This window comes from Rhodococcus sp. NPDC049939 (assembly GCF_040656415.1).
Taxonomy (GTDB): Bacteria; Actinomycetota; Actinomycetes; order Mycobacteriales; family Mycobacteriaceae; genus Rhodococcus_F.
In genome coordinates, this window is sequence record NZ_JBFAMC010000002.1 from 127,335 (window position 1) to 242,677 (window position 115,343).

Sequence of the window (115,343 nt, forward strand, 5' to 3'; positions counted from 1 at the left end):
TCGGTAGTCATGATGGCCTTGGCGGCCTGCTCGTAGTCCGCGTCCGGGAACGGCCACGCGAGCGTGTCGAGGTTCGCCCGGATGGCGTCCATCGGATAGGGACGTCCGATCACACCGGTCGATCCGATGATCAATTCGTCTGGTGCGATACCGGCGATTTCCGCGACCCGGTGCCGCACTTCGGCAGCATTCTCCGCCCCGACCCGACCGGTGGCGACGTTCGCATTACGGGAAAGAACGACGACCCCGCGTGCAGCGTGCAACGCGGCAGATTCCCGGCTCAGCACTACGCTCGGCCCCGCGAAGCGGGACTGGGTGAATACCGCTGCCGACCGGCAGGGCACCTCCGAGACCACGGCGGCGAAGTCGTCCCCTACGTCCTTGAGTCCCATGTTCTTCGTGATGCCGCGAAACCCCTTTGGCGCCGCAGACTGCCCATCCACCATGTCCGTGCTTTCGTTCCGAGTTCGGTTTTCGATCATGAAGATACAGGTCCGGTTCGTCCCGATATCGTCACCAGCGGACCCAGCTCGTCGCCGAGTCATCGAACCAACCCGCCGTGGGAATGCACTCACTGCACCAAGGTCGAATGTTATCTTCGGAATTGACAGATTGGCGGGTCGGCCAATTGGACCCCGCCCACCGATGCGGAGGGTTCCGTGGTCGACAAGTCGTGGTCTGTGCCCAAAGCGCCCCTGTGCGTCGCCGTCGTGTCGGCGGCCATCGGCTTTTCTGCCGTTCCCGCCGCAGCCGAAACCACACCGTGGCTGCCGGTGAACTCCTGCGGGGAAACCGGGTTCAACCCCGCCAGGGAACCAGCAGGCCCCGGCGGTCCACCGATTCCGCCGACCATCAACATCCCGATCCCATACCCCGACTTCCAACTGGTACCGGTCCCTGGCCCAGCTGATGAGCACCCGACCCGGGTTGCACAAGATCTTCCCGCCGATCCCTGTGCGGACCCGTGCCCCGACCTCACCGACGAGGACGAAGAGCCCCAGGCCGAGCCTGATTCGTCCGGTTCATCTGGCTCATCAGGTTCCTCCAGCTCGTCCGGGTCTTTCGGTTCGGGTTCCCTTCTCCCGAAGATCGAAATCGATCCGCGTCCGGAGATCATTCCGATTCCCATCCCCGGTGGCCCTGGCCCCGAGCCACAGCCGGCACCGCCAGTCGAGATCAACCCAGAAGAACCCGGTTCCCTCACCCCTTCATTGGAGAAGCCGGACGTCGGTGACGTCCGCCTGGTATCGCAGTTGACCGGCCACGGTTCCGAAAACAGGACAGACAAGCGCTGGCAGGTCAATGGCACCGACCTCGGCATCATGTGGGAGAGCAAGCCCGGTGAGGTGGCGATCGCCTTCGGCGACACCTTCGGCAAGGACTGGAGGCCACCGGGCGCCAATGGTGAGGACTGGCGAAGCAACGTCCTCGGTCACAGCACCGACACCGATCTCTCCAACGGCATGACTATCGACAGCATGGTCCAGGACAGCCGCTGCCACGCCGCCGAGATCATCAGCAGCAGACATATCCACAACTTCGAGACGACCACCATCCCCACATCAGGTTTCGCGATCGGTGACCGTCAGTACTTGAGTTACATGTCGGTGAAGCGCTGGAGCATCATTCCGGGTATGTGGTACACGAACTACGGCGGCATCGCGTACTCCGACGACGACGGACAGACCTGGACCAAGTCACAGCATGCCAAGTGGGAGAACATCTTCGGCGCTAGGTTCCAGGTGTCGGCGATGGTTCCACACGACGACTACGTATACATGTTCGGCACCCCCAACGGCCGGATCGGAACCATCGGCCTCGCCCGAGTGCCCGTGGATCAGGTGCTCAACAAGACGTCGTACCAGTATTGGTCGCACGGTACGTGGACTCCGGTGCAACACCACCGCGCGACGCCGATCGTCGAAGGCATCGCCAGCGAACTTTCGGTTCGCTATGACGCCACCGTGGAGAAGTGGCAGATGACCTATCTCGATCCGATCGCGGGGTCGATCATTCTGCGCCAATCGTCGAGCCCTCAGGGTGTGTGGTCGGACGCGGCAGAACTCGTGAACACGGCCGACTACCCGAGGTCGTACGGCGGATTCATGCACCCATGGTCCACGGAGAACGATCTCTACTTCACCATGTCGGAGTGGGACAGCTACAACGTCTACCTGATGCACGCCTCGTTGCGCTGAAATGACTCCGCCTTGTCGGACCCGCCGTCATGTTGTTCGCGCGCCGTGAAGTGCAACCTCGGTGGCCTTGACGACGAATAACACGTCGGCCCCCGGCACCAGATCCAGTGCCGCGACGGACGCTGCCGTCACGTCGGCGCTCAGCTCGAGCCGGCCTTCACAAGTGTGCGCACGTACCCGCACCGTCGGCCCGTGTACCCCGACCTCGGCGATCGTCACACGGAAGACGTTGCGCGGACTACCTTCCGGATGATGACGGTGTACCGCGACCGAGTGTGGCGCGAATACCGCGACCGCCGGCGAACCCGCCACGAAATCGGCGTCGGGCAACCCGTGAATCCGCACACCCATCGCGGTTTCCATGCGGTCGGGTGCACCGAAGACGGGTACCAGGTTCAATCCGGCAATCCGTGCCGCGAATGCACTTCTGGGACGGGTCAACACATCTCGAACCAGACCGGATTCGACCACACGGCCACCGTCGACGACAATCACCCGATCGGCCAGGGCCAACGCGTCGAGAACGTCGTGCGTGACCACGACAGCCGTTCTTCGACCCTCCCGCAGCACTCGTCTGAGCAGCACCCTGAGCGCAGGAGCTGCGCTCACATCGAGCGCAGCCATCGGTTCGTCGAGTAGCAACGCCTGCGGGTCGGCAGCCAGGGCACGCGCCACCGCGACGCGCTGAGCCTGTCCTCCGGACAGCTCGTGGGGTCTGCGGTCCGCGAACTGCACGGCATCCACCGCATCCAGCCACTTTCGAGCGATCTCCCGCGCTTCCCGGCGTCCTCGCCCCGCGCTTCGCGGCGCAAAGGCCACATTCGCCGCCACCGTGAGATGTGGAAACAACAGAGCTTGCTGTGCGAGCAGTGCGATCGAGCGCCGGTGAGGGGGCACGGCCAAGCCCTGGGACGTATCGGTCAGTACACGACCATTCAGTTCGACACGCCCGTCATCCGGTCGCACCAACCCCGCAGCCACTGAAAGGACCGTCGACTTACCTGCGCCGTTCGGCCCGAGGACGGCTAGCACTTCGCCCTCGGCGAGGTCGAAGCCGACGTCGACGCCGCGCACATTCACGCGCGCATCGACGGTCAGGCCGCTCACAGTGCGGCCCTCGATGCCCAGCCTCGCGAGCACACCACTATTAGGACCGCCACCACGACAAGTACCAGCGACAACGCCACGGCGGCGTCTGGATCGCTCTCACGTTGCAGATAGATCTCCAGCGGTAGCGTCCGCGTGACCCCTTGCAGACTGCCCGCAAACGTCAATGTCGCCCCGAACTCACCAAGCGCTCGAGCGAACGACAGCACCGCCCCCGACACCAACCCCGGCAGAACCAGCGGAAGCGTAACCCTGCGGAAGACTGTGGTGGGACGCGCGCCGAGCGTTGCGGCGGCGTACTCGTAGCGCCGACCTGCGGTGCGGAGCGATCCCTCGAGGCTCACTACCAGGAACGGAAGCGCGACGAACGTCTGCGCGAGCACCACCGCCGTGGTGGTGAATGCGATGTGAATACCCCAGACCTCCAGGTATTGGCCGATCAGCCCCCTTCGCCCGAACGTGTAGAGCAGCGCGATGCCGCCAACCACCGGCGGGAGGACGAGCGGTAGCAACACGAGCGACCGCAGAACATGTATTCCACGAAAACTACTGCGCGACAACACCACCGCCATCGGAACACCAAGTATCACGCACAAGAAGGTACTCGCGGTAGCGGTCTGCAAGCTCAGTTTCAGTGCGGCGAGCGAGGATTCCGACGTGATCAGATCGAAGAACTCGGACCAGTCAACAGTCGTCAGCATCGCCAGCAGCGGCAACACGACGAACACACCACCGAGCGCGGCCGGGAGGAATATCCAGGCCGGAAGCCCGGACACGATGTTCGAACTCGACCGCCGGATCACGGCGCGACGAAACCCGCCTGCATCAGGACCGCCCGTCCCTCGGGTCCGGTGACGAGATCGATGAAGCCCTGCGCCATCTGTGGTTGTTTCGAAGCAGACAGTGCTGCAATGGGATAGGTGTTCACGGCTTCTGCCGCTTCAGGGAAGGCGACCGCCGAGACCCTGTCTCCGGCCCTTACCGCGTCCGAAACGTAGACGAGACCCGCGTCGGCCTGGCCGGATGTCACCTTACCCAGCACATCGGTGACCGAGGACTCCTCACTGACGGGGTTGAGGTCGATACCCGAATCGGTCTCGACCTTCTGCGTCGCGGAACCACACGGAACCTGAGGTGCACACGTGACTACCAGGGTGCCATCGCGGTTCAGGTCCGCGAGCGAGGCGATGCCCAGGGGGTTTCCCGGTTCCGTCACGATGGTCAGGGTATTGGCGGCGAAGTCGACAGGATTACCCTCCACCAGATCTGCGTCGACCACCTTCGTCATGTTCTCGGTGTCGGCGGATGCGAATACGTCGGCAGGCGCACCCTGGTCCAACTGTGTTGCGAGGTCGGAGGACCCGGCGAAGCTCAACGCGACACGGGATCCAGGATTCTCGGACTCGTAGATCCTCGCTAGTTCGGTGAAGGTTTCCTCGAGTGAGGCCGCCGCAAAGACCGTGATATCGCCCGGGCCCGAGGAGGATTCCGCGGAGCCACTCTCGCCGGACCCGCAGCCGGCGAGCAGCATGAGACCAACTGCGCCCAGGGCTGATCCGGCTGTGGCGAGGCGCGAGGACACGTTCATGAATCCCTACCCGGCTTTTCGACGACTACCGTGGTCGACTTGATGACGGCCGCTGCGACCGTTCCAGGCTCGAGGCCGAGGTCGCGAACGGCTTCACTACTCATCAGCGACACGATGCGGAAGGGACCACACTGCATTTCGACCTGCGCCATCACCTTGTCCATCACGACCGCAGTCACGATGCCGGTCAAGCGGTTGCGTGCTGAGGATTCCGACCCCAGGACATCAGGCGATGCGGACGCGTTGGCGCGCGCGAACTCCGCAAGTTCCGCACCGTCGATCACCTTGCGGCCCGCGTCGTCCTTCGCCGCCGTGAGGCTTCCGCTGTCGATCAGGCGGCGGACCGTGTCGTCACTGACGCCGAGGAGCTCCGCGGCCTGCCGAATGCGGATACTCGTCACAACGAAATCCTGGCGCGCGCTCGGACAAGCACCACATGATTCCGTAGTTGCACCATGATTTGTATCTTAGGCCGGAATATACGGACTCATCAACTGAAAGTGTCCGCTACTGCGGATCAGTACACGTCCCGTACATAGCGCTTGTCGGCGGCCAGTTGCTTCATGTACCGCTCGGTGTCTTCCTCGTCGAGGCGGCCGTGGACGCGAACGAGTTCACGGAGTGTCTCGTCGACATCCTTCGCCATGCGGCTCGCATCACCGCACACGTATACGGATGCGCCGCCCTGAATCCAACTCCACAACTCGGCACCGTGCTCACGCAGACGATCCTGCACATATATCTTCTGCCGCTGATCACGGGAGAACGCCACATCGAGATGAGTAAGGAATCCATCTCGCTTCATGGCTTCCATCTCGTCGCGGTAGTAGAAGTCAGTGGCCTCGTGCTGCTCGCCGAAGAACAGCCAGTTCCTGCCCGTGTGCCCCAACTCCCTACGTTCGTGGAGAAATCCGCGGAACGGCGCGATTCCCGTTCCCGGTCCGATCATGATCATCGACGCATCGGACGCACGAGGGGGACGAAAGTGCGGCGACTTCTGTACAAAGATCGGCACATCCGCGTCATTGCAGTGGTCCGAGAGGAAGGTCGAACAGACGCCGGAACGGTTCTTGCCCTCGAGGTTGTAGCGCACCGCTGCGACAGTCAGCTGGACCTCGTTCGGGTCGACCTTGGGGCTAGAGGAGATCGAATACAGCCTGGGCGCAAGACGTGGGAGTACGCCGAGCCACTCCTCGACATCGGCGTCGACCTCGTATTGCGCCAGCACGTCCATCGACTGCCGCCCCCACAGCCATTGCCCGAGCGCAATCTTGTTCTGAGGGCGCATCAGCCGATCCAGTTCGGTGTCCCGAGTGCGGCTCCGCACGAACCGCAGAAGGCCCGGGGTCGTCTTGGTGATTTCGAACTGGGTACGCAGCGCCTCCCGCAGAGGCATCTCCGGAAGGTCCGGAAGGTTGACCGGCGCATCGGGAGTCAGTCGGGTGACCTTCAGCCACTCGTCGACCGCTTCCTCGCTGTTGTTCGGCCACACACCGAGTGCGTCACCGGCCTCGTAGGAGAATTCCGGATCGCTCACGTCGAAGCCGAACTGACGCACATCCTTCCCCGAACCCAGGGAACTGAGCGTGACATTCCTGGTCAGCCGGGTGACCAGCGGTGACTTGCGGGTGTAGGTCTTCGTCTTCTTCGCTTCCTGCACGGTCGACCCTCGAGTGGTCGTCGTGGGTGCCGGCGGGGTCGGTGCCGGCGGAGCTGGTGCCGATGTGGTCGGCTCGGCTGGTTGCTCGCCGATCAGTTTCTCGACCTGGGTCAGCCAGTCACGTGCCCGGTCTTCGTAGTCCGGCTCGCAGTCGACTCGGTCGATCAGTCGCTGGGCCTCGAGCTGACCGAGCCGGGAGTCGATGCGCTTGCCGTACCCGCAGAAGTCGTTGTAGTTGGAGTCTCCGAAAGCCAGTACGGCATAACGGGTTTGCGACAATTTCGGCGCATCGTCACTGTTGAGCGTAGCCCAGAAGCCGCTTCCGTTGTCGGGCGCGTCACCGTCGCCGAAGGTACTGGTGATGACCAGTAGGTCACGAACGTCGGCGAGGCCGGACACATCGCAATCGTCCATGTTGATCAGCGTCGCCGCGTGCCCGGCAGCCTCCAGTTTTTCGGCGCATTCGGCGGCGAACTCCTCGGCGTTGCCCGTCTGCGACGCCCACACCACCATCACCGGATTCTCGACCGCGTCGGGGCTTTGCGAACTCTGCCCGGAGGCTACCGCGCCATCCGAAGCGCCCGAGCGGGAGAACAGCCCGGCCAGGACGCCGTCCAGCCATATCCGTTTGGAGCCCTGAATCGGCGCGCTCGGAGGGAGGACCGGAACTCCCTGAATCTCGTTGGACTGCAACCCCGAGAGCATTCCCGCCAGATACACCCGCTCGTGCTCGTCGAAGCTGGGGGAGACGGAGTCGGTCAGCCCCAACAGACGGCCCAACTCGGCCACGGGCGAGCCCTTCGGTAGCTCGGCCGCCACCGTGGGCTGCGCAGTCTCGGGCACCGACACCGGTCCGACCCGGGTCAAGGACACAGCCGCGACCTTGAATTCCGGTTGAAAGGACATGGGGTCGACAGCGTCGTTCGTGACCGCGTTGATGCTGAGGTACTCACCGAAAGAGTCGTTCCAGTGGAACGGCGCGAAGCAACCCCCGACGAGCACACGGTCGCTGACGACCGCGGGTAGCACGGCGCGTCCGCGCCGGGACGCCACCTCGACCTTGTCACCGTCGACAATCGAAAGCTTCTGCGCATCATCAGGATTGATCTCGATGAACGGCCCCGAGTTCAGCTTCCTGAGCTTGGCGACCTTGCCCGTCTTCGTCATGGTGTGCCATTGGTGCTGCAGACGACCGGTATTGAGAACGAAAGGATAAGCTTCGTCCGGCATTTCGGAAGGCAACATGTGAGGACGCGGGAAGAAGGCCGCCTTGCCGGTGGGTGTGGCGAACGCAAGCCGGGGGAGTGAGCCGTCCTGCGCCGACAGAAGATTCTGACTGACACCGTCGTTGACGTAGCGGATGGGGTTGCGGTCGCTTTGGTTACCGGGCGGGCTCGGCCACTGCACCGGTGTCTCCCGCAAACGGTCGTAAGTGATGCCTCGAAGGTCGTAGCCGGTCTTGGGATTCCATGTTCGCTTGATCTCCTCGAACACGTCCTCCGAGGATGTGTAGGTGAACGCTTCCGCGTATCCCATCTCACAGGCCACGCGGGCGATGATCTGCCAGTCCGGCAGTGCCTGACCGACCGGATCAACCGCCTGCTGCAACAGCGTGAGGTTCCGCTCCGAATTGATCATCACCGAATCGGACTCGGCCCACAGCGCACCGGGCAGCAGGATGTCGGCGTAATCGTTGGTCTCTGTCTCGAGGAACACATCCTGTGCGATCACGAGATCGGCAGCTTCGAGGCCCTCGATCACCGTCCTCCGGTTGGCCACGCTGGCAACGGGATTGGTGCAGATGACCCAGCACGCCTTGATATCTCCGGCTGTCATGCGCTCGAACATGTCGACGGTTCCGGTGCCGACCTCGGTACGGATCGCACCCCCGGGAAGGTTCCACAGATCTTCGATGAACGCGCGGTCGTCGTCGGCGAGTACCGAACGCTGGCCCGGCAGGCCAGGGCCCATGTAGCCCATCTCCCGGCCGCCCATGGCATTCGGCTGCCCGGTGAGGGAGAACGGGCCGCTGCCAGGTCGGCAGATCGCACCGGTGGCCAGGTGCAGGTTGCAGATCGCGTTGGTGTTCCAGGTTCCGTGGGTGCTCTGGTTCAGCCCCATGGTCCAGCAGCTCATCCAGTTCGCGGCCTCACCGATCCATTGCGCCGCGGTGCGGATGTCGGACTCGGGGATTCCGGTGATCTCGGCGACCTTCTCGGGGGTGTAGTCCTCGAGAAACTCCGGCATCACCTCCCAGCCCTCGGTGAACTCCGCGATGAATTCGGGGTCGGTGTGCCCGTTCTTCACGAGCAGATGCAGCAAGCCGTTGAGTAAGGCCAGGTCGGTGCCAGGCGTGATCTGCAGGAACAGATTCGCCTTGTCGGCCGTCGCGTTGCGCCGGGGATCCACCACGATCAGCTTGGCGCCGGCCTTGACCCGGTCCATCATCCGGAGGAAGAGAATGGGGTGGCAGTCGGCCATGTTCGAGCCGATCACGAAGAACAGGTCGGCCTTGTCGAAGTCTTGGTACGACCCGGGGGGACCGTCAGCACCGAGGGATTGTTTGTATCCGGTGCCTGCGCTCGCCATGCACAACCGCGAGTTGGACTCGATCTGGTTGGTGCCGACGAAGCCTTTCGCCAATTTGGTGATCAGATACTGGGCCTCGATGGACATCTGACCGGACACGTAGAAGGAGAGGGCATCCGGGCCGTGCTCGTCGAGTATCGCCTTCAGGCGCCGGGCCGTCTCGCTGATGGCCGCATCAACGTTCACCGCGGCAGGTGACTGTCCGCGCTCGTCGCGCAGATAGCCGGTTTCCATCCGACCACCGGCAGCCAGCATCTCGGCGCTGGTCGCACCCTTGGTGCACAGCCTGCCGAAGTTGGCGGGGTGCTCCTTGTCGCCGGACGCCGCGATGACGCGTCGTGCTCGCGTCTGCGGATCGATTCCGACCTCGAGCACCATGCCGCAGCCGACACCGCAATACGAGCAGGCGGTCTTCACGGTTGAGGTCGCGGCCATCTGCTGCTGCATCGATATGCTCCTCACACACACGGTCTCGCCAGTCCACCCGGCACTAGACCTGATTCAATGCTGCCGAGAACCGTGTTTCGTCGGGATTAACCCCCGTGAGCGTTCGATGACGTCTCTCGCACCCGGCAGGAACTGCGGTGGTGAAACCGACTCGTAGGTTTTTCAAGGAAAGAGCGCTTTTTCGGCTGTCTTGCTGGGAAAAGCCCGCCATCGAACCGACGATCTCAATCCTCATTCCTCTGTTCGGCCCACCAGGACAGTAGTTCCGCCTCGGCTTCCTCGCGGCTGAGCGGTCCACGGTCGAGCCGGAGTTCCTTGAGGAACTTCCACGCCTTCCCGACATCGGGCCCCGGAGGAATCGCGAGGAGTTCCATGATCGCGTTGCCGTCGAGATCAGGACGCACCCGGGCAAGATCCTCCTGCTCAGCGATCCGCGCGATCCGTTCCTCGAGGTCGTTGTAGGTGGCCTGCAGGGCTGCGGCGCGCCGCTTGTTACGGGTGGTGCAGTCGGCACGGACGAGTTTGTGCAGCCTCGGCAGCAAAGGCCCCGCGTCCGTCACATACCGGCGCACGGCGGAGTCGGTCCACTGACCTCTCCCGTATCCGTGGAAGCGCAGGTGGAGGAACACAAGTTTCGAGACATCGTCGACCATCTGCTTCGAGTACTTCAGCGCCCGCATTCTCTTGCGGACCATCTTGGCGCCGACCACCTCATGATGGTGGAAGCTCACCCCTCCACCCGGTTCGTTTCGTTTGGTGTCGGGTTTGCCGATGTCGTGCAGCAGAGCGGCCCACCGCAACACCAGGTCGGGGTCGCCTTCCTCGAGGTCGATGGCCTGCTTCAAAACGGTCAGGGAATGCCAGTACACGTCCTTGTGCTGGTGATGCTCGTCGATCTCGAGCTTCATCTGCGGTACCTCGGGCAGCACGTGGCCGGCGAGGCCCGTCTCACACATCATGTTCACACCGTCGATGGGGAATTCACCGAGGATCAGCTTGTCGAGTTCCACGCGGACGCGTTCGACGGTGATGCGCTCGATCTGCGGAGCCATGTCGGCAATGGCTCGCCGCACACGGGGGTGCATGGAGAATCCGAGTTGAGAGATGAATCTCACTGCCCGCAACATGCGCAACGGATCATCGTTGAAGGAGTTCTCCGGCGCCGAAGGTGTGTCCAGCACACCGGCAAGCAACGCATCCATGCCCGCCAACGGGTCGACGAACTCGAGCGAACCGTCCGCGCCGATCCGCACGGCCATGGCGTTGACCGTGAAATCGCGGCGTACCAGGTCGTCCTCGAGCTTCGATCCGAACTGGACGACAGGATTGCGCGACACCCGGTCGTAGGTGTCGGCGCGGTATGTCGTGATCTCGATCTGATGCCCCGCCTTGGCGGCACTGATGGTGCCGAACTCGATGCCGGTATCCCATTGGTTCTCGACCCAACCGGAGAGCAGTTTCTGTATTTCCTCGGGCCGGGCGTCGGTGGTGAAGTCGAGATCGGTTCCGAGGCGTCCGAGGATCGCATCCCGTACGCTGCCCCCCACTAGATACAATTCGTGACCGGCAGCGGCGAACCGCGCACCGAGTGGCGTCAGGACTTCGGACAACTCGCGCAGCGTCACAGCGGCGGCAGCAAGCAATCGCGTTCGGCGCTCGTCGTCATTGGAAGGGGCATTCACGTCGAAGAAGCTTACCGACGTGCGCAAATGGCCGGACACGCGTGCAGTGGCGTCACCACGCAACAGGACAGTCACGAAGTGTCCCGGTTCGGGTGCGGCACACATCTGGGTGCGGTCGAGCCAACTATTATCGATGGGGTGTCTGCTGCCGAACGTGCGAATAGGAGTCGCCGCAACTCGCGGCGACGGCGCGCCGTCAGCAAACCTGAGAGAACCCGCATGAGGACGGTCCGCGAAACCTCGGCGGGTGGACTCGTCATAGACGGTCTCGACGGACCCAGAATGAACCTGTGCGCAGCCCTGATCGGCCGAACCGACCGTCGCGGACGGCTGTTGTGGTCGCTGCCCAAGGGCCACATCGAGAAGGGCGAAACCGCCGAACAGACCGCGATGCGCGAGGTCGAGGAAGAAACCGGCATCCGGGGCATCGTCCTCGCCTCGCTCGGCAGCATTGACTACTGGTTCGTTACCGATGGCCGGCGCGTCCACAAGACCGTCCACCATTATTTGATGAAGTGCCTCGGTGGGGAACTGTCGGATGAAGACGTGGAAGTCACCGAGGTGGCGTGGGTACCGCTCACCGAGTTGAAATCACGCCTTGCGTACGCAGACGAACGGAAACTCGCAGAAATCGCTGATGACTTGATCTCACAGATGCCAACAGCCACTGACCTGACGAACGCCACTGACCTGAATCTCCAGAAGAGGCCAGACGTCGGATGAGGGTGGCTTTTCACAGGGTCGGCGCTGCGGTGTTGACCGCGCTTGCGGTCGCGCTGGCTCCCACCAGCACCGTTGTGGCGCTCGCCCAGGATCGTATTCCGTACGAGAGCGATCAGACCCAGACGATCGACGAGGACCCGGCGTCGTTTCTGGAATTGCACATCGACAGCGTCACGCCGGCCACGGTCACGACCACCAGCGATTTGACCGTCACCGTGTCCGGCTCCGTCGAGAACGTCGGCGATCGCACGGTACGTGATATCAACTTGCGACTGCAGCGTGCTCCAGCTATCTCGCGTAGCGAAGGGCTTCGTACATCACTCACCCTCGATCAGTCGCAGTACGACACGGTCGGAATGTTCGAAACTGTGGCCGACAGACTCGATGTGGGCCAGAACAGGAAGTTCACGCTTTCACTACCGTTGCGCTCCGACGACGAGGTCTCGCTCGACATCGATGAGCCGGGTGTGTATCCGCTGATGGTGAACGTGAACGGCACACCAGAGTATGGTGGCGCAGCACGTCTCGACGACGCCCGCTTTCTATTGCCGGTGTTGGGTGTCCCGGGGAGTCCCGCAGTACCACCGGACATCTCCAGCCCAGTGGCCCTGACGATGATATGGCCGCTGGCCGACCGCCCCCGGCTCGCGGCAGGCCTTCCCGGTTCCATCACCGAACCAGTCCGTCTCGTCGACGACGACCTCGCCGACTCGCTCGCCGCGGGTGGGCGGCTCGACGAACTGTTGTCGGCCGTCGAGTTCGCCACCAGTACCATCGCCGACCCTGATCAAACACTTCGGGACAGCCTGTGTCTGGCAGTCGACCCCGACCTGCTGATCACGGTTCAGAACATGACTCGCGGATACCTCGTCGTGGACGATCCATCGGATCCGATGGGTCCCGCCCGCGAGGGCGCGGGCAGCGAGGCCGCCGCTGCCTGGCTCGAACGCACCCGATCACTGGCCGCGTCCATGTGCACAACCTCGGTACCCTTTGCGCAGGCCGATCTTTCGGCAGTTGCCGAAGTTGCGAACCCGGACCTGACTGCGGCAGCGATCGAGTCACCTGCCGGAATCGTCGACGGCATCCTGGGTGTCACGTCGCTACGAAACTTCGTCTGGAACGACGCTGGGGTACTGGACGACACAACCGCGCAGATGATTCGTGCGAACTCACCCACCACCGCGCTCGTAGCAGCGAATACCGTCGAGACGAGCACGCCCCGAGACAACGTCTACTTCATCGAGGGGGCGGAACCCGAACGCGTCGTTCCAGGCAACTACGAATCCGCGACCGCAGGGGCCATCGAGAACTCTTCCGCCACCGGCAGCGTCGCCGCCCTGCTGTTCGACCCCTCCGTCGGCGCCGCACTCGCGGCTATGGGAACTACCCCACAGACACCCGTCTACACCCCTGACGGGGCTCGTTATCGCCTCGCCGACGACTCGAACACCGCCCGCAGGCAAGACGCTCTCGGCGCCATCGCCTGGTCCGCTCTCGAACCCGAGGCGGCCAGCAATGCCAGGACATCCCGCTCACTCATGCTGGTACCGCCGCAACTGTGGACCGCTGAAGCCGAAGACGCTTCGGCCCTGCTGTCCACGGTTTCCTCGCTGTTGCGGTCGGGGTTGGCTACGACGCTCCCACTGCCCGCGCTCTTGGGCCTCCAACCCGAATCGCCGGAGGTCGCGGCGCTCGACTACTCCGGCAACAGCGCGGACAGCATCCCCGATCACATCCGCGACGCCGCCTCCACACAGATCTCTCGTATCGACACGTTGGGCGCTGCGCTCGTCAACGATCCACAGACACCGCTCACTCCGGGCACGTTCATCGCCCCGCTGCGCGAGGACCTTCTGCGCGCGATGAGCCTCGCGCACCGACGCGACAGCGAACGTCGATCCGCGCAGGAAGCCTCCGACATGCGGGTCGAAGTAGTCGCCCAGACGATGGACGATCTGTTCGGAGCTACCACCGTCGTATCGCCGGGCGGTGTCTACACGCTGGCGTCGGAGCAGAGTCCGTTACTGTTGGTCGCCCGAAACGACCTACCCGTGGGCATCACCGTGCGACTGCGGGTGGACGCGCCGTCGGAGATGGAAATCACCGACATCGGAGCCATCACCCTCCCGCCACGCGGCAGCCGCACCCTCACCGTGCCCACCACCGCCAACGACTCGCGCCAACTCGTTGTCAACTTCACTCTGACCACCGCTGATGGACAGCAATTGGGAGAGCCGACCAGTGTGACAGTACGGTCCAACGCATACGGGCAGGCGTTGGCAATGCTGACGGCCGGCGCGGGCGGTCTCCTACTTTTCCTCGCCGGCCGTCGGTTGTGGCATCGGTTCCGCGGCCAGCCGGATCGCGCTGACGAAGGGTACGAACGTACATGACGGGGGACATTCCCAGCGGGGGGCGGAGACTTCCCGGTCACTCCCAGCCCCGGGTCGCACCGTGGGAGCGCGACCAGCAGTGGGCTCGGGAGATCCGACCGGACGAAGCCCCCACGGTGCAGTTCGCGGCCATTCGCGTCGACGACCCACCGCCTGCCCGTGACTCGGGTCCTTCGACGGCACCTCAGAGTCAATCCAACTCGCGCCTGCTGGCGTCCACCGGCTCGATCGCGATTGCGACACTGATCAGCCGCATAACTGGATTCGTCAAGCAGTTGCTCGTCTTGACTCTGCTCGGTGCGTCCTTGGCGAGTTCGTTCACCGTCGCAAGCCAGATCCCGAACATGATCGCCGAACTGGTCTTGGGGGCGGTGCTCACCGCAATCGTCGTGCCCGTGCTGGTACGCGCCGAACGCGATGATCCCGACGGGGGTGCGGCGTTCGTACGGCGATTGTTCACTGCGACATGCATCTTGCTCGGGACTGCGGCGCTACTGGCCACCGCCGCGGCGCCCCTGATCACGTCCATCCTCGTGCCAGAGGACGCCAAGGTGAGCAGCGCCCTGACCACGGCACTGACTTACCTCTTGCTTCCCGCGATCCTCTTCTACGGACTGTCGGCGCTGCTGACAGCCATCCTCAACACCCGGCAGGTGTTCAAACCCGGTGCTTGGGCGCCGGTGCTGAACAACCTCGTGATGATCACGGTGCTGGTGATCTACTACGTGACGCCGGGGGAGATCACAATCGACCCGGTACGCATGGGCGACCCGAAACTGCTGGTCCTCGGCCTGGGTGTGACGCTGGGTGTCGTCGTACAAGCGATGAGCCTGGTACCGGCCATCCGGCGTGAGGGCATCTCACTCAAACCGCTGTGGGGCCTCGACGATCGGCTTCGGCAGTTCGGCGGAATGGCCGTCGCCATCATCCTCTATGTGCTGATCAGCCAGGCAGGAATGTTCGTCACCACCCGAATCGCGTCTCTGGTGGACGAAGCGGGTCCCGCGATCTACAACAATGCCTGGCTCCTGCTCCAACTGCCCTACGGCGTGCTGGGCGTGACGGTCCTCACCGCGATCATGCCGCGACTGAGCCGCAACGCCGCCAACGACGACACCCCGGCCGTGGTCGACGACCTGTCGGTTGCGACCCGGTTGACGATGATTGCGCTGATCCCGATCATCACGTTCCTCACCTTCGCGGGACCAGAGATCGGCAACGCGCTGTACGCGTACGGAAACTTCGGAGCGGGAGATGCCGGACGTCTCGGTGAGGCGGTCAGTTGGTCGGCGTTCACATTGATTCCCTATTCGCTGGTCCTCATTCAGCTACGCGTCTTCTATGCGAGGGAACGGGCTTGGACCCCCACGTGGATCGTCCTCGGCATCACCGCAGTCAAGATCGTCCTGTCCGCGCTCACTCCGGTAATCGCGTCGAGCGACGACCAGGTGGTGATCCTGCTCGGCGCCGCCAACGGCATCGGCTACATCGCTGGAGCATTGATCGGCGGCTACCTGCTGCATCGGAGCCTCGGAAATCTTCAGATGGCGAACGTCGGCAAGACGGTGTGGGTGGTGGTCCTTGCGTCGTTGGCGGGCGCACTTGCCGTGCTCGGCATTAACCGGCTGTTGAAGCTGGACAGGCTGACCACACTCTTCGGTGGCCCCGGCTCCATGGTTCTCGTGATCATCAACGGCATATTGATGATCGGCGTCACTTTCGTGATCCTCTGGTTTGCGAAGATTCCGGAGATCATGTCCATCACTGTCGCCGTCAACCGGAAGGTTCGCGCCCTCCGCGGTCGCGGCGCCACAGCCGAACCCAAGGTCGATCCGCTCGCCGACGCTGAGACCGAACTCATTCCCGTCATCCGAGCCGAATCGGATCACTCGAGAAGAGAACCGCGGGGTGACAGTGGGGTCGATGGTCTCCCGTACCCTGGACACGAGCGGATCGGATCGCCGCCCGGTACGAGTCGGAGTTGGGCATTCGAAAGTAAAGGAGTGAGGGTGAGCGACGACGACGTGTCCGGCAACGACAGGGCCAGTGGTTCTGTGGTAGAAGCCACCGAATACGATTCGGCCGCAGCGCCCGATGGCACCGTTACCCCCGCGGAGAAGGCTGGCGACAGCGTGACGTCCGCCAACGAATCTCCGAAAGCCGGGCAGGACAAGGAGACCGGCGATCACGAGGATGTGGACGCCGCCGCGAAGGGTGAACAGGAGACGGTCTCGAACCGCGCCGACGACTCCAGTGACGCACACGGAGATGTCGATCACATCAGTGCCACACCAGGACGTGACGTCAGCGTCGATACCGGTGTAATCCCCATTACACCCGCGCCCGATCCCGAGCCGACAGTGCAGTCGCGTCGCACCACCGTCCGTGGCCCCAAGCTCATTCCCGGCGCTTCCGTGGCAGGCGGCCGCTACCGTCTCCTGACACCACACGGCGGTTCGCGCGGTCTCCAGTTCTGGCAGGCACTCGACGTCAAACTCGACCGCGAGGTGGCCCTCACCTTCGTCGACGCCGAACAGCGTTCCACCTCAACCTCTCCCGAAGGCCCGCAAGCGATCCTCTCGCGGACCCTACGGCTCGGCAGGATCAATTCACCCGGTCTCGCCCGCGTGCTGGACGTGGTCCGTGGAAGCTCGGGTGGCATCGTCGTCGCCGAGTGGACACCAGGCCGCTCTCTTCGAGAGATGGCCGACACCAGGCCGTCGCCGATCGGCGCCGCCAGCGCCATCCGCGCCCTCGCCGCGGCCGCCGAGACCGCACACCGTGCCGGTGGGGCACTGTCGATCGATCACCCCGATCGTGTTCGCATCAGCATCAACGGCGATGCCGTTCTGGCCTTCCCGGCCACACTGGCCGACTCCGACTCCAGTTCCGACGTGCGCGGACTGGGCGCCATGCTCTACGCGCTCATCACATCGCGCTGGCCGCTGACCGACCCAGCCGCTCCTCCGGGCGCACCTCGCCCGGGAAGCGTCGGCGGTATGCGGCTGGCAGACCGCGACTCGACTGGGCAGCCGATCGGACCACGAGTGATCCGGCCCGAGGTTCCGTTCGAGATCTCCGCGGTCGCGTTGCGTTCACTCGAACCGAACGGTGGAATTCGCACGGCCGCCACCGTGCAACACATTCTCGATCAGGCTTCCGTGATCAACGAGAAGACCGAATTCATCCCCTCGATCCGGCTCGGACAACGTGCGGCCGGCAACCCGGATCACGTTCTAGACGATCCGGAAGCGCTCGAGGCGGAGAAGAAGAAGTCAAACCGGATGATCGCAGCGCTCGCAGGCCTCGGAGTCGTCACCATCATCGTGCTCGCACTGCTGGGCTTCTGGCTCGCGACATTCCTCACGGGCAGCAGCTCCAACGCTCCACTCACCGAGCAGAACTTCGGACTCACCCCGTCGGCGGAAGCCTCGCCCACCGCTGAGGGAAGTCCGAACTCGCCCAATGCTGCAGGCTCCAGCGTCGCACCCGTCACGCCTTCAGGTATAGAGGTGTTCTCGCCACAGGGCACAGCAGACTCCGCCGCGAACGCCGGACTCGCCATCGACGGAGATACGTCCACGATGTGGACCACCGACAACTACTTCCAGCCCTTCCCAGCGCTGAAGAATGGTGTTGGCCTGATGGTGACGTTCGACCAGCCGATCAACCTCTCGAGCGTCTCGATCGACTCACCCTCACCGGGTACCACCGTCGAGATCCGAAGCGCACCATCGGCAGACCCCTCCCTGGACCAGACCCGGGTGCTCGGTTCTGCGGTGCTCGACGACGGTGTCACCGACATCTCGGTGACATCCGCGGGCCCCACCAAGGATGTCCTGATATGGATCACTGAGCTGAGCACCTCCGATGGGCGCAATCAATCCTCGATCGCGGACATGGAATTCGAAGCTACGACCTAGGCGATACCCGGTGCCCCGCTACCGACGAACGCGGGTTAACATCCGCCGGTGCGAACCTTCCGTTGGGAGACCGAGGACAGTGCCTCGGACGTCGACCTGTTGGCCGCGCACGTTGCGGGTGATCGGCACGCATTCTCGACCCTGCTCAGGCGCCACTACGACCACCTGTGGCACGTCGCCAAACGCACCAGTTACACCCCTGAGGACGCCGCTGACGCGCTACAGGAAGCGCTGCTGTCCGCACACCGTAAAGCCGCCACGTTCCGCCACGATGCCGCGGTACGCAGTTGGTTGCACACGATCGTGGTCAATGCCTGCCTCGACCGTATTCGCCGAAACAAGGCCCGCCCAGCTGTGTCGCTGTCTTCTGACGAGAGGGACGAACCACGCGAGACCCGCGACCGCGTAGCCGAATTGGAGTTGAGCCTCGTAATCGAACGAGCCCTGGAGTTACTCCCTCTCGATCAGCGCACTGCGATCGTTGCGGTCGACCTCGAAGGTTTTTCCACCAGCGAGGCCGCCAGTCTGCTCGAAGTCCCGGAAGGCACCGTGAAGAGTCGCTGTGCGAGGGGAAGAAAGAAGCTTGCCGCGTCTCTCGAGTATTTCCGTGACGAGGGGAACCGATCGTGACTCCCGGGCGTCAGAATTCAGTAGGACCAAATAGAGCGTCCGGCGTCCCGTACCTGATGTCCTGGGCTCGAACCGATCGGTGAGGAGGTGCGATGGCTGACCGTCGACTCGACGCTTCCGACGCCGAGTTTCCGACCCCTCCGTACTCAGCCGATCTGCTCGCAGATCTACATGTCGGACTGCTGCCCGAGTCGGTGAGCGATCGTCTATGGCCTCTGGTCCGGAACGATCCGAAAGCTATGGAGGTGATCGCTGCCCTCGACAAGGTAACCGATCAGCTTCGAACCCTCGGCCGAGACGACTCCGTCGAGACGCCGATCCCCCCTGAAGTCGCCAACCGCATCGACCGCACCCTCGCGGCGGAGCGGGACGGCGCTCCCACGACGACGGTGGTACCGCTGACTCGGCGGAGGAGATGGGCGGCAGTTGCCGTGGCAACCCTCACAGCGGCGGCAGCGATCCTGGTTGCGGTCGGCGTGGTGATACCGAGCAGTCGGGCCCCGGAGACACCGCCGGTCGCCCTTCCGAGTTCCGTGAAGGCCTCGGCGGCACAGGTTCTCGATCTGGGCACCCATCTCGATTCCGGAAGTCTGCTCACCCTCATCGGGTCGAGACAGCTGGGCTCGCTCGCCGATCCGGGTGCATTATCGGAGTGTTTGCGCGCCAACGAGATCGACCCGTCTCGTACACTCCTGGGTTCGGGAGAAGTCCGTCTCGACGGCGTGCCAGGGGTGCTGCTTCTGTTTGCCGGTCCACAACCTCCACAGATCACAGCCTTGGTGGTCGGCCGGGGTTGCAGCGCGGCGGATCCGGCGACAATGGCCGTCACGAACATCGGTTGATTTCGAGATTTCTCGAGACTCTGGACCCATTGCGCTGGACGCTTACTGCTCAGCGCCGGAAATACGCACGAAATACCCTGCCGTGGTCGACAACTCAGGCAATACTCCTCGAGAATGCCCTCCCGACACATGGTTCGCTTTACCGTTCGGGATCTGGTGATTGTGAGACAGAACTGGCTTTCGCGCTATATCGTCCAATCTGGACTCAGTGGCATCGCAATTCGAACCAGGACATCAAGTGACCGTTCCGCAATCGCACCGAAGCATTTGGGAACAGGCTCGTCTGGGCCCATTGACGCTGCGTAACCGCATCATGAAGGCCGCCACATTCGAGGGCGTCATGCCGCGAGGCCGAGTCACCGACCAACTCGTCGACTTCCATGCAGAGGTCGCGAGGGGAGGTGCCGCGCTGACGACCGTCGCATACTGCGCCGTCTCACCGGGCGGACGCGTCCACGCGAACACTCTCGTGCTCGACAAGGCCAACGTCTCTGACCTGCGCCGGCTCACCGATGCCGTCCACGCGGAAGGTGGACTCGTCGCGGCGCAGATCGGGCATGCCGGGCTGGTGGCGAATACCCTGTCCAACCGCACCAAGACCCTCGCCCCGTCGACACGATTGAGCGCGCCTGCAATGGGTCTCGTGAAGGGCGCCACCAAGGAAGAACTGGCCCGGGTCATCCGTGACTTCGAGGACGCGTCGCAGGTCGCCGTCGACGCCGGCTTCGACGCCATCGAGGTCCACCTCGGACACAACTATCTCCTCAGCTCGTTCATGAGCCCGAATCTCAACAAACGGAAGGACGAGTACGGGGGTAGCCTCGAGCGGCGGATCGCCTTCCCGCGCCGCGTGATCGACCGAGTGCGCCACACCGTAGGCGATTCGGTTGCCATCACCGCGAAATTCAATATGGCGGACGGCGTCCCGAAGGGACTGTGGCTCGACGACAGCCTGCAGATCGCCCAGATCCTCGAAGCCGACGGACATCTCGACGCACTGCAACTCACCGGCGGAAGTTCACTACTCAATGGAATGTACTTCTTTCGAGGTGAGGTTCCGATGAGGGAGTTCGTGGCCTCACAGCCGAAACTGGTCGGATACGGCCTGAAGCTGTACGGCCCGCGAATCTTTCCCACCTACCCCTTCGAGGAAGCCTTCTTTCTTCCGCTGGCGCGGCAGTTCCGTGAGGCCCTGTCCATGCCACTCATCCTCCTCGGCGGCATCAACAGGCTCGACACCATCGAGAACGCGCTCGAAGAGGGATTCGAATTCGTAGCGATGGCGCGCGCTCTACTCCGCGACCCCGACCTGGTCAACAAGTTTCGTGACCAGCGCGTACCCGAGGGGCTCTGCATCCACTGCAACAAGTGCATGCCCACCATCTACACGGGAACCCGCTGCGTCATCAGGGAAGCCCTGCGCTGACCTTTCGTCAGAAGCGACCGGCGTCACCTGCCCCATGGGAACAACACCCTTTAGTCTGGTGTTGATCCATACGACTGAGTAACCCTCACCACTGGAAGGCTCGCATGACGACTCCATCGACGGTTCGTGAACTCATCATCGTTGGTTCGGGACCTGCCGGATATACCGCGGCGATCTACGCAGCGCGGGCGGAGCTCGAACCGCTTCTCTTCGAAGGAACTCAGTTCGGTGGTGCTCTCATGACCACCACCGAGGTCGAGAACTTCCCTGGATTCCGCGAGGGAATCATGGGTCCGGACTTGATGGACCAGATGCGTGAGCAGGCCAAGCGTTTCGGTGCCGACATCCGTACCGAGGATGTCGAGGAGCTCCATCTCGAGGGCCCGATCAAGAAGGTCGTGGTCGGCGGGGAGACCTATCAGGCACACGCCGTCATCTTGGCGATGGGTGCAGCCGCCCGCTACCTGGGCATTCCCGGCGAGGAACGACTGCTGGGTCGCGGTGTCAGCGCCTGTGCGACGTGTGACGGGTTCTTCTTCAAAGATCAGGACATCGTGGTGGTCGGCGGCGGTGACTCCGCGATGGAGGAGGCCACTTTCCTCACCCGCTTCGCCCGGAGCGTCACCCTGGTTCACCGCCGTACGGAGTTCCGCGCGTCGCGCATCATGCTCGAGCGCGCCAAGTCGAACGAAAAGATTCGCTTCGTCACCAACGCGGAACCTGTCGAAGTTCTGGGGGAGAACAGCGTCACCGGTCTCGTGATCCGCGACACAGTCAGCGGTGAGCAGTCCACTCTGCCCGTGACCGGCATGTTCGTCGCAATCGGCCACGATCCGCGCAGCAACCTGGTCAAAGGCCAGGTGTCTCTCGACGACGCCGGGTATGTGCACACTCAGCAACCGACGACCGCAACCTCCCTCGACGGCGTCTTCGCGGCTGGGGACCTGGTGGACCACACCTATCGCCAGGCGATCACCGCCGCCGGTACCGGGTGCTCGGCGGCGATCGATGCCGAACGGTGGCTGGCCGAGCGTGGCGACATCACCGCCAACACCGTGGCCGCAGCAGGTGAACCGGTCGACGCCAAGTTGTAGACGAATTCCCATTGACCAACCACGAGTAAGGCGAACCCCGTGTCGAACACCGTCACCATCACCGATGATTCGTTCCAGCAAGACGTCCTGTCCAGCGACAAACCGGTCCTCGTCGACTTCTGGGCCGCCTGGTGCGGGCCGTGCAAGATGATCGCCCCAGTACTGGAGGAGATCGCGGGTGAGCACGGCGACAAGCTGACCATCGCAAAGCTCGACATCGATGCCAACCCGGCCACCGCCCGCGATTTCCAGGTCATGTCGATACCGACGCTGATCCTGTTCAAGGACGGTAAGCCGATCAACACCATCGTCGGAACCAAAGGCAAAGCTGCTCTGATGACAGAGCTCTCAGCTGTTCTCTGATCGATACCCAAACGCTCGGTGCGATTGCCGAATATGTGGAAACGTCTGAGACAATTGATCGATGCGCTCTGATCTCGACCGCTGGACCGAGCCAGGCGCATCGATCGTCTCGTCCGTACCGAGACTCGTTTGCACTTCAGCTGTGTTGTGGTGACGCACACAGTCATTGATTCAGACTGAGAGGCCCTGAAACATGCACCGACTCTGTCGTGGCGAAACTGGCCCGGCCGTCGCAGAGATTCGGGGAATTCTTGCAAGTCTCGGATTTCTTCACAACAGCATTGCCGACGCTCGGCACGACATTACCGACAGCTCCCACTGGATCGCGTCAGACGCGGTGTTCGATCATCACCTCGACAGCGCCGTACGGGCCTTTCAGCAGCAACGTGGCCTACTTGTCGACGGAATCGTGGGGCGGGCGACATACCGGTCTATGAGAGAGGCGTCGTATCGCCTGGGCGCACGCACGCTGATCTATCAACTTTCCGCGCCACTGTATGGCGACGATGTGGCTACCCTGCAGACCCGACTACAGGATCTCGGCTTCTACATCGGCCGTGTAGACGGATTCTTCGGACCGAGCACCCACGATTCGCTCTCTTCGTTTCAACGGGAGATCGGGATCGCCGCCGACGGCATCTGCGGCCCGGCCACTCTACGATCCCTCGAGTTGCTCGGCACCCGCGTCACAGGTGGGTCACCACACGCGATCAGCGAAGAAGAACTGGTTCGCAGCTCCGGACCGCACTTGACCGGCAAACGGATCGTCATCGATCCGGGCCTCGGCGGAGACAGTGTGGGAACGATCGTGCATTGTCGGCACGGCATGATCTCGGAATCCGACATCATGTGGGACCTCGCCAGCCGGCTAGAGGGCCGCATGGCGGCAACAGGGATGGAGACGTTCCTTTCCCGACCACACCACACGAATCCGTCGGACGTCGAGCGTGCCTCCACGGCGAACGCTTTCGACGCGGATTTGATGATCTCGCTGCGGTGCGACAGCAACACGAGCCCGGCCGCCAACGGTGTGGCGAGCTTTCATTTCGGCAATTCGCACGGTTCGATATCGATGATCGGGCAGGTCCTCACTGGATTCATCCAACGGGAGATCGTGGCGCGCACGCCACTGCAGGACTGCCGAACACACGGTCGAACCTGGGATCTGCTCCGTTTGACGAGCATGCCGACCGTGCAGATCGATCTTGGCTACCTCACCAACCGATCAGATGCCGAGGTTCTCGCCAACCCCCGGGCCCGTGATGCCATTGCCGAGGCCATCCTTGTCTCCGTGAAGCGGCTTTATCTACTCGGCCAGGACGACCAGCCAACCGGAACGTTCACCTTTGCTGAACTGCTCGCCGAAGAAATGTCGGCCTCCGAGCGCCCCTGAGTACCCGTCGGTAAGTGTGCACTCACGGGTGTGCGCTCACCGATGTCCACCAGGCTTACCGACGACGTGTTCAACAGCCGCTCCAATGCCGCTTCGACGTCTTCCTTCCACCCGTGATCTCGATTCAGTTCGAGTCTCAGACGGGGGAATCGTGGGTGCGGGGCAACCACTTCGAAGCCATTGTCCTCGAGGAGGTCCGCCGGGATCATGCACTCTTCGGGAGAACACTCGCGAGCCGCGGTAGCAGAGGGGGTAGCTGCGCCCAGTGTGCCGCCCGGTTCATCCACACCTACCTCTCGGATGCCGAACGCCTCGAGGGCACGAACACCACGTCGCACCAGATCGGCCACAACCGCCTGAATCAAGGTCGTGCCCAGGTTCTGCTCCTCACCCGCAGGTTCGACCCAAAGGCTTGTGAGGAGGATCGCGTCTGCGCTGACGGGTCCGGTCGGCAGGAGTTGCGCGCGTGGCACGGTCCGTGGGGGAGCGTAGAGAGCACTGCCGACCGGCTTGCCGTCTACCACGGCGACCTGGCCGCAGGACCCCCATTCGAGCATGACCATGGACAGCCAAGCCTCCTTCTCGAACTCCTGATCGCAGAAGCCACGAGCACCTTTGATCGCCGAGGGATCCATTTCCCAGAAAACACAGCGACGAACGTGCGCGGAGAGCTTGTCCAAGTCGTCGAGAGTAAGCGACGTGACGTGAGTCGACACTGGCTAGCTCAGCCTCCATGAGTCACTGACGCGTATCATTCGACATCCTCTACTGTTCAATGGTTTTCGCTCCCGATATTCCATTCGGAGCCGATTCGCCGATCACTACCGTCACAGTGACGGATCAACGTGGGATGGGTCTACCTCGTCGGTCACCTACGAATCGGCCTTCTGTACCTCCATCATTCCCACGATCCTCTGGAGATCGTCTACGGAACCGAACTCGACTACAATTTTGCCCTTACGCTTGCCCAGGCTGACAGTGACTCGGGTATCGAACGAATCCGAGAGTCGCTCTGCCACCTCCTGCAGACCAGGCATCGTAATCGGCTTCCGGCGCTGAGCGGGCTGCGCTGTCTGGTCGCCGTTGCGGTTGGCAAGCATGACCGCTTCCTCCGTCGCACGGACGGACATTCCCTCCGCGACGACACGTGCTGCCATCACTTCCTGCGCATCGGCGCCGGCCTCGAGCGAGAGCAGCGCTCGGGCGTGACCGGCGGACAGGACGCCCGCCGCGACACGACGTTGCACTGGGACTGGCAACCTGAGCAAGCGAATCATATTCGTCACCACCGGACGAGAACGGCCGATCCTCGAGGCCAACTCCTCATGCGTCACCTCGAACTCTTCGAGTAGTTGTTGGTACGCCGCGGCCTCTTCCAGAGGGTTGAGCTGAACACGGTGGATGTTTTCGAGAAGAGCATCTCGTAGCATCGCCTCGTCGCCGGTCTCCCGGACGATCGCCGGAATCATCTCGAGCTCGGCTTCCTGGCTGGCACGCCACCGACGCTCGCCCATGACGAGCTGGAACTTGCCGTTCTCGATCGGACGAACAACGATCGGCTGCATCAGGCCGAACTCGCGGATCGAGTGAACCAACTCGCCGAGAGCCTCGTCGTCGAACACTTGTCGAGGCTGCTTGGGATTTCTCTCGATCAGGTCGGGTGCGATTTCCCGGTACACCGCTCCAGCGGGGGAGAGGAGGGGTTCAGCCCCGTTGCCGGACTCGGCGCCGTCACCGTTGGTGTTTGCTTTGTTTGAGCTGGACGCATTGTCAGTCACCCCGTCGGCTGAAGATTCCGACGATTGCGGTGTCGACGCGGTCGGGGCGGTACGGCTATCGCTTCCGATCACGACATCGGCCGCAGCGACGCCGAGTCCCGGGCTCGTCGTCGGTCCTGTGGGAATGAGTGCAGCCAGACCGCGGCCCAGCCCCCCCTTGCGTGTCTGACTCATCGTTGCTCCTGCTCTGTCGTCTGCGCTATACGTGTGGCGAGTTCACGTCCTGCATCAAGGTAGCTCATTGCTCCACGTGATCCGGGGTCGTAGTCGAGCACGGTCATCCCGTATCCAGGAGCCTCCGAGACCTTCACACTGCGCGGAATGACCGCCCGTAGAACTGCGTCGCCGAAGTGCGTACGCACCTCTTCCGCCACCTGGTCGGCTAATTTGGTACGCCCGTCATACATGGTCAAGAGCACCGTCGACACGTGCAGATCGGGGTTCAGGTGCGCCTGTACCAGTTCGATGTTCCTCAGCAGCTGACCCACGCCTTCGAGTGCGTAGTACTCGCACTGGATAGGGATCAGAACCTCGTTGGCCGCAACCATCGCATTCACGGTGAGTAGCCCGAGTGATGGGGGGCAGTCGATCAGGATGAAGTCCACGTCGATGTCACCGAACGACCTCCCCGACAGCGCGCTTTTCAGCCGACCCTCACGGGCAACCATCGAAACCAATTCGATCTCGGCGCCGGCGAGGTCTATCGTCGCCGGGATGCAGAAGAGCCGATCGTTGTGCGGGCTCTGCTGGATCGCATCGGCAGCGGTCACTTCACCGAGCAGAAGCTCGTAGCTGGAGGGCACGCCGGAGTTGTGAGCAATGCCCAGTGCTGTACTGGCATTGCCCTGCGGATCGAGGTCGACCACCAAGACCGTCAATCCTTGGACCGCGAGAGCAGACGCCAGATTGACCGCACTCGTCGTCTTCCCAACCCCGCCCTTCTGATTGGCGATAGTCATGATCCGCCGTTCCGGTGGCTTCGGAAGAGTCACCGAGCGGGGGTGAAGCACCTGAGTCGCCCTGCGTGCCGCCGCACCGATCGGCGTTTCCTCCGCGGAGATTCCGCTGTACGGGGCCGTGAACTCGTCGTCCCCGTTCTCGGAGGGCACCGCCTGGTCGTGTTGAAGGTCGGTTTCACGCAAAGGTGTTTCACGTGAAACGGCGGATTCAGGCCCACCCGACATTGACTACTCCTTCGATTAGGGATCGCTCGATACTCGACATTGCACGCCACCTAGCCCCCGACTGGACCATTACCGGCGATGACGCCGTTTTGGCACTCGTTCTGCCCGCACTACAACGGTGGGCACGGGAAGCAAGCCCACTCCGCATTTCACGATCTCCAGCTTTCCCGCACCCAGACGGGCGAGGGAATCGCGGTCACGCGAGATCTCTTCAGCGACGCTCGAACCTTTCAATGCGAGCATTCTCCCATGCTCGTGTATCAGCGGTAGCGACCATTTGGCTAGTTTCTCCAACGGCGCAACAGCGCGAGATGTCACCACGTCGGCACCCCCAGCCTCTTTGATCACACCCGACTCCTCGGCTCGTCCCCGGACTACCAGAACATCCAACCCGTTGGACTCGACAAATTCGGCCAGGTAGACCGACCGGCGCAAGAGTGGTTCAACCAGAGTGATGTGAAGATCGGGCCGAGCGATTGCAAGAGGGATGCCAGGCAATCCGGCACCGCTTCCGATGTCGACTACGGACTCGCCTTCGGCGATCAGTTCCCCTACGACCGCACAGTTCAGAAGATGCCGTTCCCACAGACGTGGAACTTCTCGGGGACCGATCAGGCCTCGTTCAACTCCGTCGCTGGCAAGCGACTTGTGGTAGCGCTCCGCGATATCGAATCGTTCACCAAACACCTGGCGCGCCACCGCTAGCTCGTCCCATTCGGCTAGCTCTTCACGATGTTGTTCCACGTGAAACATCCTCTCGCGAATAGCGCGAAGTCGGCAAACTCGGCATCTTCATTATCCGGTCCATTTGCAAGTATGCCGCTCAACTCGAGCACGCAACGCCGGATAGTGTCGGGCAACACCCCCAGCTAGCCGCCAGGAGAGGGGTGGCCCTGTGGAGTTCCAACGTCGGACGGTAGAGAACCGGATCGGATGTTTCACGTGAAACGGGCGCGTCAGTTTGCAACCTACCAACGGAAGGGATCCTAGTTCAGAGTGTCAGCCCACAGGCTTACACGAAGATCACATGAGAGAGCCCGCGATGCATCTAGCATCCGGGGCGCGGCTGGAACCTATTGAATGTGTGGCAATCAAGTGGACTCCAGTACGGGCAACACTAACATTGCGGTCGCCGGACTCCTCGCGGCGGCGTGGCCCTCGTCTCCGCGGCGTCGGCGGCCGCGTAAGAATGCGGGCGCCTCGGAACTCGAGCTGGACGGCGCCTCCGCGGTGGGTGTCTCCAAGGAAAAGGAGTGGGCGGCACACGAGAAGAAGATGAGCACCGCCTCTGCGAGGAATGCCCTAGCGCCAAGATGCCGGAAAATCGCAACGGTCAACTACTCCTGAACCGGACAGCCGTTTCGTATGGAATGGGGTGTGTTGTTGCAACCGTCGCGGGTCCGGGCGGTCGATTCGTTTCGGGACCGGAAGTGGATGGCGAATCGGCCAACCAGAGTCGGCAACCGGTGTCTATCCCTCGACCGAGTCACCTGATTCACCCCACTCCTAATCATCACAGTGACGAAACGGTCAGGTGTGGGAACAGTCAGGAATTCTGGTACCTCACTTCGGTTCTGAACCATCAGCACCCACCATCGATGTGAACTACAAATAGATACACCCGCTGATCGTCCACCGGTTCCGGTTGGGCGGTCTTTCGTGCCATAGTCCGCTCCGGCGTAGTGAGCCGATCCTCCTCGGTGAGATCTCGCATACAACACACAGTCGACTCGAACAGCGGCCGTGACCGGTGAGGAGGGGAGTGGCTCCTGTTTCACGTGAAACGAATAACCACTGCAGTGACCCATTAGAACAATGAATAAAGGCGAGGTTCGGCGGAACATTATCCGCCGAACCTCGCCTTGGATTTAGCTACGTGATTCAGTCCTTGATTACGACAACGCGGCGTGATGGCTCCGCGCCTTCGCTCTCACTCGACACACCCTCGATCTTCGCGACTGCATCGTGGACGATCTTGCGTTCGAACGGTGTCATCGGAGCCAACTCCTCGCGCTCACCGCTGTCGAGGACCCGACGGGCGGCGGCGGCCCCGATTTCGGTGAGTTCCGCACGTCGGCCGGCGCGCCACCCCGCGATGTCCAACATGAGACGGCTACGCTCGCCCGTCGACTGCTGCACCGCGAGTCGCGTCAATTCCTGGAGTGCGTCCAGCACCTCACCCTTGCGACCGACCAACTTGGACAGATCGTCGCCGCCGTCGATGCTGACCATTGCGCGATCGCCCTCGACGTCCAGGTCGATATCGCCATCGAAGTCGAGGACGTCGAGCAATTGCTCGAGGTAGTCGCCCGCGATCTCGCCTTCTTCGATCAAGAGGTCGTCAGCATCGGAATCCACCTCGACATCCGGATTCTGCGTCGATGAAGTCCCGTCCATGCCATCTCCGTCTTGTGCGATGTCAGGCTCTGTAGCCATGTCCATTCTCTTTTCTGAATCAGCGCCGCTTGCGCTTTGAGGACTTACCGCGGTTCGACTGTGGGCGACTACCAGGCTTGGGTTTCGAGCTACCCTGCTCGGACACATCACCGCGAGCCTGATCGGTGGATTCGTCACTCTTCGCCATGGGCGAATCGTTCTCTCCGGAAGAACCATTCGTTGCAGCGGTTCCGGACTTCTTCTTCTTCGGGTCCGGCCGCGCTCCTGGCTTGGGCGCGTTCTCCGCCCGCCGCGCCATGGCGGCTGCCTTCTTCTCTTCTTCCTCCATGTCGATTCGACGGAAGACGATGTGCTGCTGACCGTAGGTCCAGATGTTGTTGCTCACCCAGTACAGCAGGATCGCGATGGGCAAGAACGGTCCACCAACGAGTACGCCGAGCGGAAACACGTACAGCGCCAGCTTGTTCATGATCGCGGACTGCGGGTTGGCCGCGGCCTCCGGACTCTGACGCGCCACCGAGGCACGTGAGTTGAAGTGGGTTGCGATGCTGGCGATGATCATCAAGGGAACCGCCACGACCGCGATGGTGAAAACGGAGGGCACCGGGCCATATGCGGCGAAAGCATCGAGTTGCGCTTTCGGCATCGTGATCCATGCCGAAATGGGTGCGCCGAATAGTCGGGCACTCAGGAACGACTGAACGTCGTCGACGCCGAAGAAATAGTTCGGGGTGTTGGCGTTGGCCTCGACCGACAACCCGACCTGGCCGAAGCCCGTGCCTGTGCGGTTGAACGAACGAAGCACGTGAAACAGACCGATGAACACGGGCGCCTGGGCGAGAACCGGCAGGCAACCCATGATGGGGTTGAACCCGTGCTCCTTCTGGAGCTTCTGCATCTCGAGCGCCTGCCGCTGCCGGTCGCCGGAGTACTTCTTCTGCAAGGCCTTGATCTGAGGCTGCAGTTCCTGCATCTGCCTCGTCGTCCGAACCTGCTTGACGAACGGCTTGTACAGCACGGCACGCAGGGTGAAGACCAGAAACACCACTGAGAGCGCCCACGTGATGCCACTGTCCGGGCCCAGGAAGGGGATGGCGGCGAAGACCTTGTGCCAGACCCAAAGGATCCCGGACACCGGATAGTAAATGAAGTCGAGCACGGCTCTAGGTACTCCTCTGTTCGTCCACGTTCACAGGACAGCTCTCATGGCACCCAGGACCGCGGTTCGGGTTTGAATCCCGCCCGCCAGGGACCGGATCCCATCCACCAGGGTGCCAGGGGGCACATTTCAACAACCGAATCACCGTCAAAACGAGGCCCTTGATCGCCCCGTGGGTTCGTAGTGATTCCACTGCGTATTCGCTACAAGTCGGCATGAACCGGCAGGTCGGCATCCTCAGTGGCGACACGTACGTTCGGTAGAGCTCGATGAAGAAAATGAGGATCTGCGCCGGAACCGCACGAACCGCCACCCACGCGGATGAAGCCGAGGATGTGGCGCCTGACTTGCCGGATGCCCTACTCATACCGAATTACTCACCGGCACAAGAAGATCCAATCGAGCCAAGCCTGCACGAAGTTGCTTGTCCAGATCCCGACTGCTTGCTGTGGCGGCTCCAGGAAGGGCGCGAATCACCACATCGGTTCCTGCTGGGACAAGTCCTGTCAAACCCACACAGATATGACGAAGCCGGCGCGCGACTCGATGACGAATCACCGCCGGCCCGACAGCCTTACTCACAACGAGACCGAATCTCGGACCGCAGCTACTCACCAGCTCATTTGTCTGCGCACGGTCCAATGCGTGCACGACCAGGTCACCTCTAACCGTCCGACGACCACGCCGCACGGTCAAAGAAAAATCCGAATGGCGACGTAGTCGATGCGGCTCAGGCAACACCCCGAGCTCCTGATCCCAGGTTTCGAGATCAGGCTGTGAGCGATGCGCGGCCTTTGCGGCGACGCGACGAAACGATTGCACGGCCCGCACGGGTACGCATACGAAGACGGAAGCCGTGAACACGCGCGCGGCGTCGGTTGTTCGGCTGGAACGTCCGCTTGCCCTTGGCCACGGTCAACACTCCTCGTAATTCATCGACGCCTTCGGGCGCCAGGGATCTAACATCGGCAAAGCTCAGGTGTTCATACACCGGGTGAGATGGAACAACGTCGCACGGAACTCGAGCCAGCACGAGACCGCCACCTCACCACAGGGTGACCGTTCGAGAGTACTTATCACTACCGGTCAGGTCAAACTCGCTCACCTGCATCGGCCCCGACTGGTCGCAACCCGACACGCCGAGGTGAGAGAAATGTTTGCATCCAATATTCAAATGTGGCAATTCGCTGTGAGGTTGCCGACATATTGCTAGCGTCTATACCCATGGTCTTGCCGATGAACCCTGATCGAGTGCCGCGCCCTCGACGTCATAGTTCTCATCTGCACATTCGCCACAATTCATCCACAGGCCGCCGATGGTTTTTCAGTTCGGACCGCCAAGAGGCTAGTTGACGACCTCCACGTCGCGTGTCACCGAACTCACACATCGCACATTCGCGAGTATAAGCGCAGGTCACAGCGTCGGACTTGAGCTACTCGCTGCGTAACCGCGTGCCGCCAAGAGATGGCTGCAATTGCTCCACATCTGTGGATAATTGTGTGGAAACACAGTTCAGATGGCATATTCGTAGATTCATACGGGTCAATCCTCAGGTCGGGGATCTCCCATATTCACCTCGACACTGGCACCGCCATCTCTACTCGGCACCGCCGGCATCGAGTCCGCGAACACACTGGGGAGGAACCACTTGAACGACGACCCGAATGCGCTCGCACGGATCTGGATCGACGTGGTCGCAGACCTCACGTCCGATGCGCCCGGCGGTGATCTGCCACCGCTGACAAGAGGGCAGAAGGCGTGGTTGGCGCTCGTCAAACCGCTGACGCTGGCACAAGGATTCGCTCTCCTGTCGGTGCCGTCACCATTCGCCCAGGAAGCGATCGAGCGTGATCTCCGCGAACCGATCTTGCACGCGCTGGGTCGCCATCTCGGCGAACAGGTTGAAGGGATCGGAGTTCGTATTGCCGCACCGGCAGACGACTCACCGGCTCCCGAATCCACCGCGACCGAGTCGCCCGCTCCCGAACCTACGGCCCGGGCGCACCCGCAGGAATCGGAGTCGACCCGCCCGTCCCACCATCTCGAGTCTTCGGTGGCGAATGCCACATCGTTCCGTCGGCGCCGCTTCGCGTCGGAGGATCAACCCCACTCGGACACATCAGACTTCGAAGAAGTCGACGACGACAGCGAAGCCCTGGCGAGCGTCCACGAGTCGTGGCCGTCCTACTTCACCAAACCGCCTTCCGGTCCCGCGCCCGCTGCGACCGGGGGGGACAGCCTCAATGCGAAGTACACGTTCGACACATTCGTGATCGGATCGTCCAACAGGTTCGCGCACGCCGCCGCCGTCGCCATCGCGGAAGCGCCGGCTCGGGCCTACAACCCACTGTTCGTGTGGGGAGCCTCCGGACTTGGCAAGACGCACCTCCTTCACGCGGCGGGTCACTACGCCCAAAAGTTGTTCCCCGGTATGCGCGTCAAGTATGTCTCCACCGAAGAGTTCACCAACGACTTCATCAACAGCCTCCGAGACGACCGCAAGGTGGCGTTCAAGCGCCGCTACCGAGAGACCGACGTGTTGTTGGTAGACGACATCCAGTTCATCGAGGGCAAGGAAGGTATTCAGGAGGAGTTCTTCCACACCTTCAACACCTTGCACAATGCGAACAAGCAGATCGTCGTCTCGTCCGATCGGCCGCCCAAGCAGTTGGCCACTCTCGAAGAACGTCTGAGGACTCGCTTCGAATGGGGTCTGATCACCGATGTTCAACCACCGGAACTCGAGACCCGCATCGCGATCCTCAGCAAGAAGGCTCGCATGGACCGGCTCGAGGTGCCCCATGACGTCCTCGAGCTGATCGCCTCTCGGATCGAACGCAACATCCGCGAACTCGAGGGCGCTCTCATCCGCGTGACTGCCTTCGCCTCTCTCAACCGCCAGCCCCTCGACCTGACCCTTGCCGAGGTCGTTCTGCGTGATCTCATGCCCGACTCGTCGAGTCTCGAGATCAATGCAGCCACGATCATGGCGGTCACCGCCGAGTACTTCAACATGTCCATCGACGATCTCTGTGGTCCCGGAAAGGCCCGGCCGCTCGCTCAGGCACGGCAGATCTCGATGTACCTGTGCCGTGAACTCACCGACTTGTCTCTGCCGAAGATCGGCCAGACGTTCGGGCGTGACCACACCACTGTCATGTACGCGGACAAGAAGATTCGCAAGGAAATGACGGAGCGGCGAAAGGTCTACGACCAGGTCCAGGAACTGACCGCTCGGATCAAACAGCGGTCCAAGAGATAGACCACGATCACTCTCCCTGTGCCCCGGTAGCCAGCCTTACCGGGGCACAGTTCGCTTCGCGGACCGTACCGGCGGGCCCGCTCGAGTAGAGGCCCCGAGGGGGTCTCGAGGGGCACCTCGAGCGACGCCTCGAGGGGAGCCTCGAGGTCTGCTCGAGGGTGGCTCGAGGCCGCTTCGTCCGGAACAGGGCCAGACACGCCGGGGACAACACGCCGAGCCTGTGACCTGGGAGTGGGGATTCACACCTGTGGATAACTGTGGGGATTGGGTGGAATCTCTGTGGACAAAGGGTGAGGAACTTTGAACAACCTCGAGTAGTCCACATGGGTGCCAGATTGGTCCTCGAGTCTGTCCTCGAGAATTCCACACACTGTGGGACGAATCGACCAGCGCCTACAGCGGTTGGTCCACAGATTCCACAATGCCTAATAGTACTTCTCATTAATCCTTCTAGAAAACTCTCTAAGAACAGCGTTGGGGATTGCGTCGGTTCACAAGCGTCCATGAGAGACTCGAGGGCAAGACCATTCCACTTTCAAGTTCGTCCTCGAGGGCATACGGTTATGCATTGTCGCTCTGTGCAAGACTGCAATGCTTTGGTCGCGGCCCGACCGTGACGAACAACCGTGCCTACCGAGAGGAACAACCCGGCGATGGAGCTTGGAAGCCTGAAGTTTCGTGTCTCCCGGGAAGAATTCGCCGAATCAGTGACGTGGGTCGCCCGCAGTCTGCCGTCGCGGCCCCCGGTTCCTGTCCTCGGCGGGGTTCTCCTGGATGCGACCGAGCAAGGGTTGACGGTTTCTGGATTCGATTACGAGGTATCGGCTCAGGTCCGAGTCGCTGCAGAGGTGGGAGGCGCCGGCCAGGTCTTGGTGTCCGGCAAGCTGCTCGCCGACATCACCAAGTCGCTTCCGAACAAGCCGGTCGACGTGACGCTCGAAGGCAGTCGAGTCCTGATCACCTGTGGAAGTGCCAAGTTCTCCCTCCCGACCATGCCGGTCGAGGACTACCCCCAGTTGCCGCAGTTGCCGCAGCAGACCGGTTCCATCCCGGTCGACGTGTTTTCCGAGGCCATCAGTCAGGTGGCCGTCGCGGCCGGAAGGGATGACACTCTTCCGATGCTCACGGGTATCCGGGTGGAGATCGAAGACAACGCGATCGTTCTCGCGGCCACGGACCGGTTTCGTCTAGCGGTCCGTGAACTCGAATGGTCGCCGACCGACTCGGAGACGACCGCCGCGGTCCTCGTTCCCGCGAAGACACTCTCGGAGGCAGCCAAAACTCTTGCCGGAGACGCCACTTCACCGGTTGAGTTGGCTCTCGGTGCAGGCTCGTCGGTAGGCAACGACGGACTGCTCGGCATCGTGAACGGCGGTCGACGCAACACCACGAGGTTGCTCGATGCAGAGTTTCCGAAATTCCGGCAGCTCCTGCCATCCGAGCACACAGCGATGGCCACGGTCGAGGTGGCTCCGCTCGTCGAGGCGATCAAGCGCGTCGCGCTGGTCGCCGAACGCGGTGCGCAGGTTCGGCTCCAGTTCTCGAGCGAGGGGCTCATGCTTTCCGCCGGCGGAGACGACGCGGGCCGTGCCGAGGAAGGACTGAATGCGGTATTCCGCGGCGAACCGCTCACCATTGCCTTCAATCCGGGTTACCTCCTCGACGGGCTGTCCTCGTTGCACAGCGAGGAGGTTCTCTTCGGCTTTACGACGCCCAGTCGTCCGGCAGTGCTACGCCCGGCTGCCGGGGACGAGATCGAACCCAACGATTCCGGTAACTTCACAGCTCCCGACAGCGCATACACCTACCTGCTGATGCCGGTTCGGCTTCCTGGCTGACCTGCGAAGACGGCCGTAGGGGTACTGCCGGAGCAAATCTCAGCGAGTGGACGGAGATCACGATGAAGATCGGGTTGGTCGGGCTCGGAAAGATGGGATTCAACATGCGCGAGCGGCTGCGCGCGCACGGGCACGAAGTGGTCGGCTTCGACCCCCGCCCCGAAGTCACCGATGTGGCCTCTCTTTCAGAACTCGTTCAGCGACTCGAGGCTCCGCGAGTGGTCTGGGTGATGGTTCCTGCGGGCAAAATTACCCAGGACACCGTGACGGAGTTGTCATCGGTGCTCGAGTCCGGAGACTTGGTGATCGACGGAGGTAACTCGAGATACGAAGACGATCGGATACACGGCGAGATGCTGGGTTCGCGTGGAATCGGCTACCTCGACTGCGGCGTATCCGGCGGTGTCTGGGGCCTCGAAAACGGCTACGGCTTGATGGTCGGTGGCTCGCAGGACGATGTCGAACGTGCACTCCCGATCTTTGACGCTCTGCGCCCTGAAGGTGAGCGTGCGGACGGATTCGTCCATGCGGGCCCGACCGGTGCCGGTCATTACGCAAAGATGATCCACAACGGCATCGAGTACGGATTGATGCAGGCCTACGCCGAAGGCTACGAACTCCTCGAAGCAGAGGATCTGGTCACCGATGTCCACGGCGTACTCCGTGCGTGGACGAAGGGCACCGTCGTCCGCTCGTGGTTGCTGGAATTACTGGTCAAGGCACTCTCGGAAGATCCCGACTTTGCCGAGATCTCCGGGTATACAGCGGATTCCGGTGAAGGCCGTTGGACGGTAGAGGAAGCGATCCGGCACGCAGTTCCGGCACCGACAATCTCCGCGGCCCTCTTCGCGCGGTTCGCATCCCGTCAGGACGATTCCCCAGCGATGAAGGCCGTGTCGGCGCTGCGAAACCAGTTCGGGGGGCACACTGTGCACATGGCAGCGGACGGCGAAGAAGCCGGTTCTGGATCGTAGGTGTTCGTTCGCGCATTCTCGCTCAGAGACTTCCGTTCCTGGGACGCACTGACACTCGACCTGCGTCCGGGATGCACCGTGTTCGTCGGACGTAACGGGCACGGAAAGACGAACATCCTCGAGTCGCTCGGCTACCTGTCCACGCTGTCTTCGCATCGTGTGAGTTCGGATGCCCCATTGATCAGGTCGGGAACAAGTCGGGCCTTCGCGGCCGCGACGGTTGTCAACGCCGGCAGAGAACTGACCGTCGATCTCGAAGTGAACGAGGGCAAGTCCAACAAGGCGCGGATCAACCAGTCACCGACTCGGCGGCCGCGGGAGATTCTGGGGATTCTTCAGACGGTGTTGTTCGCGCCGGAAGACCTCTCGCTTGTCCGCGGTGACCCCGGCGAGCGGCGCCGGTACCTCGACGAACTACTCACCTCGCGCATACCCCGGATGGCCGCCGTGCGGGCTGACTACGACCGAGTGCTCCGGCAGCGCTCCGCCCTACTCAAGACCGCAGGTGGGGCATTGCGACGGGGATCGCGTAGAAGTGCCGACTCGAGCGAGGATGACGCGAGTGCCCTTGCAACACTGGAGGTATGGGATGGGCACCTTGCCGCGCACGGAGCCCAACTTCTCGCCGGACGCCTCCAGCTCGTGCACGATCTCGCCCCGCACCTGGCTCAGTCGTATCATTCGCTGGCCCCGGAATCGAGGCCGGCGCGGATCCGGTATCGCTCGAGTTTGGGTGATTCGCTGCCACCGGAGTTCGTCGAGCCCGGGAGGCAGCCGGAGCCGGGAGACATCGCCTTTCTCGAGAAGAAAATTCTGCACGAACTGTCCGTGATGCGGCCGAAGGAGATCGACCGGGGTGTGTGCCTCGTCGGGCCTCACCGAGACGATCTCGAACTACAACTCGGCGATACTCCGGCCAAGGGATTTGCCAGCCATGGGGAGTCGTGGTCGGTCGCGCTGTCGTTGCGATTGGCCGCATTCGCCCTACTGCGCTCGGATGGGAGTGATCCGGTTCTCATGCTCGACGACGTATTCGCCGAACTCGACCTCCGCCGACGGCGAGCGCTGGCCGCTATCGCCCTGGACGCCGAACAGGTATTGATCACTGCCGCCGTCACCGAAGATGTACCGGTGGAGCTCGAGGCGGTTCGGTTCGGGGTCGAGGCTCACGACACCGACCGAGGACGGATCTCGCGCATAGTGGAAGAGACGAGGAGAGGTCGGTCGTGATGGATGACTCCGAACCCGCGACACCCGAGGAAGCGCCAGAACCGGAGGTGAAGGGGATCGACCTCGCGCGCCGAGCGCTCGAAGAGGCCCGTGCGGCGGCGAAGGCGAGCGGAAAATCTGTGGGTCAGGGCCGCCGATCCGGGGTGCGGAGCCTGCGCGCCCGGGCCAGGCGGGGGTGGTCGGGTCCAGGTCCCGATGACCGCGATCCCCAACCGCTCGGAGCCCTGACCAGCTCTTTGGCGAAGCAGCGTGGTTGGTCACCCAAGGTCTCCGAGGGGGCTGTCTTGGGCCGCTGGGCGCAGGTAGTCGGCGAGGACATTGCTGCACACGCCGAACCGACCGGACTCCGGGACGGGATCTTGAGTATTTCCGCGGAGTCGACGGCATGGGCGACGCAGCTTCGGATGATGCAGTCGCAGATCCTCGCGAAGATCGCTGCATCCGTCGGGCACGGGGTGGTGAAGTCGCTGCGCGTCACCGGTCCGACCGCTCCTAGTTGGCGCAAGGGGGAAAGGCATATCCGCGGGCGCGGTCCCCGCGACACCTACGGCTAGGCGGGGTTCCTACGACATCGAGTCCCCGGAGAGTCTGCGTCGTAGGTTTTCACCCCGCAGGTCCGCCAAAAATTCGTCTACGGGGCGCTCAGGGGTGTCGGAGCACGCTCCTGTGGCTGACGTACCAGTAGGATGGCCGATGGTAACTAGCGGCAAGTTTCCCGATTCTCGCCTCTTGCGGCCCGCCAAGGGCGGCAGGCACTTGCGTCGGGTATTGGACGGAGAAGGAGAGCTACCCACCCGTGGCTGCCCAGAAGTCAGACATCAAAACCCCCAGCAAGGACTACGGTGCTTCGTCCATCACTGTTCTCGAAGGACTCGAAGCCGTCCGTAAACGACCGGGTATGTACATCGGCTCCACCGGTGAACGCGGTCTGCATCACTTGATCTGGGAAGTCGTCGACAACTCCGTCGATGAGGCGATGGCAGGCCACGCCAGCAAGGTCGAGATCACCCTTCTCGAAGACGGCGGCGTCCAGGTCGTCGACGACGGCCGAGGTATCCCGGTCGGTATGCATGCGTCGGGTATCCCCACCGTCGAAGTCGTCCTCACCCAACTTCACGCCGGCGGCAAGTTCGACTCCGACTCCTACGCCGTCTCCGGCGGTCTGCACGGCGTCGGAATCTCCGTCGTGAACGCGTTGTCGAGTCGGCTCGAGGTCGACATCATGCGTGACGGATATCGGTGGAACCAGACCTACGTCGATTCCAAGCCCGGCGAGCTCACCAAGGGTGACGCCACCAAGGAGACGGGAACAACGGTCCGATTCTGGTCCGATCCCAACGTCTTCGAGACCACGGTCTACAACTTCGAGACGGTTGCGCGGCGACTTCAGGAGATGGCCTTCCTGAACAAGGGCCTCACCATCACGTTGACCGACGAGCGCGTCAGCGAGGCAGAGGTCACCGAGGACGTGGTCAGCCAGGTCGCGGATGCGCCCAAGACTGCTGAGGACGAGTCGGCGGAGGCCGAGGCGCCGGTCGTACCGAAGGTGAAGACTCGCGTCTACCACTACCCGGGTGGGCTCGAGGACTACGTCCGGCACATCAACCGCACCAAGCAGCCGATTCACAACTCGGTCGTGTCCTTCACCGCGAAGGGAACCGGGCACGAACTCGAGGTTGCGATGCAGTGGAACTCCGGCTACTCGGAGTCGGTGCACACGTTCGCCAACACCATCAATACTCATGAGGGTGGAACCCACGAGGAGGGTTTCCGCTCCGCGTTGACGGCCACGGTGAACAAGTACGCCCTCGACAAGAAATTGCTCAAAGACAAAGATCCGAAGCTGACCGGCGACGATATCCGAGAAGGTCTCGCCGCGATCATCTCGGTCAAGGTGGGCGAACCACAGTTCGAGGGCCAGACCAAGACGAAGCTGGGAAACACCGAGGTCCGGTCCTTCGTCCAGAAGGCGAGCAACGAGCACCTGTCGCACTGGTTCGAGTCGAACCCCGCAGATGCCAAGACGATCGTGAACAAGGCCGTCTCCTCGGCGCAGGCTCGCGTCGCCGCACGGAAGGCGCGTGAACTCGTCCGTCGGAAGAGCGCTACCGACCTCGGTGGCCTGCCAGGCAAGCTTGCCGACTGCCGCTCCAACGATCCACGCAAGTCCGAGATCTACATCGTGGAGGGCGACTCCGCAGGCGGCTCCGCCAAGTCTGGTCGCGACTCGATGTATCAGGCGATCCTGCCGTTGCGCGGCAAGATCATCAATGTCGAGAAGGCCCGGATCGACCGCGTACTGAAGAACACCGAGGTCCAGTCGATCATCACGGCGTTCGGTACGGGCATCCACGACGAGTTCGACATCGCCAAATTGCGGTACCACAAGATCGTGCTGATGGCTGACGCCGACGTCGACGGCCAGCACATCGCCACGCTGCTGCTCACGCTCTTGTTCCGTTTCATGCGTCCCCTCGTCGAACAGGGACACGTGTTCCTCGCTCAGCCGCCGTTGTACAAGCTGAAGTGGCAGCGCAACGACCCCGAGTTCGCCTACTCGGACCGTGAGCGTGATGCGCTGGTCCAGGCAGGCATCGAGGCAGGCAAGAAGATCAACAAGGACGACGGCATCCAACGCTACAAAGGTCTCGGCGAGATGAATGCCAAGGAATTGTGGGAGACCACGATGGATCCGACCGCCCGTGTCCTTCGCCTGGTGACCCTCGATGACGCAGCTGCTGCAGACGAGCTGTTCAGCGTGCTCATGGGCGAGGACGTCGAGGCCCGTCGCAGCTTCATCACCCGCAACGCGAAGGATGTCCGCTTCCTCGACGTCTAGGTCACGGCGACAAGAGAACACAGAGCTCGAACGGTCACCGGAGGCCGGAAGCCACCGGTGACCGTCTCGTCTCGCAGGGCGATTTCCGGCTCCGGCCTCGACTGTGGATTGAGATTCTGTGTAGCGTGGGCCGCCAATCGAAAGACAGAAGGCTAGGGGGAGTGACCTTCGGGTTGGAAGTTACTGAGAAGTACCTATTCGACGAATCTCTGTGGTAAAAATCTTGCTCGTGAAGATGTGATGAATTCGTTACATTCGGAACCGAGTGGGCTGGCTGGTACGCGAGTACCAGTCGATCGCTCCTTTCCGTAGTCAGCGCGCCCGACCGATACGGCACCCGTGCCGCGGGCGTAGGGCACGAGCACAGATCGGCGAGCAATGACTGGGTGGAAAGGAAGCGTGGGATGAGCGACGAGTCGCCGCCCCGGGCGAAGTTCTGGGACATCACGAGTTGGGGTCTGCGGTGGAAGGTCACTGCGGTTCTTGCTGTTCCCGTGACGGTTGCCATGGTGCTCGGTGGACTCCGCGTGCAGGCCGAGCTGAGCGAGGCCGTTCACTTCACGGAAGCGGCAGACGGGATCGCCGGAATTCCCGACATCGTGGCGCTCGAGGCCGCAATGGGCACAGTAATCAGTGGCTACACGTCCAAGACTCTTCCCGAAGACGACGTCGTGGCAACGGCGACCCTGATGGACAAAGTGTCCGAGTATGCCCGTAACCCCGCGTTGAACCCTGAAATCGCCGGTGCCATCAACCAGTCCATCTCGGACGGTCGTGCGCTGCTGGCGATGATGGATTCTCCGGGCGCTGCCACAAGCCTTCTGGCGGAGCAGCACCGAGCGTTCTCCACGAGTCTCACCAACGAGGTCGATGACATCGTTCGTCAAATCGACGACAGCGATGTCGTCGACAAGGGGTACTTGTTGAGTAATGCTTGGCAGGCGCAGCGCCGACTGTTCGAGCAAGCCATGGGTAACGTCGCCGTACTCGAGGCCTACGTAGCCCCGGACGGACGTGAGAAGGCGCGCGCGGGAGAGCTTCCCACCACAGCGATTGTCGCCGCTGCCGGTGCAGAATCAGGTCTGTTGGACGTCCTCGCTCCGTACTACCCAGCGGACGACCCGCGTCTCGAGGCGCTGCGGAAGAATGTGATCGACCGAAACGCAATCATCGACCAGGGCTTGCGGGACGTGGCGAACGGCGGTTCGCTTCCGGTCATGGAAGCGCGGGCATCACTCATCGCCAGCCGTGACATCTACCACGAACTGACAATCGAAGCCGCGCAAGACATTGCATCCACCGTCGAGAATCGCGCAGCCGAGACCCGGTCCGCCGCACTGCGCGATACCGCGATCGTTCTAGGGACACTGCTGGCCGCTCTCGTTCTCGCACTTCTCGTGTCGCGGTCACTGATCGGGCCGATCCGTCGCCTGCGGTACGGCGCGCTCAAGGCCGCCCGGCGCGATCTTCCCGAATCGATCGAACAGATCAAGGCCAGTGACGACCCGCGGGCACTCTCGTTCGAACCGGTGGCCGTGCACTCGTCCGATGAAATCGGTCAGCTCGCGCGTGCCGTAGACGACATCCACGGGCAGGCACTGAGGCTGGCCGGTGAGCAAGCGCAGATGCGACTCCGGATCAACGACATGTTCGAGACGCTGGCGCGACGAAGCAAATCGCTGGTAGATCAGCAGCTGAACCTGATCGAGAACCTCGAGTTCGAGGAAAAGGATCCGAAGCGACTCGAAAGCCTCTTCCGACTCGACCACCTGGCTGCGCGCATGCGCCGAAACGGTGAGAATCTACTGATTCTCGCCGGAACACGGGTGCGCCGCTCACAGTCGGCGCCGATCGGCCTCGGCGACGTGCTACGTGCGGCGATCTCCGAAGTGGAGGACTACCAGCGCGTGCAGATCGGCGCGACCCCCGAGGGTGCCCTCAGTGGCGCCGTCGCAACCGATGTCGTGCACCTGCTCGCGGAACTCGTCGACAACTCGCTGCGCGCCTCACCACCTGACACCGAGGTGACGTTCACCTTTGCCCGCGCCGTGGACGGTGGCGTCCTGCTAGAGGTGTCGGACCGTGGAATCGGCATCCCGGCCGATGAGATGCGCGCAGTCAACGAGCGCCTCGCGTCGGGTGGCGAGGTCGGTACCGAGACCGCTCGCCATATGGGCTTGTTCGTGGTGAGCCGGCTCGCGAAACGGCACGGTCTCACCGTGCGCCTGCGGTCGACATTCGATACGGCACGAAACCCCGGTGTGACGGCCAGCATCCACATCCCGAATGCGTTGATCGTTTCGCACGAGGGGCGTCAGGACACCGGCCCGTTACGCAAGGTGCCTGCCGCACCTGTCCGGAGCGCCATTCCGGCAGCCGCAGCTCCGCGCGACACGGGACGCCAGCCTGTGACGAACAACGGACTGCCGGTCCGCACTCCACAATCACCCCCACCTCCGGCAGGGGCGGCCCCCGTCTCGGCGCCCCCGGTAGCCACACCCGCTGTGATGCCTTCGCTGGGTGGAGCTCTACCCCGGCGCCAGCCCGGTGCCAGCGGAATCGCGGCTCGAACTGGGTCCGCCGGTTCGCCGACTGTGCCAACGGCTGACGTTGTGAACGTCCGCGGGACCGGGGCGATGCCGAAGCTGCCCGTGCGACGGCGGCAGACTGTCGCTCCGAAAGCAGACGCGCCGGAGCCAACGATCGAAAACCGGGTCGTACCGGAGCCGCCGGTGAAGAACCGGGTCGCACCGGAGCCGCCACCGGAGCCCCGGGTCGCACCGGAGCCGCCGGTGGAGCCGCCGGTGGAGAACCCGGCCGGATCGGAGCCGGCTACCGAGAAACGTGCCGAGAATGATGTGATCCCGGATCAGCCCGTGCCGTCGTCGACATCCTCGAACGGCGGAGACCCGGCCCGTGTGCGGCACCGCTACCGCACCAACCCGGCAAAGACGGCGTCGTTCTTCCAGCCGCGCGTCGAACCGGAATCGGCAGAGTCGTCCGAGCGTCCGGGTGGCACTCCGATTTTCGCCGATATGGTGTCGGATTGGCTTACCGATCCGACCGGCGAGGAAGGTGCGCCCGGTGTCTGGCAGTCGGCGGGCGATTCCGGTTGGTCTGCCGCAGAACGGGTCAGCTCGACTCCCGTCGAAGTTGATCCCGAGATCGGTCTGCCCAAACGGACTCCGGGGGACCGATTGCTTCCCGGAACCGTCGAAGGCGCACACAATACGGCGACACTGCGTCGCGCGCGTGACCCCGAGACAATTCGCGCAAACCTCAGTCGGCACCAGCTTGGCGTCCGAAACGGCAGGGCCACAAGCCTCGCGGCCAAGAACAGCATCGAAGGAGATTGATGAATACCGCTCAAGGACCTGATGTCACGCGACCCCTCGACTGGTTGGTGTCGAATTTCGCCAGTGATGTCCCAGGTGTCTCGCATGCTGTGCTGGTATCCGCCGATGGCCTCCTGATGGCGGCCAGTGCACATCTTCCTCTCGACCGGGCCGAGCAGTTGGCCGCCGTGACCTCCGGGCTTGCGAGCTTGTCAGCCGGGGTCTCCCGGCTGTTCGAGGGCGGCGGAGTTCTTCAGTCCGTGGTCGAGATGCAGCACGGCTACCTGTTGCTCATGAGCGTCGGTGACGGCTCACACCTCGCGACTCTGACCGACTCCGAGTGCGACATCGGACAGGTCGGCTACGAGATGGCGATACTCGTCGACCGTGTCGGCACATCCGTGCAGGCCACCGCCCGCACTCCACAGGGACTCTGATCAGGCAGTTCCCATGGACAACCACTTTTCGGAGCCGCGTGGGTCCAACATCGTGCGCCCGTACTCGCTCACATCGGGTCGAACCCGGCCGGCGGTCGAACTTGCGCTCGAGGCGTTGATCCAGGCGCTCCCGCAGTCGGCGGACCGGCAATGGGAACTCGACGACATCAACGCCGCGATCGTCGTGTTGTGTCAGGAGTCTCCGTCCGTTGCGGAGATCGCTGCCCGTGTGGGTTTACCACTCGGCGTGGCGCGTGTTCTGGTGGCTGACCTTGTCGAGTCAGGTCACCTGAAGATCCTGGCCACGCTGAAGGAAGACTCGACTGACTCCGAACGTCGTGAACTCATCGAAAGGGTCCTCAGTGGACTTCGCGAAATCTGATCCCCACAATCGTGTGACCTCGACCAAGATCGTGATCGCCGGCGGGTTCGGCGTCGGCAAGACCACGCTGGTGGGGGCTGTCTCGGAGATCGTTCCCCTGCGCACCGAAGCGCTTGTGACCAACGCCAGCGACGGTGTGGACAACTTGACCGCCACGCCCCAGAAGGGCACGACCACCGTTGCGATGGACTTCGGTCGCATCAGCCTGGCGGACGATTTGGTGCTGTATCTGTTCGGTACGCCAGGTCAGCACCGATTCTGGTTCATGTGGGACGATCTGATCCGAGGTGCGATCGGCGCGATTGTCCTGATAGACACACGGCGACTGGACGAGAGTTTCGCTGCGGTCGACTTCTTCGAGGCTCGTCGACTGCCGTTCCTCGTCGCGATCAACGATTTCGACGACGCCCCAAGGTATCCCATCGAGGATATCCGCAGTGCGATGGCGATCTCCGGGGACGTTCCGATCATCGGTATCGACGCGCGTGACAGGGAATCGGTGAAACGCGCACTGGTCCAGATCACCGAATACGCACTATCCAAGCTTCACACGGCCCCGCACTGAGGACTGGAAAAATGTCGGATGGATTTCAGCAATTCTCGATGGGTACGTGGGTCATAGGCCTTGCAATGGTCATGGCGTTCATCGGCGTCTTCGTCGGTGTCGCCAGTGCCCGCAAGGCTGAAACCGCACAGACTTCTCGGCAGCGAACCATGTGGCTGGCATGGGGGGCACTGTCCATCGGCGGGATCGGCGCCTGGCTGCCGCACTACATTGCGATGGTCGGGTTCGAGGTCTACTCCAGCATGGTGCGCTACGACATCCTCTGGATTGTGATCTCGTTGGTGGTTCCGGTCGCTGCTGCAGCCGGGGCGTTGCTGATCGTCAGCCCGCCGTCGACGAAGCACCGCAGGTCGAATGCATCTGTCGAGATCGGCAGGCTCGCTGCAGGCGCAGCACTCCTCGGCGTCGGGCTCGTCGGAATGCATCTGTCGATCGTGTACTCGATCGGGATCCAGGGTTCGGTGGACTTCGGGCCGGCGCTGACTGTCGCGGCAGGTTTGATCGGATTCTTGGTAGGTGCAGGAGTCATCTGGTCAGTCACCTCGCTCCATTCCCGCGCGGTGCGCCTTGCCGCCGCCATGGCCGTGGCTGTGGCGGTGGTGGCCATGCATTACACCGGCATGGTGGGTCTGAGTGTCACTGTCGACCCGACGGCGGCACGTCCGGGCGGGCTCGAAGTGTTCTCGATCTTGTTCCCGGTGTTCGTGCTCGCCATGCTCCTGATCACCATTCCGATCACCGCTCTGTTGATGGCACCTGACCGTGTTGCTGCCGAGTTCGAGTTGGAAGCGGACATGCTCGCGGCGGAATCTCGCGCGGCGGAATCTCGCGCCGCCGAATCGCGTGTCTGACAGCTCGAATGCGTCTGGTTTTGTTGGCTCTGGCCATGCCGATAGGCGGGTACATCCGAGTCCTTCACCCTCCTAGCTGACCTGCACCTATAGACTCGGGTGGTTGCGCGACGTCGTACCGGACCGCCCGTCCGTCCGAGAGGAGACGTCAAGCCGAGTAGAAGAAGGAGCTCATGACTGACACAACGTTGCCGCCGGAGGGCCCGGGGCACGACCGCGTCGAGCCCGTCGACATTCAGCAGGAGATGCAGAGCAGCTACATCGATTACGCGATGAGCGTGATCGTCGGTCGTGCGCTGCCCGATGTGCGAGATGGCCTCAAGCCGGTGCACCGTCGTGTTCTGTACGCGATGTACGACAACGGCTACCGGCCAGATCGCGGCTATGTGAAGTCTGCGCGACCGGTCGCCGAAACGATGGGTAACTATCACCCCCACGGTGACTCCTCGATCTACGACACCCTCGTGCGTATGGCGCAACCGTGGTCGATGCGGTACCCGCTCGTCGACGGTCAGGGAAACTTCGGTTCGCGGGGCAACGACGGTCCCGCCGCGATGCGATACACCGAGTGCAAGCTGACTCCGCTCGCTATGGAGATGCTCCGCGAAATCGACCACGAAACAGTCGATTTCGCTCCGAACTACGACGGGCGAACCCAAGAGCCGACGGTTCTCCCCAGTCGTATCCCCAATCTGTTGATCAACGGTTCCGGCGGCATCGCTGTCGGTATGGCGACCAACATTCCGCCGCATAATCTGCGCGAGGTGGCCGAGGCCATCTACTGGGCACTCGAGAATTCGGAAGCCGGCGAGGAGGCCACCCTCGCGGCCGTCATGGAACGGGTCAAGGGCCCGGACTTCCCGACGCACGGTCTGATCGTCGGCGGCCAGGGCATCCACGATGCCTACACCACCGGGCGCGGTTCCGTCCGTATGCGCGGTGTGGTGGAGATCGAGGAGGATGCCAAGGGGCGCACCACGATCGTCATCACCGAGTTGCCCTACCAGGTGAATCCGGACAATCTGATCACGTCGATCGCCGAGCAGGTGCGGGACGGCAAGATCGCAGGCATCTCCGACATCCACGACGAGTCGTCGGACCGTGCGGGCATGCGGATCATCGTCACCGTCAAGCGGGATGCGGTTGCGAAGGTCGTCCTCAACAACCTCTACAAGCACACGCAGTTGCAGACGAGCTTCGGCTGCAACATGCTGTCGATCGTCGATGGCGTACCCCGCACGCTGCGCCTCGACCAGATGATCCGCCTGTATGTCACGCACCAGGTCGAGGTCATCCGCAGGCGCACCGAATTCCTGCTTCGCAAGGCCCAGGAACGCGCGCACATCCTGCGCGGTCTCGTCAAGGCGCTCGACGCGCTCGACGACGTCATCTCGCTGATTCGAGGATCCGAAACCGTCGACGTCGCGCGCGACGGCTTGATGAATCTGCTCACAGTCGACGAGATCCAGGCCGACGCGATTCTCGCGATGCAGCTGCGTAGACTCGCCGCCCTCGAACGTCAGAAGATCATCGACGAACTCGCGGAGATCGAGCGCGAGATCGCGGACCTCGAGGACATCCTCGCCAAGCCGGAGCGTCAGCGTGCGATCGTCCGCGACGAGCTGAAGGAAATCGCCGACAAGTACGGCGACGACCGGCGCACCCGGATCATCGCCGCCGACGGCGACGTCGCCGATGAGGATCTGATCGCACGTGAGGACGTCGTGGTCACGATCACCGAGACCGGCTACGCCAAGCGCACCAAGACGGACCTGTACCGCTCGCAGAAACGTGGGGGCAAGGGCGTGCAGGGTGCCGGTCTCAAGCAAGACGACATCGTCTCGCACTTCTTTGTCAGCTCAACGCACGACTGGTTGCTGTTCTTCACTACGAAAGGCCGGGTGTACCGGGCCAAAGCGTACGAACTTCCGGAGGCGACCCGCACCGCCCGCGGACAGCACGTGGCCAATCTGCTCGCGTTCCAGCCCGACGAGCGGATCCAGAGCATCATCCAGATCAAGACGTACGAGGACGCGCCCTACCTCGTCCTCGCGACGCGCAACGGTCTGGTGAAGAAGTCGAAGCTCACCGATTTCGATTCGAACCGTAGCGGCGGCATCGTCGCGGTGAACCTGCGCGGCGACGACGAGCTGGTGGGCGCGGTGCTCTGCTCCGCCGACGATGATCTGCTGCTGGTGTCTGCGAAGGGACAGTCGATTCGCTTCTCCGCCACCGACGACACGCTACGCCCGATGGGACGCGCCACGTCCGGTGTGCAGGGAATGCGCTTCAATAACGATGACGAACTGCTGTCGCTCAACGTAGTTCGTGAGGGCTACCTGCTGGTGGCGACATCCGGTGGTTACTCGAAGCGCACCCCCATCGAGGACTACGCCCCCCAGGGTCGTGGCGGAAAGGGTGTGCTCACGATTCAGTACGACAAGAAACGTGGCACTCTGGTCGGGGCACTCATTGTGAACGACGACGACGAGTTGTACGCAATCACATCGGGTGGTGGTGTAATCCGCACCACAGCCAAGCAGGTTCGCAAGGCCGGGCGGCAGACCAAAGGCGTCCGTCTGATGAACCTCGGTGACGGCGACACCTTGCTCGCTATCGCCCGTAACGCCGACGAACCTGACGAGAACGAAGAAAACGCCGAGAGCAGCGGCAAAAGGAGCTAAGGGGTCCTAGTGAGCACTCCCAACCAGCCAGGTATCGACCTGCCGAACCCAGGTTCGGCAGGTCCGGCGCCGGAGCAGCAGACCTCCAACGCCCCCGCGAACGAGTCTGCGGGCTCGAGTTCGCAACAAGGTCCGGCGCCGCAGGCACCGCAGGAGTTCGCCGGTAGTGGCGCCCCCCCGGTCGGGCCGACTGCACCGACTGACGAAGCGCGACCGGATTGGCCGATGCCTCCTTCGCAGGGGAATGCCCAAAATCAGCAAACTCCTTCGGGTCCGGCGAAACCCACACAGCCTCCGGGTGAGCCGACTCGAGCGTTCGGTGGTTCTACCGGTGGCGCGAACCCGACTCGGGGAGGCCAGATTCCGCCCTGGCAGCGCGAAGTGCAGAGGGAACCTCAGACCAACCTGAAACGGCCGGTGCAGGGTGCGGGAGCCAAGCTGGCGTCCCGATCGGAGGGTCCGCCGAACCCGACCATGGCCGAGGGAAAGCCCGCGGCAGGGAAGGCGTCCAGCGGTCAGGAAGCCCAGAAGCCGCAGACCGCGAAGGTGCAGCAGACGGCACCCCAAACTCTCCCCACCCAGAGCATTCCGGGACAGGCCATGCCGACACCGCGGGAGCAGGGCTCCGGGGCTCCAACCCAGGCTGTGTGGCCACCGCAGGCGCCGGCACAGCAATCGTCGTCTCTGGCGATAGGAGAGCCGGTACCCAACTCGGACTCGATGACAGCACCCTCGCCTGTCAATGGAGGATCCGGTGTAGCCACGGCAGGCCCAGTTCCGCAGCGTGAGCCGGCGAAGGCCAAGGCATCCGCGATCGACGGGCCCACGCGGCACATCAGCCGGGATGTTCTGCCGAAGGACATGCCGGATTTGTCCGAGGCAAAGCACCCGCTACCGACTGCTTCGGCGGAGCAGAAGCCGAAGATAGCGGTGGCGCCGCAGCGCGTCGAGGAGGGCGGTCTCAGAGCGTCGGTGCAAATCCGCCGGGTGGATCCGTGGTCGACGCTGAAAATCTCGTCGATCATCTCGGTGTCGCTGTTCTTGGTGTGGATGGTGGCAGTGGGGTTGCTGTATGTAGTTCTGGATGGGATGGGTGTCTGGGATCGCCTGAACGGTGCTTTCACCGATATCGTGGCCGATTCGAGCCCTGAAGGTCTTGTGACGGCAGGGCAGGTCTTCGGGTACGCAGCGGTCATCGGTCTGGCGAATATGGTGTTGTTCACCGCACTCGCGACGATTGGTTCGTTCATCTACAACCTGTGCTCCGACCTGGTGGGGGGCGTCGAAGTGACGCTCGCGGATCGGGACTGACCGGAGAGCGACAGGACTGAACTGGGAAAAGAGATTCTCATCGGACCGGTTTTGGTAGTTGCCGGTCCGGTGGGGTAATCTTCCGACTCGGTTCAGGGAACTGCATCGGACGAGTTTTCTGTACTTCAGGGCCTATAGCTCAGGCGGTTAGAGCGCTTCGCTGATAACGAAGAGGTCGGAGGTTCAAGTCCTCCTAGGCCCACTCCTGGTGCCGATGAAAGGTTGTCTGCATGAAGGTTCTCCTTGTAGTGGGAGCCAGTGTGCTGGTAGCAATCGGACTGACCAAGTTGCTTCGGGGCAATGAGGTGTGGCATGAGGTAACGGGGCCTTAGCTCAGTTGGTAGAGCGCTGCCTTTGCAAGGCAGATGTCAGGAGTTCGAATCTCCTAGGCTCCACAAGTTAATTCGCGGGCAAGAGCCACTTTCTCAGATTTGAGAAGGTGGCTCTTTCTCGTTGGTTATATGGCCTCAGGAACAACTTGGAGCCCCTTAGCTGGAGATCATGTTTGAAGAGGGCCCTAGGGACATAGTCATATTCCATGTGATGGAAGCCAGACAAAAGTTCCTAAACAGGATTCTCAAAGAGGATTCCTGAGTGTGAGCCAGGAAGGTTCCCACATCTGCCCGGCAACTGAACGCGGAACAGGAACAGAAGATGAACAAGGAAATCGACGAGGACTACTACATGGAGGCCGCTCGCGCGGCTGAGGAGATGGAGATCCCCGACGACTGGAAGCCGAACGCGCTCCACAAGGACGCAGCCCAACTCGAGACCCAGCGCAAGCGGGCCGCGAAGGTTCTGGGCCTCGGTCGCCCGAGCCTGTCCAAGGATGCGCCCGCAGGGTTGTCCCCGCGCCGACAAGTGCGGCTCCCGAAGGAGGTCAGCGACGAGGTTGACCGGATCGCTGCAGAGTCGGGTATCAAGCCTTCTGAGGTTATGCGCGAGGCGATCACGCTCTATGTGAACGCGCTGCCCTGACCCCATGGGGGCGCCGCCCTGATCGGGGTGTGCGCCCCTCGTCCTCTCTGCTTGTGTGTTGCGGCAGAACGTGTGGGGGCTGAACGAGGAAGGCCGACATCTTTGAGTGTCGGCCTTTCTCGTGCCTGTTCTGATTTCACGATCTGACCCTGTACAGGACCGATGCTCCCCGTAGCGGGCTTCAGCTTCGTCTATCTTGTCCATTCGTGGGCTCGACCGACCAATCTGGCGTCCAGGTGCAGTGGTCCGAGAACGAGTCGGACGACTTCAGCAAGAACCAGATCCGCGCCCGTGTCGAGGGGAGGTTCCAGATCGATGTCTTCCAGCCGCTCGGCATTGTCAAGATCGCTACAACGGCCTAGCGAGCACCAGTCATTGCGCCCCGGTCACCTACAGGCCGGGGCGCTCTGCAGTGCAGGGGCTGGGGTCGAAATCACTATCGACGAGCCTCAGCTCGAACTGGAGACGATTGAGGTTTACTGTCCCACTGGGAAGAAAGTCCTATTCGTGAGGTTCTCGACGGATAGAACCAGCACTTCCCGGCCAGTCTCGACAGCACCGACGAAAGAGGAACCGTTGAAGAAGTCAGTTCGCTCCGCTGTGACGGCAGTGGTTGCCGCCCCGCTCCTTGCTGCCGCGTTCGCGACGCCGGCCAGCGCAGCAGACGGCGGGAACGTCAACGTCGACCCTATGGTCGTCCAGGTCGGCGACGGTCAGGACGGTCCTGTCGGTGCTGACGGTTCTTGTCCCGTCCAGGACTCACCCACCGGTTCAACGGCCTCGACCAGTGCATTTGAGTCGATGGATGTGCTCATGGGGTCACTGGAGTCGCCAATGGAGTCAGTGGAGTCACTGGGGTCAGTGGGGTCAATCTTGGGACCCGTCCTCTTTGGGGGGTCCGTCGCGGGGTATGCCCTTACTTTTTATGGGATGAGCGTCGAGACCCCCTTCCCTATGCCCTGCTTCCCACCCATTGAGGACTAACTGAGTGGTCTATGAGTCGGACTCAGACCAGGGGGTGTCCACAGTGCGTACGCCCCCGATGCTCGGGTCGCTCAGCGAGCAGTGGTGAGCGCCAGGGGAACGCTACAACTTCAGCGTGACCCGTCCACTCGGAGTGACGCAGATCGCCAAAATGGCCTAGCCAGCTGCTATCACCTGTGGCTGAACATGATTCTGGCCCGACACCGTGATGGTGCCGGGCCAGGAAGGGACGCCTAGGAATCACCGAGGCTCGGGGACGTGGTGCTGCCCGAGGTGGTGCTACCGGAGTTCGTGCTACCTGAGTTGCTGCTTCCGGAACTGCCCAGGCTGCCGGTCTCGGAACTGCCGAGGCTCCCGAGGATGCCGGTGTCGACAGGAACCGGGGCGGTGACCGGCGTCGGATCTGCTGTGTCGGCTTGCATCTCGATGTCACCCGTACCCCACCACTCGTTCGCGTTTGGGAAGTCGGCGCACCACCAACTGATCTTGTAGTCACCGTCGGGCAGGGGTGCCGAAGTCCAAGACTCGCCGGATAGGGCCAAGTACCGGACCGACGCCTGGAACTTCTCGATGTTGTCGTCCCAAGCCCGCCACTCGCAGCCGATGATCCCTGCGGTGTCGTTGGTGATGGTGACCCAGACGTCATTGCCCTGGACGTCGGCGGTGAGGTTGACGTCTTCGGCTGCGGCGTTGGCGGGCACCGCGAAGGCGACGGCGAGGAGCGGTGCGCCCAAGGCTGCGGTAATGGCGGCACGTACTGACTTGATCAAGGACTTCCCTTTCGCTCGTTCTCCGTATGCGGGCATGCGCCGGCGGAATCGCGAAAGAGTGCGAGCAAGCCCCCCGGGGTATCAGGAAGGTAACACCGAAGACGACCATCCCGAGGGAAGCCACGCCATGCCCGTGAAGCCGAGCCCACGACGCCCTCGCCGACCCAGCGGGTGAAAGCCACCTTCTCGGAAACGGGAAGGTGGCTTTTCCTATCTCGTGCCCACGTCACCCGACGGCGAGCGAGACTGACACCCCTTGCCACGCCAGGCGTCGACATCAGATGAAGGTGCCCCGCACTCCAAGACAAGGGCCGTTTCGGTCCTAAACGAGCTCGAGACCACCGTCGACGGTGACGACTTGACCGGTGATCCAGGACGCGGCCGGATCACTCAGATGCAGTATCCAGTCGGCGATCTCGGCCGGAACACCGCGGCGCCCCAACGGGATACGTTCTGCCTCGTCTCGCTTGATCTGCGCGACCATGTCGTCGGGGAGCCCGGCGGCGGCCAGTGCCTCGCTCTCGGTCGGGCCGGGTGCCACAGCGTTGACCCGCACGCCGTCGGGGGCCAGTTCGAGGGCCCAGCTGCGGGTGAGTTGTTCCAGCGCGGCCTTGGAGGCGCCGTAGTGGGCGGCGCCGGGAATCGGGCGATGCCCATAGGTGCTCGACAAATTCACGATGCTGCCGTGGGTCTGACGCAGGTGGGGCAACGCCGCACCTGCGAGCACACTCGGGGCAACGACGTTGAGGGCGAACAGGTCGGCGACACGTTCGGCGGTCACGTCGGCCAATGGCATCAATGCTGTCGCCCCTGCATTGTTGACCAGCACATCCACCCGGCCCCACCGAGCGACGGCCGCGTCGATCACCGCGTAGGCCTCGCCATCACGGCGCAGATCGTGTGCTGCCACTTCGATCGCCGGATGCTCGCCCGCAAGGTCATCCAGCAACGCTTGACGGCGGCCCACACCAAGCACCTGGGCGCCGGCCCGGGCAAACGCGATCGCGATCGCCCGCCCAATCCCCGTCCCAGCGCCGGTCACGATCACGACCTGGTCGTCGAAGCTACCCATTGTCATACCACCTTCTTCTCTATATTCGTCGAACATCGAACAAAGTAGCATGCTCGGCATGCGGGGTGATCCGGGTCAACAGATCTCAGCAAGAGCACGCCGAGCTTCGACGTAACTACGAGTCCGGGGTTGCAGGCTGAACCGCCGGCCTGCAACGCACCACTTTGCATGTGTAACAACTCTCCGTCCAGATGCCGACATACCAGGCAATGGTTATTCACTACGCATCGGAGGGGACGAAGTGATCAAAAAGTTTCTGGTCGCGTCAGCGTTGGCCGCAGCAGTGTCGATAGCGGTGGCACCCGCAGCTCAGGCGCAAGACCATGTACCGCCACCCGGATACGAGCTCGCCCAGAACTTTGTCACCCCCCTCTACCCAGGCGCGTGGGTTCCTTTCAACATCTATCCGAAGGCCGTCGTGTTCAGCCCCTTCGGAACCGACAACATCTATTGCCAGAGTTTCAAGGTGACGACCTGCTATCAGCTCGACCCCGCAGGCAACCCGCATGATCTGGTGAAATATCGCGGCCCATTCAGACCGGTCGGATCTCCCCAAGTATGGTTCGTAAACATCTTTGCGAGCTGACTCGACAACGCGCCTCGAGTTCGCGGCCTTCACGAAATGCGAAGGCCGCTGGCGCGTCCCACTTTTAGGCCACTGTTGCCCACCCATCCTCGTGTGAGCCCCGCTCATTCAGTACTGTGACTGAGCCCACGCGGTCGACATGTTGACGGCGATACCAACTCGGCTGTCGGCGGACACGGGAAATCGCCAACGTCGTCTTCACGGCATCAGTCCAGGTAGATGGACATGTAAACGGTTTATCCGCAACATATTTGGTGCTTCTGATGTGAACTTCGGATAGCAGTTGAAATGATGTCCGACGGATATCGGCCTTCGGTGGCCGACCGTTTTTCAAACCAAGGAGAAGAGAAGTTCGTGAATCGACTCACCGCCCGTTCAACCATCGCTCTTCTGGCGGCTGCGCCCCTCACCCTGTTCGGTGCCGGTACCGCTGTGGCAGCGCCCGAAGATGTGGATGTCGCCGCCTCCGTTGACGGCGACACCGTGGTCACGACGATCACCAACAACACCGGGGCGGACGTGTACTGCATGGTGATTGGGACGAAGCAGGGGGACGGGAAGGAAAAAGGGAAATGGGACCAAGACTTCGGAATGGGTCGGTTCAACAATGGGGTCGGGTGGGAAACGGTACCTGTCGCTTCTGGAACCCAGACCTATTCGTACTCTGACCTTCCGGCGGGGGAGTATGTAGTCTCCTGGGGTTGCATCGACCAACCGGAGCAGGCTTCGGCAGAGGAGGTCTGGGGAACCGAGCCTTGGTTCATGGTCCCGACCGCCGATGCCTTGACAGTAGAAGTCTCTCCACAGTCAACCTCGGGTAGCTCAATCTTCGGTAGCTGATGCTGCGGGGCCCTACCGGGCAATCACTCGAGCACACGAAGTCGCCGAGGTTCGAGTTGTCCGATTGAGGACGTTTCGAGCAACCGGTTGTGATCGGTTCGTGGGCAACGAATTCCACTCCTGCTTCATGTGTGGCAGCATCGCGGTGGCTGGGTCCGTGATCCGTCGCTAGACTTGCACGGTGAGTTCGGACCTGGCTGCCCGCCTGCTGCGCCGGACGGTGCGGGCGACTGCGGTGGTCGGATTACTGGCCACCGCGCTGACGCCTTCCGCAACCGCGAAGAATTCTGCTCCACCGTTGCAACCGATCGTCGAGGCAGTCTCGCTGCGACTGGCGACCGCGGACGTAGTGGCGACGGCGAAGTGGGGGACACTGTCGCCGATCGACGATCCGGCGCGCGAAGTCGAAGTTCTGGATCGGATGTCCGAGACAGCGTTGAACGAGGGTCTGAATCCGGAGTGGGTGCAGCAGATATTCCGGGACCAGATCGAGGCCAGCAAGGTAGTCCAGCACTCGTTGTTCGCCGTTTGGGGCGCAGAACCCGAATTGGCGCCGACGGTCCGACCCGATCTTTCTCAGGTCCGTCCGATCATTGATGAGCAGGATGAGGTGATCCTCGCTCAGTTGCGTGAACAGCAGACACTGCTGAAAAGTCCCGACTGCATTCCGGCACTAGCCGACGCAACCATTGCAGTGTCCGAAGATCAGCATCTCGATGCGCTGCATCAGGTCGCCTTGGCGCGCGCCCTGTGGTCGATCTGCAGCCCTGCCGGCTAGTGCCAAGCGAGACCTTCCAGGTAACCGGTCATGCAATGAACGTTCCGATCGCCGGATTGTTTTGGCAGATCGGGCCGCTGCCTAAGTTGATCGAACCGAATCCGGTTGCTATGACGTTTCCGACGCCCGTATCCACGGTCGCGGACAGGTTGGGGTAGACACCGGCGAGATCGACTATCCCCGAACGACCGGTATCGGTGTTGAGCCATGCAACAGTGACCTGCGCTGCGGCCGGAATCGGCGCTGCGGCCGGAAACGACTCGAAGCGAATTTCTCCCTTGGCGATAGGCGGTGAGGCCTCTGGCCCCGACTGTCCGGTAAGACCCGTCAATGACATCAGGCTGCCCTGGTTCGGACACCCGATGGTGAGGGCGACACCACCGAAAGGGTGAGGCGGATCGGCGCCTGCGTTTCCGGCACTCATCACGGTGGTAGCAGCGATCGCAATTGTGACGGCAGCGATACGACGGACAAGGCGGGACGGGGTCATCTCTTGCTCCTCGGAACGGGTGTTTGCGCGTTTGGACATCCGGCTTTGGGATACCCCGGTCACGAACTACGAAACGAGTACAGCAGAGCAACTGGGCATCATGGCGGCGTCAGGCATTGTTGCCGGTCAGACGCCGTGCCGCCGCCAGGACTTGTGCTGCGGGCGGGTAGTCACCGAGGGTGCGTCCACGGTGAAGCAGGCGCACCGTGCGGTCGACATCGATGATGGCCAGGCCGGGCGCTTGGAGCGGATGGTCAGTGATGCGGCCCTGCCTGGCACGGCGCGCTGCGGAGAGGTACTTCCACCAGGTGCGTGGGTTGAGCATCATCCACCAGTGGATTCGATGTACGTCCAAGGCGGCATACAGAGTGTGGTCGGGGTCCAACAACAGGGGATATCCGATTCCGTGTTCCATCAGGTGACGGGCTTGATAGTCGGCAGCCCCGCCGACGGCCGCGACGCGTACCCCGGCGGCCTCGAAGTCCCGTCGAAGTCCCTCGAGTTCGTGGAGGAACGCCCTGCACGGCATGCAACCGTAGTACCGGACCAGGGGCATGACGATCGGGGTATCGAGGAGAGAATCGAACTCGACGCGCGCCCCCTCGGCGTCGTAGAGAGTGATCGGGCCGACGCGGTCACCGATTCCCGTCAGCTGTTTCATGTCGTGTCGGTCCTTTCGGTATTGGGAACCCGGACTGGCCTTCCCACGCGATCGGAGTCGGGTGCATCGACCGCACAACCCCTGGCCGAGGCAGAGCCTGGTCCTCGACAAAATCGTTTACAGGCTAACCATTTTCAATGACCACTGCGGAGTCAGCTGCGACGTACCGAAGGATTCCCTCCAAGCGTGAGCCGATCTGGCAACTCTTCGCAACGGTACTTCGTGGACCGCCGCGATGTCGTCGCGACACCGGCTGTGACTTCTTGTGAATTCAAGTGACGTGATGATTGCGGGTGTTAACGTCATTCTCAGCGGAAGTTCGGTCTGAACTAGGGGGGTCCCTAATGCAGAGCGTCGAAGCAACAGCGTCGAATACCGGGAAGGTCGGTGCGCTGTCGGCACCGCGCCATTCGAAATCTCTTGCAACACTTGCTCTGCTCGCGGTCGCACTATTGTTCTGGGGTCCGGGTGTCGCGGGCGCCGTGCCTGCCGCGGTGCCTCAGAATCCGTGGATGTCTCCCAACCCGTGGAACAACATTCACAACGACGCGGCGTTCACTGACTCGTACAGTATGCCGGGGCCCGCCGGCTCGCCGAGTGTCGACGTGCAGACGTTCTCGCAGTACACCTTTCAAGATCCCGATACCGGTCAGCAGATTACGGCAAACACTGGCGAGTGCCCTGCTCACACCTATGACACTGATGGAAATCTACAGACCGTCTGCGGTGGCTATCCAAACCCGTTCACCAACGATTTCGTCCGCAGCATTATCACGATCGACCCGAACGGCAACCTGCTTGCCTACAAGAGTTTCGTGGTTCCATTCACAAACATCCAGGCAGCGCTCACGGAGTTCGGCGGCATCGGGTACTTCTATCAGGACAACGAACATCGCGTGGTCATGGGAATGCCCAACGGACATATCGTCGCCTGGGAACGGCAGCCTTCTCCGGTCAGCGAGGTCGATCGGTACGTCATGGCGCGCGACATCAATGTGACGGGCAGTGGCGGTCCGCTGGACGGAGAGAACTTCTACGCTTTGGTTCCGAACGATCGGGGCTACATCTGGTTCACCACATCGGAGGGGTCGGTGGGCACAGTTGCACCGGAACCTTGCGCGACTGACTGCATCAAGTCTCTGAACGTCAACCACTTCAACGACGGAACGATTCAAGAGCGGATCTCCGAGTCGCACCCCGTGGCCGGGCGGTCTACCTTCCAGCAGACTGACCACTTCATGTATCGGTTCGACATGGCGTCGGACGGTAGCCCGGAGATCGCCTGGAAAGCACCCTATGATCGCGGCACCGGGCAGAAACCGGGCCAAACCAGTTGGGGCTCAGGTACTTCACCGTCATTCTTCAAGATCGGGGACCGGGAGTTCGTGACGATCTTCGACAACGGTGTCACACCCAACATCGTGGTATACCGCGCGGAGAAGTATCTGCGGCCCGGGGAGGAGCGGATCTTGGCGCAGGCCGCGCCGTTCGGTGACCGCACCGACATCAGCGATGAGAATTCCGAGATCGTGATGCCCGGCTCTACACCGGACAGCATCCGCATCTATGCGGAGAACAATTGGGGAAATGAAAGCGTCTTGTCCACCGCAGGTCCGCTGACAACGGCGGGCGGTTTCGGTGGCATCGAAGTCTGGAGCGATGGGCGCGTGGAGGTTCTACCGGCCAACCACACGATCAGCGTGCCTTCAGTCGTTTCGAAGGGCAACATCGCCGACAATTCCATCATCACTTACGAGAAGCGAGTGGACGGTTGGTACTTGACCGCGCTGGATGCGGCGGACCTTCGCCAAGTGCTGTGGTCGGCCTGGGTCGGCGGCGGCGAACCTCGATTCAACAATTGGTACGCACAGCTGTCGCTGGCGCCTGGTGGCGACTACTACTACATCGGGACCTTGACTGGGGTCACGAAAGTCACTCCGAGATAGCCGTTTCCCGAATCGCTTCTATCACGAACCTCTAGGTCGAGTAGGTAGTTCGAGTGCGTCTACGTTTCCTCACTCGACGCGGATCGCTCCGCGTCCTTCTCGAGGTCGCGGAGGTTCGGGGGAGCGTCCGCCACGCGTGGCTGCTCCCGGCAGCGGCGCCTGACTACCAGCGCGCCACCCAAGACAGCGACGCCGGCGAGAATGACGATCGCGATACGTCGACCCTTGCGCGACTTCTTCTGCTCGGTGGGTTCAGCTGCCGAGGCCAGCGGCTGTATCGCAGCCGAGGCCAGAGGATGCATCGCATCCGGTCCTGCCTTCGAGACCTGCGAGGTTCGGACGCACTCATAGCCCTTCTTGGCCAATGACGCTCCCTGACGGCCGAGGAACAGGCTGAGTCGACCGGTACCACGTGCCGCCGCCAGTGCTGCTGACCGTGCGAGGTGTCGCGTGCGGTCTACCGACTCCGACTCCCGGACTCGGGAGGCTGAATCCGAGACGTGGGCCAGAGCAGCCTCGACTCCTTCGGATACCTGCGACTGCACGGCCTCGGCACGCTCGGTGGAAAGCAAGTTCGTGAGGGACTCCGTCGCTCGTGTCATCCTCCCACTTTGTCACACTGGCCAAGCCACCGAAGTGGGACCAGGAACCGATGCGAAGCTCCCGTCGATGCCGACGGAACCACCGGCAACTACTAAATGGCAACATGGTGGTGTGACTTCACCTCATCAGACCGCAACCGCAACACTGCACACCAACCGCGGCGATATCAAGCTCGCACTGTTCGGCAATCACGCCCCCAAGACGGTCGAGAACTTTGTCGGCCTCGCCGATGGTTCGAAGGCTTATAGCACCGCCAATGCAGGTGGCACCAACTCCGGCCCCTTCTACGACGGTGCCATATTCCACCGCGTCATCAATGGATTCATGATTCAGGGTGGCGATCCGACTGGCACGGGATCAGGTGGACCGGGCTACCAGTTCGGAGACGAGTTCCACCCGGAACTGCAGTTCGATCGCGCCTACCTGCTGGCGATGGCCAACGCAGGCCCCGGCACGAACGGTTCGCAGTTCTTCATCACCACTGGCCCCACGCCGCACCTCAACCGTAGGCACACTATTTTCGGGGAGGTCATCGACGAAGATTCCAAGAAGGTCGTCGACGCCATTTCATCCACAGCCACCGATCGCGCGGACCGTCCGCTCGAGCCGGTCGTGATCAAGAGCGTTTCGATCGCGTAAGGAACCGCAGCATATGACCAACCCCGGCTGGGGCGGCGCCGCGAATGAAGGCCCTCCGCCTCAGCCGCGTTGCGTCCGGCATCCTGATCGTCCTACCGCACTGTCGTGCAATCGGTGCCATCGGCCTGCGTGCCCCGAGTGTCTGCGTGAAGCCGCTGTCGGCTATCAGTGCGTCGACTGTGTGGCAGCAGGGAAACGTGACGTCCGGCCAGTCCGCAATGTCGCCGGTGCTGTCGTATCTACGCAGCGGCCGACACCGTGGGTGACCTATGCGCTCATGGCAGTCAATGTGGCGATATTTCTCATCACGGCTGCCCAGTCCCGAAGCATCATGCAGAACTATGCGGGGTCGGCGCTTTTCCAGGACTGGGCCCTGTACCCGCCCTTGGTCGCCGATGGGCAGCTCGCCCGGATTGTCGGTAGCGGCTTCCTGCACTTCGGTCTGATCCACATAGCCGTCAACATGTTCGCGCTGTGGATCATCGGCCGGGATACCGAATTGGTCCTGGGGCATACGCGGTATTTCTTGGTCTATCTCGCATCGATCCTCGGTGGTTCCGCCTCTGTGATGCTGTTCCAGATCAATGCGGTTACCGCTGGCGCGTCCGGCGCGGTATTCGGGCTGATGGGTGCGCAGGCGATCATCCTTCTCCGGTTGCGTCACAGTCCGGCCCCGGTCATAACCGTGATCGCCATCAACGTGTTCATCAGCATCACGATCCCCGGCATCTCGTTGTGGGGCCACCTCGGTGGTCTGTTCACCGGTGCTGCCGCGACCGCGGGAATTCTCTACGGTCCCCAACTGCTGGGTGCAACGAACAACAGGGAAAAGGCCGTCACCGTCGGCTGGGTATGTCTCGGCGTCGTCGTGCTCGTGACTCTGGCAATCATCGCGATGAGAATCCTGCAGTTGCGGGCTAGCCTCGGCTACTGATTCCGACCTACGAGGTTGTGTACCGAGAGGGCATCGAACACATCCTCGGGGTTGGTACCCAGATCCCACCGACTGAAGATGAGGAGGCGTTCGTCACCGTCCCCGGTGCGAACGTCTATCTCGAGCATGGGCACTCGGCGCCCGAACCGCGGATAGCGAACGATGCGGGCTCGGTCGATGTCGGATCGGGCGTACGCACGGCGACCAGTCAGGCGGTTGACGACAATGCCTCCAGCCTCCTTGTCCACAGCCAGTCGCGGCCGTCGTTTGCCGGCCGCTGCCGCAGCGAGGAGCAGTCCGAGAGCGGCTATCGAGACGAGTGCGCGACCTGCGGGATCGGCCGACATCACCAGCCCCATGACGCCCAGCGCCACGCCTCCTGCCGCAAGAGCGACGACGGCCCCGAGGGGCGTCGCCCACTCCAGTCGCGCTTCATCAACAGACACGACTACCCGCCATCCGGTTGTCCACAGGTGTTGTTAACAATGGGGATGAATGACACATGTGTAATTGCAAGGCTGTACGTCGGTGCGATTGCGACCCCCCGCATCGGGCTGATTGCGACGCCCCGCGCCGACCTGATTGCGACGCCCCGCGCCGACCTGATTGCGACGCCCCGCGCCGACCGGATTGCGACGCCCCGCGCCGGTGCACATGAGTGGTCAACGCCACCGCATCGTCATGATCAGGCCGACCACCATGAAGCCGAATCCGATGAGGAAGTTGTAGGCGCCTAGGGCGTTCAACCAGTCGAGTTGCTCGGCGGCCAGGTAGTAGACGAGCAGCCATAGCAAGCCGATCAGCATGAGTCCGAGCATCACCGCGATGTACATGGGGCTCGAGGGCCCCGCCTTCGGCCGCCCAGAAGTGCGACTCGCGGGATTGATCGTGTAGTCGGTCTTTTTTCGTACCTTCGATTTCGGCATGATGTCCTCGTTCGTGCGATTCAAAATGAATGTGGGCAGGTAGATTCCAAATACCTGCGTGGGTACACGCTAACGTAGGTGCGAATCGCTGCGCGAGGACGAGGGGATGGAACGCCGGTGACGAGATCCATCTCTTGGAGGATCGCTGTGCTCGGGGTGTGTCTCGTGGCCGGATTTCTGGTGTCCACCACAGGGGTAGCGTCGCACGGCAGCGAAATTCGTGCCGGCGACTCCACCCGCCTGTCCGATCTGGTGCGCAACGCACAAGCGAAGATCGAGATGGCCGCCGATACTCGGGATCAACTCGCGGCCGACGTCGAATCACTTCAGGAGGAGGCTGCCGCGACGGACACCGGAGTCGCCGCGACTCTCGCCGACACGAAGGCGATCGCTGCAGACGCTGGACTCACTCCGATGACGGGGCCGGGAGTCACCGTCACCCTCACCGATGCCTCGCGTGATGCTGACGGTAAGTACCCGGTCGATGCAACTCCGGACGATCTCGTCGTCCATCAGCAGGACGTCCAGAGCGTACTGAACGCGTTGTGGCTGGGCGGTGCTGAGGCGATCAGCATGCAGGACCAGAGGATCGTCAACACGTCGGCGCCGCGCTGCGTCGGCAACACACTGTTGCTTCACGGCCGCACCTACAGCCCCCCGTACGTGATGTCGGCGATCGGTGATCCCACGAGGCTTTCCGCGGCGCTCGCGAAGGAGCCCGGCATTCAGATTTTCAAGCAGTACGCGGTCCGTTTCGGACTCGGATATACGGAAGTCGCGTCCGACCGGTTGAGCGTGCCCGGCTACGCAGGCTGAATCGCCGGGTGCCCGGCCGCAGGCCACGCTGTAGCGGCAGAATACGCTGGCCTCATGAAGATTCTCGTCGTCGACAACTACGACAGCTTCGTATTCAACCTCGTCCAGTACCTCGGACAGTTGGGGACAGGGGTGGTGGTCTGGCGCAACGACGATCCGAATCTCACTGGATCGGCCGCAATCGCTGCCGCCGCGAGCGATTTCGACGGCATTCTGCTCAGCCCTGGTCCGGGTACCCCTCAGCGCGCCGGTGCAACGATTGACCTGGTCAAGGCATCAGCCGAGGCGAAGACACCGCTGCTTGGGGTATGCCTGGGACATCAGGCGATCGGCGCCGCATTCGGCGCGACCGTCGACCGGGCGCCCGAACTGCTACACGGAAAGACCAGCATCGTCCACCACGACGATGGCGGTGTGCTGGCGGGACTCCCAGACCCCTTCACTGCAACGCGGTACCACTCGCTGACCGTGCTCGAGGACACCATCCCGGACGAGCTCGAGGTCACGGCGCATACGGACAGCGGCGTCGTCATGGCGATGCAGCACCGTGAACTCCCGATTCACGGAGTCCAGTTCCATCCGGAGTCCGTTCTCACCGAGGGTGGGCATCGGGTGCTCGCCAACTGGCTCGCTGTTTGTGGCGACGCCCCGGCGGAGTCTCTCGTGGCTTCTCTCGAAGCCGAGGTGGTACGCGCGTTGGGTGAATAAGCGCCGGTGAGTGATCGACGATTGTGCGGACTTCGATCGACCACTCACCGACAGTGCGATTCCCTATCTGGGGATGCCCAGGGTTCCGACTTCGATCGAGACCACGCTGGTCTTGGTGATCTCCGATCCCGGCGGCTGTTGCTGGCTCATGATCCTGCCGACCATGTCTGGATCGAGTGTGGCCCTCTGAGACTGGTCCAGTGAACTCGACGATCCGGTCCACCCGGCGCCGCGCAACAATGCGAGCGCTTGCGACACTGTCTTCCCGGTCAGATCGGGCATCTGGATGTTGTTGCCATTCGAGACGTTGATCGTGATGGTGTCACCCTTGTCGGCAGTCGATCCTCCGGCCGGGTCGGTGGAGATCACCTGGCCTTCCGGTGCTCCGGAGTCGACGTTCTCGATCGTCACCTCGAAACCGGCTGCCTCGATGTTCTCTTGGGCGACGTCCACGGTCTGACCCGTGACATCAGGAACACGCACCTGCTCGGGACCGCTTCCCAAGGTGATCGTGACCTCGGAGTCGAGCGCGATGCTCGAACCCGACGACGGCTGTTGCGTGATCACCTTGTCGATGTCCGACTCGTCCGACGGCGCGCGTTGGATGGAGCTGTCGAGCCGCAAACCGACCGCGTTCAGCTCCTGCTGTGCCTCCTGCTGGTTAAGACCGGCAAGCCGGGGGATCGTCACCTGCTCGGGGCCTGAAGACACCTCGAGGGTTACGGTGCTGCCCCTGTCCACCTCGACACCCGCGAGTGGTCGAGTGCTGATGACATTGCCGGCTGCCACCACGGCATCGGGCTTCTGCTGCTGGGTAACCTGGAAACCTTCGTTCTGCAGTCTGGTAGCGGCGTCGTCGGCGCTCTGGTTCGTGACATCCGGCAGCGTGACCTGGCCTACCCCGGATCCCAATCCCAGGGCGGTCCACAAAAACGCGGTGACGATACCGATCACGATGAGTGCGGCCACCGCCATCAATGCCAGCAGGATCGGATTTCGCTTCCGACCCGGTTGGTCGTCCGGTTCGTCTGCCGGAGGCTCGACGGGTGGCGGCGAAGCATAATGCTTGGGCCCGCTGCCGACCGCCCCGAGGAGTTCGGTGCGGTCCTCGGGGCTCATCACCATCGGCGCGCTCGGGCGCTGCCCACTCAGGACCCGGACCAGGTCACTGCGCATGTCGGCAGCGGTCTGGTACCGGTTGGCCGGGTTCTTGCTCATGGCTTTGAGGATTACGGAATCCAGCTCATGCGGAACGTCCGGGTTTATTTCCGACGGTGTCCGCGGATCCTCGCGCACGTGCTGATACGCGACCGCGACCGGCGAGTCGCCCTTGAACGGCGGCTGGCCGGTGAGGATCTCGAACAGCACGCACCCGAGGGAGTACACGTCGGACCTTGCGTCGACCTGTTCTCCGCGCGCCTGCTCCGGCGACAGGTACTGGGCGGTACCGATGACCGCGGCAGTCTGCGTCATCGGGCTGGACGCATCGGATATCGCGCGCGCGATCCCGAAGTCCATCACCTTCACCGCGCCCGCACGGTTGATCATCACGTTGGCGGGCTTCACATCACGGTGCACGATGCCGTTGCGGTGACTGAAGTCCAGTGCCGCGCACACGTCCGAGATGACTTCCATCGCCTGCCGCGGCGACATGGTGCCGTCTCTGCGCACGATGTCTCGCAGCGTCTCGCCGTCGACGTACTCCATGACGATGTACGGCAAGGGGCCTGCGTCGGTTTCCGCCTCGCCGGTGTCGTAGACGGCCACGATTGCCGGGTGGTTGAGTGCCGCAGCGTTCTGGGCCTCGCGGCGGAACCGCAAGTAAAACGTGGGGTCGCGGGCGAGATCGGCCCGCAAGACCTTGATCGCCACGTCACGGCTGAGCCGGACGTCTCGGGCGAGATGGACCTCGGACATGCCACCGAAGCCGAGAATCTCACCCAGTTCGTAGCGTGCGGAGAGGTTACGCGGTGTGGTCATGGCTGTCCTTGTTGGGTCGGAGTCTCTTCTTCCTCCGACGTGGTCGTCGTGAGTTCTGGCTCGGTGGTGGTGGGTTCTGGCTCGGTGGTGGTGGGTTCTGGTTCTGTGGTGAGTTCTGGTTCGGTGGTCAGTTGCGGCTCGGTGGTGGTGAGTTCTGGTTCGGTGGGAGGTGGTGGTTCGATTGGAATTTGTGGTTCGGTGGTCAGTTGTGGTGGCTCGGTGGTGATCGGGGGTGCCTGCTCGTATGTGAAGATCGTGGTCTCCGGTTGTGTCGCCGTGATTGTCGGAAGTGACGACGTCACCGCGGGCACCGTCGAACCATTCGTACCACCCTCACCGAACAGGACGAGCGCGACACCAATGATTGCCGCCAACAAGATCAGGCCACCAGCCCCCCAGGCCACCGCCATCTGACCACTGGTCAAGCCGCTACGTGCGCCTTCTTCGTTTTCGGCGCTGTCCTCAGGGGGCACCGGTCCGGTGACCGGACCCACGTACGCGGTCTGCGCCTCCGGTTTCACCGGGGCGGGTCCCGCCGCCGGTGTCATCTGTGTGGTTCCCACTACAGGCGGAGGCAGTACTCGGGACGCCCCGCTCGTTCCGCTGGGGGGCGGTGGACGTCGACCGGCCCGGACCGCTGCAACCGCCTCGGCGAAATCTCCGCCACTGGCGTAGCGCACGGCTGGATCCTTCGCGATGGCGATGTCGATGAGTTCGCGGATGTTCGCAGGCAGGTCCTTCGGCAACGGTGCCGGAGCCTCCTGTACGTGCTTCATCGCGACGGTGATCGCGCCGTCGCCGAGGAAGGGACGATGCCCCGACAGCGCCTCGTAGCCGACTATCCCGAGCGCGTAGACGTCGCTGGCCGCGGTCGCATCCTGCCCCAGCGCCTGTTCGGGGGCTATGTATTGGGCCGTACCCATAACCATTCCGGTGCGGGTGATCGGTGAACTCTCCACAGCTTTCGCAATGCCGAAATCGGTGATCTTCACCTGTCCCGTGGGCGTGATCAGGATATTGCCCGGTTTCACGTCGCGGTGTACCACACCTGCGTCGTGCGCCACCTGCAATGCCCGTCCGGTCTGTTCGAGCATGTCCAGTGCGTGCTGAATCGTGAGTCGTCCCACACGGGCGAGAACGGCGTTCAGCGGTTCACCGGTCACAAGCTCCATCACCAGGTAGGCGGTGGACTCGCCGCTGGTGTCGCTCACCTCTCCGTAGTCGTAGACCCCGGCGATACCAGAGTGGTTCAACTGCGCGGTGAGGCGCGCCTCGGAACGAAAACGCTCCAGAAATTCCGGATCCGAGGAGAACTCGGATTTCAGTACTTTCACCGCGACATGACGGTTGAGTCGGTTGTCGTTCGCTTCCCAGACCTGTCCCATTCCGCCGGTAGCGATGAGTCGGATCAGACGATATCGATCGGCAATCAGGGCGCCGTTGGTCAGTGCCATGGTCAGCTCCCCTGAAGTCCGGCTGCGATGACGGCACGTCCGATCGGTGCGGCTACCGAGCCTCCGGTTGCCGCCAGTGAACGATCTCCACCGTCTTCGACGATGACTGCGATGGCCACGCTCGGGTTCTCGGCGGGAGCGAACGCGATGTACCAGGCGTGCGGCGGCGTGTTCCTCGGATCGGTCCCGTGTTCAGCTGTGCCTGTCTTGGAGGCGATCTGCACGCCGGGGATCTTGCCCTCGCCGGTGGTGTCGTTCTCGGAGCCGATCATCAGGCTGGTCAGGGTGTCTGCAATCTGCGGCGACATCGCCTGGCCTTCGGACACAGGGTTGGTGGTGGCGAGATTGGAAAGGTCTGGAGCCTGTAGGTCGGATACCAGTTGCGGTTGCATCCGAACTCCACCGTTCGCGACAGTCGCTGCGATCATCGCGTTCTGAAGGGGGGTGAGCGCGACGTCACGCTGGCCGATGCTGCTCTGGCCGAGTGCTGCGTCGTCAGGGATCGTCCCGATAGTGCTGTCCGCGACCGGGAACGGTACGCCGGGCATTGGTCCGCCTATGCCGAACGCGCTGGCCTGGTCACGGATCGCGTCCGCCCCGGTTTCGATACCCAGTTCGGCGAACGCCGTGTTGCAGGACCGTGCGAACGCCTCACGCATCGACGCGGTCGGTGCGGCGCCGCACGCCTCGCCTCCATAGTTCTCGAGGGTTGTCGAAGTACCGGGAAGTGTGATCTCGGGGGCTGCGGTCAGTTGGGTGTCGGGAGTGGTTCCGGTGGCCAGTGCTGCTGCAGCCACGACGACCTTGAAGGTGGAACCAGGAGGATATGTCTGCGACACCGCTCGGTTGAGCAGGGGTTCGTTCGGATCTTCGTTCAGACTCTCCCAGGCCTGGGTGGTCTGGGTACCGTCGTGGCCGGACAGCGTATTGGGGTCGTAGCTCGGGGTGCTGACCATTGCGAGGATGTGACCGGTGCTCGGTTCGATCGCCACGACCGAACCGGTGTAGCCCTTCGCCGTCAATTGGTCGTACGCCACTTGCTGCATGACCGGGTTGATGGTGGTCACAACGTTGCCACCACGCGGGTCACGCCCCGCGACGAGGTCGAAGAATCGCCGTCCGAACAGGCGGCTGTCGGAACCATTGAGAACCTGGTCCTCGGCCCGCTCGAGTCCAGTGCTGCCGTACTGCATCGAATAGAAACCGGTGACCGGCGCATTCGCCAGAGGACTCGATGGCGCGCCCGGGGCGGCGGGGTAGGTACGCAGGTACTTGTAGCGGTCGGTGGTAGGAACGGACACAGCCAGCACTTGACCGTTGGCCGAGATCTGTCCACGTTGACGCGAGTATTCGTCGAGCAGCACACGTGAGTTGCGCGGATCGGCACGCAGGTCGTCTGCTTTGATGACCTGGACGTATGTGGCGTTGGCGAGGAGGGCAACGACCATCATCATCACGGCGATTGCGACGCGGCGCAGAGGTGTGTTCATGAGCGCGGCATCATCTCGGTCTGGGCGTCGGCGATGGGTGCGGGGCCTTTCTTCTTCGGTGCGGCCGGCTCACGTGCAGCGTCGGAAATCTTGATCAAGATTGCGAGCAAGAGGTAGTTGGCGAGTAGCGATGATCCGCCGTACGACATGAACGGTGTCGTCAAACCGGTGAGTGGGATCAGCTTGGTGACACCGCCGACTACCACGAACACCTGGACAGCGATTGTGAACGACAGGCCTGCCGCGAGGAGTTTCCCGAAGCTGTCGCGCACCGCCAACGCGGTACGCAATCCGCGGATGACCAGTACCAGGAAGAGCATCAGTACTGCGGCGAGACCGATCAGTCCAAGCTCTTCGCCGATCGTGGCGACGATGAAGTCGGTCTTGGCGAACGGAACCTGCGACGGCCTGCCCCCGCCGAGTCCCGTGCCGGCGACACCGCCGGTCGCCAAACCGAACAACGACTGCGAGATCTGGTAGCCGGTGTCGTTGTAGTCGGCCAACGGGTCGAGCCAGGTGCTCACGCGAACGCGGACGTGGCCGAACAATTGGTAGGCGAAGAAGAAGCCGATCGCAAGAAGCCCCACGCCGATAAGCAGCCACCCGACACGTTCGGTGGCGATGTACAGCATCACCAGTACGGTGCTGAACAACAGCAGCGACGTTCCGAGTTCCTTTTCCAGTACGAGCACGCCTACCGAGACCACCCAGGCGACGATGATCGGACCGAGGTCGCGTGCCCGGGGCAGGTCGACGCCGAACACGTGCTTGCCGGCGGTGGTGAACAGGTCTCGCTTCGCGACCAGGATCGAGGCGAAGAAGATGATCAGCAGGATCTTCGAGAACTCGACAGGTTGGATGCTGAATCCGGGGAGCCGGATCCAGATCTTCGCTCCGTTGACTTCGGAGAGACTTGCGGGCAGAAATGCAGGAATCGCGAGGAACACCAGCCCTGCAAGACCCAGCGTGTAGCTGTAGCGGGCCAGAAGGCGGTAATCCTTCAACAGCAGCAGTACGGCCACGAATCCTGCGATGGCCAGCGTGGTCCACAGGACCTGCTGGTTGGCGTCCGGCGACGGGGTGGGGAGGCCGAAGTAGGCGGCCGACTGCTCGTCGGCAAGATCGAGCCGGTGGATCAGGACCAGACCCAGCCCGTTGAGTAGCGCGACGATCGGAAGGATCAGCGGGTCTGCGTACGGCGCGAAACGGCGCACTGCAAGATGCGCGATCAAGAACAGTGCGGTGTAGGCGACGCCGTACTTGGAGAGGTCCCAGCTCAGGTTCTGGTCCTGGCTGACCTCGACCAGCACCAGCGATATCGTCGTGATCAGGATCGCGAAAACGATCAGGATCAGTTCAGTGTTGCGCCGGGTCGGTTGGGCGGGAGCAGGCGCGAACCCGCCAGGCGGGCTGGGAAACTGGGCTCCCGATGAAGGACTGGCAACCGACATCAGTTGGCCGTCCTGCAGTTTTGGCCGGGAATTTGGGGCATGGTAGGCACCGGTGTCTCGGCGGGTGGTGCGGGTATCTCCTCCGTCGGTGCGGGAATGTCCTGCACAGGTATCTGCGGCCCCTCGGCAGGTGGTGCCGGTTCGGCCGGTTCTGCAGGCAGTGCTGGTTCGGCCGGTTCCGCGGGTGGTGCTGGTTCGGCCGGTTCCGCGGGTGGTGCGGGTTCGGCCGGTTCCGCAGGCTGTGCCGGTTCCGCTGGTGCCGCGGGTTCCGAGTTGGTCGGTGAAACGTTGGAGGGTTCCGGCTCACAGACCGGAAGAAGGTCGTTCTCGACGAGCCGCACCATCTGGTTTCGCGCCTCTTCGAGGTTGCCTGAAGGGAGTCCGGCGCGGACTTGCTCGCGCGCGGAAGGGCGGAGGTCGTTGACCTCGAGAATGGTGCAACCGCTCATTGTTTGGTTGGGCGACATCAACCTCAGTGCTCCAGTGTCGCTGACGCAGCCGAGGAGATTGGCCTCCTGAAGCGAGTAACCCAATACCGAACCGGGAATCCCACGTAGCACGGTGACGCGCTCACTGTCGGAGCCGACATAGTAGTTGTTGCGGATCAGAGCCTGCCCGACGAAGAGGCCTGCCACGACCACGGCGATGAGACCGAGCGAGATGGCGGCCCATCTGACGCGGTGTCGCTTCTTGGCCGGCCGTTCCGCGGGCTGCCCGACCACACGTTTCGGAGTTGCACGTGGCGGCCGCATCGCGGCGGCTCGTCCGGCGGCAGTATTGGGCGGAGGGGCGTCCTCCTCGTCATCGGTCGATGCCGCACCCCCCACGATGGGGTGGATCTGCCCGTAATCGAGGTCGATGACATCTGCGACGACGACCGTGACATTGTCCGGACCACCGCTGCGAAGAGCGAGTTCGATGAGCCGGTCCGCGCATTCATCCTGAGAACTCTCACGCATGGTGTTCTCGATGGTCTCGTCGCTGACTACGTCTGACAGCCCGTCGGAACACAGCAGGTAGCGGTCGCCTGCGCGTGCCTCGCGGACGGTCAGCGTCGGCTCGATCTCATTGCCTGTGAGCGCACGCATGATGAGAGAGCGCTGAGGGTGCGTGTGAGCCTGTTCGGCTGTAATCCGTCCCTCGTCGACGAGTGACTGGACGAAGGTGTCGTCCCGGGTGATTTGGGTGAGGGAATCGTCACGCAACAGATAGGCGCGTGAGTCACCGATGTGAACGAGCCCGAGTTTGTTACCCGAGAACAGAATTGCCGTGAGCGTGGTACCCATCCCGTCGAGTTCGGGATCTTCCTCGACGTGGTCGGCAATCGAGTCGTTGCCTTCGCGGGTGGCAGCTTCCAACTTGCCCAGGAGATCTTCGCCGGGTTCGTCGTCATCGAGATGCGCCAAGGCGGCGATCATCAACTGTGATGCAACTTCACCGGCCGCGTGCCCGCCCATGCCGTCCGCGAGTGCGAGGAGGCGGGCGCCGGCGTAAACGGAATCTTCGTTGTTGGAACGAACGAGGCCGCGGTCACTACGTGCGGCATATCGGAGTACCAGGGTCACGGGCGCAACTCGATTACCGTTTTGCCGACTCGAACGGGAGTACCGAGCGGCACGCGGACGGATGTGGTGACCTTGGCACGATCCAGGTAGGTGCCGTTGGTCGAGCCGAGGTCTTCGACGTACCAGTCGGCCCCCCGTGGCGAGAGCCGAGCGTGGCGAGTGGAGGCGTAGTCGTCGGTGAGGACCAGGGTGGAGTCGTCGGCGCGGCCGATCAGGACGGGCTGGGTGCCGAGAGTGATACGGGTGCCTGCCAGGCTTCCCTGAGTAACCACCAGATACTTGGCGGTCTTCGTCCTGCCGAGGGATGGCAAGACGGTGCTGCTGCGAGAGTACCGAGGCGGTACCCGTACGCCGGAGCCTGCATAGATATCGCTACGCAATGTCCGCAGAACCGCCCATACGAACAGCCACAGCAGAAGCAGGAAGCCTGCTCGCGTCAGTTGAAGAATCAAACCTTGCACGGCAGTCCACCTCCTTCCATCTATCCATGGCCGGAACATCCACGGTTCCCGGGTCAATTTCTCGCAGCATCATAGGGGCAACCCGTACCCTGCGATCAGGATACGGGCAGCCCACAACGATACTGAGTCGGCACTGGGTTACGGGCGACTCAGCCTCTGACGCGATGTCGGTCGAGTATCGAAGCTGTCTCGGTTGTGTCTCGATCGGTAAGCAATGCGCTGATCCGAGTGGCGTCTCCGGTCGGGCTGACCTCAGACCATTCGGTGCGCCTGCCTCAAAGTATTCGAACCAGAATCTCCGAATGACCTGCTCGGATGATGTCTCCGTCGGCGAGTTGCCAGTCCTGGACGGGCGCACCGTTGACCGTGGTTCCGTTGGTGGAGCCGAGGTCGGAAAGCATCGCGACCCGTCCATCCCAGCGGATGTCGATGTGGCGACGTGACACGCCAGTGTCGGGGAGGCGGAATTGCGCCTCCTGGCCGCGACCGATGATGTTGTTTCCCTCTCGCAACTGGAAGTGCCGACCGCTGCCATCCTCGAGCTGCAACGTCGCAGTGAACGTCTGGCTCCCGGCCGGCGGGTATGGCTGTTGGTAGCCCTGCTGGTCGTAGTCGGCGTAGCCCTGCTGGTCGTAGCCCTGTTGGTAGCTCTGCTGGTCGTAGTCGGCGTAGCCCTGTTGGTCGTAGCCCTGTTGGTCGTAGCCCTGTTGGTAGCTCTGCTGGTCGTAGTCGGCGTAGCCCTGTTGGTCGTAGCCCTGTTGGTAGCCGCCCTGGTCGTAACTCTGCGGCTGCTGGTAGCCGCCGTCGGCGTAAGACCCATCGGGGTAGCGGGCGGGGGCCGCTTGCTGGTCGTAACCGCCTTGGTAGTCCTGCTGGTAGCCGGCGTCGCGGTATCCGCTGTCCGCGTGCTGGTCGTAGCCCTGTTGGTCGTAGCCGGGTTGCTGCCCGTATGCGGGTTGCTCGTACCCGCGGCCAGGTGGGCCCTGGTCGTACGCCTGGCCGTAGGCCTGCTCCTGCGGGTGCGCACCACGGTCGTAGCCGTTCTGGTAGCCCTGAGGGGACCGCTGGTCCTGACCGGGGTGGGCGTGACCGTTGCGCGCGTCCTGTGGGTCCGGCTTGCGGTTGCCCGCCGGTTCGCGGCTGGGGTCGTAGCCTGAATTCTGCGTCATGGGGCCAGCTCCTGGATTCGACGTGACGGGTACAGATGGTGTCGGTGGTCGCTGCACGCGACCACCTTGCGGTTCGGGTTGTGCGGACTTGGTCCCACTAGGCCGCCCTGCGTCGGGATCCACCCAACTTCGCGTGCGGAACTGCCCGGTGTGCAGCGACGACGACGGTTCGAACGCGACACGGACAGTGCCATAAGTTTGCCAGCCCTGCTCGCGAATGAAGTCCTCGAGGTGCCGGGAGAAAGCCTTGACTGTGAGATCTGCGTCACCGGCCAATTCGCCGTAGTCGGAGTTGTTGATTGTGATGACGTAGATATTGGGGGCGAGTAGATGGCCACCCTCCAACTGCTGGACCTGGTCGGAGGCTTCCTGCTGGAGTGAGGCTTCCACCTCGTGTGGCACGACACTGCCGCCGAAGACCCTGGCGAACGCATCGCCGATGGCGCCTTGGAGCTTCCGCTCGAAGCGCTGAACAATTCCCATCGAGTAGAACCTCCTTCCGGTGCCATGGCGTTGCTCGTATCGAAGACATGCCTGTATAGGTCTATATATCGGTGTATGGCGGACGGCTCCGCCTGGTCACACTGTCGTGTCGTGACAACGCCGTGCGTGTTTCCCACGGTACTGTCATTACGACCTGGCACGACACCGGTCCGCGCAACAGCATGATATCGGTCTTCGTCCGGATGGGTATGGTCATGGCCTTTCGGGGGTCTGAACTTTACGAATCGTACTTCTCGCCGATGCCGTGATAATGTTTTCGCGTCGCTCGGGCGAGTGGCGGAATGGCAGACGCGCTGGCTTCAGGTGCCAGTGTCCTTCGGGACGTGGGGGTTCAAGTCCCCCTTCGCCCACCAGTTGTGATTCTTCACGACCTCGAAGCCACGAACTCGACAGAGTTCGTGGCTTTCGTGCTTGGCGGACCGGGCCGTCACGGTCGGGCTGCGAAAACAGCGAACTGCTGCGTCGCAGGCATCAACCGGATTTGATAGTTGGTATGGACGGCGCGAAGCCCTCTGATCCGGCGCGTCTCGCACTCGGTGCCATCGCCACCGTGGGTGCGGGTTTTCGTCGATTGATCAGGTTCGGCCTCGATACGGCCCGGGGCGTACCCGGTGTCGATCCGGTGCTGGCCAACCTCGAAGACCGCGGCACCGAGGCACTACGCACGGCCGATGAACTTGCGGACCGTGTGCTGCACGCAGTGCTCCGAAAGGTCGTGCAGGTCGCGCTGCTCGAAGTGGACATCACCGCGATCGTTCGCGACCACGTCGATCTCGACGTGGTGCTAGAGGGCATCGACGTCGAGCGAGTCATCGACCGCATCGATGTGGATTCGATCGCCGAGCGTATCGACATCTCGCAGATTCTCGATCGAGTGGACATCGATGCGATCGCCGAGCGTATCGACGTCGATGCGATCATCGAGCGCGTCGATCTCGGTTCCGTGATCGGACGCCTCGACCTCATCGGCCTCGCCGACACCGTGATCGAGGGTGTGGATCTGCCGCGCATCATCCGCGAGTCGACAGGGTCGATGTCCAGCGAGGCGGTGCGTGGGGTGCGGAGCCAGGGCATGCACGCCGACAACGCCGTGTCGGGATTCGTCGGGAAGTTGTTGGGGCGCGCTCAGGAACAATCGGTGGAACCGGGCGAACGATGAGCAGGCCTGTTCGTCATTCCGCGGGCATCGTCACCCGAGGGCTGGCCGCCGGGATCGACCTTTTGGTCGCATCGGCAATGATGGGATTCATATATGTGGGTGCGTTGATCACGCAGCTGTTGTTCTCCCCGCAGGAATTTTCGTTTCCCGCCGGCAGCGTGGTGCTCTCGGTGAGCACCTTCATCTCGGTATCGGTGTTGTATCTCACAGCATGCTGGGCCGTCAGCGGCCGCACCGTCGGAGCGGTGACGATGGGTTTGCGGGTGGTGAGCCGCAACGGCGAGTTGATCGGCTGGCCGCGGGCCTTCCTACGCGCCGTGCTGTATGTGATGTTCGGGTTCGGGTTGTTGTGGGCTGCCGTCGACCGTCGGCGCCGATCGGTTCAGGACATCTTGTTGCGGACCGCCGTCGTCTATGACTGGGAGCCGGACCTGCATCTCGGCGAAGCCGCGCCGGGAACCGGGAAAACGACGGCGTGAACGCGGCCCCCTTGGAACAACAGTCGTGATGAACGATGAATCAACCCTTCTGACCGATCTCAAAATCGGACAAATACACCATTTCGCCCGAGCAGTCCTGGTAGATGATGTGCCCGGCAAAGATGTGGAAGCCTTCCTGAGATAGCTTCTGTGCGAGCGTCTCGTGACGCCGAGCAGTGAGGAGAAGGCACGGTGCATACCGATTCCGTGGGGGAGACCGCGCGGCGGTCGACGATCAGTTCGCTCACGGGGGTGCGGGCCTTCGCGATGCTCCTCGTGGTTGGGGCGCATGCCGGGTTCTGGACCGGGAAATACACTCCGGATTTCGTGGGCGCGGTGTACTCGCGCCTCGAGATCGGGGTCCCCATTTTCTTCGCCCTGTCGGGGTATCTGTTGTTCCGGCCCTGGGTGAAGGCTTTGGCCACAGGGGGTGAGGGTCCGGCGGTCGGCACCTACTTCTGGCATCGGGCACGAAGGATTTTGCCCGCGTATTGGATCGTCGTGATCGCGACGTACACGATCTACCTGTTCCGCGAAGCCGGCGACACCGGACTCGGGTGGGACGGGTTCGTGCGGAACATGACTTTCACGCAGATCTACGGCTTCGGTCATTTCCACGTCGGCTTGACGCAGACGTGGTCTCTGGCGGTGGAAGTCGTCTTCTACCTCCTCCTACCTCTGATCGCCTGGGCGCTGCTGGTCGTGGTGTGCCGCAGACGCTGGAGGCCGGGTCTGCTGGTGGTGGGGTTGTGCGTTCTGGCGCTGAGCACCCCGGCGTGGATCATCTTCACGCACAACGACACTCAGATTTCGTATACCGCACGACTGTGGTTCCCGGGTTTCTTCGCGTGGTTCGTCGGAGGGATGGTCCTGGCGGTCGCTTCGATGACGCTTCGACGCTGCAACCCCTACCTGTCGGGCGCCGGAGCACTCGTCTGCTTCCTACTGGCCACCACACCGGCGGCCGGTGAGGCGACGATTGTTCCCGAGGACGTCGGAGCGGCGATCACCAAGGCCTTCCTCTACCTCATGTTCGCGATGTTTCTGTTGGCTCCGCTGGTCATAGGCTCACACGACGGACCGTTCGGCTCGCTGTGCTCGTCGGCACCGATGGTGTGGCTCGGAGAGATCTCGTACGAGTTCTTCCTGGTGCATCTCGTCGTGATGGAGTTCGTTGTCGAGATGCTCGGTTACGAAACGTTCCAAGGTTCCGCGGTGGGCGTGTTCATCGTGACCACGGTGTTGTCCATACCTCCCGCTTGGGCGCTACACAGAGCGCTTGCGCGAATAATGGTTCGGCGCCGCGCTCAGACCGGTTCCGGGCGACCCTCGACCACTGCTGCCGCTGTCGCGCAGAGTCGCTCGTACGCTTCCCGGGTCTGAGGTGCCAGCAGATCGTGGCTGATGACGACACCTGTGCCCAGGTGTTCGTCATAGGGGATGGTCTCGATGCCCCACACCTGTCCGCCCAGGTATTCACGCAGGAGATCGACATCCACTTGCCAACCGGTGGCATCCTGATTCGACACGGTGACTATCGTCCGGGCAAGGCCTGCCTGACCGAGGGTTTCGCCGATCGACTGCAGCGCCGCGCGGAGACGGTTGAACGCGTCCGCTCGACACGGCACAACGAGGATGATCGGCGAGGGTGTGGCCAACAACGGGGCGAGGTAGGCGGCGCGGAATCTGTGACCGAGATCGTGGACGGCGCTTATGCCTCGAGAGTGCAAAGCGCTTGTAAGAGTGTAGTATTCGCCATCCACAGCGGTGTGATTACCGATGCGATTCAGGATGAGCGCCCCGGCGCTCGTGCGGGAGCAGTAGCTGTCGAACACGTCGCCCTGGACCGAACCCGTCGTTGCGGACGTCACCAACTGTTCCAGGCCGTTTGTCGAAAGGGCGGCATCAGCACCGCGTTCGGCGATATCACTACCGGCGGGGGTCGCATCGACTGCTACGGCGGAGCCTCCGAGTGCCGCGTTGGTGTTCGCGAGGCCGAGCGTCGTCGTGGTCGCTCCCGCCCCTCCGCACGCGCCGAGGACGAGCGTCGACACAGGAAGTGGTTGCGGCAATTCGTTCGTCAATTCGAGGCTCCAATAGATGTGATATAGGTCCGGCCGTCGACGTCCGCTGTGGTTACGACCTGTCTATATGTCTGCGTGAACCCGTCGGGTCGCAGTTCGGACAAGGTCACGGAGTAGCGGCCTGGTTCGGTCTCGGTGATGCTGAGGCAGTGCTCAGTGCCTTCGGGTAGCGAGTCGATGCCACCCTGGATGGTCTCGGCCGATCCCATCCGCGCGTCGGGTGCCGCGATTGCGCGGGCCTTCGCACCACTTCGTTCGACGTAGTACGCGTAGTCGAAGGCCAGGATTGCATCGGCGCCATTGGTGGTCCCGCCTGGCCCATTCCCGACGACCGTTGCACCGTCCCGTTCTTCGGCGCACCAGTGATCACTGTCATCGGCAGGTGGCGCCTCGCTGATTGGCGGCTCACTCGTCGGTGCCTCGCTTGTCGACGCACCACCCGATGGTGCATTGCCGGACGCCGCTTGCTGAGACGGGGCACCACCAGACGGCGCAAGGAACACGGCAGCCACACCGACAGTCGCGGCGACTGCGACGACCGCCGTCATGCCGATGACGAGTTTCCGTTTGCTGCGACGAGGGCGAACCGGCGACGTGGGGACGGGCTCGTCACTCGCCGACAACCACATCGGGGCCGGGGGAGGCGGAAGGTCGCGCCCCTGCTCCGCCGCGGGAGCGGGGGCCGCTTGCTCGTATTCAAGGGCCTGCTCGTATTCAACAGCTTGTTCGTGTTGAACGGGTTGCTCGTGCTCAACGGCCTGCTCGTATTCAACGGCTTGTTCGTGTTGAACGGCTTGTTCGTGTTGAACGGCTTGTTCGTGTTGAACGGCTTGTTCGTGTTGAACGGCTTGTTCGTGTTGAACGTCGTCTCGTGTCGGCGGCGCAGTCGGTGTGATCGGTGCCGCAGCCGGGGTGGCCGGTGCCGCAGCCGGAGCGAAAGGCGGAAACCAGTGTGAGAAGCGATCGACGGGAGCGCTGTCGTCATTACTGTTCGGCGGTTCTGTCACAGCTGAATCCTCCACACCTGGCTCCATCGCGCGGAGCCGACCCCGGGGCTTTTAGCACGCGAGCGATTCATATCACCTCTTCAGCGTCGCGATCGCCCCGTGATCGCCCCCGGTGTTACACCCCCAACCACCGTGGAAAAGTACCAGACGTGTCAGCTGCACCGCGATCTTCGTGCACCGCCATTTCGGTCAGGCCAAGCGTGCGGCCAACTTCACGGCGAGATCGCGTGTGGGACGCAAGTGCCGGGTCATCGCGACGGCGGACATGATCCGCGATCCGCGGACGAGTCTGTGCGTCGGACGGCGACGAGCGCGGTCGTACCGAAGGAGAGCGTCGCGAATGTCGTTGCTGTGGGTCAGGAGTCGTCCCAGGGTCGCTGCATCGACCAGCGCTTCGGATGCGCCGCGGCCGAGGTTCGGTGCCATGGCGTGCGCTGCGTCACCGAGGAGCGCTGTCCGGCCCGACACATAAGAGGGTAGGGCGCGGGATTCGTACAGATCGTGATGCAGCATCGCGTCGGGTGTCACCGCTTCGAGGACGGCTCCGACCTCGGTGTGCCACGTTCCGAACCGGCTCCGCAGGTAGTCGATGCCGCCGTCGAATCCTTCGTCCGCACGTACGCACGCGTACCAGTTGACCAGGTCGCCATCACGTGGGGTAATGCCGAAAAGCGCTGATTTGTCCCAAGTTTCGCTTGCTTCGTCACGATGCCCCGGAACCCACCCACGCCACGCGGTGACGCCGGTATACAAGGGCTCGTATCCGTCGCCGAACAGCTGTCGGCGGGTGGCGCTACGCAGGCCGTCTGCACCGATCGTCACGTCATGGCTGGTCAGCGCGTCGAGTGGCGGTGCGGGGGTGTCGAATGCGACGGCTCCGGTTGGCAAGGCTTCGTGTAGAGCAGCGAGCAGTGCGGGCCGCGACAGCATGTAGGTAGTTCGGCTCGTGTTGTCGATGGTCCCGATGACCGAACCGTCAGGCCGGAGGAATGACCCGCGGTGCGGTGGTGACCCCGCTTCACGCACTCGATCGCCGACGCCGACGGCATCGAGGGCGGTGAGTGCGTGGGGCCACATCCCGAGGGCGGTACCGGACGTGGGCAGATTCGGCGCACGCTCGAAGACTTCGACGTGCCATCCTGCGCGGGAGAGGAGGCCGGCGATGGCAAGCCCGCCGATTCCAGCACCGAGTATTGCTGCGGAACGAGTCATGCCGACAACGTACTACAGGTGTAGTGAAATTACTACACATGTAGTATCGACGTGTGGCAGGGAAACGAGACCAGGTGTTGGACGCCGCGATCGAGTTGGTCGGTACTCGTGGACTGCGCGCTCTCACGCACAGGGGCGTCGATGAACTGGCAGGAATGCCGCAGGGATCGACGTCGAACTACTTCCGAAGCAGGGGCGCACTACTCGAGGGGTTGATCACCCGATTGGGTGAACGTGATCGGGACGACTGGCGAATCCTGGCAAAGACGCCGCCGGAGAGCCGGGAAGAGGTAGTGAACGCACTGGCTGCGTTTGTGCGTTACGCCACTGGCCCCGATCGCGTGCGGACGATCGCAAGGTATGCGCTCTTCGTGGAGGCAGCGTCGACGCCCGGGCTGGAGACGATCATCCGATCGGTCCGGTCCGGGCTGGTCGAATGGGGGGCGGGCATGCTGGGACTGGTTGGATCGAGGAATCCGGCGGCCGGCGCGGCAGTGGTCATCGACTACGTGGACGGAGTGATTCTTCGCGAACTGGCCATGCCCGATCCTTACTTCGATCCGACTTCTGGACTCAGAGCGGTGCTCAGCGCGCTCGTTTGACATGTATGACTTGAAGCCGGGCAAAGTCCGCCCGAGTGAGCACCATTCGAAGAATGGATAGGTTAACCTAAATTGTGTTTCGGCGGGGGTTCTGACTTATCGTTTTCTGTACACATCGGACCCACGAAAGTCCGACCCGACCGAAAAGCCACGTCGCCCAGCGCGAGACCATACCCAGCGTGTTGCAATGGACGACAGCCGATCGGTGGTACCGATCACGTCGTGACGGTGCATGCATTGCAAGTTGATGGCCATCAGCGCTGCTGGTCGTCGGTGCATCTCTTGGCATACGAAGGCTAGGTATGAAGCAACTTCCAGGCCCTCAGGGGCTGTATCACCCCGCAAACGAGCACGATTCCTGTGGAGTCGCGTTCGTCGTGGACATGAAGGGCCGAAGCAGCAGAGACATCGTCGAGAAGGCGATCACGGCTCTGGTGAACCTCGAGCACCGTGGTGCCGCGGGCTCCGAACCCAATACAGGCGATGGCGCCGGCATCCTTATACAGGTTCCGGACAAGTTCTTCCGCGCCGTGGTCGACTTCCCACTGCCTGCAGCAGGAACGTACGTCACCGGTATCGCGTTCTTGCCGCAGAGCCAGGCTGACGCGCAGCGTGCCGCCGTCGCCGTCGAGGAGATCGTCGAGAGCGAGGGACTGAAGGTTCTCGGTTGGCGTGAGGTGCCAACCGACGACTCGTCGCTCGGTGCGCTGGCTCGCGACGCAATGCCCACGTTCCGGCAAATCTTCATCGGCAGTGAGAACGACGCTCTCACAGGACTCGATCTCGAGCGCCGCGCCTACATCGTTCGCAAGCGAACCGAGCACGAATTGGGCAGCGAAGGTGCAGGCCAGGACGGCCCCGGTCGCGAGACCGTGTACTTCCCGAGCCTGTCGAGCCAGACGTTCCTCTACAAGGGGATGCTCACGACCCCGCAACTCAAGGCGTTCTACCTCGACTTGCAAGACGAGCGTGTCGAGTCGGCCCTCGGCCTCGTGCACTCGCGCTTTTCCACCAACACGTTCCCGTCGTGGCCGTTGGCCCACCCGTTCCGCCGCGTGGCACACAACGGCGAGATCAACACCGTCACCGGAAACGAGAACTGGATGCGTGCCCGCGAGGCGCTCATCGAGAGCGACATCTTCGGTGGGCCCAGCGAGCTGGAGAAAATCTTCCCGGTCTGCACCAAGGGTGCGAGCGACACCGCGCGTTTCGACGAGGTGCTCGAGATGCTCCACCTCGGGGGACGCAGCCTGGCGCACGCGGTCCTGATGATGATCCCGGAAGCCTGGGAACGTCACGAGAGCATGGACCCGGCGCGCCGGGCCTTCTACCAGTACCACTCGTCGCTCATGGAGCCGTGGGACGGACCGGCCTCGGTCTGCTTCACCGACGGCACCGTCGTCGGCGCCGTTCTCGACCGTAACGGCCTTCGCCCGTCGCGGCTGTGGGTAACCGACGACGACCTGGTGGTCATGGCTTCCGAGGTCGGCGTCCTGCCGATCGACCCTGCCACCGTCGTCAGGAAGATCCGGCTTCAGCCCGGCCGCATGTTCCTCGTCGACACCGAGAAGGGTCGCATCATCAGCGACGACGAGATCAAGTCGGAGCTGGCTGCCGAGCATCCTTACCAGGAGTGGCTCGATCAGGCGCTGACCCACATGGATGACCTGCCGGACCGCCCGTACACCTACATGTCGCATGAACGTGTCGTTCTGCGTCAGCAGATGTTCGGATACACCAGCGAAGAGGTCAACCTCCTCGTGAAGCCGATGGCTGCTTCCGGCGCCGAGGCACTGGGTTCGATGGGTACCGATACGCCGATCGCCGTGCTGTCCTCGCGGCCGCGGATGCTGTTCGACTACTTCTCCCAGCTGTTCGCTCAGGTCACGAACCCGCCGCTCGACGCCATCCGAGAGGAGGTCGTGACCAGCCTCGGCGGAACCATCGGTCCGGAGCACGACCTGCTGCACCCCACGTCGGAGTCCTGCAGGCAGATCTACCTGCCGCAGCCGATCCTGCACAACGACGACCTGTCGAAGCTCATTCACGTCAACGACGACGGCGAATTCCCGAGCTTCCGCAGCGTCATCGTCCGGGGCCTGTACCCGGTGGCAGAGGGCGGCGCGGGCTTGCGAAAGGCCCTCGACGACGTCCGCTACCAGGTGTCAGAGGCGATCGCCGGCGGGGCACGCATCGTCGTTCTGTCCGACCGTGAGTCGAACGAGACATACGCGCCGATTCCGTCGCTGCTGTTGACCTCGGCCGTGCACCACCACCTGGTGCGCGAGAAGACCCGCACGAAGGTCGGTCTCATCGTGGAGTCCGGCGACGCCCGCGAGGTGCACCACATGGCGCTCCTGCTCGGGTTCGGTGCGGCAGCGGTCAACCCGTACATGGCGTTCGAGACGATCGACGAGGCCGTCAGCAACAACGAGTTGGACGGCATCACTCTCGACAAGGCCATCGCGAACTACATCAAGGCAGCGGGTAAGGGCGTGCTCAAGGTGATGTCCAAGATGGGCATCTCCACCCTGGCGTCTTACACCGGCGCGCAACTGTTCCAGGTCATCGGCCTGTCGCAGGAGCTGGTGGACGAGTACTTCACCGGGCTCAACTCGAGCCTGGGCGGTATCGGTCTCGACGAGATCGCCGCCGACGTTGCAGTCCGTCACTCCAACGCGTACCTGCCCCGTCCCGAGGAGCGCGCGCACCGCGAGCTCGAGGTCGGCGGCGAGTACCAGTGGCGTCGTGAGGGCGAGTACCACCTGTTCAACCCGGACACGGTTTTCAAGTTGCAGCACTCCACACGCACCGGGCAGTACGAGGTGTTCAAGGAGTACACGAAGCTGGTCGATGACCAGTCCGAGCGCCTGGCCGCATTGCGCGGACTCTTCGAGTTCAAGAAGGGTGTCCGCGAGCCTGTTCCGCTGGATGAGGTCGAGCCGGCCAGCGAGATCGTCAAGCGCTTCTCGACCGGTGCGATGAGCTACGGCTCCATCTCCGCCGAGGCGCACGAGACTCTCGCCGTTGCCATGAACCGGCTCGGCGGCCGCTCCAACTCCGGTGAAGGTGGCGAGGATCCTGCACGTTTCACCCGGGATGAGGACGGCGAATGGCGTCGCTCGGCGATCAAGCAGGTGGCGTCCGGGCGCTTCGGCGTCACGTCGCACTACCTGACCAACTGCACCGACATCCAGATCAAGATGGCGCAGGGAGCCAAGCCTGGTGAGGGCGGCCAGCTTCCGGCGCACAAGGTGTATCCGTGGGTGGCCGAGGTCCGGCACTCCACGCCAGGCGTCGGACTGATCTCGCCGCCGCCGCACCACGACATCTACTCGATCGAAGATCTCGCGCAGCTGATCTACGACTTGAAGAATGCCAATCCGGAGGCCCGCATTCACGTGAAGCTGGTCTCCGAAGTGGGAGTCGGCACCGTTGCCGCAGGTGTGTCGAAGGCGCACGCCGACGTCGTGTTGATTTCCGGGCACGACGGCGGAACTGGCGCTACACCGCTGACCTCGATGAAGCATGCGGGCGCCCCCTGGGAGCTCGGCTTGGCCGAGACTCAGCAGACGCTGCTGCTCAACGGTCTTCGCGACCGCATCGTCGTTCAGGTGGACGGGCAGCTCAAGACCGGTCGCGACGTCATGATCGCCGCACTGCTCGGTGGTGAGGAGTTCGGATTCGCGACCGCCCCACTGGTGGTCTCGGGCTGCATCATGATGCGGGTCTGCCATCTCGACACCTGCCCGGTGGGTGTCGCCACGCAGAACCCCGTTCTGCGCAATCGGTTCACCGGCAAGCCCGAGTTCGTGGAGAACTTCTTCCTCTTCATAGCCGAAGAGGTCCGTGAACTGCTGGCCGAGTTGGGTTTCCGTACCCTCGACGAGGCCGTTGGGCGCTCCGATGTCCTCGACACCACGAAGGCGTTCGAGCACTGGAAGGGCAGCAAGGCGGGCAACCTGGACCTTTCTCCGATCCTGCATCAGCCGGAGTCGGCGTTCATGAACCAGGACCTGTACTGCACGGGTACCCAGGACCACGGACTCGACAAGGCCCTCGACCAGCAGCTGATCGTCGCGAGCCGCAATGCTCTGGACAAGGGCGAGAGGGTTGCGTTCGAGTCGCCGATCACCAACGTCAACCGCACGGTCGGCGCCATGCTCGGCCATGAGGTGACCAAGGCGTACGGTGGTGCGGGCTTGCCCGACGACACGATCGACATCACATTCACAGGTTCCGCAGGCAACAGCTTCGGCGCGTTCGTTCCCAAGGGCATCACCCTTCGTCTGCACGGCGACGCCAACGACTTCGTCGGCAAGGGGCTGTCGGGTGGACGTCTCGTGGTACGCCCACCGCTGGAGACAGCGCCCGGTTTCGTAGCCGAGGACAATATCGTCGGCGGAAACGTGATCCTGTTCGGTGCCACGAGCGGTGAGGTTCTGCTCCGCGGCGTCGTGGGGGAGCGGTTCGCGGTTCGCAACTCCGGCGCCACAGCAGTGGTCGAGGGAGTCGGCGACCACGGATGCGAGTACATGACGGGCGGCAAGGTCGTCATCCTCGGCGAGACGGGACGCAACTTCGGGGCTGGAATGTCCGGCGGTGTCGCATACGTCTACAACCCCGAGAAGGGGTTCGAGAAAAATCTCAATACTGAACTGGTGGATCTCGAGGACCTCACGGGTGATGACTTCACCTGGTTGAAGTCCGCCATCGAGCGTCACCGCGACGAGACGGGCTCAGAGGTTGCAGCGCGCATCCTCTCCGACTGGTCGCAGCAGGTCGTTCACTTTGCAAAGGTGATGCCCCGCGACTACAAGAAGGTGCTCTTGGCCATCGAGGCCGCGAAGAAGGATGGAAAGAACGTGGACGAGGCAGTGATGGAGGCAGCTCGTGGGTGATCCAAGCGGCTTTCTGAAGCACACGTCACGCGAACTTCCGGTTCGCCGACCCGTGCCGCTGCGCCTGCTCGACTGGAAGGAGGTCTACGAAGCCGACTTCTCATCGGACACCCTCGAGACCCAGGCCAGCCGGTGCATGGACTGCGGTATCCCGTTCTGCCACAACGGCTGCCCACTCGGGAACCTGATTCCTGAGTGGAACGATCTGGTGTATCGGGGCCGTTGGCGCGACGGCATCGAGCGTCTTCATGCCACGAACAACTTCCCGGAGTTCACCGGGCGGCTGTGCCCGGCACCCTGCGAGGCGTCCTGCGTCCTCGGAATCAACCAAGACCCGGTAACGATCAAGCAGGTCGAGGTCGAGCTGATCGACCGCGCCTTCGACGAAGGCTGGGTCAAGCCGGTGCGCGCCACGAACTCGACGGGCAAGAAGGTGGCCGTCGTAGGTTCCGGTCCCGCGGGTCTCGCTGCAGCGCAGCAACTTACCCGTGCGGGCCATATGGTCACCGTTTTCGAGCGCGACGACCGCATCGGTGGACTGCTGCGGTACGGCATCCCCGAATTCAAGATGGAGAAGCGCCACATCGATCGCCGTCTGGATCAGATGAAGGCCGAGGGGACCGTCTTCAAGACGGGAATCGAGGTGGGCGTCGACATCACCGCCGACGCTCTGCGGGAGCAGTTCGACGCCGTGATCTTGGCAGGCGGTGCCACTGTCGCCCGTGATCTCCCGATCCAGGGCCGCGAATTGAGCGGCATTCACCAGGCGATGGAGTATCTCCCGATTGCAAACCGAGTGCAGCTGGGCGACCTCGAGGAACCCACGATCACCGCAAAGGGCAAGAGGGTGGTGATCATCGGTGGAGGTGACACCGGCGCGGACTGCCTGGGAACCTCGCACCGTCAGGGTGCGGTGAGCGTTCACCAGTTCGAGATCATGCCGCGGCCTCCGGAGACGCGCGCCGAGCAGACGCCGTGGCCGATGTATCCACTGATGTACCGTGTCGCCTCCGCCCACGAGGAAGGCGGCGAACGCCTGTTCTCCGTCAACACGGAGAAGTTCGTCGGAGTCGATGGCAAAGTGACCGCGCTCGCGGCTCACGAGGTCGAGATGAAGGCGGGCCGCTTCGAGAAGGTGGAGGGCTCGGACTTCGAGATCGAGGCTGATCTCGTGCTGCTCGCGATGGGCTTCGTCGGAGCTGAGAAGCCGGGCCTCCTAACCGATCTCGGTGTCGATTTCGACGAGCGGGGCAACGTGGCCCGCACGTCGAAGTGGGCGACCAACGTCGACGGCGTATTCGTGGCCGGAGATATGGGACGTGGGCAGTCCCTGATCGTCTGGGCCATCGCCGAGGGCCGTTCTGCAGCGGCCGCAGTTGACGAATTCCTCGAGGGCTCGACGGCGCTGCCTTCGCCGATCGTGCCCACCAGCGCACCGCAGCGCTGACCCGAGGGAGTCTTCGAAAACTAACGAATCAGGGCCCGATTTCACCCGAGTAAGCGGGGTGAAATCGGGTTCTGGTGTGTGTTGGACCACAATTTTGGACGTTCGACCAGCACTTTTTTGGACAATTGACCAGAATCGCTGCGGTGACCGCGGGTTTGCGGTTACCCTCCCTGGCGATGTGATCGAGGTCAGCCCTGCTGAGTTCGCGGGGGTGGCAAATCCGAGGAGGATCTTTGCGTTCGTCAACCCTGCGCAGATTCGCGGCACCGCTGGTTGCGGGCATAGCCGCGGCGGGACTGATCGTGGTCGGTTCCGGCACGGCTGGCGCCCAGGAGGCACCGCCGCCGCCATCGAGTAACACCCTCAACGACGGTCGGCTGAGGCTGGAGAAAGAGGTCGTCGGCGACAACGTGGTGCATCCCGGTGACACCGTCACGTACAAGACCTCGGTCAGCCACAACGGCGGCGGGATCCGGTTGTCACTCCCCTGGATCCGGGACTATCCGCCGGCTGGATTCGAGTTGATCAGGGACAGCGTCAAGGTCCGGTACGACAACTCCTGGAACAAGGCGAATCTCAAATACAAGACCGATGGTGGGGTGGCCGCGGAATGCAAGAGTGACTGCACCTTCGTCGTCGGTGGATTCGACCTCAACGACCACGAGGTGATCACCCTCGAGGCGACATACCGCGTCCCTGACGACATCGTCCTCGGGGAGTACGACAGCGGCGCGAAGGTGTCGGTCAGGACCTGGTCCGGTGACCGGGGCAGCAAGAACTTCGGGGTGTTCGTCCGGGTGGACGATCCGAACGACCGTACGGCGACGACAGTGTCGGTGCCGGCGACGGCGGAGATGGGTACTCCGGTCGATTTGGTTGCGACGGTTGACCCTGACAACGCATCCGGTCGAATTCAGTTCAAGGACGGCGAGACCGATATCGGAGCCCCGGTCGATGTGGTGGGCGGGGTGGCAACCCTGACGCACACGTTCGATGTCGCGGGTCCGCGTGAGGTGACCGCGGTGTTCCTTGGAAATTCGGGCTTCTACGACTCGACGTCCCCGTCACAGACCATCGAAGTAACCGCCGAAACCACGACCGACCTGCAGGTGTCGCAGAATCCGGTCCTCGTCGGCGAGAATGTGACCGCTACCGCGACCGTGACCCCGGCCAACGCCCAGGGGCAAGTCCAGTTCAAGTTCAACGGCGCCAACTACGGTGCGCCGGTCAACGTCGTGAATGGCGAGGCCAGCCTCACTCGCTCCTTCCCGGAGGCCCAGACGTACAACGTCGTAGCCGAGTTCCTCGGTGCGCCGGGCTACATCGGCTCGGTCTCGGCGCCTGTCGACGTGACGGTGGAAGACGCGGAATGGGGTACGACCACCACGGTGATCGAGCCTGTGACAGCTGTGGCCGGCACCCCGATCAACCTGTCCGCCACCGTGTTGCCGATCCCGAGTGGCGGTGACGTGAAGTTCATCGTCGACGGCGTCGAGGTCGGTTCTGCAGCGGTCGGGAGCGGCGACGGCGTCGCGGTGCTGCCGCACACCTTCGCCACCGCTGGTATCTCGAGCGTGGTCGCCGAATTCGGTGGAACTACCGGGTACATGCCATCCACCTCTGCTGTTTTCGCAGTCGCCGTGACGGATCCGGAGCCGACGCGTGAAGAGACGACCACCTCGCTGAAGGTCACAGGCAAGACCGAAGTCGGAGAGGAATTGAGCTTCGAGGCAACCGTCGACCCGACAACTGCGAACGGAACCGTGGAATTCAAGGCAGGCACGGTCCTGCTCGGTACGGCGGACGTGGAGGGCGGGGTCGCGACCCTGACGCACACCTTCGATCTCAAGGGCACTTACGCGGTGACCGCGAACTTCGTTGGCGGTGAGGGATTTGCGGACTCGGTCTCCGGTCCCGCTGTGCTGAAGGTGACCGAGCCCGACGATCCGTCCAATCCGGGCGACCCTTCTGATCCGGGCGGCAACAGCAGCCTCAGCACGGGTTCTCTCGGAGGCTGATTGGTTCACCGCCTGCCCTGGATGCGAGAAGTGCACCCCGGGGCGGGCGGAGACCCAGCGCGCCACCCCACCATCTCAGGAGAAGTAGTGAAGCAAAGCGGAATACGCAGGCTCACAGCCCCGATCAGCATCGGTGCTCTCGTCGGTGCCACCATGCTGACCGGGATACCCGCTCAAGCCGAGACCACGACCACCAGTTTCAAGACCACGTGCCGCGTGACGCCGTCGGTGTCGGTGGTGGATCCGATCAACGAGTCACAAAACAACGCGGTCACAGTCGAAGCGCCGGCGAGCGTCAATGCCGGTGAAGAGTTCGAAGTGACCATTCAGCCGAGCCCGATTGGCTTCCCCGGCGACGCATCGGTAGCCACCGTCGAAAACGTGTCGCGGATCAAGATCGATATGTACGTTCCGGACAACGCGACTCTGCTGTCCAAGGAGATCGTCCCCGGCACCTCGGCCGGACTCAGCGGTACCGAACCGAACATCCTGCGCATCAACTCAGACGGTGACCTGGATAACGAGGGCAACATCCTGCGGCTGTCGGGTAACAACAGGACGATCGGCAACAGCCCTAATTCGAGCACCGACAGCACGGGCGGCATCCAGGTGAAAGCGACGGGCAAGAACGTCGATGGGACCAACAGCTCCAACGGTTTCACCTACTTTCAGCTCCCGAAGGTCAAACTCCTGCTGGAGGCGGGACAGTCTGGAGCCGTGGAGGTGAAGCTGCGCGCAAACGGTGTCGCGGGCAACTTCGACCACAACAAGAACTTCCTGACGTTCCTCGCCAAGGCGAAGGCCGTGGGGATCACCGCGTGGGCGCCAAGCCGCTGCACCCCACGAAACAGCAAGAACGCAGATCTCAACGCGGGTGCAGGCCCGCTGGCCTCGGTGAACATCATCGAGGAAGACAAAGCGACCTCGACGACCCTCTCCGGTCCCTCTGCGGCACTGAACGGTGCGCCCGTCACCCTCACCGCGAACATCGACCCGGCTCCGGGCGGCGGAACCGTACAGTTCTGGGACGGTGTGACGCCGCTCGGTGATCCTGCCGATGTCGTCGGCGGCGAGGCGTCCATCACGCATGCCTTCGACTCCAACGGAGACCATACGGTCAGGGCGGAATTCCTTGGCGCCAGCGGATACACAGGTTCGACCTCTGAGTCCAAGACGATTTCTGTGAGCGCCTCGGAAGCGGAAACCAGCATCGACGTGACCTCTCCGGCGAAGGCTTACGTCGGGCAAGACGTCAACCTGACAGCGCAGATCACACCTGCCGTCCAGGGCGGCACCGTGGAGTTCGAGGTCGACGGCCAGACGCTCGACGCCGAGGTCGGCACCGATGGCTCCGCGGTCGCGCCGTACACGTTCACCAATACCGGAACCCACCGCGTCATCGCGCGGTACTCCGGAACGGACGGCTTTGCCGGATCGGTTTCGCCGGCGTTCGCGGTCAGTGTGACCGACGCACCGGCTGAGGATGTCGAGACCACTACCGTGCTCGATCCGATCGGCACGGTGACCAAGGGCGACCCGGTGGAGCTGAGGGCGACAGTCGATCCGGCAAATGCCCGCGGCCAGGTCGAGTTCAAGCTCGGCAACACTCCGCTCGGCACGGTCGATGTGGTGAACGGTGTCGCTACGCTGCCGACGACCTTCTACAACTCCGGGACCTACAGCGTCACGGCGGAGTTCATCGGGGCTGAGGGCTTCATCGACTCAGCCGCCACGCCGCAAGAACTGATCGTGCCCGGACCGGTCGATCCAGGACCGGGCGATCCGGGCGAGCCAAGCGGAAGCTCGGCCTTCGGGTCCTGATTGCTGTAGCCAAGCATTGATTGCGGGAGTGGGCGTCGTCGGAAATCCGGCGGCGCCCACTTTGGTCAATAGTTGACATATAGAGACCCGCGTCCCCGCTCGCTCCGGTAACGTTTGGTTACCGATCGTGCATCGTACGGCCGGAGCAAAGGCATGTTCCTTGCGTTGCCCCCTGGGGCTATAACGAAAGGGAACTGTTGCGGCATGTGGTCACGAAAATGTGACCACTTGGAACGAGTTGGTGAGGGTGCTCATGGGCGTGAGGAATTCGCTGGTTGCGGTTGGAACATGTGTCGCCGCGGTGTTCGCGTCGGCCGTATCGGTCGGTACTGCGCATGCCGCACCGGATTGCCCCGACCTCCACGTTGTCGCCATTCCCGGGACCTGGGAAACCTCGGACGACCCAGCGGAATCGACTCCCCACCCCGGGTTGCTGTCCGCAGTAACCGACGGTCTGCCCTCCTCGGTGAAGGTCGACTACGTGACCTATGCGGCCACCGCGTTCCCTTGGGAGTCCGAGGTCTATGGCGCCTCCAAGCGTCAGGCCGTCGACAACGCGCGTTGGATCATCGAGGACGCCGCGAAGCGATGCGGTAACACGAACTTTGCACTCATCGGCTACAGCCAGGGTGCGGACGCTGCGGGCGATCTTGCCGCGGAGATCGGAACCGGCCTCGGCGTTGTCCCGCCATCTCGAATCGCGGCGGTCGGATTGTTGTCCGATCCTCGTCGATCGCCTACTGATGCTTTGGTCGGTCCTCCAGTCGCAGGCAGTGGTGCGGGTGGTCCGCGGATCGGCGGGTTCGGCTGGGTCAGCCAGAACACACGCACCTTCTGCGCTTACGGCGACCTGTACTGCTCCACACCCCAGGACGATTTCGTCACCCGGCTCGCTGGTTTCCTCGCGCAGGCTTCGGATCCGTCGTGGGCGCTACTCGGCCAGTATCAGCAGGAAATCCTCGCCATCTGGAACGACCTGATGGCGGCCGGAGGTATGCCGACGCTGATGGCCCAGTTGGACGATGAGTCGAACGAGAGGCGTGTCGACGAGCTACAGAAGTTCTATGAATCGAACGCTCACCAGGACTACACGCGCTACGCAGTCGACTCGTCCGGAACATCGGCGACGACGTGGCTGCGGAACTGGCTACGCAGTATGGCGTGAGCGCACCGATGCGGGGTAGGGAATGCTGTTCGAATGACTGATACCCCTGCCGCAGTCGGCTACGACGCCTTCGTGCCCGTCCGCTGGTCCGACATGGATGCCTTCGAGCACATCAATCATGCGCGAATGGTGACGCTACTCGAAGAAGCCAGGATCGACTGGTTACTCAGCGAGAGTCCTGAGAACCCGTCGTTCATCACGAGTAGTTTCATCGCCGACATCCATCTCAGATACCGGAGTCAGTTGCGCCATTCCGACAGCCCCCTGCGGATCACGATGTGGATCGCCAAGCACCGAGCTGTAGATTTCACCATCGGCTACGAGGTCCGCAGTGCGCGGGCGGAGCTCAGCGATCCGCCCGCCGTCACAGGTACCACCCAGTTGGCCGTCGCGGACGTCGATACGCAGCGGCTGCGGCGCATTACCGATGCCGAACGCGAGTACCTCATCCGTTGGTCCCGCCCTTGAAAGAGTGGTTTCGCGACTGATCGCTCGAGGAACAGGGCGTTGTCGACGACGAGAACCCGATGAGACCATGGTGTCCGAGAACTGCTGACTGTGACCCGGAAAGAGGAGCCGATGCCAGATCTGCACGTCGTTGCGACCATTCCCGCCAAGCCAGGGTCCGAGGACACCGTCCGTGACGGTTTGTCGTCGCTCGCCGCGGAGAGCCGCAAGGAGGAGGGGTGTATCTCGTACGAGTTGTTCGAATCGCAAGGGCAGCCCGGTACCTTCGTCACCGTCGAAGTATGGGCGACTCAGGCCGCAATCGACGCGCACATGAAGTCGCCACACTTCCAGTCGGCGGTGGGCCTCTTCGGTGAGCACCTCGCCGGCGCACCGACGATCCATCCGTTGAAACCGGTTTCCTAGGGCGGGAATCCCGGTCGTCAAGGTCTGCCGGTCTTCTGTAGCAGGGGCCCTGTTTCGAGGTGACTCGGCCTCATTTCGGTCGCCGGACCGGTCTGTTTCCACCTTGAAATGCGGTGACTCCGTACGCAATCAAACAGGGATATTCTTGGTCCCATGAGTTCGGTACTCGGTGTGTCCGTCGGTGCCAGTGCCGTTCGGTTGACGTGCCGGGGGCTGGGCGCAGATGCGCTGAAAGTGGACGCAGGGCTCGCCGAGCCGGAAGAGCTGGCCGCCGAGAGCATCGGAACATTGCTCGCCGAGAAAGCGGACGAAGAACCGGTACAGGCAATCGGTATCGCCTACCAGGACCAGGCGCAGGCTGGTGCCATCCGGTCTGCGTTGGCGCGTCAGCGGATTGACAATTTCCGTCTGGTACCCGAAGTGAGTGCCGCGTTGACGAAACTCGAGATGTCGGGAGTTCTCGGGGGGTATTCGACACTGCTGTTCTACGACATGGGCAGTTCCGGCCTGACCATCACGGTGGTCGATCGATCCACCAGAATGGCGTTGGGTACCGCCCGCACGGACGAGATCAGCGGAAACCTCATCGATCACCTGATCCGCGACAGCCAACTTGCGCTGCACCACATAGACCAGCCGACCGACGACGCAGCAGTTCGGGCGCTCGACATTCAGTGCCGAGATGCCAAGGAGGAACTTTCGACTGGTGGTTCCGCATGTATGCCCGGCGACGGTGGTCTGCTGGTGCTCTCACGGGGCACTTTCGAATCGCTCATCGAAGGCCCGGTCGAGAAATCGATGCGTCTGGTCCGTAGCGTGATCGATCGGTCCGGACGCACACCGCACGCCGTAGTGCTGATCGGCGGCGGTGCACACATTCCGCTTGTCCGCTCGACAATGGAATCGGAGCTGGGCATTCCGGTAATAGTGCCCGAACAGCCCGAACTCGTGGCAGCGGAGGGTGCCGCATTGCTCGCCGAGTCGGAGTCCGGTTCGGGGCCGCTGCCGTTCGCGGACGAGTCGTCTGCTCGGGCTATCGCGGACAACAACGCAAAGCCCCTATTGAGTGGTCCTGTCCTCGTCGGCGGACTAGCTGTGATTGCTCTGGTGGGTTTGGGGCTCGGCGTCGGGGCGAATCTCGGTTCGTCTTCGGATCAATCACCTCCAGCTGTCGTGCCCCAGCCGAATTTGCCGAATTCTTTGGCACCGGTCGCGGGGATACCGCCAGTCGAGTCGCCGGAGGAGTTGCCGGCGCCACCTACGCAACCGGCGGCAGCGACGACGACGCAATCGGCGCCCCTGTTGCCGGCGGTGCAGCCGGCGGTTCCGACCGAAGAGGAGGTGCCGGCTCCGATACAAGCTCCGGCTCCGATAGCGCCGGAACAGGGCCCGGCGGACGAGGGTGCGGTGGTTCCGCCTCCCGAGCCGCCGCCTGCACCAGCACCGGCGCCGCTCATTCCCGGGTTGCCGCAGATTCCGTTGCCAGTGCTCGAGCTGCCCGGAATCCAGTTCCCACCACCCCCACCACCACCGGAGTTGCCCCAGTTCCCTGGCCCATAGCGTGTTCCCGTCGCACTTTGCCACCCACGTGCGGGTACGGTCGGTTGTGTGCTGATCTGGTACGTCAGCTATGGGTCGAACATGGCGACATCGAGACTGGCGTGCTACCTGCGGGGCGGGCGTCCGGTGGGTGGTCGTCACACGAACCCGGGGGCGCGTGACCCGAGCGCGCCGCGCGCGTCGATGCCGGTGGAGATACCCGGGTCGATTTTCTTCGCGGGGGTGTCGCGGGTGTGGGGTGGCGGTCGTGCGTTCTACGACCCCGACTCGCCTGGAACTGTGGCGGCCCGTGCCTTCCTGGTGACACAGGAGCAGTTCGAGGACATCCGTGCGCAGGAGCCCGCGTGCTACGACCGCCTGCTCATGCTCGGAGACAGGGCAGGAGTCACGATGTGCACGTTTACGACTCGGGCGCGTGGCGACGCGGTGAGCCGTAATCCACCGGCGCCGGCATATCTCGCGACGATCGCGGACGGGCTGAGGGAGGCATACGACTGGGACGATACGCAGGTGGTGCGGTATCTGGCCCGGCTCGGAGCTTCGTAGGAGCCAGGCATGGCGGCTCCGAGGATGTTGTGCGAAACGGAATCTTGGCCAGTCGTCGGTTCACCCGACCACGGCCGATTTTCGTCCACACACCGGATGACGCGGCCACCCTCACTGTGAGGGTGGCGGCGTCATCCGGTTAAACGGTGGGGGTGTCAGCTGAAGACGCTGCCCGCACCGGAGCTGCTCCGGTGAGCGAACCGAGGTCGAGGCACAGCGAGCCGAGGCACTGGTCGATGGCGATCGCCGACACCGTGTTGTCGTCATAGTTGGTGACGTAGGCGCGGGTTCCGTCTGGGGTGATCGCCACCCCCCGCGGGGCGGCCCCGACCGCGATGGTCTCGATCACCATGTTCGTGGCGGTGTCGATCACCGACACTTCGTCGGCGGTGTCGTCGACGACGTAGACACGAGATCCATCCGGGGTGATCGCCACCCAGAACGGGTCGGGGCCGATCTGGATGGGTGCGCCCACGACCGTGTTGGTGGCGGTGTCGATCACCGACACGGTGCCGGGATTGTTGTTGGCGACGTAGGCGAAGGATCCGTCCGGGGTGATCGCCACCCCGGCCGGATCGGCCCCGACCCGGATGGGTGCGCCCACGACCGTGTTGGTGGCGGTGTCGATCACCGACACTTCGCTGGCGGCAACAAAGTTGGTGACGTAGGCGAAGGATCCGTCTGGTGTGATCGCCACCCCGGCCGGGATGCCCAAGACTGGGACGGTGGTGATCTCGTTGTTGGTGGCGGTGTCGATCACCGACACGGTGCCGGAACCACTGTTGGTGACGTAGGCGAAGGATCCGTTGGGGGTGATCGCCACGCCGGACGGGATCTCCCCGACCGGGATGGGTGCGCCCACGACCGTGTTGGTGGCGGTGTCGATCACCGACACGGTGCCGGGACCACGGTTGGCGACGTAGGCGAAGGATCCGTCCGGGGTGATCGCCACCCCGAATGGGGAGTCCCCGACCGGGACGGTGGTGATCTCGTTGTTGGTGGCGGTGTCGATCACCGACACGGTGCCGGCACCACCGTTGGTGACGTAGGCGAAGGATCCGTCCGGGGTGATCGCCACCCCCAGCGGAGCGGTCCCGGCCGGGATTGTGGCGATGACGGTGTCCGCCGCCGCGGTGCTCGCTCCCATCCCGGCCATACCCAGCACCATCGCGACGATGGCCGTCAGCCCGAAAACCACACGCCGAACGCGTGCCCGAAACATGGGATACCTGCGGAAACTACTGTGGTGATTCACATTTCTCTCCTGCCACAGAAGAACAAAACGGATCAACCTTGCAGCGGCTATGGGCGGCGGCCGGACCTCAGCACCAGCCCATCGGAGGCTAACAACCGAAATCACGATTTCGCCTCAGGACTCGCCGAAGTACTCACGAACCAGGACCAGTGCATTCTGCTCGACCCGGTCGGTGTCGGCGGCGCATTAGGTGCTGACCGTGATTGCCCACTGCCCAAGATGCCGATGGAGAGGAGAGCGCTGAAGGCGATCTGACGAATCCGCGTACGTTGGATTCCGTGACCACACCACTGACCAGCATTACGCCGGATGGTCCGGTTCGCGGGGGCGTCATTGTCATCCAGGAGGCGTTCGGCGTCACCGAGCACATTGTCGATGTCTGTCGTCGGTTCGCAGCCGCCGGGTATCACGCTGTCGCACCCCACCTGTTCCATCGGAGCGGTGACCCGGTGGTGGCGTACGACGACCTCGAAACGGCCATGCCGTTGATGGGCAAGCTGGAGGCCACGGCCATCGACGAGGACGTCGACGCCGCCGCCGAGGCGCTGTCGGCGGTCTCGATCGGTCCCCTCGACACGGCGATCGTGGGGTTCTGCATGGGCGGCACCGTCGCCTTCCACACCGCAGTGCGGCGTGAACTCGGAGCGGCGGCCACGTTCTATGGCGGCGGCATCGCCGAGGGCCGCTTCGGTTATCCGGCGATGCTCGATGCCGCGGCCGACCTGAAGACCCCGTGGCTGGGCTTGTTCGGCGACCGAGACAAGGGAATTCCCGTCGAGCAGGTCGAGGAGTTGCGCAAGGCTTCAGCGAAGGCGGCGGTGGCCACCGAAATCGTGCGATATCCCGACGCAGACCACGGCTTCAACTGCGACGACCGTCCGGCCGTGTTCAACCCCGGCGCGGCTGCCGGAGCCTGGTCCCAGACCTTGGAGTGGTTCGGGGCCCGCCTCGGGCAGTCGTAGCCGACTTCGCGGTTTCCGAAAGGGACAGGCGATCGTTCAGCGACGCAGCATGTCTCGCACGTGCCCGGTCTCATTGACCGATGCGACTCGGCGCTCACCGGTGCGTGAGATGAGCACCCTGGTCACCGACACGTACTCGATCGGGAACACCAACGGTCGGTCGAGTCCGAGCAACTCCTGAAGGTAGACGTTGATGACGCCGCCATGGGCGATCACCGCGACGGTGTCCTCGTGGTCGGCTTCGTCTATGACTTTGCCGATCGCGTCGAACACCCGGGTCCGAAACGATTCGGAATCGACGAACTCAGGGAATTGTCCGGCACGGATGCGGGCAAACGCCTCAGGTGCGCGTGCCTGCGCCTCGTGGAACGGGATGTAGACGCCGAGGCCGTAGTCGTATTCGGCGAGCCCTACGTGCTCGGTGACCGGAAGGTTCAGTGCCTCGGCGAGAGGAGCCGCGGTCTCGATGGCTCTCCGCTGCGGACTGCTCGCGATCCGTGCGATCTGATACGGGGCCAGTGCGGCCGGCAGGCGCGCGGCCTGTGCATGCCCCTCCTCGGTCAGCGCAGGGTCGGCGTGCCCATCGGATGTGGTGACCAGTTCAGGCAGCGCGTGGCGGATCAGTAGCAGTTGCACGTCGAACACCTTGCCACGGCGTATCCGGCGCGGTGCGCATCACCCCGACAGCCCCCGTACCAGCGCTGCGACCTGGCCGGGTTGGTCGATCATGGCGTGGTGTCTTGCCGGACGTACCACCTGGAAATCGGCGCCGAGGAACTCAGCAAAGCGTTGTTGCGCCCTGATCCACACCCACATCCAAAGTGTCCGGTTACCTGAGTCGGCGGCCGCGACGACGACCGGCGCCGAGAGCATCGTCCCTTCACGCAATCCGATGAGTTGGTGACAGAGTGCAGGCCACGACGAGTTTTCCACGATCGAAGCCTCGAGGTAGGCGGGCTGGTGCACGACTTGGTCGATCCATGCCTGCATGGACGGTGGTATCCCGCCGGGTGGTGTCGATTGATTGAACAGGCGGTACAAACCCGGGCCGATTGTGCGCTGAAGACCCACCTGGCTGGCGGTGTGAGCGATCCGCCTGCCGATCTCGACCCGCAACGGTGTCGGCACGAACCGGCGCTTCCGTTTCGGCACGCTCGCATCGAGTAACAGCACGGCCGAGGTCTGCCCGGGGTACAGACGGGCGAATGCCTCGGCATAGACCTCGGCCAGGGAGTGACCTACGACGATCGCCGGTTCGGTGATGTCGAGTTCGGCAAGCACGTTCGTTATCCGCCGAGCCTCGCCCCAGACAGTCCGCGGTTCGTTCGATGCCGGACTCAGGCCGTAGCCGGGGCGCTCGATCCGGATGACTCGGTGGTCACAGGAAAGGTCTGCCACGACACCGTCCCAGTCGAACCAATTTCCGCCCAGTCCGCCGCAGAGAACGACCGGTGGCCCCGCGCCGTCGACCACCACATGTACGCCCCCGACTATTTCCCCTGGACGTTTCACGTGGAACCACCCTTCACAAAATGGCAGTGAGGTTATTGCCTCGGTTTGGCAAGCGGGAAGGCGAGGGATTCTCGGATGCTGCCGCCGGTGATGAGCATGACCACCCGATCGACTCCTATGCCGAGTCCGCCAGTCGGAGGCATGGCGTGTTCGAGGGCCTCGAGGAAATCCTCGTCGAGGTCCATCGCCTCTTCGTCACCGCCCGCAGCGAGCGCCGACTGCTCGGTGAGCCGGCGGCGCTGATCCACTGGATCAGTCAACTCGCTGTAGGCCGTGCCGAGTTCGATGCCCCACGCCACGAGGTCCCATTTGGCCGCGACACCGGGAATGGTCGGGTGAGGACGCGTCAGCGGCGATATCGAAATCGGGAAGTTCGTGTAGAAAGTGGGGAATTCGGTGTGGACCTCGACCAGATGCTCGTACATCTCGTGCGCGACTTCCCCGGCGTCCCAGGTGGACTGGTACGGGATTTCGTGTTCGTCGCACAGACGTTGCAGTTCGGCGAGCTCGGTCGTGGGTGAGACATCGGCGTCGATCTTCTCCGCAATGGCCTGGTGCATGGTCTTCACCGGCCACTCACCGGAGATGTCCATCTCGACCAGTGTGCCGCCCGGTCCCGGCCGTTTGGCGATCTCGCGTCCATACACGGCCCTTGCTGCTGCTTGGATGAGTTCTCGGCACAGCACCATCATCTTCTCGTAGTCGCTGTGTGCCTCGTACGCCTCGAGGATAGTGAATTCGGGATTGTGCTTGTAGTCGACGCCCTCGTTGCGAAATACTCGGCCGATCTCGAACACTTTCTCTATGCCCGCCACACATAGCCGCTTGAGGTACAACTCTGGCGCGATGCGTAGGTAGAGGTCCAGGTTGTAGGCGTTGATGTGGGTCTGGAACGGTGCCGCGTTGGCGCCTCCGTGCGCCTGCTGCAGGATCGGGGTCTCCACCTCGAGGAACCCGCGATTGCCGAGCGAGTCGCGCAGCGACTTCACGATTGCGCTCCGGGCCTCTAGGAGGCGTCGGGCTTTGACGTTGATCGCGAAGTCGATGTACCGATGCCGCACGCGAGTCTCAGGGTCCGACAATCCCTTCCACTTGTCGGGTAGCGGGTGCAGGCACTTGCCGGTCATTCGCCAGTCATTCGCGAGTAGTGACAGCACGCCCCGGCGACTGTATCCGATGACACCGGCCACCTCGACCAGATCGCCGAGATCGAACTCGGTGTTGAAAGCCCGGATGCGGTCGGTACCGACCCTCGCCTCGTCGACGAGGACCTGAATGTCTCCCGACCAGTCCCGAATGACCACGAACACCACACCGCCGTAATCGCGGATCCTGAGCAAACGGCCGGCAATGCGAACTGTCGTACCTTCGGGGGACTTGGCCGCCGCTGCCACCGAATGGGTGGGCGGATAGGCGACAGGGTACGGGTCGATGCCCTTCTCGGTGAGGGCCTCGAGTTTGTCGAGCCGTACGCGTACCTGTTCGGGACGCTTCGGGCCTGACACCGGTGGCCTGACTACCTCATTGGGATAGGGTGCGCTGCCATCCGCGCGCAGTCCCTCCGCTGCGACGACTGCCGCAGGGACCGCTGAACGAGTGCCTGTGTGTGCGATGGCACCTCGGGTTCCGGAGCCGCCGAAGCGAGGCAGGGTTACGAAACCCTCTGCTATGGCCGACGCGAATCCGACGCGCAGCAGTTCGCGGTTGTCTTCGAAGCACAGATAGCGTGGCACCCATTCCGGTTGGTACTTCACGTTGGACCGATACAGCGCCTCCAACTGCCACCACCGGGAGAAGAAGATGAGAATCGAACGCCATATCCGCAGGATGGGGCCTGCCCCGATTCGGGAGCCTTCCTCGAACACCGAGCGGAACACCGCGAAGTTCAGCGACACCCTGTTGATGCCGAATTGTTCTGAGGTGGCAGCGAGTTCGGTCACCATCAGTTCGATCACTCCGTTGGGTGCCGTCGGTTTACGGCGCATCAAATCGAGTGAGACACCCGTCGGGCCCCAGGGGACCAGTGACAGGATGCCGACAGTCTGGTTGTCTGCGGTGATTGCCTGTACCAGCAGGCAGTCGCCGTCGAGACGGTCTCCGAGGCGGCCGAGCGCCATCGAGAAGCCGCGCTCGTTTTCGGTGTCGCGCCAGGTGTCCGCAAGCCGGATGATCTGGGCCATCTCCTCGCGGGGCACGTCGCGGTGCCGCCTGATCCGGACGATGACCTCTTGGCGACGTGCCCTGGTGACTGCCTGCCGCACCTGCCGCATGTCGCGTCCGTTGAGAGTGAATTCGCGCGGCCGCAGGATTGCTTCGTCGCCGAGTTGGAGCACGGTCAAGCCGGCCTTGGCGTAGGCGGTGGCACCGGCTTCGCCGGCGCCCATCACGGCGGTGGCCCAACCGTATCGGGAGGCGAGAGCTTGCCAGGCCTCGATCGCCTGGGGCCAGGCCTCGGGGTCCCCGATCGGATCGCCGCTGGCGAGGCAGACGCCGATCTCGACGCGGTAGGTGATGGCAGCCTTTCCACTTGGCGCGAAGACCACAGCCTTGTCGCGACGCGTGGAGAAGTAGCCGAGAGAGTCGTCGACACCGTACTGCTGGAGGAGCCCACGAAGTGCCGACTCGTCGTTTCCGGTGAGTGCGTTCTGTGAGCGTTGGGCCCGGAACAGAGTGATGACGGCTGCGAGGAGTGCGACCGCACCGAACAGGCCGAGGAGTGTGTTGACGAAGCCGTTGGGTTGCCCGGCGAATTGCGTATTGTCGATCGAGGCCAGCGCGGTAACCCGGTTGAACGCCCACAAGAAGTGATCGTCCGCCTCCAGCGTGCCTGGGAACAGTACGACGAGCGCCCAGCCGATAACGGTACCGACCACGAGACCGGCGAGCAGCACGCCCAGCGCCTTCCAACCGGCGCCTCGCCGGACACGGGTGTAGAACTCCGACCGTGCGGCCACGAGGATTCCGACGACCGCCAATTGGACGGCCGCTGCTACGACCGCGTTCGGATCGCGATCCGTGATTGCCACCACGACGTTGAGCGCCATGAACGACACCAGGTAGAGAGTCAGCAGCCACCACGCGATGCGTTTGCGGCTGGCCAGCGCCGCCGCGAGCAGACCGACTACGAGAGCCCAGGACAAGCTCGTGTCGGGAGCGTCGAAGTAGTAGGTGTCGAAGTAGTCCCGCGGCGCATTGATGTAGTAGCGCAGGACGGGAGAGAGACTCCACAGGAACAGCAGCACCGAGAAGACACCCAGGATCAGCCCCGCGATGTGAGGAACCTGGTGCAAGTATCCGTTCTTCGATTTCGGAACGGGCCGAGTCCGTGCCGTGGCGCCGACGGTCTTTGCGTCGGTCCCGGCCTCGGACTTGTGGTGTGTCTCGGTGCTAGCTGCCATCGAGCGTTTCCTTCCCGGCGCGAGAGGTGTACCGATCACTGGGTCACTTTCCAGTGTTCAGTGTGAGCCGTGAAGACGCGATTTGGGTGGAGTAGGAAGATGGAGGCATGTCAGACAGCTATGACAGCGTGCCGATTCGCGACGAATCCATCCGTCTCGGTCAGTTTCTCAAGCTCGCGAACCTCATCGAGTCGGGGGCCGAGGCAAAGGAGGTCATCGCCGACGGGCTGGTGTCGGTGAACGACGAGATCGAGGTGCGGCGGGGCCGGCAGTTACGAGACGGCGATGTCGTGAAAATCGGTGGGATGACTGCGCGAGTGCGTTCTCAGCACTGACGGTCGGCTCTCGCGTATCGCTGCAAGAACAGCGCTTCGGCGACCGCAAGGTTCTCGATCTCGCTCGGATCGACACTTTCGTTGGGCGCGTGGATGAGGCAGCGTGGCTCCTCCACCCCGATCAGAGCGATCTCGGCGTTCGGTACCACGGCGGACAAGGCGTTGCACAGCGGGATCGATCCGCCGTGCCCGACGTGTCCGAGTTTCTTTCCGAATGCATCTTCCATCGCCGCGCCGAGAGCGGCGTAACCGGGACCGTCCGTGTAGGCCCGGAACGGCGAACCGATCGCCTCGCGTTCCACCGTCACCCGTGCGCCCCACGGAGCGGCGTTCTCCAGATGCGCTGCGAGCGCGTCCTGCGCCTTGTACGGATCCATGCCGGGTGGCACACGAAGATTCAGCCGAGCCGACGCGCGCGGCGAGATGGCGGCCGCAGATCCGACCACGGGTGGGCAGTCCATGCCGAGGATCGTCAGGGTCGGTCGTGCCCACACGGAGTCAGCGACCGACCCCGAACCGGTCAGGCCGACTCCGTCCAGAACACCTGCGTCGCTGCGGAACTGTGCGTCGGGGTAGTCCGCCCCAGGCCACGTCTGGTTGCTTTCCAGGCCGTCGACGACGGTGTTGCCGTCCTCGTCCCGCAGGGTCGCCAGAATTCGCACGAGCGCGGCGAGCGCATCCGGGGCGGGACCGCCGAACATTCCGGAGTGCAGCTCCCCGGCAAGGGTCTCGACATGCACCACGACATTCACCAATCCACGTAGCGTGGTAGTGACGGTCGGACTCCCGACCTCGGCGTTTCCGGTGTCGCCAATGAGAATCATGTCTGCGTCGAACAGTTCCGGTCTTGCCCTGACGAGGTCCTCCAGGCCGCCGGTTCCCGTTTCCTCGGATCCTTCAGCGACGATTCTGATACCCAATGGCAGCGGAGTGCCGAGTGCACGCAACGCCAACAGGTGCATCACGACGTTTCCCTTGCAGTCGGCTGCGCCGCGCCCGTACCAGCGTCCGTCATGCTCGGTGAGAGTGAAAGGGTCTGTGTGCCAGAGCGTCTCATCTCCTGGAGGCTGAATATCGTAGTGGCAGTATAGAAGAACGGTGGGTGAACCTTCAGGTCCCGGTTGGTGCCCGATGACCGCGAGTGAACCGTCCGAGGTCGACAGCAGGTCTACCTGGCCGACTCCTGCAGCGATGAACGCGTCTTTCACCCACTCGGCTGCGCGAGTGCATTCCTCCGGTGGGAACTGCCTCGGATCGGCCACCGAACGCATGGCGACCAGAGTTGCGAGTTCGTCGCATGCCGTGGGCATCAGGTCGGCCACCCTGGACCGGATCTCGTCCGACATCACTGCCTCCTCGAAAGCTATGACAGGCCGTGTCGATTATCTTCCACCAGTGGGGTCTCCCGAAGGCGTCTGCACCTACGAATCAGCGAACGACGACGCCGTCCTGGTCACTGAAGACGATCTCACCCGGGTTGAACGTCACTCCGCCGATCTCGATCGGCACGTTCTTCTCGCCCGAGCCGGTCTGCGTGCTCTTACGCGGGTTTGTGCCCAGCGCCTTGATGCCGATGTCGAGGGTTCTCAGGATCGCCGAGTCGCGGACTGCGCCATTCACGATGACCCCGGCCCAGCCGTTGTCGACACCACGACCGGCGATGATGTCTCCGACCAGTGCTGTGTGGATGCTCGCGTCGCCGTCGACCACGAGGACGCCACCATTACCTGGTTCGCTGAGGGTCTGCTTGACCAGCAGATTGTCCTGGAAACACTTGATGGTCGTGATGGGTCCGGAGAACACCTCACGCCCGCCGAACTGGATGAACTGCGTATCGCAGCTCCGGATGTCGGGTCCGATTTCGTCTGCCAGGTCAGCGGTTGCCACGGGTTCAGTCATACGGACCAGGGTAGAGGTGACGACGCTGGGATAATGCGGGCCATGACCATTGCAGTGACTGGGGCCACGGGCTCGATCGGGGGCAAGGTACTCGAGAGGCTGGGTGGGGGTGCGGGTGTCCGCCTTATCGGGCGGAATGCGCAGCGACTCGAGCCGCTGGCCGAGCACTTCGACTCACCGTTCGCCGTCGCTACCTACGCGGACGCAGCCGCGATGTCGGCCGCATTGCGCGGTGTCCGACTGCTTTTTCTCGTCTCCGGACACGAGAGCGCCACCCGGCGAGAAGATCACGCCACTGCGATCGACGCCGCCCGTGAAGCCGGGGTGGAACGGATCGTCTACCTATCGTTTCTCGGCGCAGCACCCGAGTGCACGTTCACGTTCGGGCGCGACCACTACTTCACGGAACAACACATCCGCAAGAGCGGGTTGAAGTTCACATTCCTGCAAGACAGCTGGTACCAGTCGATGATCCCGTTGATGATCGACAATCAGGGCGTCATCCGCGGTCCAGCGGGCGACGGCAGGGTTTCCGCCGTGGCGCCCGACGACGTCGCCGACGCGGCCGCTGCGGTTCTCTCGACCGGTAACGGCGACCACGACGGCAGGACCTATCGGTTGACCGGGCCCGAAGCGTTCACCCTTGCTGATGCAGCGGAAACGATCACCAGGGTGACTGGTCGGCCGGTGCGGTTCGAGAACGAGACCCTCGATGAGGCGTACGCGTCCCGCGCCCACTTCGGTGCGCCCGAGTTCGAGGTCGAAGGTTGGGTGACCTCGTACGCGGCGATCGCGGCGGGCGAGTTGGCCGAGGTGACCGGCGATGTCGAGACTCTCACGGGCCGGCCGCCGAAGGCATTCGCCGACTACCTCACCGGTCGTGCCGGAGCTTCCCTGGCCTAGCGAAAGCGGCAGTATGGACGCGTGGCCGTTGCAACTTTTCGTGTGTCCGAGAACCATTCGAGCATAACCATTTCCATCGACCACAAGTGAAATACATTCCCAGAGCGTGGGATAAGGTCGGTGTCGAATCGCTGTGATCGACGTTGAAGCACGATCGCAAATACTGGCACGCCTTCGTGATGAATGCGGAATTGATTGCGTCAGTTGACAAGTGGATTCGTTTCTACATGGTGAACGGCGGTACTCTGCTCAATCCTTGTCCACCGTTTGGATAGAACTCCCATGGTGAACCGAGATCGTGTGGGATGCTTCGCGCATGAAGCTGCGACTCGCTACGTCCTTCCTGGCCATCGGTGTCCTAACGCTTACCGCATGTGGCGGGAACACGGAAGGTGAGCCGGAAACGCCGGAATCCGCTCTGACGATTGCACTGAGCACGCCCACCCCCACCTACGAGATGCCTGCTCCTGCACCGTCGCCCAGTAAAGAGGAGGAAGCGGCGTCCAGCACGAACCATGCACCTCCACCAGAGCCCGCACCGGCAGTCGCACCCGCCCCGGCCGAGCCGCAGATCAGTGCCAGTCAGCGGAATGCCGTCCGGTCTGCCGAGCAGTACATCGACTTCATGGCCTTCTCTCGCACCGGACTGATCGACCAGCTCGAGTTCGAAGGCTTCTCCACCGAGGATGCGACGTATGCGGTGGACAGTTTGAGCGCGGACTGGAACAGGCAGGCTGAGCTGAGTGCCGAGCAGTACCTCGAGATGATGTCGTTCTCCAAGTCAGGACTGATCGACCAGCTCGAATTCGACGGCTTCACGAGAGCTCAGGCTGAGCACGGAGCCAACGTGGCGTACAGATAAGTCCGGTCTCCGGGATTTTCGCCCACTTCCTCACCGAGCGCACCGGAGCTGTCCGGACCTAGCGATTGTGTGGTGGTCAGCTGCTTCCCGAAAATGGCGACGGGACGACGTCGAATTCCAGTGTCGCCTCGGCTTCGGGGCCGCCCGGTGGGTCGAACGTGAAGACGGCGGTGTACCGGCCTGGCTCGTTGGTCACAGTTGCCACGGTGCCGAGTCCGAGGGTCAGAGGGATGATTCGCTCGGTCACATCACCATCAGGTTCGGTGATCTCGAGCAGCACGGGCGTGGTTCCGTCACCGTTTGCCGGGATGGGCAAGACCAGCGCGCCGAGCGTCACCAAGTTGTTCGAGTAGATGGTTCCGATCAGTGGGAGCGGATCGATCTCATAGGTGGTTGAGGCGGTTGCGGTGGGTGCGAGAGCAATGGATGTTGCTCCGGCCAGCGCGGCGATTGTCAAGGTCCCTCGAGAGAAGTTCACGCGTAATCCCTTCCGTTCGACGGTCTTTACGCGCAGAAACAATACGGCAGTATGGACGAGTTACCCCTGCAATTCTCCGTGTGTCCGAGAACAATTCGAACACAGCTCTCTACGTCGATGAACAAGTCGAAAGGATCAGGATGAGGTGTTCTCTGGCGCTACCGTGCCGGTGGTGTGCTTGACCGGGCACGTTCTGGGGAAGGTGCCCAGTTTCTCCACTTCGTACCCAGCCGGGTAACTGCGAATGTTGGGAAGGTCTCGGGCGAACTTGGGTACGGTGCGCACCGGGTAGAAGCGAATCAGCCGTGCACGTGCCTTCAGCGCACCGCGAGCCAGGCGCCGAACGAGAGGGGAGGGGCGGGGATAGGCGAATGCGTCGAGGAGCGCGTCATCCATTATTGCCCGAGAGAATCGCTTGATCAGGGCGGCGGGTGCGAAGTTGTTGGGCGGGAATGTGCAGAGTAGATCGAGGGTGGAGTCTGCGACGGCGCGAGCGCCCTCGTCGAAGAGGAAGTGCTCGCGCTCGTAATCGTCGAGGAACTTCTCGAACGCCTCGAAGGTTTCGGGAATCTGTTTGATTCCCATGTGGCTGCCCAGCGCCCGGTAGTAGTTCGTCGAGGCGACGATCTCGTTGCGGGTGAGCTTCCGCCAGCCGAAGTCGTCTATCCAGCGGACCGGTGTGACGACGAACGTCGACAGAACGTAGCGCATGTCGTCGTTGGAGATGTCGTAGGAGCCGTGCATCTGGTTCATCCGACGGATCCCGGCACGGCCACGGCCGCTGTCCATGCCGTGTTCGAGGACGGTGTCGAGGATCAGTGCGGTGTCGTCGTACCGCTTCTGCACGCGCCCCGTGAATTCGCCGGTTTCGAACAGAAGTCGCCCGATGCTGGGTACGGCGTATGTCCGGAACAGCGCGAAGCTGAGAGCCTGAGTGATGTCCCAGGGAAACTCCTGAGTGCCGAGAATGCGGCATATCTCTTCATGCTGCGTCTCGGGATCGAGTTGATCGGTCCGGTGACGAAGATCGAAGCGTTTCATTGGTCCGACTTCCGGAAGCAACTGTCGGGTAGTTCAGACAATTCGACTGTATCGCCTGCCGCAACGCGATACCAGAATGCCGCTCCGGTGCCAGACGGCTATTCCAGCGCGCGACCGTGACGCTTCTCGTAGTCCTCGCGGGTGCGACTTGCTCGGCGCGTTGCCCTCTCGTTCACCAATTCCGGATCCAGTCCGTGGATGAGCAAGCGGTGGCGCCGGTAGTTGTTCATCAGCGCGATCGCGAAGTAGAGAAGCGGGATCAGCAACAGGCCCATCATCGCGAGAGGAACCCACACCGGACCTGGGATGAGCAAGAACAGCAGTAGCGCCACCGAGCCGGGAAGCATGAACCGCGCGAGGTACCGCATCGAAGCACCCGGACCGACCAGGTCTTTGCGGACCCAGTCTTGCATCGACTCGGGCAGAATGCGGCCGAACGAGTATCCGACGTACTGACGGAAGGTGGGACTCTGTGCCGTGGGCATGAGTTCAGGATAGTGGCGCTGCATAGAGCTGCATAGAAGGGACGCCACCGCGATTGTGTCTATTAGTTCACTAAAATTCGGGGTTCGGTATGTAAGGCCGAAGTCGTATACGCCGAAGTGCCGGCCGTCGCCGACCGGCATCCGCACGGACTGGTCGACCGGCTACTGCCGCTGGGCGTTGGCGACTATTACGTCCCGAACGTACTGCGCAAGCCCCGGGGCGACCTCCTCGTAGTGCCGGCGAAAGCGGTCGTCGGCGACATACATCTCGGCGACGTTCACCTGCATCATGTGGTCGCAGTCGTAGAACTTCGAGACCCAGGCGCGATGTTCCTCGGCCAGCGCGTTGGCCCGATCGGACCCCGGTTCGACGCCCTCGCCCATCGCATGCGCAAGTTTCGCCTCGAGTGCGTCTGTCTCGTCCTTGATTCGCTGCCAGTCCTGCTTCTTCATGTTCGCTGTGCGCTGCTGTGACTGCGTCCAAGCGGTGCTGTCGCCCCAGCGTTCCTCGGCCTCGGCTGAGTACTCCTCGCCGCGCCAGTCGTCACCAAAGATCTCGTGCTGCTCTTCGGGGGTGAGTGCGATGCCCATACTCTTGGCCTCCATCATCTTCTCCACGGCTGCAGCCATCTGATGTAAGCGATCGATCCGTTCACGCAGCAGTGCGTGCTGCCGCCGTAGATGCGCGAGTGCATCGACGTCGGGGTCGTCGAGGAGGGCTGCGATCTCCTCTAGGGGGAAACCGAGTTCCCTGTACATCAACACCCGGTGCAGTCGCTCTACGTCTGCATCCGAATAGCTGCGGTACCCACTCGGTGTACGGCCAGACGGCGTCACCAGGCCGATTTCGTCGTAATGGTGCAGAGTGCGCACACTCACTCCGACGAGCCTGGCGACCACGCCTACCGTATGTTTTTCGCTCACGTCCTCCAGCCTGCAGCCTCACCTCACGTGAGGGTCAAATCAGGAGTAGAGGCCCGCGAGTGCGTCGGAGAAGTTTTTCATCACGACCTTGCGCTTGAGTTTCATGCTCGGTGTGATCTCGCCGTTCTCGATGGTCAGTTCCCGATCGAGGATTTGGAACTTCTTGATCTGCTCCCACCGGTTCAGAGTGGCGTTGAGTTCCTCGATGTAGCCCCCGATCAGGTTACGGGTTTGCTGAGCGTTGGCGATTTCGGCGAGTGGCTTGTCTCCCATTCCATGTTGTTTCGCCCATTCCCCTATGGCTTCGGGATCGAGGGAGACCAGTGCGACGCAGAACGACTTTCCTTCGCCGTCGACGATGATCTCTCCGACGTAGGGGCAAATGCCTTTGAACGTGGACGCGATCGCCGACGGTGCCACGTACTTGCCGTTGGACGTCTTGAACATGTCCTTCTTGCGGTCGGTAATTCGCAGATACCCCTTGTCGTCGAGCTCCCCGATGTCACCGGTGCGGAACCAGCCGTCGTCAGTGATCGCTTCGGCTGTGGCTTCAGGGTTTTCGTGGTAGCCGCTCATGACGCCCGGGCCCTTGATGAGAACCTCGCCGTCGTCGGCGATCTGGATCTCGGTGCCGGGAACGGGCCAGCCGACAGTGCCGAACTGGTTCGCGGACGGCCGGTTGACGACCGTCGCGGCACTCGTCTCGGACAATCCGTAGCCCTCCAGGATGACGATGCCGACTGAGTCGAACCATTGCGCCACATCACGGTTGAGTGCCGCCGAACCGGAGATGAAGAACTTCAGCCGTCCCCCGAAGCGATCCCGGATAGTGCGGTACACCAGTCGATCCGCCACGGTGCGCTGGATCGAATCGAAGACCGATGGGGTCTTGCCCGCCTGTTTCGCCCTGGACACCGAGAGGCCGACACCGACCGCCCAGTCGAAGATCTTCTCCTTCGGTCCCCCCTCCTCACGCACCATTGAAACGATGCGCGCGTAGGCCTTCTCGAAAATCCGGGGGGCTGCGCCCATGAAGGTGGGTCGTACCACGGCGAGATTCTCGACGATCTTGTCGACACGACCGTCGATCGCGGTCGCGAAACCGATCTGCAGGGGAAGGGTGAGCAAGAGCTTTCCGAACACGTGCGCGAGCGGGAGCCAAAGGTATTGAAGATCGTCGGCGTCGAGGAAGCCGGTGGAGTCGATCGCCGATACTTCGTAGGTCCACGCCGAGTGCGACAGACGCACTCCCTTCGGTTTGCCCGTGGTTCCCGAGGTGTAGATCAAGGTGGCCAGGTCGTCCGGCTTGATCGCCTCGATCCTCTGGTGTACGGCTTCCGGCTCCTTGGCGAGCAGCTCGGCACCGAGGTCCTGCAATTGCTCGAAGGTGATGACCCAGCCGTCATTGTTGCCGGGATCGCCGTCGATCAGCACGACCTTGTCGACGTGGCCCAGTTCTTCTCGCCGTTCACGCAGCTTGTCCAGCTGACTGTCATCCTCGGCGAAGACGACGCGACTGCTCGAGTCGGCGATGATGAAGGCGACGTCATCGGCCTTGGTGGTCGGATACACCGTGGTGGTGGCCGCGCCGGCACACATCACGGCTAGATCGGCCAGCGCCCATTCGTGTCGGGTGGACGAGGCCAGCGCCACCCGCTGTTCGCCCTGCACGCCGAGCGCGATGAGGCCGGCAGCGAGGTTGAGCACACGGTCGCCTACTTCGGACCACGTGATACTGCGCCAACGTTCGGGCTCCTGCGGGTCGACGTAGCGGAAGGCTTCGCGGCCCGGTGACTGCGCCACCCGATCCAAGAATAGTGCTGCTACCGACGGGGCCCGGTTCTCGATCCTGGACCAATCCACGACCTCTTCCGACGCGTGCTGTGCTGTCATGCGTCGATCTTAGGAAGAGGTGCCGTCCAGCGGAGCGATTTCGCCACGCGTCCTTCAGCCCGCTGCGGACGAGTACGACGATCACGAACACCTGTTGTGTTCGTTGCGGCACGCATGCCGATCGCGCTCCTGACGTGTAGGGCGGTCCGGAGGCTCGATCATTCCTCGCATGGCGAAGGTGGCCGTGAGGAGTGCGGCGAGTCCTGAAGCGAAATCGAGATCTCGGCTGTTAGCCTCCGATGGGCCGGTGTCGGGTCCGGACATCGGTTGTCTCGCTGCAAGGTTGATCCGTTTTGTTCCTCTAGGCAGGAGAAAAATGTGATTCACCACAGGAGCTTTCGCGGTAGTTCCACGGTCAGGGGGCGCACCCGTCGTGTCGTGCTCGGGGTGACGGCCGTATTCGGCATGGTGCTCGGTATCGCCGGTGTGGGGGCGGGGGCTGCGGTGGCGGATACCGTCATCGCGACCGTCCCAGTCGGGAACAACCCGGTCGGGGTGGCGGTCCTCCCGGACAGCTCCCGCGCATACGTCACCAACAGGTCTGATGATTCGGTGTCGGTGATCGACACCGCCACCAACACCGTCGTGGGTGGACCCATCGCGGTCGGGGACAGGCCGTTCGGGGTGGCGATCACCCCGGACGGCTCCCGCGCCTACGTCGCCAACGGTACTGGCGACACGGTGTCGGTGATCGACACCTTCACCAACACAATCGTTGGTGGACCCATCGCGGTCGGGGATTTTCCGCACTGGGTGGCGATCACCCCGGACGGATCCTTCGCCTATGTCACCAACAGAAACGATGATTCGGTGTCGGTGATCGACACCGACAGCAACAGCCAGATCACGACGGTCCCGGTCGGGGACAGTCCGCGTGAGGTGGCGATCACCCCGGACGGCTCCCGCGCCTATGTCACCAACTTCATCGACGACACGGTGTCGGTGATCGATACCGACAGCAACACAATCGTGGGCGGACCCATCCCGGTCGGGACCAACCCGCGTGGGGTGGCGATCAGCCCGAACGGGAAGCGGGCCTACGTCACCAACCGACTTGGAGATTCGGTGTCGGTGATCGACACCGACAGCAACACCGTCGTGGGCGGACCCATCCTGGTGGGAGACGGTCCGCGTGGGGTGGCGATCACCCCGAACGGGAGGCGCGCCTACGTCGTCAACGGTGACGATGATTCGGTGGCGGTGATCGAGACCGCCACCAACACCGTCATCGAGACCGTACCGGTTGGGGCCGGTCCGCGCGGGGTGGCGATCGCCCCGAATGGGAGACACGCCTATGTCACCAACATAAATGGCGATACGGTGTCGGTGATCGCCATCGACCAGTGCCTCGGCTCGCTGTGCTTCGACTTCGGTTCGTTGACCGGCAGCGGTTCGGGCGCAGGCAGCACCTTCAGCTGACACCCGCACTGGAGAAGTGGCAGACCGCCCGAGCGCAATCTCGGTGTATCACATACCGGTTCGAGTGCTCGGACATGCCTCGCATGGCGTAGTGGCCGTGAGGGGTCCGGCGAGTCCTGAGGCGAAATCGAGATTTCGGCTGTTAGCCTCCGATGGGCCGGTGTTGGGTCCTGGCACCGGCTGTCTCGCTGCAAGGTTGATCCGTTTTGTTCCTCTAGGCAGGAGAAAAATGTGAATCACCACAGGAGTCTTCGGGGTTGTCCCGCGGCCAGGGGGCGCACCCATCGTCTCGTACTCGGAGTGACGGCTGTATTCGGCATGGTGCTCGGTATCGCCGGTGTGGGGGCGGGAGCAGCAGGCGCGGATACCGTCATCGCGACCGTCCAAGTCGGGAACAACCCGGTCGGGGTGGCGGTCACCCCGGACGGGTCCCGCGTCTACGTCACCGACCAATCGGACGATTCGGTGTCGGTGATCGACGCCGGCACAAACATGGTGGTTGATACCTTCGATGTCGGGGACTTCCCGACCGGGGTGGCGATCTCCCCGGATGGGTCCCACGCATACGTCGCCAACCGTGACGACGATTCGGTGTCGGTGATCGAGACCGCTGGGAACAGCATCATCGAGACCGTCGACCTCGGGGACCGCCCGGTCGGGGTGGCGGTCACCCCGGATGGGTCCCGCGTCTACGTCACCATCAGAGGTGATGACGAGGTGTCGGTGATCGACACCGACACCAACGCAATCATGGGCGGACCCATCGCGGTCGGGAGCAGTCCGCGTGAGGTGGCGATCACCCAGAATGGGTCCCACGCCTACGTCACCAACCGACTTGACAATTCGGTGTCGGTGATCGAGACCACCGGGAACACCGTGGTCAAAACCGTGACGGTCGGGAGCGGTCCGCGTGGGGTGGCGGTCAGCCCGGACGGATCCCGCGTCTACGTCTCCAACATAGGCGACAATTCGGTGTCGGTGATCGAGACCGCCACCAACACCGTTGTGGGCGAACCCATCCCGGTCGGGGTCAGTCCATTCGGGGTGGAGGTCACCCCGGACGGGTCCCACGCCTACGTCGCCAATGGTGATGATGATTCGGTGTCGGTGATCGAAACTGCCACCAATACGGTGGTCAAGACCGTCCCTGTCGGGGACCTCCCGTTCGGGGTGGCGATCTCCCCGGACGGGTCCCGCGCCTATGTCACCAACTTCGACGACAGTACGGTGTCAGTGATCGGTATCGAACGGTGTCTCGGCTCGCTGTGCTTCGACTTCGGTTCGCTGACCGGCAGCGGTTCGGGCGCGGGCAGCATCTTCAGCTGACACCCGCTGTGGAGAGGTGGCAGGCCGCCCCAGCACATTCCTGGCGCGCCATCGTGCAACGGTTCGACTGCTCGGTCATATCTGATATGTGTCCGGGATTCGGGCCTTGGCCACCGTGACTGCAAGGTTGATCCGTTTGTTCCTCCGAGGTAGGAGAAAAATGTGAATCGCCACAGGAGTTTTCGGGGTCTCCTCACGGTCGGGGGGCGCATCCAACGTTTGCTGCTAGGGGTGACGGCTACCGCACTGATGGTGGCCGGCGCGACCGGAATGGGGGCCGGCACCGCAGGAGCGGACACCGTTATCGCCACCATCGGCGTCGGGGGCTTCCCATTGAAGGTGGCGATCAGCCCGGACGGAACCCGCGCCTACGCCACCAACTTTGACGACGATTCGGTGTCGGTGATCGACACCGGCACCAACATGGTGACCACGACCGTCACGGTCGGGAACGGCCCGTTCGGGGTGGCGATCACTCCGGACGGAACCCGCGCCTACGTCACCAACTTATTGGACGATTCGGCGTCGGTGATCGACACCGGCACCAACATGGTGACCACGACCGTCACGGTCGGGGACTTCCCGCGGGGGGTGGCGATAACTCCGGACGGAACCCGCGCCTACGTCGCCAACGGTAATGATGATTCGGTGTCGGTGATCGACACCGGCACCAACATGGTGACCACGACCGTCACGGTCGGGGACTTCCCGCGCGGGGTGGCGATCACCCCGGACGGGTCCGATGCGTACATCACCAACTTCATGGACAGTTCGGTGTCGGTGATCGACACCGGCACCAACATGGTGACCACGACCGTCACGGTCGGAGGCGGCCCGACCGGGGTGGCGATCACCCCGAACGGAACCCGCGCCTACATCACCAACCAATTCGACGATACGGTGTCGGTAATGGATACCGGCACCAACACAGTTGTGGGCGCACCCATCCCGGTCGGGGGCAACCCGCGGGGGGTGGCGATCACCCCGGACGGAACCCGCGCCTACCTCACCAACGACCTTGATGCGTCGGTGTCGGTGATCGATACCACCACCAACACAGTGGCCACGACCGTCACGGTCGGGGACGGCCCGGTAGGGGTGGCGATCACCCCGGACGGAACCCGCGCCTACGTCACCAACCAATTCGACGATACGGTGTCGGTGATCGGCATCGAACGGTGTCTCGGCTCGCTGTGCTTCGACTTCGGTTCGGTGACCGGCAGCGGTTCGGGCGCGGGCGGCATCTTCAGCTGACACCGCCACCTGAGACGAGCAGGGCGGGGGCATCCGGTTTTTTTGGACGGAGCCAGGTGGCGGTCGGGTGAAGTGACGGCTTTCCGGTGTCCGACTACTTCCCAATTATATTGCGCAGCATCCCAATTACTATGGGATACGCGCTCGATGCTCGGCATTGCCGAACTCCATCCAGCGCGAGAATGTTCTTGATGAGCTCTGACGTCTAGCAGTCAACCCGGCACTCATGCCGAACGAATATCGAACCTGTTGAGGTAATGGGAGCCGTCGTCGATCGGATTGTCCGGTGGAAGGAACCCCTCGCCGACTCGCCGGAACCCCGCCTTTTCGAGTGCGCGCCACGACGCCTGGTTCGGGACGGCGACGGGGACGATGATCGAGGTGGCGTCGGGTAAGTCGAGGCGACACTTGCGGACGAAGGAACTGATCA

General features: G+C 62.9%; 101 protein-coding genes and 3 tRNA genes (2 of these 104 cut by a window edge). 59 read left to right on the plus strand and 45 right to left on the minus strand.

All coding sequences use genetic code 11. From position 1 onward, the window contains the following. A protein-coding gene (argJ, locus tag AB0I57_RS09960) for a bifunctional glutamate N-acetyltransferase/amino-acid acetyltransferase ArgJ (protein ID WP_358333672.1) crosses the window boundary here: on the minus strand, positions 1 to 446 show its 5' portion. Its footprint begins 718 nt before the window's first position; the window shows 446 of its 1,164 coding nt (coding positions 1-446); it begins with the start codon at positions 444 to 446; its stop codon lies beyond the left edge, outside the window. Positions 447 to 659: 213 nt separating this feature from the next. Between argJ and AB0I57_RS09965 the strand changes: the two genes are divergently transcribed. Then, entirely contained in the window at positions 660 to 2,198 is a 1,539-nt protein-coding gene (locus AB0I57_RS09965) for a DUF4185 domain-containing protein (RefSeq protein WP_358333675.1), read from the plus strand. A gap of 27 nt (positions 2,199 to 2,225) precedes the next feature. On the opposite strand, the gene AB0I57_RS09970 is transcribed toward AB0I57_RS09965, so the two are convergent. The 6 genes from AB0I57_RS09970 to AB0I57_RS09995 form a co-directional block, all read right to left on the minus strand. Then, positions 2,226 to 3,305, minus strand: a complete 1,080-nt coding sequence (locus AB0I57_RS09970) for an ATP-binding cassette domain-containing protein (RefSeq protein ID WP_358334859.1) — start codon at positions 3,303 to 3,305, stop codon at positions 2,226 to 2,228. Further along, the gene (locus AB0I57_RS09975) at positions 3,302 to 4,108 is read right to left on the minus strand and encodes an ABC transporter permease (protein ID WP_358333678.1); all 807 of its coding nucleotides are present in this window, start codon (positions 4,106 to 4,108) and stop codon (positions 3,302 to 3,304) included. The genes AB0I57_RS09970 and AB0I57_RS09975 overlap by 4 nt, the downstream gene beginning before the upstream one ends. After that, positions 4,105 to 4,893, minus strand: a complete 789-nt coding sequence (gene modA / locus AB0I57_RS09980) for a molybdate ABC transporter substrate-binding protein (protein WP_358333681.1) — start codon at positions 4,891 to 4,893, stop codon at positions 4,105 to 4,107. The genes AB0I57_RS09975 and modA overlap by 4 nt, the downstream gene beginning before the upstream one ends. After that, positions 4,890 to 5,294, minus strand: coding sequence for a TOBE domain-containing protein (locus AB0I57_RS09985; RefSeq protein ID WP_358333684.1), 405 nt, complete (start codon positions 5,292 to 5,294; stop codon positions 4,890 to 4,892). Before AB0I57_RS09985 ends, modA begins: the two co-directional genes overlap by 4 nt. Positions 5,295 to 5,410: 116 nt before the next feature. After that, positions 5,411 to 9,589, minus strand: coding sequence for a bifunctional nitrate reductase/sulfite reductase flavoprotein subunit alpha (locus AB0I57_RS09990; RefSeq protein ID WP_358333687.1), 4,179 nt, complete (start codon positions 9,587 to 9,589; stop codon positions 5,411 to 5,413). Positions 9,590 to 9,813: 224 nt separating this feature from the next. Continuing rightward, positions 9,814 to 11,271, minus strand: coding sequence for a CCA tRNA nucleotidyltransferase (locus tag AB0I57_RS09995; protein WP_358334862.1), 1,458 nt, complete (start codon positions 11,269 to 11,271; stop codon positions 9,814 to 9,816). Positions 11,272 to 11,409: 138 nt separating this feature from the next. Between AB0I57_RS09995 and AB0I57_RS10000 the strand changes: the two genes are divergently transcribed. The 9 genes from AB0I57_RS10000 to AB0I57_RS10040 all read left to right on the plus strand — a co-directional run bounded on the left by AB0I57_RS10000 (position 11,410) and on the right by AB0I57_RS10040 (position 24,061). Then, complete coding sequence (locus AB0I57_RS10000; protein WP_358333689.1) at positions 11,410 to 11,994, plus strand: NUDIX hydrolase; 585 nt, start codon at positions 11,410 to 11,412, stop codon at positions 11,992 to 11,994. Beyond that, a complete protein-coding gene (locus tag AB0I57_RS10005) occupies positions 11,991 to 14,390 on the plus strand; it encodes a DUF6049 family protein (protein WP_358333692.1) in 2,400 nt (799 codons plus the stop codon). The genes AB0I57_RS10000 and AB0I57_RS10005 overlap by 4 nt, the downstream gene beginning before the upstream one ends. Then, positions 14,387 to 18,313 (plus strand): murein biosynthesis integral membrane protein MurJ, encoded by a 3,927-nt coding sequence (murJ, locus tag AB0I57_RS10010; RefSeq protein WP_358333695.1) that lies wholly within the window; start codon positions 14,387 to 14,389, stop codon positions 18,311 to 18,313. The genes AB0I57_RS10005 and murJ overlap by 4 nt, the downstream gene beginning before the upstream one ends. Before the next feature lie 48 nt (positions 18,314 to 18,361). Next, positions 18,362 to 18,943: an RNA polymerase sigma factor SigM gene (sigM, locus tag AB0I57_RS10015; protein WP_358333698.1), complete on the plus strand. Its 582-nt coding sequence runs from the start codon at positions 18,362 to 18,364 to the stop codon at positions 18,941 to 18,943. Positions 18,944 to 19,035: 92 nt separating this feature from the next. Then, positions 19,036 to 19,785: a hypothetical protein gene (locus AB0I57_RS10020; protein WP_358333701.1), complete on the plus strand. Its 750-nt coding sequence runs from the start codon at positions 19,036 to 19,038 to the stop codon at positions 19,783 to 19,785. Between the two features lie 238 nt (positions 19,786 to 20,023). Continuing rightward, complete coding sequence (gene nox / locus AB0I57_RS10025) at positions 20,024 to 21,211, plus strand: 4,4'-dithiodibutanoate disulfide reductase (RefSeq protein ID WP_358333704.1); 1,188 nt, start codon at positions 20,024 to 20,026, stop codon at positions 21,209 to 21,211. A gap of 104 nt (positions 21,212 to 21,315) precedes the next feature. Further along, on the plus strand, positions 21,316 to 22,305 hold the full coding sequence (trxB, locus tag AB0I57_RS10030) for a thioredoxin-disulfide reductase (RefSeq protein ID WP_358333707.1): 990 nt from the start codon (positions 21,316 to 21,318) through the stop codon (positions 22,303 to 22,305). Positions 22,306 to 22,344: 39 nt separating this feature from the next. Further along, on the plus strand, positions 22,345 to 22,668 hold the full coding sequence (gene trxA, locus AB0I57_RS10035; protein WP_358333710.1) for a thioredoxin: 324 nt from the start codon (positions 22,345 to 22,347) through the stop codon (positions 22,666 to 22,668). Positions 22,669 to 22,861: 193 nt separating this feature from the next. Continuing rightward, on the plus strand, positions 22,862 to 24,061 hold the full coding sequence (locus tag AB0I57_RS10040) for an N-acetylmuramoyl-L-alanine amidase (protein ID WP_358333713.1): 1,200 nt from the start codon (positions 22,862 to 22,864) through the stop codon (positions 24,059 to 24,061). On the opposite strand, the gene AB0I57_RS10045 is transcribed toward AB0I57_RS10040, so the two are convergent. The 4 genes from AB0I57_RS10045 to rsmG all read right to left on the minus strand — a co-directional run bounded on the left by AB0I57_RS10045 (position 23,971) and on the right by rsmG (position 27,776). Continuing rightward, on the minus strand, positions 23,971 to 24,777 hold the full coding sequence (locus AB0I57_RS10045) for a GNAT family N-acetyltransferase (protein WP_358333716.1): 807 nt from the start codon (positions 24,775 to 24,777) through the stop codon (positions 23,971 to 23,973). The two genes, AB0I57_RS10040 and AB0I57_RS10045, sit on opposite strands and share 91 nt — an antisense overlap. A 156-nt stretch (positions 24,778 to 24,933) precedes the next feature. Continuing rightward, positions 24,934 to 26,013, minus strand: a complete 1,080-nt coding sequence (locus AB0I57_RS10050) for a ParB/RepB/Spo0J family partition protein (protein ID WP_358333720.1) — start codon at positions 26,011 to 26,013, stop codon at positions 24,934 to 24,936. After that, positions 26,010 to 27,023, minus strand: a complete 1,014-nt coding sequence (locus AB0I57_RS10055; RefSeq protein ID WP_358333723.1) for a ParA family protein — start codon at positions 27,021 to 27,023, stop codon at positions 26,010 to 26,012. The genes AB0I57_RS10050 and AB0I57_RS10055 overlap by 4 nt, the downstream gene beginning before the upstream one ends. A 69-nt stretch (positions 27,024 to 27,092) precedes the next feature. Further along, positions 27,093 to 27,776 (minus strand): 16S rRNA (guanine(527)-N(7))-methyltransferase RsmG, encoded by a 684-nt coding sequence (gene rsmG, locus AB0I57_RS10060; RefSeq protein WP_358333726.1) that lies wholly within the window; start codon positions 27,774 to 27,776, stop codon positions 27,093 to 27,095. Positions 27,777 to 28,118: 342 nt separating this feature from the next. On the opposite strand from rsmG, the gene AB0I57_RS10065 reads away from it, so the two are divergent. Continuing rightward, entirely contained in the window at positions 28,119 to 28,370 is a 252-nt protein-coding gene (locus tag AB0I57_RS10065) for a hypothetical protein (RefSeq protein WP_358333729.1), read from the plus strand. A 534-nt stretch (positions 28,371 to 28,904) separates the two neighbouring features. Here AB0I57_RS10065 and AB0I57_RS10070 read toward each other — a convergent pair. Genes AB0I57_RS10070 through rpmH form a run of 5 tightly spaced genes read right to left on the minus strand, consistent with a single transcriptional unit; the run spans position 28,905 to position 31,492 of the window. Beyond that, on the minus strand, positions 28,905 to 29,459 hold the full coding sequence (locus AB0I57_RS10070) for a R3H domain-containing nucleic acid-binding protein (RefSeq protein ID WP_358333732.1): 555 nt from the start codon (positions 29,457 to 29,459) through the stop codon (positions 28,905 to 28,907). 19 nt (positions 29,460 to 29,478) lie between these two features. Continuing rightward, a complete protein-coding gene (gene yidC, locus AB0I57_RS10075) occupies positions 29,479 to 30,579 on the minus strand; it encodes a membrane protein insertase YidC (protein WP_358333735.1) in 1,101 nt (366 codons plus the stop codon). A 4-nt stretch (positions 30,580 to 30,583) separates the two neighbouring features. Further along, the gene (yidD, locus tag AB0I57_RS10080) at positions 30,584 to 30,946 is read right to left on the minus strand and encodes a membrane protein insertion efficiency factor YidD (protein WP_358333738.1); all 363 of its coding nucleotides are present in this window, start codon (positions 30,944 to 30,946) and stop codon (positions 30,584 to 30,586) included. Further along, positions 30,943 to 31,320, minus strand: coding sequence for a ribonuclease P protein component (gene rnpA / locus AB0I57_RS10085; protein ID WP_358334865.1), 378 nt, complete (start codon positions 31,318 to 31,320; stop codon positions 30,943 to 30,945). The genes yidD and rnpA overlap by 4 nt, the downstream gene beginning before the upstream one ends. Before the next feature lie 28 nt (positions 31,321 to 31,348). Then, positions 31,349 to 31,492, minus strand: coding sequence for a 50S ribosomal protein L34 (rpmH, locus tag AB0I57_RS10090; protein WP_077116220.1), 144 nt, complete (start codon positions 31,490 to 31,492; stop codon positions 31,349 to 31,351). A 736-nt stretch (positions 31,493 to 32,228) separates the two neighbouring features. Here rpmH and dnaA point away from each other — a divergent pair. The 17 genes from dnaA to AB0I57_RS10175 all read left to right on the plus strand — a co-directional run bounded on the left by dnaA (position 32,229) and on the right by AB0I57_RS10175 (position 51,628). Further along, entirely contained in the window at positions 32,229 to 33,842 is a 1,614-nt protein-coding gene (gene dnaA, locus AB0I57_RS10095; protein ID WP_358333741.1) for a chromosomal replication initiator protein DnaA, read from the plus strand. A 653-nt stretch (positions 33,843 to 34,495) separates the two neighbouring features. Then, a complete protein-coding gene (gene dnaN, locus AB0I57_RS10100) occupies positions 34,496 to 35,680 on the plus strand; it encodes a DNA polymerase III subunit beta (protein ID WP_358333744.1) in 1,185 nt (394 codons plus the stop codon). 62 nt (positions 35,681 to 35,742) lie between these two features. Beyond that, a complete protein-coding gene (gnd, locus tag AB0I57_RS10105; protein ID WP_358333747.1) occupies positions 35,743 to 36,654 on the plus strand; it encodes a phosphogluconate dehydrogenase (NAD(+)-dependent, decarboxylating) in 912 nt (303 codons plus the stop codon). Next, on the plus strand, positions 36,655 to 37,884 hold the full coding sequence (recF, locus tag AB0I57_RS10110; protein WP_358333750.1) for a DNA replication/repair protein RecF: 1,230 nt from the start codon (positions 36,655 to 36,657) through the stop codon (positions 37,882 to 37,884). Next, positions 37,884 to 38,438, plus strand: coding sequence for a DUF721 family protein (locus tag AB0I57_RS10115; RefSeq protein WP_358333753.1), 555 nt, complete (start codon positions 37,884 to 37,886; stop codon positions 38,436 to 38,438). Before recF ends, AB0I57_RS10115 begins: the two co-directional genes overlap by 1 nt. 242 nt (positions 38,439 to 38,680) lie before the next feature. Beyond that, on the plus strand, positions 38,681 to 40,723 hold the full coding sequence (gyrB, locus tag AB0I57_RS10120) for a DNA topoisomerase (ATP-hydrolyzing) subunit B (protein ID WP_358333756.1): 2,043 nt from the start codon (positions 38,681 to 38,683) through the stop codon (positions 40,721 to 40,723). A 404-nt stretch (positions 40,724 to 41,127) separates the two neighbouring features. Next, the gene (locus AB0I57_RS10125; RefSeq protein WP_358333759.1) at positions 41,128 to 44,079 is read left to right on the plus strand and encodes an ATP-binding protein; all 2,952 of its coding nucleotides are present in this window, start codon (positions 41,128 to 41,130) and stop codon (positions 44,077 to 44,079) included. Further along, positions 44,079 to 44,495 carry a roadblock/LC7 domain-containing protein gene (locus AB0I57_RS10130; protein WP_358333762.1) on the plus strand — a complete coding sequence of 139 codons (417 nt, stop codon included), beginning with the start codon at positions 44,079 to 44,081 and terminating at the stop codon, positions 44,493 to 44,495. The genes AB0I57_RS10125 and AB0I57_RS10130 overlap by 1 nt, the downstream gene beginning before the upstream one ends. Positions 44,496 to 44,508: 13 nt before the next feature. Continuing rightward, on the plus strand, positions 44,509 to 44,877 hold the full coding sequence (locus AB0I57_RS10135) for a DUF742 domain-containing protein (RefSeq protein WP_358333765.1): 369 nt from the start codon (positions 44,509 to 44,511) through the stop codon (positions 44,875 to 44,877). A 13-nt stretch (positions 44,878 to 44,890) separates the two neighbouring features. Continuing rightward, positions 44,891 to 45,442: an ATP/GTP-binding protein gene (locus AB0I57_RS10140; RefSeq protein WP_358333768.1), complete on the plus strand. Its 552-nt coding sequence runs from the start codon at positions 44,891 to 44,893 to the stop codon at positions 45,440 to 45,442. 11 nt (positions 45,443 to 45,453) lie between these two features. Continuing rightward, entirely contained in the window at positions 45,454 to 46,293 is an 840-nt protein-coding gene (locus AB0I57_RS10145; protein ID WP_358333771.1) for an MHYT domain-containing protein, read from the plus strand. Positions 46,294 to 46,466: 173 nt separating this feature from the next. Next, the gene (gene gyrA, locus AB0I57_RS10150; protein ID WP_358333775.1) at positions 46,467 to 48,977 is read left to right on the plus strand and encodes a DNA gyrase subunit A; all 2,511 of its coding nucleotides are present in this window, start codon (positions 46,467 to 46,469) and stop codon (positions 48,975 to 48,977) included. Positions 48,978 to 49,202: 225 nt separating this feature from the next. Then, positions 49,203 to 50,288 (plus strand): DUF3566 domain-containing protein, encoded by a 1,086-nt coding sequence (locus AB0I57_RS10155; RefSeq protein WP_358334868.1) that lies wholly within the window; start codon positions 49,203 to 49,205, stop codon positions 50,286 to 50,288. A 128-nt stretch (positions 50,289 to 50,416) separates the two neighbouring features. Next, a tRNA-Ile gene (locus AB0I57_RS10160) sits at positions 50,417 to 50,490 on the plus strand. Between the two features lie 120 nt (positions 50,491 to 50,610). Then, positions 50,611 to 50,683 (plus strand) — tRNA-Ala (locus AB0I57_RS10165). Positions 50,684 to 50,942: 259 nt separating this feature from the next. Beyond that, the gene (locus AB0I57_RS10170) at positions 50,943 to 51,266 is read left to right on the plus strand and encodes a CopG family transcriptional regulator (protein WP_358333778.1); all 324 of its coding nucleotides are present in this window, start codon (positions 50,943 to 50,945) and stop codon (positions 51,264 to 51,266) included. Between the two features lie 206 nt (positions 51,267 to 51,472). Next, positions 51,473 to 51,628: a hypothetical protein gene (locus tag AB0I57_RS10175; RefSeq protein ID WP_358333781.1), complete on the plus strand. Its 156-nt coding sequence runs from the start codon at positions 51,473 to 51,475 to the stop codon at positions 51,626 to 51,628. A gap of 855 nt (positions 51,629 to 52,483) precedes the next feature. Here AB0I57_RS10175 and AB0I57_RS10180 read toward each other — a convergent pair. Together AB0I57_RS10180 and AB0I57_RS10185 are read right to left on the minus strand one after the other, a co-directional pair. After that, positions 52,484 to 53,020, minus strand: coding sequence for a hypothetical protein (locus AB0I57_RS10180; protein WP_358333784.1), 537 nt, complete (start codon positions 53,018 to 53,020; stop codon positions 52,484 to 52,486). Between the two features lie 322 nt (positions 53,021 to 53,342). Beyond that, a complete protein-coding gene (locus tag AB0I57_RS10185; protein ID WP_358333788.1) occupies positions 53,343 to 54,098 on the minus strand; it encodes an SDR family oxidoreductase in 756 nt (251 codons plus the stop codon). A gap of 235 nt (positions 54,099 to 54,333) precedes the next feature. Here AB0I57_RS10185 and AB0I57_RS10190 point away from each other — a divergent pair, with 235 nt between their 5' ends. The 3 genes from AB0I57_RS10190 to AB0I57_RS10200 all read left to right on the plus strand — a co-directional run bounded on the left by AB0I57_RS10190 (position 54,334) and on the right by AB0I57_RS10200 (position 56,296). Beyond that, positions 54,334 to 54,678, plus strand: a complete 345-nt coding sequence (locus AB0I57_RS10190; RefSeq protein WP_358333791.1) for a hypothetical protein — start codon at positions 54,334 to 54,336, stop codon at positions 54,676 to 54,678. 354 nt (positions 54,679 to 55,032) lie between these two features. Continuing rightward, positions 55,033 to 55,518 (plus strand): hypothetical protein, encoded by a 486-nt coding sequence (locus tag AB0I57_RS10195; protein WP_358333794.1) that lies wholly within the window; start codon positions 55,033 to 55,035, stop codon positions 55,516 to 55,518. Between the two features lie 181 nt (positions 55,519 to 55,699). Next, positions 55,700 to 56,296 (plus strand): chorismate mutase, encoded by a 597-nt coding sequence (locus AB0I57_RS10200; protein WP_358333797.1) that lies wholly within the window; start codon positions 55,700 to 55,702, stop codon positions 56,294 to 56,296. Between the two features lie 28 nt (positions 56,297 to 56,324). Here the strand turns inward: AB0I57_RS10200 and AB0I57_RS10205 are convergent, their stop codons facing one another. Both AB0I57_RS10205 and AB0I57_RS10210 read right to left on the minus strand, forming a co-directional pair. Beyond that, a complete protein-coding gene (locus AB0I57_RS10205) occupies positions 56,325 to 56,786 on the minus strand; it encodes a hypothetical protein (RefSeq protein ID WP_358333799.1) in 462 nt (153 codons plus the stop codon). Positions 56,787 to 56,895: 109 nt separating this feature from the next. Beyond that, positions 56,896 to 57,447, minus strand: a complete 552-nt coding sequence (locus AB0I57_RS10210) for a redoxin domain-containing protein (protein WP_358333802.1) — start codon at positions 57,445 to 57,447, stop codon at positions 56,896 to 56,898. A 344-nt stretch (positions 57,448 to 57,791) separates the two neighbouring features. Here AB0I57_RS10210 and AB0I57_RS10215 point away from each other — a divergent pair, with 344 nt between their 5' ends. Further along, the gene (locus AB0I57_RS10215; protein ID WP_358333805.1) at positions 57,792 to 59,393 is read left to right on the plus strand and encodes a hypothetical protein; all 1,602 of its coding nucleotides are present in this window, start codon (positions 57,792 to 57,794) and stop codon (positions 59,391 to 59,393) included. Positions 59,394 to 59,452: 59 nt separating this feature from the next. Here AB0I57_RS10215 and AB0I57_RS10220 read toward each other — a convergent pair whose 3' ends face one another. After that, entirely contained in the window at positions 59,453 to 59,995 is a 543-nt protein-coding gene (locus tag AB0I57_RS10220; RefSeq protein ID WP_358333808.1) for a hypothetical protein, read from the minus strand. A 112-nt stretch (positions 59,996 to 60,107) separates the two neighbouring features. On the opposite strand from AB0I57_RS10220, the gene AB0I57_RS10225 reads away from it, so the two are divergent. From AB0I57_RS10225 to AB0I57_RS10235, 3 genes are read left to right on the plus strand one after another with little or no spacing between them, the layout of a single operon-like run. Then, the gene (locus AB0I57_RS10225) at positions 60,108 to 60,635 is read left to right on the plus strand and encodes a peptidylprolyl isomerase (protein ID WP_358333811.1); all 528 of its coding nucleotides are present in this window, start codon (positions 60,108 to 60,110) and stop codon (positions 60,633 to 60,635) included. 44 nt (positions 60,636 to 60,679) lie between these two features. Then, a complete protein-coding gene (locus AB0I57_RS10230) occupies positions 60,680 to 60,901 on the plus strand; it encodes a hypothetical protein (protein ID WP_358334942.1) in 222 nt (73 codons plus the stop codon). After that, the gene (locus tag AB0I57_RS10235; RefSeq protein ID WP_358333814.1) at positions 60,817 to 61,569 is read left to right on the plus strand and encodes a rhomboid family intramembrane serine protease; all 753 of its coding nucleotides are present in this window, start codon (positions 60,817 to 60,819) and stop codon (positions 61,567 to 61,569) included. The genes AB0I57_RS10230 and AB0I57_RS10235 overlap by 85 nt, the downstream gene beginning before the upstream one ends. Here AB0I57_RS10235 and AB0I57_RS10240 read toward each other — a convergent pair. Together AB0I57_RS10240 and crgA are read right to left on the minus strand one after the other, a co-directional pair. Then, the gene (locus AB0I57_RS10240; RefSeq protein WP_358333817.1) at positions 61,563 to 62,015 is read right to left on the minus strand and encodes a PH domain-containing protein; all 453 of its coding nucleotides are present in this window, start codon (positions 62,013 to 62,015) and stop codon (positions 61,563 to 61,565) included. The two genes, AB0I57_RS10235 and AB0I57_RS10240, sit on opposite strands and share 7 nt — an antisense overlap. Before the next feature lie 216 nt (positions 62,016 to 62,231). Beyond that, a complete protein-coding gene (crgA, locus tag AB0I57_RS10245; protein WP_358333820.1) occupies positions 62,232 to 62,495 on the minus strand; it encodes a cell division protein CrgA in 264 nt (87 codons plus the stop codon). Positions 62,496 to 62,612: 117 nt separating this feature from the next. On the opposite strand from crgA, the gene AB0I57_RS10250 reads away from it, so the two are divergent. After that, on the plus strand, positions 62,613 to 63,311 hold the full coding sequence (locus AB0I57_RS10250) for a DUF881 domain-containing protein (RefSeq protein ID WP_358333823.1): 699 nt from the start codon (positions 62,613 to 62,615) through the stop codon (positions 63,309 to 63,311). 54 nt (positions 63,312 to 63,365) lie between these two features. Continuing rightward, a complete protein-coding gene (locus AB0I57_RS10255) occupies positions 63,366 to 64,019 on the plus strand; it encodes an aminodeoxychorismate/anthranilate synthase component II (protein WP_358333826.1) in 654 nt (217 codons plus the stop codon). Between the two features lie 63 nt (positions 64,020 to 64,082). Here AB0I57_RS10255 and pknB read toward each other — a convergent pair whose 3' ends face one another. The 7 genes from pknB to AB0I57_RS10290 all read right to left on the minus strand — a co-directional run bounded on the left by pknB (position 64,083) and on the right by AB0I57_RS10290 (position 74,072). Next, positions 64,083 to 65,999: a Stk1 family PASTA domain-containing Ser/Thr kinase gene (gene pknB / locus AB0I57_RS10260; protein ID WP_358333828.1), complete on the minus strand. Its 1,917-nt coding sequence runs from the start codon at positions 65,997 to 65,999 to the stop codon at positions 64,083 to 64,085. Further along, positions 65,996 to 67,453 carry a protein kinase gene (locus AB0I57_RS10265; protein WP_358333831.1) on the minus strand — a complete coding sequence of 486 codons (1,458 nt, stop codon included), beginning with the start codon at positions 67,451 to 67,453 and terminating at the stop codon, positions 65,996 to 65,998. The genes pknB and AB0I57_RS10265 overlap by 4 nt, the downstream gene beginning before the upstream one ends. Before the next feature lie 2 nt (positions 67,454 to 67,455). Continuing rightward, positions 67,456 to 68,943 carry a penicillin-binding protein 2 gene (locus tag AB0I57_RS10270; protein WP_358333834.1) on the minus strand — a complete coding sequence of 496 codons (1,488 nt, stop codon included), beginning with the start codon at positions 68,941 to 68,943 and terminating at the stop codon, positions 67,456 to 67,458. Then, positions 68,940 to 70,394 (minus strand): FtsW/RodA/SpoVE family cell cycle protein, encoded by a 1,455-nt coding sequence (locus tag AB0I57_RS10275; RefSeq protein ID WP_358333837.1) that lies wholly within the window; start codon positions 70,392 to 70,394, stop codon positions 68,940 to 68,942. Before AB0I57_RS10275 ends, AB0I57_RS10270 begins: the two co-directional genes overlap by 4 nt. Beyond that, a complete protein-coding gene (locus AB0I57_RS10280) occupies positions 70,394 to 71,959 on the minus strand; it encodes a protein phosphatase 2C domain-containing protein (protein ID WP_358333840.1) in 1,566 nt (521 codons plus the stop codon). The genes AB0I57_RS10275 and AB0I57_RS10280 overlap by 1 nt, the downstream gene beginning before the upstream one ends. Continuing rightward, positions 71,956 to 72,420: an FHA domain-containing protein gene (locus AB0I57_RS10285; RefSeq protein ID WP_358333843.1), complete on the minus strand. Its 465-nt coding sequence runs from the start codon at positions 72,418 to 72,420 to the stop codon at positions 71,956 to 71,958. The genes AB0I57_RS10280 and AB0I57_RS10285 overlap by 4 nt, the downstream gene beginning before the upstream one ends. Positions 72,421 to 72,695: 275 nt before the next feature. Beyond that, positions 72,696 to 74,072: an FhaA domain-containing protein gene (locus tag AB0I57_RS10290; protein WP_358333846.1), complete on the minus strand. Its 1,377-nt coding sequence runs from the start codon at positions 74,070 to 74,072 to the stop codon at positions 72,696 to 72,698. Between the two features lie 288 nt (positions 74,073 to 74,360). On the opposite strand from AB0I57_RS10290, the gene AB0I57_RS10295 reads away from it, so the two are divergent. The 4 genes from AB0I57_RS10295 (at position 74,361) to AB0I57_RS10310 (ending at position 77,114) form a co-directional block, all read left to right on the plus strand. Further along, positions 74,361 to 74,446 (plus strand) — tRNA-Leu (locus AB0I57_RS10295). 140 nt (positions 74,447 to 74,586) lie between these two features. Continuing rightward, on the plus strand, positions 74,587 to 75,252 hold the full coding sequence (locus AB0I57_RS10300) for a hypothetical protein (RefSeq protein ID WP_358333849.1): 666 nt from the start codon (positions 74,587 to 74,589) through the stop codon (positions 75,250 to 75,252). Continuing rightward, a complete protein-coding gene (locus AB0I57_RS10305) occupies positions 75,249 to 75,731 on the plus strand; it encodes an RDD family protein (protein WP_358333852.1) in 483 nt (160 codons plus the stop codon). Before AB0I57_RS10300 ends, AB0I57_RS10305 begins: the two co-directional genes overlap by 4 nt. A gap of 192 nt (positions 75,732 to 75,923) precedes the next feature. After that, positions 75,924 to 77,114 (plus strand): acyltransferase, encoded by a 1,191-nt coding sequence (locus AB0I57_RS10310; protein WP_358333855.1) that lies wholly within the window; start codon positions 75,924 to 75,926, stop codon positions 77,112 to 77,114. Here the strand turns inward: AB0I57_RS10310 and AB0I57_RS10315 are convergent. The 3 genes from AB0I57_RS10315 to AB0I57_RS10325 form a co-directional block, all read right to left on the minus strand. Further along, positions 77,039 to 77,815, minus strand: a complete 777-nt coding sequence (locus AB0I57_RS10315; RefSeq protein WP_358333858.1) for a hypothetical protein — start codon at positions 77,813 to 77,815, stop codon at positions 77,039 to 77,041. The genes AB0I57_RS10310 and AB0I57_RS10315 overlap by 76 nt on opposite strands. Then, positions 77,812 to 78,822 carry a hypothetical protein gene (locus AB0I57_RS10320; RefSeq protein WP_358333861.1) on the minus strand — a complete coding sequence of 337 codons (1,011 nt, stop codon included), beginning with the start codon at positions 78,820 to 78,822 and terminating at the stop codon, positions 77,812 to 77,814. The genes AB0I57_RS10315 and AB0I57_RS10320 overlap by 4 nt, the downstream gene beginning before the upstream one ends. Before the next feature lie 189 nt (positions 78,823 to 79,011). After that, on the minus strand, positions 79,012 to 80,034 hold the full coding sequence (locus tag AB0I57_RS10325) for an FAD-dependent monooxygenase (RefSeq protein ID WP_358333864.1): 1,023 nt from the start codon (positions 80,032 to 80,034) through the stop codon (positions 79,012 to 79,014). 53 nt (positions 80,035 to 80,087) lie between these two features. Between AB0I57_RS10325 and AB0I57_RS10330 the strand changes: the two genes are divergently transcribed. The 10 genes from AB0I57_RS10330 to AB0I57_RS10375 all read left to right on the plus strand — a co-directional run bounded on the left by AB0I57_RS10330 (position 80,088) and on the right by AB0I57_RS10375 (position 94,967). After that, on the plus strand, positions 80,088 to 80,636 hold the full coding sequence (locus AB0I57_RS10330) for a TetR family transcriptional regulator (RefSeq protein WP_358333867.1): 549 nt from the start codon (positions 80,088 to 80,090) through the stop codon (positions 80,634 to 80,636). A gap of 302 nt (positions 80,637 to 80,938) precedes the next feature. Continuing rightward, positions 80,939 to 85,537 carry a glutamate synthase large subunit gene (gene gltB, locus AB0I57_RS10335; RefSeq protein ID WP_358333870.1) on the plus strand — a complete coding sequence of 1,533 codons (4,599 nt, stop codon included), beginning with the start codon at positions 80,939 to 80,941 and terminating at the stop codon, positions 85,535 to 85,537. After that, on the plus strand, positions 85,530 to 86,984 hold the full coding sequence (locus AB0I57_RS10340; protein WP_358333873.1) for a glutamate synthase subunit beta: 1,455 nt from the start codon (positions 85,530 to 85,532) through the stop codon (positions 86,982 to 86,984). The genes gltB and AB0I57_RS10340 overlap by 8 nt, the downstream gene beginning before the upstream one ends. A 233-nt stretch (positions 86,985 to 87,217) precedes the next feature. Next, positions 87,218 to 89,002: an Ig-like domain-containing protein gene (locus AB0I57_RS10345; protein ID WP_358333876.1), complete on the plus strand. Its 1,785-nt coding sequence runs from the start codon at positions 87,218 to 87,220 to the stop codon at positions 89,000 to 89,002. 87 nt (positions 89,003 to 89,089) lie between these two features. After that, positions 89,090 to 90,823, plus strand: coding sequence for an Ig-like domain-containing protein (locus AB0I57_RS10350; protein ID WP_358333879.1), 1,734 nt, complete (start codon positions 89,090 to 89,092; stop codon positions 90,821 to 90,823). 253 nt (positions 90,824 to 91,076) lie between these two features. Then, on the plus strand, positions 91,077 to 91,988 hold the full coding sequence (locus AB0I57_RS10355) for a cutinase family protein (protein ID WP_358334871.1): 912 nt from the start codon (positions 91,077 to 91,079) through the stop codon (positions 91,986 to 91,988). A gap of 33 nt (positions 91,989 to 92,021) precedes the next feature. Further along, on the plus strand, positions 92,022 to 92,456 hold the full coding sequence (locus tag AB0I57_RS10360) for a thioesterase family protein (RefSeq protein WP_358333882.1): 435 nt from the start codon (positions 92,022 to 92,024) through the stop codon (positions 92,454 to 92,456). 111 nt (positions 92,457 to 92,567) lie between these two features. After that, a complete protein-coding gene (locus AB0I57_RS10365; RefSeq protein WP_358333885.1) occupies positions 92,568 to 92,861 on the plus strand; it encodes a putative quinol monooxygenase in 294 nt (97 codons plus the stop codon). A 153-nt stretch (positions 92,862 to 93,014) separates the two neighbouring features. Further along, positions 93,015 to 94,421: an Hsp70 family protein gene (locus AB0I57_RS10370; RefSeq protein WP_358333888.1), complete on the plus strand. Its 1,407-nt coding sequence runs from the start codon at positions 93,015 to 93,017 to the stop codon at positions 94,419 to 94,421. 48 nt (positions 94,422 to 94,469) lie between these two features. After that, complete coding sequence (locus AB0I57_RS10375) at positions 94,470 to 94,967, plus strand: hypothetical protein (RefSeq protein WP_358333890.1); 498 nt, start codon at positions 94,470 to 94,472, stop codon at positions 94,965 to 94,967. Between the two features lie 139 nt (positions 94,968 to 95,106). Here AB0I57_RS10375 and AB0I57_RS10380 read toward each other — a convergent pair whose 3' ends face one another. Beyond that, positions 95,107 to 96,222, minus strand: coding sequence for a beta-propeller fold lactonase family protein (locus AB0I57_RS10380; protein ID WP_358333893.1), 1,116 nt, complete (start codon positions 96,220 to 96,222; stop codon positions 95,107 to 95,109). Here AB0I57_RS10380 and AB0I57_RS10385 point away from each other — a divergent pair. Continuing rightward, on the plus strand, positions 96,211 to 96,477 hold the full coding sequence (locus tag AB0I57_RS10385) for a hypothetical protein (RefSeq protein ID WP_358333896.1): 267 nt from the start codon (positions 96,211 to 96,213) through the stop codon (positions 96,475 to 96,477). The two genes, AB0I57_RS10380 and AB0I57_RS10385, sit on opposite strands and share 12 nt — an antisense overlap. Positions 96,478 to 96,500: 23 nt before the next feature. After that, the gene (locus AB0I57_RS10390) at positions 96,501 to 97,184 is read left to right on the plus strand and encodes a dienelactone hydrolase family protein (RefSeq protein ID WP_358333899.1); all 684 of its coding nucleotides are present in this window, start codon (positions 96,501 to 96,503) and stop codon (positions 97,182 to 97,184) included. Positions 97,185 to 97,220: 36 nt separating this feature from the next. Here AB0I57_RS10390 and AB0I57_RS10395 read toward each other — a convergent pair whose 3' ends face one another. From AB0I57_RS10395 to lysX, 3 genes are read right to left on the minus strand one after another with little or no spacing between them, the layout of a single operon-like run. Continuing rightward, complete coding sequence (locus AB0I57_RS10395; protein WP_358333902.1) at positions 97,221 to 97,820, minus strand: histidine phosphatase family protein; 600 nt, start codon at positions 97,818 to 97,820, stop codon at positions 97,221 to 97,223. 39 nt (positions 97,821 to 97,859) lie between these two features. Further along, positions 97,860 to 98,696: an alpha/beta hydrolase gene (locus AB0I57_RS10400; RefSeq protein WP_358333905.1), complete on the minus strand. Its 837-nt coding sequence runs from the start codon at positions 98,694 to 98,696 to the stop codon at positions 97,860 to 97,862. Between the two features lie 32 nt (positions 98,697 to 98,728). Beyond that, positions 98,729 to 102,094 carry a bifunctional lysylphosphatidylglycerol synthetase/lysine--tRNA ligase LysX gene (gene lysX / locus AB0I57_RS10405; RefSeq protein ID WP_358333907.1) on the minus strand — a complete coding sequence of 1,122 codons (3,366 nt, stop codon included), beginning with the start codon at positions 102,092 to 102,094 and terminating at the stop codon, positions 98,729 to 98,731. Between the two features lie 107 nt (positions 102,095 to 102,201). On the opposite strand from lysX, the gene AB0I57_RS10410 reads away from it, so the two are divergent. Continuing rightward, positions 102,202 to 102,429: an RNA-binding S4 domain-containing protein gene (locus tag AB0I57_RS10410; protein WP_358333910.1), complete on the plus strand. Its 228-nt coding sequence runs from the start codon at positions 102,202 to 102,204 to the stop codon at positions 102,427 to 102,429. Here the strand turns inward: AB0I57_RS10410 and AB0I57_RS10415 are convergent. Both AB0I57_RS10415 and rraA read right to left on the minus strand, forming a co-directional pair. Then, a complete protein-coding gene (locus tag AB0I57_RS10415) occupies positions 102,420 to 103,775 on the minus strand; it encodes a dipeptidase (protein WP_358333913.1) in 1,356 nt (451 codons plus the stop codon). The two genes, AB0I57_RS10410 and AB0I57_RS10415, sit on opposite strands and share 10 nt — an antisense overlap. An 82-nt stretch (positions 103,776 to 103,857) precedes the next feature. After that, positions 103,858 to 104,328: a ribonuclease E activity regulator RraA gene (rraA, locus tag AB0I57_RS10420; protein ID WP_358333915.1), complete on the minus strand. Its 471-nt coding sequence runs from the start codon at positions 104,326 to 104,328 to the stop codon at positions 103,858 to 103,860. 42 nt (positions 104,329 to 104,370) lie between these two features. Between rraA and AB0I57_RS10425 the strand changes: the two genes are divergently transcribed. Both AB0I57_RS10425 and AB0I57_RS10430 read left to right on the plus strand, forming a co-directional pair. After that, positions 104,371 to 105,231, plus strand: coding sequence for an NAD(P)H-binding protein (locus AB0I57_RS10425; RefSeq protein ID WP_358333918.1), 861 nt, complete (start codon positions 104,371 to 104,373; stop codon positions 105,229 to 105,231). Positions 105,232 to 105,547: 316 nt separating this feature from the next. After that, complete coding sequence (locus tag AB0I57_RS10430; RefSeq protein ID WP_358333921.1) at positions 105,548 to 106,093, plus strand: Ltp family lipoprotein; 546 nt, start codon at positions 105,548 to 105,550, stop codon at positions 106,091 to 106,093. A gap of 76 nt (positions 106,094 to 106,169) precedes the next feature. On the opposite strand, the gene AB0I57_RS10435 is transcribed toward AB0I57_RS10430, so the two are convergent. The 5 genes from AB0I57_RS10435 to AB0I57_RS10455 all read right to left on the minus strand — a co-directional run bounded on the left by AB0I57_RS10435 (position 106,170) and on the right by AB0I57_RS10455 (position 110,914). Then, on the minus strand, positions 106,170 to 106,571 hold the full coding sequence (locus AB0I57_RS10435) for a hypothetical protein (RefSeq protein WP_358333924.1): 402 nt from the start codon (positions 106,569 to 106,571) through the stop codon (positions 106,170 to 106,172). A 135-nt stretch (positions 106,572 to 106,706) separates the two neighbouring features. Then, the gene (locus AB0I57_RS10440; RefSeq protein WP_358333927.1) at positions 106,707 to 107,612 is read right to left on the minus strand and encodes an oxygenase MpaB family protein; all 906 of its coding nucleotides are present in this window, start codon (positions 107,610 to 107,612) and stop codon (positions 106,707 to 106,709) included. A 98-nt stretch (positions 107,613 to 107,710) separates the two neighbouring features. Next, complete coding sequence (locus AB0I57_RS10445) at positions 107,711 to 108,097, minus strand: DUF5313 family protein (RefSeq protein WP_358333930.1); 387 nt, start codon at positions 108,095 to 108,097, stop codon at positions 107,711 to 107,713. 162 nt (positions 108,098 to 108,259) lie between these two features. Then, positions 108,260 to 109,021: a MerR family transcriptional regulator gene (locus tag AB0I57_RS10450; RefSeq protein ID WP_358333933.1), complete on the minus strand. Its 762-nt coding sequence runs from the start codon at positions 109,019 to 109,021 to the stop codon at positions 108,260 to 108,262. Positions 109,022 to 109,060: 39 nt separating this feature from the next. After that, the gene (locus AB0I57_RS10455) at positions 109,061 to 110,914 is read right to left on the minus strand and encodes a long-chain fatty acid--CoA ligase (RefSeq protein WP_358333936.1); all 1,854 of its coding nucleotides are present in this window, start codon (positions 110,912 to 110,914) and stop codon (positions 109,061 to 109,063) included. A 318-nt stretch (positions 110,915 to 111,232) separates the two neighbouring features. Between AB0I57_RS10455 and AB0I57_RS10460 the strand changes: the two genes are divergently transcribed. From AB0I57_RS10460 to AB0I57_RS10470, 3 genes are all read left to right on the plus strand, one after another. Then, complete coding sequence (locus AB0I57_RS10460) at positions 111,233 to 112,333, plus strand: YncE family protein (protein ID WP_358333939.1); 1,101 nt, start codon at positions 111,233 to 111,235, stop codon at positions 112,331 to 112,333. A gap of 231 nt (positions 112,334 to 112,564) precedes the next feature. Then, complete coding sequence (locus AB0I57_RS10465) at positions 112,565 to 113,659, plus strand: beta-propeller fold lactonase family protein (RefSeq protein ID WP_358333942.1); 1,095 nt, start codon at positions 112,565 to 112,567, stop codon at positions 113,657 to 113,659. A 162-nt stretch (positions 113,660 to 113,821) separates the two neighbouring features. Further along, positions 113,822 to 114,913, plus strand: a complete 1,092-nt coding sequence (locus AB0I57_RS10470) for a YncE family protein (protein WP_358333945.1) — start codon at positions 113,822 to 113,824, stop codon at positions 114,911 to 114,913. A gap of 224 nt (positions 114,914 to 115,137) precedes the next feature. On the opposite strand, the gene AB0I57_RS10475 is transcribed toward AB0I57_RS10470, so the two are convergent. Further along, on the minus strand, positions 115,138 to 115,343 hold the end of the coding sequence (locus AB0I57_RS10475; protein WP_358333948.1) for a GNAT family N-acetyltransferase. Its footprint extends 352 nt past the window's final position; only the last 206 of its 558 coding nucleotides appear in the window; the start codon falls outside the window, past its right edge; its stop codon occupies positions 115,138 to 115,140.

Coding starts and splice junctions, on each gene's coding strand:
- modA (WP_358333681.1), bottom strand. CDS start 4,893: ATGAACGTGTCCTCGCGCCTCGCCACAGCCGGATCAGCCCTGGGCGCA.
- AB0I57_RS09990 (WP_358333687.1), bottom strand. CDS start 9,589: ATGCAGCAGCAGATGGCCGCGACCTCAACCGTGAAGACCGCCTGCTCG.
- AB0I57_RS10005 (WP_358333692.1), top strand. CDS start 11,991: ATGAGGGTGGCTTTTCACAGGGTCGGCGCTGCGGTGTTGACCGCGCTT.
- murJ (WP_358333695.1), top strand. CDS start 14,387: ATGACGGGGGACATTCCCAGCGGGGGGCGGAGACTTCCCGGTCACTCC.
- AB0I57_RS10020 (WP_358333701.1), top strand. CDS start 19,036: ATGGCTGACCGTCGACTCGACGCTTCCGACGCCGAGTTTCCGACCCCT.
- trxB (WP_358333707.1), top strand. CDS start 21,316: ATGACGACTCCATCGACGGTTCGTGAACTCATCATCGTTGGTTCGGGA.
- AB0I57_RS10040 (WP_358333713.1), top strand. CDS start 22,862: ATGCACCGACTCTGTCGTGGCGAAACTGGCCCGGCCGTCGCAGAGATT.
- AB0I57_RS10050 (WP_358333720.1), bottom strand. CDS start 26,013: ATGAGTCAGACACGCAAGGGGGGGCTGGGCCGCGGTCTGGCTGCACTC.
- AB0I57_RS10055 (WP_358333723.1), bottom strand. CDS start 27,023: ATGTCGGGTGGGCCTGAATCCGCCGTTTCACGTGAAACACCTTTGCGT.
- rsmG (WP_358333726.1), bottom strand. CDS start 27,776: ATGTTTCACGTGGAACAACATCGTGAAGAGCTAGCCGAATGGGACGAG.
- AB0I57_RS10070 (WP_358333732.1), bottom strand. CDS start 29,459: ATGGCTACAGAGCCTGACATCGCACAAGACGGAGATGGCATGGACGGG.
- yidD (WP_358333738.1), bottom strand. CDS start 30,946: ATGAGTAGGGCATCCGGCAAGTCAGGCGCCACATCCTCGGCTTCATCC.
- dnaN (WP_358333744.1), top strand. CDS start 34,496: ATGGAGCTTGGAAGCCTGAAGTTTCGTGTCTCCCGGGAAGAATTCGCC.
- gnd (WP_358333747.1), top strand. CDS start 35,743: ATGAAGATCGGGTTGGTCGGGCTCGGAAAGATGGGATTCAACATGCGC.
- AB0I57_RS10115 (WP_358333753.1), top strand. CDS start 37,884: ATGGATGACTCCGAACCCGCGACACCCGAGGAAGCGCCAGAACCGGAG.
- AB0I57_RS10125 (WP_358333759.1), top strand. CDS start 41,128: ATGAGCGACGAGTCGCCGCCCCGGGCGAAGTTCTGGGACATCACGAGT.
- AB0I57_RS10130 (WP_358333762.1), top strand. CDS start 44,079: ATGAATACCGCTCAAGGACCTGATGTCACGCGACCCCTCGACTGGTTG.
- AB0I57_RS10135 (WP_358333765.1), top strand. CDS start 44,509: ATGGACAACCACTTTTCGGAGCCGCGTGGGTCCAACATCGTGCGCCCG.
- AB0I57_RS10145 (WP_358333771.1), top strand. CDS start 45,454: ATGTCGGATGGATTTCAGCAATTCTCGATGGGTACGTGGGTCATAGGC.
- gyrA (WP_358333775.1), top strand. CDS start 46,467: ATGACTGACACAACGTTGCCGCCGGAGGGCCCGGGGCACGACCGCGTC.
- AB0I57_RS10155 (WP_358334868.1), top strand. CDS start 49,203: ATGCCTCCTTCGCAGGGGAATGCCCAAAATCAGCAAACTCCTTCGGGT.
- AB0I57_RS10170 (WP_358333778.1), top strand. CDS start 50,943: ATGAACAAGGAAATCGACGAGGACTACTACATGGAGGCCGCTCGCGCG.
- AB0I57_RS10185 (WP_358333788.1), bottom strand. CDS start 54,098: ATGACAATGGGTAGCTTCGACGACCAGGTCGTGATCGTGACCGGCGCT.
- AB0I57_RS10205 (WP_358333799.1), bottom strand. CDS start 56,786: ATGACCCCGTCCCGCCTTGTCCGTCGTATCGCTGCCGTCACAATTGCG.
- AB0I57_RS10210 (WP_358333802.1), bottom strand. CDS start 57,447: ATGAAACAGCTGACGGGAATCGGTGACCGCGTCGGCCCGATCACTCTC.
- AB0I57_RS10215 (WP_358333805.1), top strand. CDS start 57,792: ATGCAGAGCGTCGAAGCAACAGCGTCGAATACCGGGAAGGTCGGTGCG.
- AB0I57_RS10220 (WP_358333808.1), bottom strand. CDS start 59,995: ATGACACGAGCGACGGAGTCCCTCACGAACTTGCTTTCCACCGAGCGT.
- AB0I57_RS10230 (WP_358334942.1), top strand. CDS start 60,680: ATGAAGGCCCTCCGCCTCAGCCGCGTTGCGTCCGGCATCCTGATCGTC.
- crgA (WP_358333820.1), bottom strand. CDS start 62,495: ATGCCGAAATCGAAGGTACGAAAAAAGACCGACTACACGATCAATCCC.
- AB0I57_RS10255 (WP_358333826.1), top strand. CDS start 63,366: ATGAAGATTCTCGTCGTCGACAACTACGACAGCTTCGTATTCAACCTC.
- pknB (WP_358333828.1), bottom strand. CDS start 65,999: ATGACCACACCGCGTAACCTCTCCGCACGCTACGAACTGGGTGAGATT.
- AB0I57_RS10265 (WP_358333831.1), bottom strand. CDS start 67,453: ATGGCACTGACCAACGGCGCCCTGATTGCCGATCGATATCGTCTGATC.
- AB0I57_RS10270 (WP_358333834.1), bottom strand. CDS start 68,943: ATGAACACACCTCTGCGCCGCGTCGCAATCGCCGTGATGATGATGGTC.
- AB0I57_RS10275 (WP_358333837.1), bottom strand. CDS start 70,394: ATGTCGGTTGCCAGTCCTTCATCGGGAGCCCAGTTTCCCAGCCCGCCT.
- AB0I57_RS10290 (WP_358333846.1), bottom strand. CDS start 74,072: ATGGGAATTGTTCAGCGCTTCGAGCGGAAGCTCCAAGGCGCCATCGGC.
- AB0I57_RS10300 (WP_358333849.1), top strand. CDS start 74,587: ATGGACGGCGCGAAGCCCTCTGATCCGGCGCGTCTCGCACTCGGTGCC.
- AB0I57_RS10305 (WP_358333852.1), top strand. CDS start 75,249: ATGAGCAGGCCTGTTCGTCATTCCGCGGGCATCGTCACCCGAGGGCTG.
- AB0I57_RS10325 (WP_358333864.1), bottom strand. CDS start 80,034: ATGACTCGTTCCGCAGCAATACTCGGTGCTGGAATCGGCGGGCTTGCC.
- gltB (WP_358333870.1), top strand. CDS start 80,939: ATGAAGCAACTTCCAGGCCCTCAGGGGCTGTATCACCCCGCAAACGAG.
- AB0I57_RS10355 (WP_358334871.1), top strand. CDS start 91,077: ATGGGCGTGAGGAATTCGCTGGTTGCGGTTGGAACATGTGTCGCCGCG.
- AB0I57_RS10360 (WP_358333882.1), top strand. CDS start 92,022: ATGACTGATACCCCTGCCGCAGTCGGCTACGACGCCTTCGTGCCCGTC.
- AB0I57_RS10365 (WP_358333885.1), top strand. CDS start 92,568: ATGCCAGATCTGCACGTCGTTGCGACCATTCCCGCCAAGCCAGGGTCC.
- AB0I57_RS10370 (WP_358333888.1), top strand. CDS start 93,015: ATGAGTTCGGTACTCGGTGTGTCCGTCGGTGCCAGTGCCGTTCGGTTG.
- lysX (WP_358333907.1), bottom strand. CDS start 102,094: ATGGCAGCTAGCACCGAGACACACCACAAGTCCGAGGCCGGGACCGAC.
- AB0I57_RS10410 (WP_358333910.1), top strand. CDS start 102,202: ATGTCAGACAGCTATGACAGCGTGCCGATTCGCGACGAATCCATCCGT.
- AB0I57_RS10415 (WP_358333913.1), bottom strand. CDS start 103,775: ATGTCGGACGAGATCCGGTCCAGGGTGGCCGACCTGATGCCCACGGCA.
- rraA (WP_358333915.1), bottom strand. CDS start 104,328: ATGACTGAACCCGTGGCAACCGCTGACCTGGCAGACGAAATCGGACCC.
- AB0I57_RS10425 (WP_358333918.1), top strand. CDS start 104,371: ATGACCATTGCAGTGACTGGGGCCACGGGCTCGATCGGGGGCAAGGTA.
- AB0I57_RS10430 (WP_358333921.1), top strand. CDS start 105,548: ATGAAGCTGCGACTCGCTACGTCCTTCCTGGCCATCGGTGTCCTAACG.
- AB0I57_RS10440 (WP_358333927.1), bottom strand. CDS start 107,612: ATGAAACGCTTCGATCTTCGTCACCGGACCGATCAACTCGATCCCGAG.
- AB0I57_RS10445 (WP_358333930.1), bottom strand. CDS start 108,097: ATGCCCACGGCACAGAGTCCCACCTTCCGTCAGTACGTCGGATACTCG.
- AB0I57_RS10455 (WP_358333936.1), bottom strand. CDS start 110,914: ATGACAGCACAGCACGCGTCGGAAGAGGTCGTGGATTGGTCCAGGATC.